This window comes from Microbacterium sp. CCNWLW134 (genome assembly GCF_037083565.1).
Lineage (GTDB): Bacteria > Actinomycetota > Actinomycetes > Actinomycetales > Microbacteriaceae > Microbacterium.
The window spans coordinates 1,617,212-1,731,205 of the sequence record NZ_JBAOJU010000001.1 but is presented as its reverse complement, the minus strand read 5'-3'; the positions used below and the strand labels follow the sequence as shown (position 1 = coordinate 1,731,205).

The 113,994-nt window shown below is 69.4% G+C and carries 105 protein-coding genes, 3 tRNA genes and 1 other RNA gene (2 of these 109 only partly in view); 63 read left to right on the top strand and 46 right to left on the bottom strand.

Going from position 1 to position 113,994, the window contains the following annotated elements; all coding sequences use genetic code 11:
- Positions 1-811 carry the 5' portion of a DEAD/DEAH box helicase gene (locus V6S02_RS08225; RefSeq protein WP_336400470.1) on the bottom strand. The gene continues 653 nt to the left of window position 1, outside the view, so 811 of the gene's 1,464 nt are visible here — the first part of the coding sequence; it begins with the start codon at positions 809-811; its stop codon lies beyond the left edge, outside the window.
- A 189-nt stretch (positions 812-1,000) separates the two neighbouring features.
- On the opposite strand from V6S02_RS08225, the gene V6S02_RS08220 reads away from it, so the two are divergent.
- The gene (locus V6S02_RS08220) at positions 1,001-1,717 is read left to right on the top strand and encodes a ferritin-like fold-containing protein (protein ID WP_124293537.1); all 717 of its coding nucleotides are present in this window, start codon (positions 1,001-1,003) and stop codon (positions 1,715-1,717) included.
- Between the two features lie 37 nt (positions 1,718-1,754).
- On the opposite strand, the gene V6S02_RS08215 is transcribed toward V6S02_RS08220, so the two are convergent.
- Both V6S02_RS08215 and V6S02_RS08210 read right to left on the bottom strand, forming a co-directional pair.
- A complete protein-coding gene (locus V6S02_RS08215) occupies positions 1,755-2,045 on the bottom strand; it encodes a hypothetical protein (protein WP_141938989.1) in 291 nt (96 codons plus the stop codon).
- A 10-nt stretch (positions 2,046-2,055) separates the two neighbouring features.
- Positions 2,056-2,280 carry a DUF3107 domain-containing protein gene (locus V6S02_RS08210; RefSeq protein WP_124293535.1) on the bottom strand — a complete coding sequence of 75 codons (225 nt, stop codon included), beginning with the start codon at positions 2,278-2,280 and terminating at the stop codon, positions 2,056-2,058.
- A 150-nt stretch (positions 2,281-2,430) separates the two neighbouring features.
- On the opposite strand from V6S02_RS08210, the gene V6S02_RS08205 reads away from it, so the two are divergent.
- Complete coding sequence (locus V6S02_RS08205; protein WP_336400469.1) at positions 2,431-5,646, top strand: ATP-dependent helicase; 3,216 nt, start codon at positions 2,431-2,433, stop codon at positions 5,644-5,646.
- A complete protein-coding gene (locus V6S02_RS08200) occupies positions 5,643-8,963 on the top strand; it encodes an ATP-dependent DNA helicase (protein WP_336400468.1) in 3,321 nt (1,106 codons plus the stop codon). The genes V6S02_RS08205 and V6S02_RS08200 overlap by 4 nt, the downstream gene beginning before the upstream one ends.
- Before the next feature lie 12 nt (positions 8,964-8,975).
- Here V6S02_RS08200 and V6S02_RS08195 read toward each other — a convergent pair whose 3' ends face one another.
- Positions 8,976-10,208: a phosphotransferase gene (locus tag V6S02_RS08195; RefSeq protein WP_336400467.1), complete on the bottom strand. Its 1,233-nt coding sequence runs from the start codon at positions 10,206-10,208 to the stop codon at positions 8,976-8,978.
- A 77-nt stretch (positions 10,209-10,285) separates the two neighbouring features.
- On the opposite strand from V6S02_RS08195, the gene nudC reads away from it, so the two are divergent.
- Complete coding sequence (nudC, locus tag V6S02_RS08190; RefSeq protein ID WP_336400466.1) at positions 10,286-11,206, top strand: NAD(+) diphosphatase; 921 nt, start codon at positions 10,286-10,288, stop codon at positions 11,204-11,206.
- A complete protein-coding gene (locus V6S02_RS08185; RefSeq protein WP_336400465.1) occupies positions 11,203-12,999 on the top strand; it encodes an ATP-dependent helicase in 1,797 nt (598 codons plus the stop codon). The genes nudC and V6S02_RS08185 overlap by 4 nt, the downstream gene beginning before the upstream one ends.
- A 766-nt stretch (positions 13,000-13,765) precedes the next feature.
- Here V6S02_RS08185 and V6S02_RS08180 read toward each other — a convergent pair.
- Positions 13,766-15,079 (bottom strand): zinc-dependent metalloprotease, encoded by a 1,314-nt coding sequence (locus V6S02_RS08180; RefSeq protein WP_336400802.1) that lies wholly within the window; start codon positions 15,077-15,079, stop codon positions 13,766-13,768.
- A gap of 197 nt (positions 15,080-15,276) precedes the next feature.
- Here V6S02_RS08180 and V6S02_RS08175 point away from each other — a divergent pair, with 197 nt between their 5' ends.
- Both V6S02_RS08175 and V6S02_RS08170 read left to right on the top strand, forming a co-directional pair.
- The gene (locus V6S02_RS08175) at positions 15,277-16,419 is read left to right on the top strand and encodes a YlbL family protein (RefSeq protein WP_336400464.1); all 1,143 of its coding nucleotides are present in this window, start codon (positions 15,277-15,279) and stop codon (positions 16,417-16,419) included.
- Positions 16,420-16,498: 79 nt separating this feature from the next.
- Positions 16,499-19,417: a UPF0182 family membrane protein gene (locus V6S02_RS08170; RefSeq protein ID WP_336400463.1), complete on the top strand. Its 2,919-nt coding sequence runs from the start codon at positions 16,499-16,501 to the stop codon at positions 19,415-19,417.
- A 100-nt stretch (positions 19,418-19,517) separates the two neighbouring features.
- Here V6S02_RS08170 and V6S02_RS08165 read toward each other — a convergent pair whose 3' ends face one another.
- From V6S02_RS08165 to V6S02_RS08130, 8 genes are all read right to left on the bottom strand, one after another.
- Positions 19,518-20,417 carry a prenyltransferase gene (locus tag V6S02_RS08165; RefSeq protein WP_336400462.1) on the bottom strand — a complete coding sequence of 300 codons (900 nt, stop codon included), beginning with the start codon at positions 20,415-20,417 and terminating at the stop codon, positions 19,518-19,520.
- Entirely contained in the window at positions 20,414-20,734 is a 321-nt protein-coding gene (locus V6S02_RS08160) for a lycopene cyclase domain-containing protein (protein WP_124293529.1), read from the bottom strand. The genes V6S02_RS08165 and V6S02_RS08160 overlap by 4 nt, the downstream gene beginning before the upstream one ends.
- Complete coding sequence (locus V6S02_RS08155) at positions 20,731-21,084, bottom strand: lycopene cyclase domain-containing protein (RefSeq protein ID WP_124293528.1); 354 nt, start codon at positions 21,082-21,084, stop codon at positions 20,731-20,733. Before V6S02_RS08155 ends, V6S02_RS08160 begins: the two co-directional genes overlap by 4 nt.
- 1 nt (position 21,085) lies before the next feature.
- Positions 21,086-22,660, bottom strand: coding sequence for a phytoene desaturase family protein (gene crtI / locus V6S02_RS08150; protein WP_336400461.1), 1,575 nt, complete (start codon positions 22,658-22,660; stop codon positions 21,086-21,088).
- Complete coding sequence (locus tag V6S02_RS08145; RefSeq protein WP_124293526.1) at positions 22,657-23,538, bottom strand: phytoene/squalene synthase family protein; 882 nt, start codon at positions 23,536-23,538, stop codon at positions 22,657-22,659. Before V6S02_RS08145 ends, crtI begins: the two co-directional genes overlap by 4 nt.
- Positions 23,535-24,590, bottom strand: a complete 1,056-nt coding sequence (locus tag V6S02_RS08140) for a polyprenyl synthetase family protein (protein ID WP_336400460.1) — start codon at positions 24,588-24,590, stop codon at positions 23,535-23,537. Before V6S02_RS08140 ends, V6S02_RS08145 begins: the two co-directional genes overlap by 4 nt.
- Complete coding sequence (gene idi / locus V6S02_RS08135; RefSeq protein WP_336400459.1) at positions 24,587-25,138, bottom strand: isopentenyl-diphosphate Delta-isomerase; 552 nt, start codon at positions 25,136-25,138, stop codon at positions 24,587-24,589. Before idi ends, V6S02_RS08140 begins: the two co-directional genes overlap by 4 nt.
- A 198-nt stretch (positions 25,139-25,336) precedes the next feature.
- Positions 25,337-25,410: transfer RNA gene (locus V6S02_RS08130), tRNA-Met, on the bottom strand.
- 94 nt (positions 25,411-25,504) lie between these two features.
- Here V6S02_RS08130 and V6S02_RS08125 point away from each other — a divergent pair.
- Together V6S02_RS08125 and V6S02_RS08120 are read left to right on the top strand one after the other, a co-directional pair.
- Complete coding sequence (locus V6S02_RS08125; protein ID WP_124293523.1) at positions 25,505-26,038, top strand: DUF6328 family protein; 534 nt, start codon at positions 25,505-25,507, stop codon at positions 26,036-26,038.
- Positions 26,035-26,844: a carbon-nitrogen hydrolase family protein gene (locus V6S02_RS08120; RefSeq protein ID WP_124293522.1), complete on the top strand. Its 810-nt coding sequence runs from the start codon at positions 26,035-26,037 to the stop codon at positions 26,842-26,844. The genes V6S02_RS08125 and V6S02_RS08120 overlap by 4 nt, the downstream gene beginning before the upstream one ends.
- On the opposite strand, the gene V6S02_RS08115 is transcribed toward V6S02_RS08120, so the two are convergent.
- Positions 26,841-28,070 carry an aminotransferase class I/II-fold pyridoxal phosphate-dependent enzyme gene (locus V6S02_RS08115; RefSeq protein WP_336400458.1) on the bottom strand — a complete coding sequence of 410 codons (1,230 nt, stop codon included), beginning with the start codon at positions 28,068-28,070 and terminating at the stop codon, positions 26,841-26,843. The genes V6S02_RS08120 and V6S02_RS08115 overlap by 4 nt on opposite strands.
- A 156-nt stretch (positions 28,071-28,226) precedes the next feature.
- On the opposite strand from V6S02_RS08115, the gene V6S02_RS08110 reads away from it, so the two are divergent.
- From V6S02_RS08110 to V6S02_RS08100, 3 genes are read left to right on the top strand one after another with little or no spacing between them, the layout of a single operon-like run.
- A complete protein-coding gene (locus tag V6S02_RS08110) occupies positions 28,227-29,711 on the top strand; it encodes a S1C family serine protease (RefSeq protein WP_336400457.1) in 1,485 nt (494 codons plus the stop codon).
- Positions 29,712-29,753: 42 nt separating this feature from the next.
- Positions 29,754-31,025: a CDP-glycerol glycerophosphotransferase family protein gene (locus V6S02_RS08105; protein ID WP_336400456.1), complete on the top strand. Its 1,272-nt coding sequence runs from the start codon at positions 29,754-29,756 to the stop codon at positions 31,023-31,025.
- Positions 31,022-32,470 (top strand): CDP-glycerol glycerophosphotransferase family protein, encoded by a 1,449-nt coding sequence (locus V6S02_RS08100; RefSeq protein ID WP_336400455.1) that lies wholly within the window; start codon positions 31,022-31,024, stop codon positions 32,468-32,470. The genes V6S02_RS08105 and V6S02_RS08100 overlap by 4 nt, the downstream gene beginning before the upstream one ends.
- Positions 32,471-32,491: 21 nt before the next feature.
- On the opposite strand, the gene V6S02_RS08095 is transcribed toward V6S02_RS08100, so the two are convergent.
- On the bottom strand, positions 32,492-33,517 hold the full coding sequence (locus tag V6S02_RS08095; RefSeq protein WP_124294490.1) for a glycosyltransferase family 2 protein: 1,026 nt from the start codon (positions 33,515-33,517) through the stop codon (positions 32,492-32,494).
- Between the two features lie 109 nt (positions 33,518-33,626).
- On the opposite strand from V6S02_RS08095, the gene V6S02_RS08090 reads away from it, so the two are divergent.
- Positions 33,627-34,919: a CDP-glycerol glycerophosphotransferase family protein gene (locus V6S02_RS08090; protein ID WP_336400454.1), complete on the top strand. Its 1,293-nt coding sequence runs from the start codon at positions 33,627-33,629 to the stop codon at positions 34,917-34,919.
- 34 nt (positions 34,920-34,953) lie between these two features.
- Here V6S02_RS08090 and V6S02_RS08085 read toward each other — a convergent pair whose 3' ends face one another.
- From V6S02_RS08085 to V6S02_RS08075, 3 genes are all read right to left on the bottom strand, one after another.
- A complete protein-coding gene (locus V6S02_RS08085) occupies positions 34,954-36,345 on the bottom strand; it encodes an HNH endonuclease signature motif containing protein (protein ID WP_336400453.1) in 1,392 nt (463 codons plus the stop codon).
- A 130-nt stretch (positions 36,346-36,475) separates the two neighbouring features.
- Entirely contained in the window at positions 36,476-37,408 is a 933-nt protein-coding gene (locus tag V6S02_RS08080; protein WP_336400452.1) for a hypothetical protein, read from the bottom strand.
- A gap of 81 nt (positions 37,409-37,489) precedes the next feature.
- Entirely contained in the window at positions 37,490-38,182 is a 693-nt protein-coding gene (locus V6S02_RS08075; RefSeq protein ID WP_124293515.1) for a phosphocholine cytidylyltransferase family protein, read from the bottom strand.
- 193 nt (positions 38,183-38,375) lie between these two features.
- On the opposite strand from V6S02_RS08075, the gene V6S02_RS08070 reads away from it, so the two are divergent.
- The 3 genes from V6S02_RS08070 to V6S02_RS08060 are packed head-to-tail and all read left to right on the top strand — an operon-like array spanning position 38,376 to position 41,740.
- Complete coding sequence (locus V6S02_RS08070; protein ID WP_336400451.1) at positions 38,376-39,884, top strand: ABC transporter ATP-binding protein; 1,509 nt, start codon at positions 38,376-38,378, stop codon at positions 39,882-39,884.
- Between the two features lie 53 nt (positions 39,885-39,937).
- Positions 39,938-41,428, top strand: a complete 1,491-nt coding sequence (locus tag V6S02_RS08065) for a hypothetical protein (protein ID WP_336400450.1) — start codon at positions 39,938-39,940, stop codon at positions 41,426-41,428.
- 48 nt (positions 41,429-41,476) lie between these two features.
- The gene (locus V6S02_RS08060) at positions 41,477-41,740 is read left to right on the top strand and encodes a DUF3039 domain-containing protein (RefSeq protein ID WP_124293512.1); all 264 of its coding nucleotides are present in this window, start codon (positions 41,477-41,479) and stop codon (positions 41,738-41,740) included.
- Between the two features lie 4 nt (positions 41,741-41,744).
- Here V6S02_RS08060 and V6S02_RS08055 read toward each other — a convergent pair whose 3' ends face one another.
- Positions 41,745-43,082, bottom strand: coding sequence for a nicotinate phosphoribosyltransferase (locus V6S02_RS08055; protein WP_124293511.1), 1,338 nt, complete (start codon positions 43,080-43,082; stop codon positions 41,745-41,747).
- A gap of 58 nt (positions 43,083-43,140) precedes the next feature.
- Here V6S02_RS08055 and murI point away from each other — a divergent pair, with 58 nt between their 5' ends.
- From murI to V6S02_RS08035, 4 genes are all read left to right on the top strand, one after another.
- Entirely contained in the window at positions 43,141-43,968 is an 828-nt protein-coding gene (murI, locus tag V6S02_RS08050) for a glutamate racemase (protein ID WP_124293510.1), read from the top strand.
- 9 nt (positions 43,969-43,977) lie between these two features.
- Entirely contained in the window at positions 43,978-44,721 is a 744-nt protein-coding gene (gene rph / locus V6S02_RS08045) for a ribonuclease PH (protein ID WP_336400449.1), read from the top strand.
- Between the two features lie 2 nt (positions 44,722-44,723).
- Entirely contained in the window at positions 44,724-45,323 is a 600-nt protein-coding gene (gene rdgB, locus V6S02_RS08040; RefSeq protein ID WP_336400448.1) for an RdgB/HAM1 family non-canonical purine NTP pyrophosphatase, read from the top strand.
- Between the two features lie 97 nt (positions 45,324-45,420).
- On the top strand, positions 45,421-46,338 hold the full coding sequence (locus V6S02_RS08035; protein ID WP_336400447.1) for a cation diffusion facilitator family transporter: 918 nt from the start codon (positions 45,421-45,423) through the stop codon (positions 46,336-46,338).
- Here V6S02_RS08035 and V6S02_RS08030 read toward each other — a convergent pair whose 3' ends face one another.
- Positions 46,339-48,867 carry an ATP-dependent DNA ligase gene (locus V6S02_RS08030; protein ID WP_336400446.1) on the bottom strand — a complete coding sequence of 843 codons (2,529 nt, stop codon included), beginning with the start codon at positions 48,865-48,867 and terminating at the stop codon, positions 46,339-46,341.
- A 46-nt stretch (positions 48,868-48,913) separates the two neighbouring features.
- Between V6S02_RS08030 and ku the strand changes: the two genes are divergently transcribed.
- A complete protein-coding gene (ku, locus tag V6S02_RS08025) occupies positions 48,914-49,822 on the top strand; it encodes a non-homologous end joining protein Ku (protein ID WP_124293505.1) in 909 nt (302 codons plus the stop codon).
- Positions 49,823-49,834: 12 nt separating this feature from the next.
- On the opposite strand, the gene V6S02_RS08020 is transcribed toward ku, so the two are convergent.
- The 6 genes from V6S02_RS08020 to V6S02_RS07995 form a co-directional block, all read right to left on the bottom strand.
- A complete protein-coding gene (locus V6S02_RS08020) occupies positions 49,835-50,419 on the bottom strand; it encodes a carboxymuconolactone decarboxylase family protein (RefSeq protein ID WP_336400445.1) in 585 nt (194 codons plus the stop codon).
- Positions 50,420-50,474: 55 nt separating this feature from the next.
- A complete protein-coding gene (locus V6S02_RS08015; protein ID WP_124293504.1) occupies positions 50,475-51,260 on the bottom strand; it encodes a DedA family protein in 786 nt (261 codons plus the stop codon).
- A gap of 63 nt (positions 51,261-51,323) precedes the next feature.
- Positions 51,324-51,405: transfer RNA gene (locus V6S02_RS08010), tRNA-Leu, on the bottom strand.
- A 70-nt stretch (positions 51,406-51,475) separates the two neighbouring features.
- Positions 51,476-51,745, bottom strand: a complete 270-nt coding sequence (locus V6S02_RS08005; RefSeq protein ID WP_336400444.1) for a PLDc N-terminal domain-containing protein — start codon at positions 51,743-51,745, stop codon at positions 51,476-51,478.
- A 12-nt stretch (positions 51,746-51,757) separates the two neighbouring features.
- Positions 51,758-52,360, bottom strand: coding sequence for a pyridoxamine 5'-phosphate oxidase family protein (locus V6S02_RS08000; protein WP_336400443.1), 603 nt, complete (start codon positions 52,358-52,360; stop codon positions 51,758-51,760).
- Positions 52,361-52,403: 43 nt separating this feature from the next.
- Positions 52,404-52,886 carry a universal stress protein gene (locus V6S02_RS07995; protein WP_336400442.1) on the bottom strand — a complete coding sequence of 161 codons (483 nt, stop codon included), beginning with the start codon at positions 52,884-52,886 and terminating at the stop codon, positions 52,404-52,406.
- A 118-nt stretch (positions 52,887-53,004) separates the two neighbouring features.
- On the opposite strand from V6S02_RS07995, the gene V6S02_RS07990 reads away from it, so the two are divergent.
- From V6S02_RS07990 to V6S02_RS07960, 7 genes are all read left to right on the top strand, one after another.
- The gene (locus tag V6S02_RS07990; RefSeq protein WP_336400441.1) at positions 53,005-54,162 is read left to right on the top strand and encodes a CpaF family protein; all 1,158 of its coding nucleotides are present in this window, start codon (positions 53,005-53,007) and stop codon (positions 54,160-54,162) included.
- Positions 54,159-55,025, top strand: coding sequence for a type II secretion system F family protein (locus V6S02_RS07985; protein ID WP_124293501.1), 867 nt, complete (start codon positions 54,159-54,161; stop codon positions 55,023-55,025). Before V6S02_RS07990 ends, V6S02_RS07985 begins: the two co-directional genes overlap by 4 nt.
- Positions 55,022-55,954, top strand: coding sequence for a type II secretion system F family protein (locus V6S02_RS07980; protein WP_336400440.1), 933 nt, complete (start codon positions 55,022-55,024; stop codon positions 55,952-55,954). The genes V6S02_RS07985 and V6S02_RS07980 overlap by 4 nt, the downstream gene beginning before the upstream one ends.
- A gap of 62 nt (positions 55,955-56,016) precedes the next feature.
- Complete coding sequence (locus V6S02_RS07975; RefSeq protein WP_336400439.1) at positions 56,017-56,217, top strand: hypothetical protein; 201 nt, start codon at positions 56,017-56,019, stop codon at positions 56,215-56,217.
- A 1-nt stretch (position 56,218) separates the two neighbouring features.
- Entirely contained in the window at positions 56,219-56,650 is a 432-nt protein-coding gene (locus tag V6S02_RS07970) for a TadE/TadG family type IV pilus assembly protein (protein WP_336400438.1), read from the top strand.
- Complete coding sequence (locus tag V6S02_RS07965) at positions 56,625-57,113, top strand: TadE family protein (RefSeq protein WP_336400437.1); 489 nt, start codon at positions 56,625-56,627, stop codon at positions 57,111-57,113. The genes V6S02_RS07970 and V6S02_RS07965 overlap by 26 nt, the downstream gene beginning before the upstream one ends.
- A complete protein-coding gene (locus tag V6S02_RS07960; RefSeq protein WP_336400436.1) occupies positions 57,110-57,544 on the top strand; it encodes a pilus assembly protein TadG-related protein in 435 nt (144 codons plus the stop codon). Before V6S02_RS07965 ends, V6S02_RS07960 begins: the two co-directional genes overlap by 4 nt.
- Before the next feature lie 19 nt (positions 57,545-57,563).
- On the opposite strand, the gene V6S02_RS07955 is transcribed toward V6S02_RS07960, so the two are convergent.
- A complete protein-coding gene (locus V6S02_RS07955) occupies positions 57,564-57,953 on the bottom strand; it encodes a DUF1304 domain-containing protein (RefSeq protein WP_336400435.1) in 390 nt (129 codons plus the stop codon).
- Positions 57,954-57,983: 30 nt separating this feature from the next.
- Positions 57,984-59,315: an MFS transporter gene (locus V6S02_RS07950; protein WP_336400434.1), complete on the bottom strand. Its 1,332-nt coding sequence runs from the start codon at positions 59,313-59,315 to the stop codon at positions 57,984-57,986.
- A gap of 20 nt (positions 59,316-59,335) precedes the next feature.
- Here V6S02_RS07950 and prfB point away from each other — a divergent pair, with 20 nt between their 5' ends.
- The 4 genes from prfB (at position 59,336) to smpB (ending at position 63,043) form a co-directional block, all read left to right on the top strand.
- Positions 59,336-60,448, top strand: coding sequence for a peptide chain release factor 2 (prfB, locus tag V6S02_RS07945; protein ID WP_124293495.1), 1,113 nt, complete (start codon positions 59,336-59,338; stop codon positions 60,446-60,448).
- A 65-nt stretch (positions 60,449-60,513) separates the two neighbouring features.
- Positions 60,514-61,575 carry a cell division ATP-binding protein FtsE gene (gene ftsE, locus V6S02_RS07940; protein ID WP_124293494.1) on the top strand — a complete coding sequence of 354 codons (1,062 nt, stop codon included), beginning with the start codon at positions 60,514-60,516 and terminating at the stop codon, positions 61,573-61,575.
- Positions 61,572-62,486, top strand: a complete 915-nt coding sequence (gene ftsX / locus V6S02_RS07935) for a permease-like cell division protein FtsX (RefSeq protein ID WP_336400433.1) — start codon at positions 61,572-61,574, stop codon at positions 62,484-62,486. Before ftsE ends, ftsX begins: the two co-directional genes overlap by 4 nt.
- Positions 62,487-62,566: 80 nt before the next feature.
- Positions 62,567-63,043: an SsrA-binding protein SmpB gene (gene smpB, locus V6S02_RS07930; RefSeq protein WP_124293492.1), complete on the top strand. Its 477-nt coding sequence runs from the start codon at positions 62,567-62,569 to the stop codon at positions 63,041-63,043.
- A gap of 25 nt (positions 63,044-63,068) precedes the next feature.
- On the opposite strand, the gene V6S02_RS07925 is transcribed toward smpB, so the two are convergent.
- Entirely contained in the window at positions 63,069-63,737 is a 669-nt protein-coding gene (locus V6S02_RS07925) for an SIMPL domain-containing protein (RefSeq protein WP_336400432.1), read from the bottom strand.
- A gap of 124 nt (positions 63,738-63,861) precedes the next feature.
- Between V6S02_RS07925 and V6S02_RS07920 the strand changes: the two genes are divergently transcribed.
- The 5 genes from V6S02_RS07920 (at position 63,862) to ssrA (ending at position 67,256) form a co-directional block, all read left to right on the top strand.
- Positions 63,862-64,686 (top strand): DUF4397 domain-containing protein, encoded by an 825-nt coding sequence (locus V6S02_RS07920; RefSeq protein ID WP_124293490.1) that lies wholly within the window; start codon positions 63,862-63,864, stop codon positions 64,684-64,686.
- Between the two features lie 17 nt (positions 64,687-64,703).
- A complete protein-coding gene (locus V6S02_RS07915) occupies positions 64,704-65,351 on the top strand; it encodes a class F sortase (protein ID WP_336400431.1) in 648 nt (215 codons plus the stop codon).
- 8 nt (positions 65,352-65,359) lie between these two features.
- On the top strand, positions 65,360-65,938 hold the full coding sequence (locus tag V6S02_RS07910; protein WP_141938905.1) for an RNA polymerase sigma factor: 579 nt from the start codon (positions 65,360-65,362) through the stop codon (positions 65,936-65,938).
- Positions 65,925-66,731: an anti-sigma factor gene (locus tag V6S02_RS07905; RefSeq protein WP_336400430.1), complete on the top strand. Its 807-nt coding sequence runs from the start codon at positions 65,925-65,927 to the stop codon at positions 66,729-66,731. Before V6S02_RS07910 ends, V6S02_RS07905 begins: the two co-directional genes overlap by 14 nt.
- A 156-nt stretch (positions 66,732-66,887) precedes the next feature.
- Positions 66,888-67,256: a transfer-messenger RNA gene (ssrA, locus tag V6S02_RS07900) on the top strand.
- 89 nt (positions 67,257-67,345) lie between these two features.
- On the opposite strand, the gene V6S02_RS07895 is transcribed toward ssrA, so the two are convergent.
- From V6S02_RS07895 to V6S02_RS07885, 3 genes are all read right to left on the bottom strand, one after another.
- Complete coding sequence (locus V6S02_RS07895; protein WP_336400429.1) at positions 67,346-68,698, bottom strand: hypothetical protein; 1,353 nt, start codon at positions 68,696-68,698, stop codon at positions 67,346-67,348.
- Positions 68,699-68,806: 108 nt separating this feature from the next.
- Positions 68,807-69,205, bottom strand: coding sequence for an SHOCT domain-containing protein (locus V6S02_RS07890; RefSeq protein ID WP_336400428.1), 399 nt, complete (start codon positions 69,203-69,205; stop codon positions 68,807-68,809).
- A gap of 66 nt (positions 69,206-69,271) precedes the next feature.
- Positions 69,272-69,511, bottom strand: a complete 240-nt coding sequence (locus V6S02_RS07885; RefSeq protein WP_336400427.1) for a hypothetical protein — start codon at positions 69,509-69,511, stop codon at positions 69,272-69,274.
- Positions 69,512-69,661: 150 nt separating this feature from the next.
- On the opposite strand from V6S02_RS07885, the gene V6S02_RS07880 reads away from it, so the two are divergent.
- The gene (locus V6S02_RS07880) at positions 69,662-72,256 is read left to right on the top strand and encodes a LuxR C-terminal-related transcriptional regulator (RefSeq protein ID WP_336400426.1); all 2,595 of its coding nucleotides are present in this window, start codon (positions 69,662-69,664) and stop codon (positions 72,254-72,256) included.
- 34 nt (positions 72,257-72,290) lie between these two features.
- Positions 72,291-73,418: an AI-2E family transporter gene (locus V6S02_RS07875; protein ID WP_336400425.1), complete on the top strand. Its 1,128-nt coding sequence runs from the start codon at positions 72,291-72,293 to the stop codon at positions 73,416-73,418.
- A gap of 22 nt (positions 73,419-73,440) precedes the next feature.
- Here V6S02_RS07875 and V6S02_RS07870 read toward each other — a convergent pair whose 3' ends face one another.
- Positions 73,441-73,656: a dodecin family protein gene (locus tag V6S02_RS07870; RefSeq protein ID WP_336400424.1), complete on the bottom strand. Its 216-nt coding sequence runs from the start codon at positions 73,654-73,656 to the stop codon at positions 73,441-73,443.
- 109 nt (positions 73,657-73,765) lie between these two features.
- On the opposite strand from V6S02_RS07870, the gene V6S02_RS07865 reads away from it, so the two are divergent.
- Positions 73,766-76,270: a glycoside hydrolase family 65 protein gene (locus tag V6S02_RS07865; protein WP_336400423.1), complete on the top strand. Its 2,505-nt coding sequence runs from the start codon at positions 73,766-73,768 to the stop codon at positions 76,268-76,270.
- Positions 76,271-76,292: 22 nt separating this feature from the next.
- Here the strand turns inward: V6S02_RS07865 and V6S02_RS07860 are convergent, their stop codons facing one another.
- The 4 genes from V6S02_RS07860 to V6S02_RS07845 are packed head-to-tail and all read right to left on the bottom strand — an operon-like array spanning position 76,293 to position 81,193.
- Positions 76,293-77,987: a glycoside hydrolase family 13 protein gene (locus V6S02_RS07860; protein ID WP_124293485.1), complete on the bottom strand. Its 1,695-nt coding sequence runs from the start codon at positions 77,985-77,987 to the stop codon at positions 76,293-76,295.
- A gap of 46 nt (positions 77,988-78,033) precedes the next feature.
- Entirely contained in the window at positions 78,034-78,978 is a 945-nt protein-coding gene (locus tag V6S02_RS07855; RefSeq protein ID WP_124293484.1) for a carbohydrate ABC transporter permease, read from the bottom strand.
- A complete protein-coding gene (locus V6S02_RS07850) occupies positions 78,975-79,886 on the bottom strand; it encodes a carbohydrate ABC transporter permease (RefSeq protein WP_124293483.1) in 912 nt (303 codons plus the stop codon). Before V6S02_RS07850 ends, V6S02_RS07855 begins: the two co-directional genes overlap by 4 nt.
- On the bottom strand, positions 79,883-81,193 hold the full coding sequence (locus tag V6S02_RS07845) for an ABC transporter substrate-binding protein (protein ID WP_442927920.1): 1,311 nt from the start codon (positions 81,191-81,193) through the stop codon (positions 79,883-79,885). The genes V6S02_RS07850 and V6S02_RS07845 overlap by 4 nt, the downstream gene beginning before the upstream one ends.
- Positions 81,194-81,358: 165 nt before the next feature.
- On the opposite strand from V6S02_RS07845, the gene V6S02_RS07840 reads away from it, so the two are divergent.
- Positions 81,359-82,519, top strand: coding sequence for an ROK family protein (locus V6S02_RS07840; RefSeq protein WP_336400422.1), 1,161 nt, complete (start codon positions 81,359-81,361; stop codon positions 82,517-82,519).
- An 18-nt stretch (positions 82,520-82,537) separates the two neighbouring features.
- Here V6S02_RS07840 and V6S02_RS07835 read toward each other — a convergent pair whose 3' ends face one another.
- Both V6S02_RS07835 and V6S02_RS07830 read right to left on the bottom strand, forming a co-directional pair.
- Positions 82,538-83,866 (bottom strand): flavin monoamine oxidase family protein, encoded by a 1,329-nt coding sequence (locus V6S02_RS07835; protein ID WP_124293480.1) that lies wholly within the window; start codon positions 83,864-83,866, stop codon positions 82,538-82,540.
- Between the two features lie 41 nt (positions 83,867-83,907).
- Positions 83,908-85,278, bottom strand: a complete 1,371-nt coding sequence (locus V6S02_RS07830; RefSeq protein WP_336400421.1) for an FAD-dependent oxidoreductase — start codon at positions 85,276-85,278, stop codon at positions 83,908-83,910.
- 107 nt (positions 85,279-85,385) lie between these two features.
- Here V6S02_RS07830 and V6S02_RS07825 point away from each other — a divergent pair, with 107 nt between their 5' ends.
- Together V6S02_RS07825 and V6S02_RS07820 are read left to right on the top strand one after the other, a co-directional pair.
- The gene (locus V6S02_RS07825) at positions 85,386-86,147 is read left to right on the top strand and encodes a DUF429 domain-containing protein (protein ID WP_336400420.1); all 762 of its coding nucleotides are present in this window, start codon (positions 85,386-85,388) and stop codon (positions 86,145-86,147) included.
- A gap of 48 nt (positions 86,148-86,195) precedes the next feature.
- Positions 86,196-86,477 (top strand): hypothetical protein, encoded by a 282-nt coding sequence (locus V6S02_RS07820; protein WP_336400419.1) that lies wholly within the window; start codon positions 86,196-86,198, stop codon positions 86,475-86,477.
- Here the strand turns inward: V6S02_RS07820 and V6S02_RS07815 are convergent.
- Genes V6S02_RS07815 through V6S02_RS07805 form a run of 3 tightly spaced genes read right to left on the bottom strand, consistent with a single transcriptional unit; the run spans position 86,468 to position 88,634 of the window.
- The gene (locus V6S02_RS07815; protein WP_336400418.1) at positions 86,468-87,220 is read right to left on the bottom strand and encodes an acetolactate decarboxylase; all 753 of its coding nucleotides are present in this window, start codon (positions 87,218-87,220) and stop codon (positions 86,468-86,470) included. The two genes, V6S02_RS07820 and V6S02_RS07815, sit on opposite strands and share 10 nt — an antisense overlap.
- Positions 87,217-87,792, bottom strand: coding sequence for a hypothetical protein (locus tag V6S02_RS07810; RefSeq protein WP_336400417.1), 576 nt, complete (start codon positions 87,790-87,792; stop codon positions 87,217-87,219). The genes V6S02_RS07815 and V6S02_RS07810 overlap by 4 nt, the downstream gene beginning before the upstream one ends.
- On the bottom strand, positions 87,789-88,634 hold the full coding sequence (locus tag V6S02_RS07805) for an inositol monophosphatase family protein (protein WP_336400416.1): 846 nt from the start codon (positions 88,632-88,634) through the stop codon (positions 87,789-87,791). The genes V6S02_RS07810 and V6S02_RS07805 overlap by 4 nt, the downstream gene beginning before the upstream one ends.
- A 104-nt stretch (positions 88,635-88,738) precedes the next feature.
- Between V6S02_RS07805 and V6S02_RS07800 the strand changes: the two genes are divergently transcribed.
- Positions 88,739-88,814 (top strand) — tRNA-Lys (locus tag V6S02_RS07800).
- 257 nt (positions 88,815-89,071) lie between these two features.
- Here V6S02_RS07800 and V6S02_RS07795 read toward each other — a convergent pair.
- Complete coding sequence (locus tag V6S02_RS07795; RefSeq protein WP_336400800.1) at positions 89,072-89,956, bottom strand: thermonuclease family protein; 885 nt, start codon at positions 89,954-89,956, stop codon at positions 89,072-89,074.
- Between the two features lie 379 nt (positions 89,957-90,335).
- Between V6S02_RS07795 and V6S02_RS07790 the strand changes: the two genes are divergently transcribed.
- From V6S02_RS07790 to V6S02_RS07780, 3 genes are all read left to right on the top strand, one after another.
- The gene (locus tag V6S02_RS07790; RefSeq protein ID WP_336400415.1) at positions 90,336-90,842 is read left to right on the top strand and encodes a hypothetical protein; all 507 of its coding nucleotides are present in this window, start codon (positions 90,336-90,338) and stop codon (positions 90,840-90,842) included.
- Positions 90,843-91,093: 251 nt separating this feature from the next.
- Positions 91,094-91,846 (top strand): 3-hydroxybutyrate dehydrogenase, encoded by a 753-nt coding sequence (locus tag V6S02_RS07785; RefSeq protein ID WP_124293473.1) that lies wholly within the window; start codon positions 91,094-91,096, stop codon positions 91,844-91,846.
- Positions 91,843-92,745, top strand: a complete 903-nt coding sequence (locus V6S02_RS07780) for an alpha/beta hydrolase (protein ID WP_336400414.1) — start codon at positions 91,843-91,845, stop codon at positions 92,743-92,745. The genes V6S02_RS07785 and V6S02_RS07780 overlap by 4 nt, the downstream gene beginning before the upstream one ends.
- A gap of 232 nt (positions 92,746-92,977) precedes the next feature.
- Here the strand turns inward: V6S02_RS07780 and V6S02_RS07775 are convergent, their stop codons facing one another.
- A complete protein-coding gene (locus V6S02_RS07775; protein WP_124293471.1) occupies positions 92,978-93,769 on the bottom strand; it encodes an IclR family transcriptional regulator in 792 nt (263 codons plus the stop codon).
- 109 nt (positions 93,770-93,878) lie between these two features.
- Here V6S02_RS07775 and V6S02_RS07770 point away from each other — a divergent pair, with 109 nt between their 5' ends.
- The 3 genes from V6S02_RS07770 to V6S02_RS07760 are packed head-to-tail and all read left to right on the top strand — an operon-like array spanning position 93,879 to position 96,500.
- Positions 93,879-94,664, top strand: a complete 786-nt coding sequence (locus tag V6S02_RS07770; protein WP_124293470.1) for a CoA transferase subunit A — start codon at positions 93,879-93,881, stop codon at positions 94,662-94,664.
- A 1-nt stretch (position 94,665) separates the two neighbouring features.
- Positions 94,666-95,319, top strand: a complete 654-nt coding sequence (locus V6S02_RS07765) for a CoA transferase subunit B (RefSeq protein WP_205782931.1) — start codon at positions 94,666-94,668, stop codon at positions 95,317-95,319.
- The gene (locus V6S02_RS07760; protein WP_336400413.1) at positions 95,316-96,500 is read left to right on the top strand and encodes an acetyl-CoA C-acetyltransferase; all 1,185 of its coding nucleotides are present in this window, start codon (positions 95,316-95,318) and stop codon (positions 96,498-96,500) included. The genes V6S02_RS07765 and V6S02_RS07760 overlap by 4 nt, the downstream gene beginning before the upstream one ends.
- Positions 96,501-96,522: 22 nt before the next feature.
- Here V6S02_RS07760 and V6S02_RS07755 read toward each other — a convergent pair whose 3' ends face one another.
- The gene (locus V6S02_RS07755; protein WP_124293468.1) at positions 96,523-96,783 is read right to left on the bottom strand and encodes a hypothetical protein; all 261 of its coding nucleotides are present in this window, start codon (positions 96,781-96,783) and stop codon (positions 96,523-96,525) included.
- 125 nt (positions 96,784-96,908) lie between these two features.
- On the opposite strand from V6S02_RS07755, the gene V6S02_RS07750 reads away from it, so the two are divergent.
- The 10 genes from V6S02_RS07750 (at position 96,909) to serA (ending at position 110,301) form a co-directional block, all read left to right on the top strand.
- Positions 96,909-98,318 (top strand): alpha,alpha-trehalose-phosphate synthase (UDP-forming), encoded by a 1,410-nt coding sequence (locus tag V6S02_RS07750; protein ID WP_336400412.1) that lies wholly within the window; start codon positions 96,909-96,911, stop codon positions 98,316-98,318.
- Entirely contained in the window at positions 98,315-99,115 is an 801-nt protein-coding gene (gene otsB / locus V6S02_RS07745; protein ID WP_336400411.1) for a trehalose-phosphatase, read from the top strand. Before V6S02_RS07750 ends, otsB begins: the two co-directional genes overlap by 4 nt.
- A gap of 9 nt (positions 99,116-99,124) precedes the next feature.
- Positions 99,125-100,843: a dihydroxy-acid dehydratase gene (gene ilvD / locus V6S02_RS07740; protein WP_205782930.1), complete on the top strand. Its 1,719-nt coding sequence runs from the start codon at positions 99,125-99,127 to the stop codon at positions 100,841-100,843.
- Positions 100,844-100,889: 46 nt separating this feature from the next.
- Positions 100,890-102,698: an acetolactate synthase large subunit gene (locus V6S02_RS07735; RefSeq protein WP_124293465.1), complete on the top strand. Its 1,809-nt coding sequence runs from the start codon at positions 100,890-100,892 to the stop codon at positions 102,696-102,698.
- 1 nt (position 102,699) lies between these two features.
- Positions 102,700-103,209, top strand: a complete 510-nt coding sequence (ilvN, locus tag V6S02_RS07730; protein ID WP_124293464.1) for an acetolactate synthase small subunit — start codon at positions 102,700-102,702, stop codon at positions 103,207-103,209.
- A gap of 91 nt (positions 103,210-103,300) precedes the next feature.
- Positions 103,301-104,329 carry a ketol-acid reductoisomerase gene (gene ilvC, locus V6S02_RS07725; RefSeq protein WP_124293463.1) on the top strand — a complete coding sequence of 343 codons (1,029 nt, stop codon included), beginning with the start codon at positions 103,301-103,303 and terminating at the stop codon, positions 104,327-104,329.
- A 74-nt stretch (positions 104,330-104,403) separates the two neighbouring features.
- Positions 104,404-107,646 (top strand): lamin tail domain-containing protein, encoded by a 3,243-nt coding sequence (locus V6S02_RS07720; protein ID WP_336400410.1) that lies wholly within the window; start codon positions 104,404-104,406, stop codon positions 107,644-107,646.
- 27 nt (positions 107,647-107,673) lie between these two features.
- Positions 107,674-108,222 (top strand): DNA polymerase III subunit gamma/tau, encoded by a 549-nt coding sequence (locus tag V6S02_RS07715; protein ID WP_336400799.1) that lies wholly within the window; start codon positions 107,674-107,676, stop codon positions 108,220-108,222.
- The gene (locus V6S02_RS07710) at positions 108,219-108,566 is read left to right on the top strand and encodes a bacitracin resistance protein (protein WP_124293461.1); all 348 of its coding nucleotides are present in this window, start codon (positions 108,219-108,221) and stop codon (positions 108,564-108,566) included. The genes V6S02_RS07715 and V6S02_RS07710 overlap by 4 nt, the downstream gene beginning before the upstream one ends.
- Positions 108,567-108,696: 130 nt before the next feature.
- Positions 108,697-110,301: a phosphoglycerate dehydrogenase gene (serA, locus tag V6S02_RS07705; RefSeq protein WP_336400409.1), complete on the top strand. Its 1,605-nt coding sequence runs from the start codon at positions 108,697-108,699 to the stop codon at positions 110,299-110,301.
- Positions 110,302-110,311: 10 nt separating this feature from the next.
- Here the strand turns inward: serA and V6S02_RS07700 are convergent, their stop codons facing one another.
- Complete coding sequence (locus V6S02_RS07700) at positions 110,312-110,857, bottom strand: TetR/AcrR family transcriptional regulator (RefSeq protein WP_336400408.1); 546 nt, start codon at positions 110,855-110,857, stop codon at positions 110,312-110,314.
- Positions 110,858-110,923: 66 nt separating this feature from the next.
- Between V6S02_RS07700 and V6S02_RS07695 the strand changes: the two genes are divergently transcribed.
- The 3 genes in view from V6S02_RS07695 to V6S02_RS07685 are tightly spaced (at most 43 nt apart) and all read left to right on the top strand, a layout consistent with a single transcriptional unit that may run on beyond the window.
- Positions 110,924-112,459 (top strand): MFS transporter, encoded by a 1,536-nt coding sequence (locus V6S02_RS07695; protein ID WP_442927919.1) that lies wholly within the window; start codon positions 110,924-110,926, stop codon positions 112,457-112,459.
- 43 nt (positions 112,460-112,502) lie between these two features.
- Entirely contained in the window at positions 112,503-113,555 is a 1,053-nt protein-coding gene (locus V6S02_RS07690; RefSeq protein ID WP_336400798.1) for a 3-isopropylmalate dehydrogenase, read from the top strand.
- Between the two features lie 38 nt (positions 113,556-113,593).
- Positions 113,594-113,994 carry the 5' portion of a branched-chain amino acid aminotransferase gene (locus V6S02_RS07685; RefSeq protein WP_336400406.1) on the top strand. It continues 706 nt past the right edge of the window, so the window shows 401 of its 1,107 coding nt (coding positions 1-401); it begins with the start codon at positions 113,594-113,596; its stop codon lies off the right edge, out of view.

Here is a 113,994-nt window from a genome sequence, read left to right as displayed (position 1 = left end):
CCACCGAGAAGCCCCGGTCGCCGAGCTCGTCGACGAGCCGCTGCGCGGCGCGCTTGGTGCGGGTGAAGATCACCGTCTTGCCGCGTCCTTCGGCCTGCAGGATGCGGGCGATGACCTCGTCCTTGTCGAGCGAGTGCGCGCGATACACGAGGTGGTTGATGTTCGCCTGCGTGAGCCCCTCGTCGGGATCGTTCGCCCGGATGTGGATCGGGTTCGACATGAATCGACGCGCGAGGGTCACGATCGGCCCGGGCATCGTGGCCGAGAAGAGCTGGGTGTGCCGCACGGCGGGAAGCTTCTGGAAGATCTTCTCGATGTCGGGGAGGAAGCCGAGATCGAGCATCTTGTCGGCCTCGTCGAGGACGACCTCGGTCGCGCCGGAGAGATCGAGGAGGCGCTGACCGGCGAGGTCGATCAGTCGGCCCGGGGTTCCCACGACGATCTGCGCGCCCGCCTGGAGCTGCTCGATCTGGCCCTCGTAGGCCTTGCCGCCGTAGATCGCCACGACCGAGGTCGAGCGGTTCCGGGTGAGCATGTCGATGTCCTCGTAGACCTGCACCGCCAGTTCACGGGTCGGGACCACGATCAGTGCCTTCACGCCCGGTGCGGGATCGAGCCCCAGACGCTGGACGACCGGGATGCCGAAGCCGAAGGTCTTCCCGGTGCCGGTCTTGGCCTGCCCGATGATGTCCTGGCCGGGGAGGCCGAGGGGGATGGTCTGCTCCTGGATGGGAAAGGAGTCGATGATGCCGCGCGCGGAGAGCGCATCGACGATGTCCTGATCCACGCCGAGTTCGGCGAAAGTCGTCACGATGTCATGCCTGTCTGTCGAAGGGGCCCGGATGGTGGCACGCGGGCCGCGTGATGGATCCACGCCCTTCGTCGACCGCAGGCGCGGGGGTTCCGATCCGATGCCGGAACGCGTCCCAGGATACCCGTCGGCGACCGGAAGGCCGCCGAGGGCCTTTCCGCGGCGAGCCGCGACGGTAAGGTGACCTGCGTGGTGAACTGGTTCTGGCGCAGGCAGGGTGGCACCGCTCGGACCCTGTCGTTGCGGTCGCGTGGAGATTTCGGCGACGCGCGCCGCGTGGATTTCGCCGAGCTGGCTCCGGACGTCACCACCTTCCTCGGTCAGGCGGCCTATCTGCAGCTCGGCTTCTTCGAGACCCTCTCCGAGCTGATCGCCATGACCCCCTCGCTGGCCGAGAAGGAATCGCTCTCGCGGGCGGCGGGCGCGGCGCTGACCAAGCACGAGGAGCTCGTGGCGCTGATCCGCGACCGCGGCGAGGACCCCACCTCGCTCATGCTCCCGTTCCGGGAGCCGTTGGATGCGTTCCGTCGAGCCACACACGGGGTCAGGCCCGAGGAGACGATGCTCTCGGTGCACATCACCGCCGGCATGCTCGACGACTTCTATCTCGCCCTCTCCGCCAGCTACGGCGAGACCGGTCGGCGGGTCGCACGCATCCTCCGCGCCGACGATGACCGGCAGGCGATCGTCGACCTGGTCGTGCAGACGATCCAGAGCGACCCCGAATGGCGCTCACTGCTGGCGATGTGGGGCCGGCGTCTGGTGGGTGACACCCTCTTGATCGCACGCGCCGCCCTGCGTCCGCCGACGCTCGCCGCCTCTGACGAGAAGCGGGTCGAACCGGTGTTCACGGCGCTCATGGCGGCGCACTCGCGCCGCATGGAGGACATGGGCCTCGCCGCCTGAGCGATCGCGGTACGGGCGTGGACCGCCCGGGCGCCGCTCAGGCGATGCCGAGCCGCTCGCGCTCCCGCCGGTCGGCGGCGACGCGTGCGCGGGCGAGCAGGGCCACGACCGGAGCGGTCACGACGGCCGGGGCGACGAGGGCGCTCAGCCAGATCCATGGATTGTCGATCCCCACGCCCGACCAGGTCAGCGCCGACCAGACGATGCCGGACGCTGCGGCGCCGATCACCGGCGCGAGCACCACCCCGCGGCTGTCGCGGCCCTGCAGCAGGAAGTGGATCGAGATCCCGATCGCGGCGCCGGCGATGAAGGCCAGGAGGATCTGCACGCGCGGGTCCTCAGGCGACGAAACCGACGCGGCGGGACTCCTCGGTCCCGACCTCGATGTAGGCCAGTGCGGCGGTGGGGACGATGTAGGTGTTGCCCTTGTTGTCGGCGAAGCTCACGTGGGTCGCGCCGGCATCGAGCGCGGCTGCCACCGACGCCTTCACGTCCGCCGCCGACTCGCTCGTTTCGAAGTTGAGCTCGCGGCCGGTGTTCGCGATACCGATACGGATCTCCACGTGTCTGCCTTCCTCTCGCGCTCGGACCTCGATGCGCATGGCAACTCTACGACACCGGCCGAGGGGGAGAGGGCGGTCAGGCACGCTCTGGGCGAACGCCCCGTCGGTGTGGTGACAGGGGTTGTCGGAGCCTCGGGTTAGCGTCGAAGCGTGACATCGACCGACCTTCTCGCGCTGGTACCCGCACCGGGAGACGCGGGGGCCGACGGCGGTGCCGCCCCGATCCTCGATCAGGACCAGTCGGCGGTGGTCCGACTGCCTGCAGACGCCTCGGGCGTGGTGGTGGGCGCCCCGGGATCGGGCAAGACCCTCACCGTCATCGAGAGATTCCGACGCCTCGTGGACGAGGGCACCGACCCGGATGAGATCCTCGTCCTCACGCCCACCCGGCAGACCGCGACGGTCCTGCGCGACCGGCTGTCGCTGGCCGCGGGAAGGGCGACCTCCGGTGCTCCCGCCCGTTCGGTGCCCTCGTTCGCGTTCCAGATCGTGCGCGCCGCCGAGGTCGCCTCCGGTGGGGAGGCGCCGCAGCTGCTGACGGGCGGCGACGAAGACCAGCTGCTGCGCGACCTGCTCGACGGTGACGCCGAGGACGAGGCAGCCGGTCGCCCCCGCGGGTGGCCGGAATGGCTCGGGCCCGAGATCCGGGCGACGGCGGGATTCCGCACCGAGGTTCGCACCTTCCTCGCCGAATGCACGACCCTGGGCGTCGAGCCGACGGCACTCGAGCGCCTGGCCCGACGGCACGGGGTGGAGGTGTGGCATCCGCTGGCGACGTTCTTCCGGGAGTACCTCGACGTGCGGGCGGCGATGCGAGGTGCGCATCGCGACGCCGCGGGGCTCGTCCGCGAAGCCGTCGGGCTCATCCGCGGAGCCCGCGACGCCGAAGCCGCGGGCGCGGCCGCCGGCGGGGTGCGTGTTCTGCTCGTCGACGACGCACAGGAGCTCACGCTCGGCGCGATCGAACTGTTGGAGGCCTGCGCAGCCCGGGGCGTCGCCGTGCTGGCCTTCGGCGACCCGGACGTCGGGGCGGGCGCCTTCCGGGGAGCGTCGCCGGAGAACTTCGCCCGGCTGGCCGCCTCACTGCAGACGGTGCATGTGCTCGGCCAGGGCCACCGTGGCACGCGCGCCCAGCGTGAGACGGTACGCCGAGTGGTCGAGCGGATCGGTGCCGCCGGGGTCGTGGCGCACCGCCGCGTGCCCGACCCCACCGCGGGGGATTCCTCCGTGCGGGCGCTCCTGCTGAGGTCTGCCGCGGAGGAGTTCGACACCGTCGCGCGGATCCTGCGTGAACGTCACCTGCTCGCCGGCGTGCCGTGGCGCGAGTTGGCGGTGATCGCCCATGACAGTCGCCAGGTCGCGGCGCTCGAGACCGAGCTCGCAGCGCGAGAGGTCCCGGCGCGCTCCCAGGGTACGGGTCGTGCGCTGGGGGAGGTGCGCGCCGTCCGCGACATCCTCCGGCTCGTGGAACTCGCTCATCGACCGGTCGAGGAGTGGTCGGCCGACGATGTCTCCGCGGCCCTCGAGGGAGTGTGCGGCCGCCTCGATGCCATCGAGCTGCGAAGACTGCGCACAGGGCTCCGGCATCGGGAGATCGCCGATGGCGGCGACCGATCGGGGCGCGACCTGCTGCTGTCGGCGATGATCCATCCGCTCGAGTGGGAGCTGGTCGACACGCGGGAGGCCCGACGCGCTGCTGCGGTGGCCGACACCCTCGCGCGCCTTCGGGAACAGGTGGCGCAGGACGCCACCGTTCACGAGCTGCTGTGGACGGCGTGGGAGCGCAGTCGTCTGGAGCGTGCGTGGGTGGAGCAGGCGAAGGGACACGGCCCCCTCGCCGATCAGGCGGGTCGTGACCTCGATGCGATGGTCGCGCTCTTCCAGGCGGCCAAGCGCTTCGTCGAACGTTCCGTCGACGCAGATGCGCGCGCCTTCATCCGAAGCATCCTCGACAGCGCGGTGGCCGACGACCGATTGGATGCCGCGCTCGCGCACGACGTCGTCGCGGTGCTGACGCCGGCAGCGGCACTCGGCCTCGACGTGGACACGGTGATCGTCGCCGGCGTTCAGGACGGGGTCTGGCCGAACACGCGCCACCGCGGCAGTCTGCTCGAGACCTGGCGGCTCGCCGACGCTGCGCATCATCCCGACGGAACCGGTGTCGGCGTCGCCGGACCGGACCGGCGGCGCGCGGCCCTCCACGATGAACTCCGCCTCTTCGCCCGGGCGCTGTCGCGCTCACGGTCGCAGACGGTGATCACCGCCGTCGACGACGACGATCGGGGACCGAGCGTCTTCTTCGATCTTCTTCCCGATCCCGAGGCACCCACCACATCCTCGGAGCATCCTCTGAGCCTGCGAGGCCTCGTCGCGGTCCACCGTCGCACGCTGACGGCGCCCGGCGCTCTGGCCGACCCGGCCGACGTACGCGCCGCGGCCGGGCAACTGGCCCTGCTGGCGGCCGCGGAGGTGCCCGGCGCGTCGCCGGAGGAGTGGTACGGGGTGCGTCCGCCGACATCGAGCGGACCGCTGCGCGACCTCGCGCGCGAGCGGGTGCGGGTGTCGCCGTCCCGGTTGCACACCCTCGAGGAGTGCGAACTGAACTGGCTCATCGGCGAGCTCGGGGGCGACCCCGGCGGCACGACCGCGGGCGTCGGGACGATCATCCACGCCGCCCTCGAGGTCGCCACCGCGGGGACGGACGAAGACACCCTCTGGCAGGTGGTCGAGCGGCGCTGGCACGAGTTGGCGTTCGACGCGGCATGGCAGGACCGTGCCGAGCGGGCCCGGGCACGCGAACTCGTCCGGCGACTGGCGCGCTACCTCCACCGGTTCGATGCCGATGGGGGACGGCTCCTGGACGCCGAACCCCACTTCGAGATCCCGCTGAACTTCGACCCCCAAGACCCGGCCGGGCTCACCGTCGGCGAGCGTGCGACGACGGCTCAGGCGGTGCTGTCGGGATACATCGACCGTGTCGAGCTCACCGGCGACGGCACCGTGGTCATCGTGGATCTGAAGACCGGCAAGAGCGAGCCGCAGACGGACGCGAAGGTCATCGATCACCCTCAGCTCGCGGCCTATCAGCTGGCCTTCGAAGCCGGCTCCATCGCCGGGACGGAGGGGCTGCCCTCCGGAGGCGCCCGCCTGCTCGTGCTCCGGCCGGCCTCCCAGCGGGACTTCGTGACTCCGACGCAGCCGCCCTTCGACGAGGAACGTCGCACCGCCTTCCTGTCCCGCATCCACGCCGCCATCACGGTGATGACCGGCCAGTCCTTCCGCGCCCCGTACGAGGAGCACTGCCGCGATGAGCACAGTCATGGACTGTGCCGGATCCACACCATCGGGGCGGTGAGCGCGTCGTGACCGTCGCAGGACCGGCGCGTCTGACGGCCGCGGTGATCGCCGCCGCGCTCGGACAGTTCCCGCCCACGGACGAGCAGGCGGCGGTGATCGAGTCGCCACTGCGTCCCGCGCTCGTCGTCGCGGGAGCCGGCAGCGGGAAGACCGAGACCATGGCCGGTCGGGTCGTGTGGCTCATCGCGAACGGCTTCGTGCGCCGCGACGCCGTCCTCGGACTGACCTTCACCCGAAAGGCAGCCGGCGAGCTGGCCGAGCGCGTGCAGCGTCGCCTGCGTCGGCTCGGTGAATTCGAGGCTGTCGGGTTGCTCCCCCTTCTGCCCGAACTGCACGCCGCCGGCGCGCTGCACTTCTTCTCCACCGAGAGTGCGCACCACGAGGCGACCCGGCGGGGCTACCTGCGCTCGCTCGCCGATCGTGCCGGCGTGAGCGGGGACGGCGGTGCCGGCGATGACCTCCTCGAGCGGCCGGTCGTCGCGACCTACAACAGCTTCGCCGACCAGATCGTCCGCGAGCACGCGGTTCGGATCGGTCGTGACACCGACACCGCCGTCCTGTCCGAGTCGGCCGCCTGGCTGTTGATGAGGCGAGTGGTCCTCGATTCCGACGACCCCCGCCTCGAGGATCGTCCCGAGGCGCTGCGCACCATCATCGACGCCGCACTGCGCATCGCCCGCGACGGTGCCGACAACCAGGTCGACTTCGAGGAGCTGCGACGCTTCCCCGAGAGGTTCGCCGGAGTTCTGGATCGTCCCTCCAACAAGGCGTCCGTCACCGTCTACAAAGACGTGGCCGACGCGGAAGGCCGGGTGTCGGCTCTCGCTCTGCTGTCGGATCTCGCTCGGGAGTACCTCGACGCGAAGCGTCGACGCGGCGTCATCGACTTCTCCGACCAGGTGGCCGGCGCGCTGGAGGTGGTCCGACAGCACTCCAGCGTGGCCGCGGAGCTGCGCGAGCGCTTCCAGGTCGTCCTCCTCGATGAGTACCAGGACACCTCGGTGATCCAGTCCGACCTCCTGGCCGAGTTGTTCGCCGGTACCGGGGTCATGGCGGTGGGCGACCCCCATCAGGCGATCTACGGCTGGCGCGGAGCGAGTGCGGGCAACCTGGGCGGATTCTCCGCCGCCTTCTCGGGTGAGGCCGGCTGTGGTGCGTACGCCCTCATGACCAGCTGGCGCAACAGCCGTGACGTCCTGCGCGCCGCGGGCGCGGTTCTCGCCCCGCTCGCCCCGCGCTCGCCGGTGGCCGTGGCCGAGCTCCGCCCGCGGCCGGACGCGCCGGAGGGAGCAGTCGAGATCGCCGTCGAAGCCGATATCGACGCCGAGACCGAGCGGGTGGCCGAGTGGTTCGATCGGGTGCGCGCCGAGCGGCGCCGTGCCGGTCTCCCCACCACCGGCGCCATCCTCTTCCGCAGCAAGAAGCACATGGTGCGTTTCGGCGATGCCCTCGGGCGACGAGGTATCGCGCATCGCATCCTGGGCCTGGGCGGACTGCTCTCCACGCCCGAAGTGGTCGACGTCGTCAGCGCCCTCCGCGTCATCAGCGACCCCACCGCCGGTTCGTCCCTCATCCGCCTGCTCGCAGGTCCGCGGTGGGGCATCGGGCTGGCCGATCTCCGCGCGCTCGCCGAGCTCGCCCGTCGTCTTGCAACCCACGATTCCGCGCTGAAACCCCTCGACGACGTCGTCGCCGAGCGGGTCCGCGCCGGCGCGGGGGAGGACCGAGCATCGCTCGTGGACGCCCTGGACTTCGTGGTGCGCTCCGCCCCCGATCACGGCTGGCTGGCGGGCTTCACGTCCGAGGCGCGTGGGCGGCTGAAGGAGGCGGGCGCGGTGTTCGCGGGGCTCCGCCATGCCGCCGGTGCGCCCCTGCCCGAGCTCATCCGCCTGATCGAGTCGGAACTGCTGCTGGACATCGAACTGGCCTCGAACGAGACGCGCGGCCCCATGCGGATCGCCTCCGCACAGTTGCGGGCCTTCCTCGATGAGGTGCACGCCTTCCTCGCCGCCGACGACACGGGGTCGTTGGCGAGCCTGCTGGCATGGCTCGATCACGCGGAGAAGGTCGATGAATTCGCTCCCCGGACGGAGCCTCCCGAGGACGATGTCGTCCAGCTGCTGACGATCCACGGATCGAAAGGGCTGGAGTGGGATGCCGTCGCCGTGGTCCGCATGGTCACCGACGAACTCCCCTCCGCCGCGAAGGATACGAGGGGCTGGCTGGGCTTCGGGGTTCTGCCCTACGAGTTCCGGGGTGATGCGGCATGGCTTCCGCCCCTGCCGTGGCAGGCGGAGGCCGCTCCCACCCAGCAGGATCTCAAGCGCGAGATCGACGCTTTCATCGCCGCCCATCGCTCCCGGCAGCTCGACGAGGACCGACGGCTGGCCTACGTCGCCGTCACCCGCGCGCGTGAGCATCTGTTGTTGACCGCCTCGCCCTGGTCGGGGACGAAACGGCCGAGGGCCACGGGGGTGTTCCTGCGCGAGATCTCCGACGCACTCGGCATCGACTTCGACGAGCCCGATCTCGAGTCCAATCCGTACGACGGCGACCGGAGGGTCCTCCCGTGGCCCATCGATCCGCTCGGGGCCCGTCGGGAGCGGGTCGAGGAGGCGGCGCGCCTGGTGCGGGAGGCGCTGGATGCGCCTGCGGTCACCCCGGACGACGAGGTGCGGATGCTGCTGGCGGAACGTCGTGCGCGTGCACGACACCGCGCCGGACCCCTCCCTACCCGCATTCCGGCCTCGAGGTACAAAGACGTCGTTCGGGTGGACGGCGCACCCGCCGATGCGGGCTCCCGCCCGCTCCCTGAGCGCCCCTACCGCCAGACGCGTATCGGCACGCTCTTCCATGAGTGGGTGGAACGGCGATCGGGGATCGCCGGGAGCGCGGCGTCACTGGACGACGCGCTCTGGGACGACCTCGATGAGGGAGACACCGGACCCATCGACGGCGACGCCGCTGTGCCCGGAACCCGAGGAGTCGATGAGCTGCTTCGGCTGCAGGAGCGCTTCCTGGCCTCCGAGTGGGCGGACCTCCAGCCGATCGAGGTGGAGGCCGAGATCGACTTCACCATGGAGGGTCCTGACGGCCGCCCCCACATCATCATCTGCAAGCTCGATGCCGTCTACCGCCGCGGCGAGCGCGTGGAGATCGTCGACTGGAAGACCGGCGCGCCCCCGAAGAACGCGCGGGAACGCCAGGAGCGCATGGTCCAGCTGGAGCTCTACCGTCGGGCGTATCACGCCAAGCACGGTATCCCGGTGTCGCAGATCGACGTGGCGCTCTATTACGTCGCGGACGACCTCGTCCTCCGAGGCTGAGCGGCGCCGGCGCTACTCCGACACGGCCCAGCGTCGCAGCGCCGCCTGCGACGCCCGCTCCGCTTCGCCCACGTCGTCCAGTCGTTCGCGGATCGGCCCGAGGTCCAAGGGTGCGGTGTCGGCCGGCGCCGCCGAGCGACCGGGTGCAGGAGCGTCCTCGGCGGCGTCCTGTTCGTCTGCATCGTCGCCGAACCACGCCGAGACCTCGGCGGGGTCGTAGGCGTCGGTCTGCATGGAGGTGTCCACGACCGTCGCAGCGGGCCCCGGCACCCGGTCGAGCAGCGCGATCGCATCGTCGACGTTTCCGCGATCCTGCGGCACGATGTCGTCGCCGGCCACGCCGGCTGCCAGCGACTCCAGAAGCTCCACCGCGTCGTCGACGATGTCGGAGCGTCCCCCCTCATGCCCGTGCACGAGCCATTTGGCGAACTCCAGCTCGGCGTACAGCCGAGCACGTTCGCGCAGTAGACCGTCGGGCGCGTGAACGCTGCGGGCGAGGTAGGAGGCGAAGACGTCGTCGGCGGCGTCCGGGGCCGAGGCCAGCCACATGAAGTCGCCCGCCGGATCGCCCACGCTCAGCCCGTGCCAGTCCAGGACGCCGGTGATACGGGGCTCGCCGGCGAAGTCCTCGAAGAGGAAAGACGAGGCTCCGGCGCCGCCGAGCACGACGGTGGTCTCGAAGCGCCACAGTTCTTCGGCGTTCAGAGCCTGGCTCCAGCGCACATCGAGGCTCGGGGGAAGACGGCGAGTCGCCACGGCGCGCTCGACGGTCCGTTCGATGTCGTCGCGCAGCTGGCGGGTCGTGCGGGCAGGGAGCCCCTCGTCGCGGACGACAGAGACGGGAAGGGCGTGGATGGCCGCGATCGCCTCTCCGAGAGACGTGGCGGCCCCGCGGCCGGCGGGCAGGTGCGGCGGATCGACCCGATACCCCGGTAGGAAGTCGACCACGACGGCACGACCGCCGACGAGAGGTGTCTGACCCAGCACGGTCGGCACACGGAAGGGAAGAAGCCCGCGCACACCGGACGTGAGCACCGTCAGTGCGCGCACCTCGGCCGCGGTCTCCGTCGCGGCGCCGTCATCGACCGGGGCGCGCACGACCACGCGGCGTCCGTCATCGAGATCGACCAGCGCGGAGTCGTATCGTCCAGCGCTGTTCTCTGTCAGCGCGGCGACACCGACGACGCCTGCGCCGGGCAGAGCCGAGGTCACCGACGCGGCTAGAGTGAGGGGTGAGCGTGCCATGAGCCCAGGGTAGGTCGGGCATGCCGCCGGGCCTTCGCGCCACGCCCTGGCTCATCGACCAACGCGGGAAGGTCTCGATGACATCCTCCGACAGCGCCCGAGCGCGGTGGGACCGTGCTGCGGACGAACGCATCATCGCGGAGCTGCTTCCGACGGTCCTCGGCGATCCCGCGACGCGCGTGCTCGCGATCTCGGGGGAGCGGGTGCGCCTGCGCGACGGGGGTCTCGCGTGGGACACGGTGGACGGGTGGGTCGGCCCGGCGGCTGCCGGTCAGGTCGCGGAGTGGGCGTTCCTGGGTCGGGACGAGCGCGGCGCGGCCATGCTGATGGCCGTGCTCGCCGCCGATGAGGGCGCGCCGGGGGACGATGACCCATCGGTGACGACCGAGTCGCTGCGGGTCGCCGCCCCCGATCTCGATCGCACCGAGGCGGCGCTTGCCGTCACGGCGGTGAGCCTCGGACGGTGGCTGCTCGAGGCGCCGTTCTGTCCCGCCTGCGGCGCTCGCACCGAGGTCCTCCACGCGGGGTGGTCGCGCCGTTGCCCGTCCTGCGGGCGTGAGCACTTCCCCCGCACCGATCCGGCCGTGATCGTCGCGATCACGAATCGCCATGACCCGGATCTTCTGCTGCTCGGGTCGAATGCCGCATGGCCCGATCAGCGGTACTCCTGTTTCGCGGGGTTCGTCGAGGCGGGCGAGTCCCTCGAGGGCGCGGTCCGTCGGGAGGTTCGGGAGGAGGCCGGTGTGGAGGTCGGAGAGGTGCGATACCGGGCCTCGCAGGCGTGGCCGTACCCGCGTTCGCTCATGGTGGGGTTCACCGCCGAGGCCGTCGACGCCGGCGCAGCCCGGCCGGACGGCGAAGAGATCGTGAGCCTGCGCTGGTTCCACCGCCAGGAGATCGGTGACGCCCTCGGCGGACGCGGGGATCTTCTGCTTCCTGGACCGGCGTCGATCGCGCATCGGCTCATCAGCGAGTGGCATGCGGCGGGATCGCCGTGAACGGTCCGCTCGAACACCTCGACGAGCAGCAGCTCGAGGCGGTGACGGCGCTGCGCGGACCCGTCGTGGTGCTCGCGGGAGCCGGAACCGGCAAGACCCGCGTCATCACCCACCGCATCGCACACGGAGTCGATACCGGCGCCTACTCGCCCGGTCGTGTGATGGCGGTCACTTTCACCACGAAAGCCGCCGGTGAGATGCGCGCACGTCTGCGGGCCCTCGGCGTCGAAGGGGTTTCCGCACGGACTTTCCATGCGACGGCGCTGGCGCAGTTGAACTACTTCTGGCCGACGCTCGCGGGGGACTCCATGCCGTCGATCGTCGACAACAAGGTGCGACTTCTGGCACACGCTGCCGACGGAATCGGGCTCGAGCCCGACACCGCGACTCTGCGGGATGTCGCCTCCGAGATCGAGTGGCGGAAGGTCACGATGCGCTCGATCGAGGAGTACGTCCGCGCTCGACCCCAGGGGGTGGGGGGCCTGGACGTCGAGCGGGTGGCGCGCCTCCAGCGTGCCTACGAGGAGCTGAAGGACCAGCGTCGGCAGATCGACTTCGAAGACGTCCTGCTGGCGTGCGCGGGGATGATCGAGGCCGAGCCGCGCGTGGCCGCGACCATCCACGAGCAGTACCGTCACTTCACCGTCGATGAGTATCAGGACGTCTCGCCGCTCCAGGCCCGCCTCCTCGAGCTGTGGCTCGGCGATCGACGCGACCTGTGCGTGGTCGGCGACGCCAGCCAGACCATCTACTCCTTCGCAGGAGCGGACCCGACGTTCCTGTTGGACTTCGAGCGGCGCCACGCCGACGCCCGCGTCATCCGCTTGGAACGCAACTACCGCTCGACGCAGGCCATCCTCGGGGTCGCCAACGCGCTGATGAAGGACCGTCCCGGTGCGCTGCGCCTGGTGGCTGCCGGACGCAACGAGGGAGAGCATCCCGCGGAGCACGCGGATGGCGCCGACGCCGCGCCGCTGCCGACGGTCACCGCTTTCGACGATGAGCGTGACGAGGCTCGGGCGGTGGCTGCTCGCATCCGCGCCCGCATCGCGGCGGGCGCCGATCCCGCCGGGATCGCGGTGCTCTACCGGGCCCACGCGCAGTCGGCCGAGCTCCTGCGGGCGCTGGCGGACGTCGGGATCGCGGCGAGTGTGCTCGGCGGTCGACGGTTCTTCGACGTCCCCGAGGTGCGTCAAGCGGTCATGGCGTTGCGCGCCGCCGCCGTGGCACCCCTGACAGGGACGTTCGTGCAGGCGGTTCGCGATGTGCTGCGCTCGCTCGGTCTGACGGACGACCCGCCGCCGGCCGGCGGCGCCGTGCGCGATGCGTGGGAGGCGCGGGCGGCTCTGCTCCGTCTGGCGGAGGAGGCGCCGGAGGGGACGACCCTGCGGGAGTTCGCCGACGATCTGCTCCGGCGGGCGAAGGTGCAGGAGGAGCCCACGCTCCGGACGGTGACGCTCGCCACCCTCCACGCCGCGAAAGGCTTGGAGTGGGATCACGTGTATCTCGTCGGCCTCGCAGAGGGCGTGCTGCCCATCTCCTATGCGCAGACGTTCGAGACGATCGACGAGGAGCGACGACTGGCCTACGTGGGTATCACGCGCGCCGTGCGGACCCTGGATCTCAGCTGGTCGCGCGGAGCGCGTGATCGCCGCCCGTCGCGCTTCCTGCAGGAGATCGGCACCCGCACCGTTCGTGCGGGTGGTGCCGGAGGGATCGGAGCACCGACGCGGTCGACAAGACAAGCTCGGTCGTCGTCGTCGTCGTCGACGGCGTCGTCCCCTCGCCGCTGAGGAGCCGCACCGCTCGCGCTGCGGCCTCGACGAGGAGGGTCGCCGCGACCTCGGAGATCGGCCGCCCGCAGAGCTGGGCAGCCAGCAGGGGCCAGCCGCCGTCCGCATCGGTCGACGCCAGAGCCAGGCAGCTGAGGCAGGCCGTGACACCCGGCACGACGAGGGGACCGACGCGCACACGGCTCCCGGCCAGGATGACGGGCAGATGTGTCACGTCTGAGGCCATCAGAGCGGCCGCACGAGCGGGGTGGACGAGGTGAGCCGCGAGGGCGATCACCGGCACGGCGGGATCCGATGGCGCGTCGCCGGGCCAGACGGCGCGTTCCCACGCGAGACCGCAGCACGACAGCGCATCCTGGAGCGTCTCGATCACCGCCGGGGCGACATCATCTCCCACCTGGATGACCACTCGCGTCGGAGACGGCGGGCGTGGTCTCTCCAGCGCCGGTGAGATCTCGGCGAGGAGATCTTCGGCGGCTCCTGCGGGGGCGCCCACCGACGCCGCCACGAGGGGCAGGGCCGCGGTGGGAACACCGTTCCCCAGCTCGTGGATCAGACGCTCCTGCCATACGGCCGGAGCGGTCAGTGTCGCCACCGGATCAAGCCCGAACTGCACCGCCCAGGGGGAGCGCCACAGCGGAGGGAAAGCCGGATCCAATCGGAGCATGCCCCGATCCTCGTCGCCGCGATCGTCGTGCGGCGACTGTCCACAGATCCGGGGTGCTCCTGCCCCTCACCGCACGCCTGTGCAGGAGAGGTCGGGGGGTCACACCGGCCGGGGATCCTCCGGCTCGCCCGAGTCCGCCTCACCCGACAGCAGACGTTCCAGCGCATCGTCCATCTCGTCACGCGCCGGTGCTTCGCCCCGCGCACGTGCCTGCAGTCGCGCGACGAGCGCCGACGGGTCGTCGATGTCATCGGCTCCGGGCATGAGGTCGGGGTAGTCCCACAGGCCGTCTCGACCGGCGATGCCGACCGCGTCCGTCACCGCACGCCACATCGCGGCGGCCTCCCGCATGCGCCGCGGCCGGAGCTCGAGGCCCACCAGCGAGCCCAGTGCGCGCTCGGCAGGTCCCCCGACCGCGCGGCGACGGCGGACCGCTTCCGCGATCCGCGCGGCGGAGGGGAGGCGGGAGGTGGCGTCCTCGGTGACCACATCCACCCATCCCTCGATGGTCGCGAGAAGGTTCTCCAGGCGGGCGAGGGCAGCGTTCTGCGCATCGGTGCGCGGGGGGAGAAGAGCGCCGCTCTCCAGGGCCCGGCGCAGCTCGTCGGGCTCGGACGGATCGAATCGCGTCGCCAGGTCCTCCAGCGCATCGGTGTCGACGTGGATCGCACGAGCGAACTCGGTGACCTGCGAGATGACGTGCAGCCGCAACCAGCGGGCGTGACGGAACAGGCGGGCGTGGGCGAGCTCGCGGGCGGCGACGTAGAGCGCGAGCTGATCGTCGGGGATCTCGAGGTCGCGCCCGAAGTCGGTGAAGTTCTGCGGCAGGATCGCCGCTTCGCCGTCGGGCATGAGCGGAATGCCGACGTCTCCGCCGCTGACGACCTCCTTGGACAGGTTTCCGACGACCTGACCCAGCTGCGAGGCGAACAGCGACCCGCCGACGGTGCGCATGAGCCGGCCGGCGCCCTCGACCAGTGCCCTCATCTCCTCCGGAGCCTGCTCGCTGAGGGCCCGGGTGAGAGCATCGGTGATGCTCGTGGCCACGGGCTCGGCCAGTTCCTGCCAGACAGGAAGCGTCGCCTCGACCCAGGCGCCACGCGTGATGACCTTCGGTGTCGTCGACAGGTCCGACACCGAGGTCGCTTCGCCGAGCCACAGGTTCGCCAGCGAGAACGCCTGATCGAGGTCGGTCCGCTGGCCGCCGGTGACGCTCAGGCCGTCCTGGTTGGCGATGTGGAGGGCGCCGCGCTTCGTCATGTCCCACGGGATGCCGTCGCTGCCGGCGGCGAACGCCCCCTGCAGCTGCGACATGATCGTCTGCATCATGGCGGGATCGATGTTCATCCCCGACAGTCGGGCGAGCGCCTCCGGATCGGGAGCACCGCCACCTCCGCCGAACAGTTGGCGCATGAGCTCCTGGAACTCATTCTCGGGGCTGCGGTCGTCGTCTGGCACGTGTATCGCCCTCTCAGCCGGGTCAAAGACGTGGTGTCTACGCTAGTCCCACGGATGATCGCACTCTCCGAACAGACCGGGCGAACCCTTACGCCGGTCGCGAACGATCAGCGACATCGGCACGAGGCTCACAGCAGGAAGCAGGGACACCGGTGGTGCTGTTCGACGAGAAGGTGACGGTCACGCCGCCGCCACGGCGGCCGATGAGCCGAGCCACGCTGGCGGGCATCTGGGCGCTGGTGGTCGCGCTGGTCGTGCTGCTGGTCCTCACCTTCCTCCCGACCGCCTACGTGATCCAGCAGCCCGGACCGGTGTACAACACCCTGGGCACCGCGCAGAACGCCGACGGTGAGGACGTTCCGCTCATCACCGTCGACGGTGCGCAGACCTATCCCACCGACGGGTCGCTGGACCTTCTCACCGTGCAGGTCGTGGGCAACCCGCAGCGGACGCCCTCGTGGCTGGAGCTCGCCGGCGCGTGGTTCGACCGCACCCGCGCGGTCCTTCCCCTCGAGTCGGTCTTCCCTGCGGGGCAGACCACGGAGGAGCGTCGGAATGAGAGCACCACGATGATGGTCAACTCCCAGCAGGACGCCACGGCGGCAGCGCTCACGGAGGCGGGATTCGATGTGCCGTCGGACATCGTCGTGTACGACTTCTCCGAAGGCTCCGTCTCGCAGGCCGTCCTCGAGGTCGATGACGTCATCTTGGCGGCGAACGGCACCCCTGTCGACGGGGTCGTCGATCTGCGTGAGGTCATCAACGACGGCGACGGCGACGACGTCGAACTGACGATTCTGCGAGACGGAGCGGAGCAGACCGTCTCGGTCACCCCGACCGAACAGACGGACGCGAACGGCACCACCTCGTGGGTCATCGGCGTCGTCCTCGCCACCGAGTTCGATTTCCCCATCGACGTGCAGATCCAGCTGAACAACGTCGGCGGCCCGAGTGCCGGAATGATGTTCGCCCTCGGCATCGTCGACCTTCTCACTCCCGGCGACCTGACCGGCGGAGAGGATGTCGCCGGCACCGGCACCATCACCGCCGATGGTGCCGTCGGCCCCATCGGCGGCATCCGCCAGAAGATGTGGGGCGCGGTGGGCGCCGGTGCGGAGTGGTTCCTCGCCCCGCAGGCGAACTGCGACGAGGTGGTCGGACACGTCCCCGACGGGCTGCGCGTCTTCGCCGTGGAAGACCTCGATGACGCCCTCACCGCCGTCGAGACCGTGGCAGATGGCGGCGACCTCGACGCGCTTCCCACCTGCACCGCCACGACGTCCGCAGCCGGCTGACCGACAGCGGGCTGAGCGTTCACCCTGACCACACCCGGCTCGCGCGTGGGCCGGGAAACGCCCTCTTAGGATTGACTCTGTGACCACGACCCCCGCGCCGCAGGCCGCACCCTCCCGATCCCGACGGGCGATCGCCATCACCCTTGCCGTGATCGCGGCGCTTGTGGCGGCCTTCTTCATCTTCGCCAACCTCTACGCCGACTGGCTCTGGTACGACCAACTGGAGTTCACATCGGTGCTGGTGACCCAGTGGGTCGCGCGTGTGGTGATGTTCGCCGTCGGCTTCCTCGCCATGGGGATCCCGGTCTGGCTGGCCATCCAGCTGGCCTATCGACTGCGGCCGGTCTATGCACGCCTGAGCTCGCAACTCGATCGGTACCAGGAGGTCGTCGAGCCGCTGCGCCGGCTGGCCATGTGGGGGATCCCGGTCTTCTTCGGCTTCTTCGCGGGCTTCGCCGCCTCGACCCAGTGGGAGGTGACCTGGCTGTGGTTCAACGGGGTCCAGACCACGGTCACCGACCCGGAGTTCGGTCTGGACACCGGCTTCTACATGTTCGCGATGCCGTTCTACGGCGCTGTCCTGGGTTTCGCGTCGGCCGTGCTGCTGGTGTGCCTCCTGGTGTCGGGGCTCGTGGCCTACCTCTACGGTTCGGTCCGCGTCGGCCAGCGCGAACTGCGCATCTCCAAGGCGGCGCGCATCCAGCTCGCGATCATCGCCGGCCTGTACCTCCTCGTTCAGGCGGGAAGCCTCTGGCTCGACCGGTACCGCACACTCGTCGAGCCCTACGACCGCATCACCGGCCCCGGCTACACCGGCGTCAATGCCGTCATCCCCGGTCAGACGATCCTCGCGATCGTCGCCGCGATCGTCGCGATCCTGTTCTTCATCACGGCCGTGATCGGTCGGTGGCGCTATCCCCTCATCGCCACGGCGCTCCTGGTCATCTCCGCCATCGTGGTCGGTGTCGGCTACCCGTGGGTGCTGAACACCTTCCAGGTGAGGCCGAATCAGCTCACGCTCGAGAGCGAGTACTACCAGCGCAACATCGACATGACCAAGATGGCCTACGGCATCGACGGGCTGGAGAAGACGGACTTCTCCGCCGTCACCGACGTCGAGCCCGGACAGCTGCGCGAGGACGCCGAGACGACGGCATCCATCCGCATCATGGACCCGGCCATCATCAGCCCGACCGTGCGTCAGCAGGAGCAGTACCGCGCGTTCTACCAGTTCCCTGAGACGCTGGATGTGGACCGCTACGAAATCGATGGCCAGTCGCAGGACGCCATCGTCTCGGTGCGCGAGCTGGACGTGGAGCGTCTGGGGCAGGCTTCGACCTGGCAGAACACCACCGTGGTCTACACGCACGGCTACGGCATGGTCGCCGCGCGTGGCAACGCGCGCACCGTCGAGGGCTTCCCCGAGTTCATCGAGCGCGGGATCCCGGTCTCGGGCGTCCTCACCGAGGAGGAGGAGTACCAGCCGCGTGTGTACTTCGGCGAGAATTCCCCGCCCTACTCGATCGTGGGCGCTCCGGCGGGAACGGAGCCGTTCGAGCTCGACTACCCGTCGGGCGCGGATGGCGAGAACGAGACCCGCTACACCTTCACCGGCGACGGGGGACCGAGCGTCGGCAACGTCTTCAACCGCCTGATCTACGCGCTGAAGTTCCAGTCGGAGCAGATCCTCTTCTCGGACTTCGTCAACGAGGAATCGCAGATCCTCTACGACCGCGATCCGCTGACGCGCGTGGAGAAGGTGGCCCCCTACCTGACCCTCGACAGCGACCCGTACCCGAGCGTGGTGGACGGCCGGATCGTGTGGATCGTCGACGGCTACACCCTGAGCGCCAACTACCCGTACTCGACGACGGTCAGTCTGCAGCAGGCGATCGCCGACGCCAACAACGTCCAGCCGCGGTTCGCGATCGACGACATCAACTACGTCCGCAACTCGGTCAAGGCCACGGTCGATGCCTACGACGGGTCGGTGACCCTGTACGCGTGGGACGAGGAGGACCCGATCCTCCAGGCCTGGCAGAAGGTCTACCCGTCGACGGTGCAGCCGATCAGCGAGATGTCGGCAGACCTGATGAGCCACGTGCGCTACCCGACGGATCTGTTCAAGATCCAGCGCGCCATGCTCGGGGTGTACCACGTCGATGACGCCCGGGCCTTCTACCAGCGCGACAACGCCTGGGCGACCCCCGAGGATCCGCAGGACCCGGGCAGCTTCCAGCCGCCGTACTACTCCACGATCCAGATGCCGGGCCAGGAGGCGCCGAGCTACTCGATGTTCACGACCTTCATCCCCTCGTCCGAGGGCGGCGCGAGCCGGAACGTCCTGATGGGGTATCTCGCGGTCGATTCCAATGCCGGCTCCGAGGCGGGGGTCAAGAGCGAGGGCTACGGCAAGCTCCGGATGCTGGAGATCGACGCCGAGACCCCGGTTCCCGGACCTGGACAGGTGCAGAACACGTTCGACGCCGATCCCACCGTTTCCGCGCAGATCAACATCCTGTCGCAGGGACAGTCGGACGTGCTCAACGGCAACCTGCTGACGCTCCCCGTCGGCGGCGGTCTGCTCTACGTCCAGCCGGTGTTCGTGCAGTCCTCGGGCGGCACGCAGCTGCCCACCCTTCAGCGGGTGCTCGTCGCCTTCGGTGATCGGATCGCCTTCGAGAACACTCTGAACGAGGCGCTCGACACCCTCTTCGGCGGGGATTCGGGGGCCACGGCCGGTGACACGGATGTGCCACCGGACGCCAACCCGACGCCGACGCCGACGCCGACGCCCTCCGAGACCGGTGACGCCGGCGAGACCCCGGCGCCGACGGTGCCCCCGGCCGACGAGTATCAGGCTGCGCTGCAGGAGGCCCAGGACGCGATGATGGACCGCCAGGCGGCCCTTCAGGCGGCCGACTGGGCGGCCTACGGCGAAGCCGACGCGCGACTGACCGCGGCGGTCGAGCGGCTCATCGAGCTCGGAGAGCAGTAGACCTCGACACGAGCGAGAGCAGAGCGGATGCCCCGGCACCGCGTCCCCACCGGGGCGCCGGACCGGGGCATCCGCTCTTTCCTGCTCTGCGGCTGGAAGATCAGGCGTCGGCGGTGAGAAGGCCGTAGGAGATCAGCAGCACCGTGACGATGAAGCCCGCGATCTGGTTTATCCAGAGGAAGCGGCGCCAGCCGGTCGTCGCCGTCTCGGCGGTCTCGTCGGTGACGGAACGGTAGGGCCACACGATCGCGATGTAGGGGAGGACCGCGATGACCGCCAGGGGACCGGGCCACGCCGTGGCGAGGATCACCAGGCCGGCGGCGAAGTAGCAGGCGAGGGCGAACCGAACGGTCCATCGCGCACCGCGCGCCGTCGCGATGGAGCTGATGCCCGCCGCTCGATCGGCGAGCACGTCCTGTACGGCCCCGAAGGCGTGGGAGGCGATCCCCCAGAGGGCGAAGGCGACCACGACGGCGACGAGTTGCCAGGTCCACGCGACCCCGGCGAGGACGAGGGCGTACACGGCGGGGGAGAAGAAGTGGATGCTGCTGGTGATCGAGTCCGCGAAGGGCCGCTCTTTCAGCCGAAGCGGCGGGGCGCTGTAGAACACCACGAAGAACAGGCTCGCCGCCAGGACCAGCCACGACGCGGGTGAGCCGACCCACACCAGGTAGGCCACGAAGGGCAGGCACAGCAGGCCCGAGACCCACAGGGTGAGCGCATGCAGCCGTCGATCGAGCACTGCGCCGTGCGCCCCGCCCTTCCGGGGGTTACGCAGGTCGGACTCGTAGTCGAAGACGTCGTTGATGCCGTACATCGCGACGTTGTAGGGGATGAGGAAGAACAGGGCGCCCAGGATGAGCGTCAGGTCGACCTGTCGGGTCGCCAGCAGGTAGGCCGCGGCGAACGGATAGGCGGTGTTGATCCAGCTGACGGGGCGCGACGAGACGAAGAGCTGACGGACGACGGGGCCCGGGCGCAGGGGAGTCGGGGTTGTCATGAGGTCTGCTCCCGGCGGGGCCGTCGGGCGGTCAGCAGGGTGTGAACGGCCGGGACGAGGAACGCCGCGGCGATCGCGTAGGCGAAATCCTCGATGGGCGCGAGCCCGATGAGGATGCCGCTGCGGTGTTCTTCGTCGTAGGCCACGAGTCCTGTTCCGATGATCACGTTGTCGAAGATGGCGGTGAGGATGACGAGCACCACCGCACCGGCGAGGGATGCTCCCATCCTCTCGCGGAATCGCGGCAATCGCACGGTGGCCAGGGTCGTGGCGGCCGCGAGGAGGAGGAACGGGATGTTGATCAGCACGTAGGTCATGGCCGTCGCTCCTCATCACGGGCCGCGCGGCGGCGGGCCCGGTGCTCTCCCAGACGCATCGCGGCGCTGTAGAACAGCACCGCGAGATAGCAGAGGAAGGTGAGGAAGAAGACCTCCTCGATGGGCAGCTCGGGCGCGATCGAGATCCCGATGTAGAGGGGACTGTCCCCCTGGAAGAACACCCCGGTGAGGATGCCGACGACATCCCACGCGAGGAAGAACAGCACGCCGACGGCGATCGAGACGACCGTGGCCAGCGGCGTCCGCCACAGCGCCAGGCGGAAGCGCGCGTCGATCACCGCCATCCCCGCGCCCGAAAAAACGATCGCAAGAAGGTAGAGTCCCGGCACCTCAGACCCTCGCAGGCTCGGGGAGCGGCCCCGGGCTCCGGTCGCCCCGCAGCCGCTTCAGCACGAGCTCGGCCGAGATGAGGCACATCGGCAGACCGATCCCCGGAAGGGTCGAGGACCCGGCATAGACCAGACCCCGCACCTTCTTCGACGCGTTGCGCGGTCGGAAGATCGCGCTCTGGTTCAACGTGTGGGCGAGCCCGAGCGAGTTGCCTCGCCACGCGTGCAGATCGTGCAGGAAATCGCCGGGCGTGATCGTGCGGCGTACGACGATGCGATCGGCGAGGTCGGGGATACCCGCCCACTGCGCGATCTGCGCGATCACGTGGTCGGCGGCCGCCTCGATGCGCGGATCTCCGTCTCCGTCGACCCCGCCTCGTCCGAGCGAGGGGTCGGCGGGAATGGGAACCAGGACGAACAGGTTCTCGTGCCCCGCGGGCGCAACGGTCTCGTCGGTGGCGCTCGGCCGGCAGATGTAGATCGACGCGGGGTCCGGGATGTGTGCATTGGCGCCGAAGATCGCCTCGAAGTTCGCCTTCCACTGGTCGACGAACATCAGCGTGTGGTGGGCGAGCTCGGGCAGTTCGCCTTCGACTCCGAGAAGGAGCAGCAGCGCCCCGGGGCTCGGCTGCTTGCGGGTCCACCACTCTTCGGGATAGGTCTGGAGCTCGCGGGGGAGGAGGGCGGTTTCGGTGTGGTGCAGGTCGGCGGCCGAGACCACGAGGTCGGCGTCGATCACCTCTCCACTGCGCAACCGAACGCCCGTCGCCCGGACCGGTCCGGTGTCGGTGGAGGTGAGGATCGCACCGACCTCGGCATCTGTGCGGATCGTGACGCCCTGTCGGCGTGCGACGCGTTCGACGGCGCGGATGACCTCGGTGAAGCCCCCGCGGGGGTAGAGCACGCGGTCATCGAGATCGAGGTGGCTCATCAGGTGGTAGAGGCTCGGCACACCGTAGGGTGAGCCGCCGAGGAAGACCGCGGGGTACTCGAGGATCTGACGGAGCATGGGCTCGCGGAATCGCTGATCGACGAAACGCGCCAGCGTCGTGGTCAACAGCGGCAGGAGCTGGGGGAGGCGCTTGAGGAGCGCCGGGTCGCGCAGGCCCGCCGTGGTCTCGTACGTGTCGTAGAGGAACCGCGAGACCGCGAGATCGTAGGCGCTCCCTGCTGAGTCGAGATAGGTCGCCAGGGTCTTCCCCGCGCCCGGCTCGATCGACTCGAACAGGGCGGTCGCCGCCTCCCGGCCGGACCGGACGTCGACGGATTCGCCCGCAGTGCCGGAGGTCTGGGGCTCGCGGTAGACCCGGTACGCCGGGTCGAGCTTGACCAGATCGAGCTCGGCGTCGGCCGTGGTGCCGACCAGCCGGAAGAAGTGGTCGAACACCTCGGGCATGAGGTACCAGCTCGGACCGGTGTCGAAGCGGAAGCCATCGCTCTCCCACGAGCCGGCGCGCCCGCCGACGTCGTCGCGTGCCTCCAGGACGGTCACGTCGTGACCCTCGGCGGCAAGCAGTGCCGCTGTGGCGAGCCCGGCGATCCCGCCGCCGATCACCACGGTTCGTTCGGCGGTCATGCGCGGGCTCCTCTCGGGTGCAGGCCCAGCATCGCGCGCGCGGCGAGAGCGGCCTTGACGGTGTCGGGTACGCGGACCCGGGTGCGGCTGTCGTCGCCCTCGCGGCGGAGCCGTCGCGAGAGCTCGGCGAAAAGGTCGTGGGCGACCGTCACGGCTCGTCGGCAGTCCGCGGGAAGCGAGGGGATCGTCGCGGCGGCGGCGGCGAGGTCGGAGTCGATGCGGTCGAGGACCTCGGTACGGCTGCGACGCCCGGTGGTGACACCGAGGTAGTCCCGGCCGAGAGCCCCCTCGTCGTGGAAGAGGTCTCGGAGGAAATTGACGTCCTGGAACGCGGCTCCGAGGCGCCGCGCGCCCTCGACCAGAGCCGGATCGGGGAGGGCGGGACGGGGGTTGTCGGCGTTGACGAACACGTGAAGACACATCAGCCCCACGACCTCGGCCGACCCGTACACGTAGGAGTCGTGCGACGCGTCGTCGTGGTTCGCAACGGTGAGGTCGGTGCGCATGGATTGGAAGAAGGGGGCGATGAGATCGGCGCCGATGAGGCACTCGCGCGCTGTACGGGCGAAGGCGTGCACGACCAGATTGGAGCTGAAACCGCGCTCGATCGCGGCCATCGTCTCGCTCTCGAGATCGTCCAGGACCGCCCGCTCGGCAGCGGGATCGAGGCCGGCCTCATGCGCGGGGCCATCGACGATCTCGTCGGCCACTCGGACCAGCGCGTAGACGTTGCGCACGTGCGGTCGCGGCCGCGTGCCCAGTAGCCGGGTCGCGAGACCGAACGAGGTCGAGTACGCGGCGATGACGGCAGCGGATGCGTCCTCAGCCGTGCGGTCGTACTGTGCGAGCCCGGTGGGACGATCGCCGGATGCGGTCACGGAATCCTCTCCTGAATGCGGACGCAGAGGTCCTGCAACAGCATTCTCGCAGCGACGGGAAGCTCCGGGGCGGCGGAGTGCTTTCCCGCTCCGGCGAGTGTGTCGTCGATGAGTTCGCGCAGGCGGGTGCGGGCGCCGCTGGCCTCGAGAGCCTCCTGCGCTTCGCGGATGGCGATCGGACCGGTGTGGGCGACCGCGAGTGCATCGTTGACGCGCGACCACGCCGCCGTCTGCCGGGCGAAGGCGATGAGCGGGGTGCGCTTGGCTTCGCGGAGGTCGCCGCCCTCCTCCTTCCCGGCCTGGTCGGCGGTCCCGAAGGCGCCGATGAGGTCGTCGACGAGCTGGAAGGCCAGCCCGATGCGTGCGCCGGCATCGCCCAGCGTCGCGATCGAGGCCTCGTCGGCGTCGGCGAGGACGGCACCGGCTTGCAGAGGTGCGCTGAAGGAGTACACGGCGGTCTTGTCCCGCGCCGCCGCGATGAGTGCGGCGTCTTCCGCGAGATCGGGGACGACGGCGTTCTCGACATCGGCGAGTTCTCCGGCCGCGGAGACGAAGACCGCGTCGTCGAGGAGCCCGAAGAGTGCTTCACGTGCGTGCGAGGTGGCGTCGGAGGTCGCGATGAGCCGGCCGGCCTCGTGCAGCAGGAGGTCGCCCGCCAGGATCCCGGCCGCGTCGCCGAGGGTCGCGGCACCGCCGGGGCTCGCCCCCGCCGTGAGCGCACGCAGGCGGAACTCGCCGCCCACGTTGGGGATGCCGCGACGGATGAGATCGTGGTCGATCACATCGTCGTGAACGACGAACGCGGTGTGGAGCAGCTCGAACGCCGCCGCGACTCGGTAGACGGTCGGCAACTGACCTTCATCGCCGCCGAAGGCGTGGAAGGACGCCACGACGAGGGCGGGTCGAAGACGCTTGCCCCCGGACGCCGCGCGGGCGATGGCCTCGCCGAGCACGCAGAAACCGTCACCCAGGCGCGCGGCGCGGTCGCTGATGCGCTGCACCGCCGAGTCGATGGCGAGGTCGATCTCGGCACTGGTGGCAGCGGGGATCATGAGGCCCGTCGTTGGGGTTCTGAGGCGTCGAAGAGGTGCAGCTGCTGCGCCTGGAGGACGAGCCACGGGCTGAAAGCCCACGGGGTGGTCACCAATGACGCCGCGAGATCGGCGGGGTGGACCCAGCGGGCATCCATCACTTCCGCGGGGTTGAGCACGGGTTCGTGCTCGGCGCGAGCGGTGTAGACCGGGCACACCTCGTACTCCACGACGCCACTGGCATCGGTGGCGCGATAGCGGAAGAGGGGGAGGGCGAGCTGGATGTCGCTGAGAACGAGTCCCAGCTCGGAATCGGCGTGGCGTCGCACGGCCGAGAGCACGGGCTCAGCCGGTCGGGGGTGGCCGCAGAACGAGTTGGTCCACACGCCCGGCCAGGTCTTCTTCGACAGGGCACGGCGGGTCACGAGAACCTCGCCGGCGTCATTGACGACGTGGCACGAGAAGGCCAGGTGAAGCGCAGTGTCACTGCCGTGCACGCTCGATTTGGGCGCGGTGCCGATGGCGCGGCCGGCCTCGTCGAGAAGGACGACGTGGTCGATCTCCGTCATGGCACCTCCTGATCATTTCGCTAGTTTTCCTAGCGATATCGGTTGGTCGATGATACAAGGAGGCTGTAGGGGTGTCTACACGGCGCCCCTGCTGCTCCGCACCCCCGCGCGCGGCGATGGCGGGCGCCCCAGGCGCCTGCAGTTCCATGATGCCCTGGAAAATGCGGAAGGCGCCCCTTCCGGGACGCCTTCCTTTTGTTGCGGGGGCAGGATTTGAACCTACGACCTCTGGGTTATGAGCCCAGCGAGCTACCGAACTGCTCCACCCCGCGGCACAAGAGAAAAGCCTAGCACGCGAGACCGCCGTCGTCGAACCGGGACGGGCCGCGGTTGCCGAACGCCCCCGCTGACGGGCAGGGTAGCTGCATGCCCGCTGTGCCCGAGAACGTCGTCGACGACAGGCTCGACGGGCGCGACGAATCGCCGGCGGAGCGTGCCGATCGGAACTGGAACGAGGTGCTGCAGGAACTGCGCGTGCTGCAGACCGGCACCCAGATCCTCACCGGTTTCCTGCTCGCCCTGGCGTTCCAGCCTGCTTTCGCCGACCTGAGTGGCGCGCAGCGGGGGTTCTACCTCGTGCTCGTCGTTCTCTCCGCTTTGAGCGCCATCATCGCCCTCGCTCCGGTGGCGCTGCATCGCGTGCTTTTCGGGCAGGGTCTGAAGGCCACGGTCGTACGGTTCGGTCACGGGGCGCTCCTGACCGCCCTCACCATCGTCGCGCTCCTCCTCTCCGGTGTCGTCGCGTTCGTGTTCGACGTCGTCCTCGACACGGCGTGGGCTGCGTTCGTCGCAGCGGGCCTCGTGCTGCTGGTCATCGTGCTGTGGATCGTCGTCCCGGCTGTCGTCCGGCTCCGCCATCGCGCGACCATCCACGCGACATCGGAAGGAAAGGGACGATGACGGCCGTGAGCACCGTCGCCACGGCGGTCGTGCAGTTCGCGCCCGCCGCCGATGTCGAGGCCAATCGCCGCACGGTCGCTGAGCTCGTGCGCACCGCCGCCGACCGGGGCGCCCGCGTCATCGTCCTCCCCGAATACTCGAACTACTTCATCGACCCCTTCGACCAGTCGCTGGCCGCGCACGCCGAGACCCTCGACGGGCCCTTCGTCGCCGCGCTGCAGCAGCTCGCCCGTCAGACGCGGACCCATATCGTCGCGGGGTTCCTGGAGCGCGGCGAGCAAGGTCGCGTCCGCAACACCGTCGTCGCCGTCGCCGATCGCGGCGTGGTCGCGGTCTACCGCAAGATCCACCTCTACGACGCCTTCGGACAGCGCGAGTCGGACTGGATCCAGCCGGGCGAGACCTCTGCGCCGGAGACCTTCAGCGTCGCCGGCATCCGATTCGGATTGATGACCTGCTACGACCTGCGATTCCCCGAGATGGGACGGATGCTCGTCGATGCCGGTGCCACCGCCTTCCTCGTGCCCGCGGAGTGGGTGCGGGGCCCGCTCAAAGAGCATCACTGGCAGACCCTCCTGCAGGCCCGCGCGATCGAGAACATCGTCTACGTGGTCGCCGCTGACCACCCGCCGCCCCTCGGAGTCGGGCTGTCGAGCGTGGTCGACCCCCAGGGGGTCGTCGTCGCGGGTGTCGGGTCGGGGACGGATGTCGCGATCGCGCACCTGGATCCCGCGCTGGTCGACCGCGTTCGTCGACAGAACCCCGCGCTCGGGCTCCGTCGATTCCGCGTGATCGTCGACTCCTAGCCCGGCCCGCCGCCGGCTCGCCCGTCCTGCAGTCTCGACAGACGACGTACGGCCTCATCCAGGACGGACGCCTGTTTGCAGGCGGCGAAACGGATGAGGCTCGACACAGCGGGACGCTCCTCGGGCCGGACGAAGGCGGTGAGAGGTACGCCGACGACCCCGATCCGCTCGGCCATCTCTCGGCAGAACGCGTCGGCGTCATCCACGTCGAGGGCCCGGGCATCCACGACGGTGAAGTAGGAGGCCGCGGGGACCGGCACGTCGAAGCCGGCTGCGCGCAACCCCTCGCCGAGCAGATCCCGCTTGTGCCGGAGCGAATCCGCGACCGCGGCGAACCAGTCGTCGGGGAGCCGCAGCCCCGCGGCGATGGCGGGTTGGAAGGGTGCGCCCCCGGAGTAGGTGAGGTACTGCTTCACGGCGACGAGTGCGTCGATCAGATCAGCAGGTCCGGTGGCCCAACCGATCTTCCAGCCGGTCGTGGAGAAGGTCTTCCCCCCGGACGAGATCGACACGGTCCGCTCCCACGCCCCCGGCATCGCAGCGATCGGCGCGTGCCGGCTGTCGAAGACCAGGTGCTCGTAGACCTCGTCCGTGACGATCCAGGCATCGTGCTCGTGCGCGAGCCGCACCACCTCGGCGCGGAGCTCTTCCGAGAACACCGTTCCGGTGGGGTTGTGCGGATCATTGACGAGGATGACGCGGGTCCGCTCGCCCACAGCGGCCCGCAGATCGTCCGGATCGGGTTGGAAGTGCGGGAAGCACAGCGGGACGGTGACCAGGCGCGCGCCCGACAGCGCGACCAGTGCCGCGTACGCGTCGTAGAAGGGCTCGAAGACGACGACCTCGTCGTCGGCACCGTCCACGAGGGCCAGGAGGGCGGCCGCGAGCGCCTCGGTCGCGCCTGCGGTGACGAGGACGTGACGTTCGGGGTCGAGGTGCATCCCGTAGAACCTCTGCTGGTGCAACGCAATCGCTTCCCGCAGCTCGGCGACGCCTCGTCCGGGTGGGTACTGGTTGACGCCGTGGGCGATGGCTGCGCGGGCCGTCTCCAGAACGATCGCCGGCCCGTCCTCGTCGGGGAATCCCTGACCGAGGTTGATGGCGCCGGTTCGGGCCGCGAGTGCCGACATGTCGGCGAAGATGGTGGGGCGGGGGCGTCCGTCCGAGGACAGCAGCCCGGCGCCCTCGGCCGTGCGCCGCCAGGCTCCGGGAACGGTTCGCGGCATCGTGGGCATCCCTCCTGCACGGGTTCCTCAGCATTGCATAGGCGCATCGCGGGCGGATCATAAGAAACCCACAGGATGGATGACCACGCTGGTCAGCAGATCGAACAACACGCGATCGAAGGTTTCGATGGGCTTTCGGCCCGAGGAGGAACGAAGATGAGCGAGAACACGAGCGACCGTCAGCCGGAAGACGTCCCCGCCACGCCCCCCGTCCCTGAGACGCCGGCGGCGGCGGCCGCCCAGCACACTCCGCCCGCCGGCTGGCACGTTCCGCCGCGCCCGGCGCCGCCGACCCCCACGTCGGGTGCGCCATATCCGGTGGGCGCCGGGGCCTCGTTCGGCTCGCCGAGCCAGCCGACTCAGCCGACCCAGCCGACCCTTCCGCTCGGTGATGGGGGGCGCGGGTACGGCGAGACGCCCGCCGCAGCACAGGAGACGGCGACGTCGACCAAGCGCAAGTCCGGCGCCGTCCGCGTCGCCGGGCTCCTGGTGGCCGCCGCCGTCGTCGGCGGAGCCGCTGGGCTCGGCGGCGCCTACGCCGGAGTCTCCCTGTTCCAACCGGCGTCGACCGCGACCACGGCGACCGGACCGACCAGCGTGACGGTCAACGACACCGACGACGTCAACCAGACCACGGCGATCGCCGCCAAGGTGGTGCCGAGCGTCGTGACGATCGAGGCTGCGGGTGGTGCGGGAAGCGGCACCGGGTCGGGCGTCATCCTCTCCAGTGATGGATACGTCGTGACCAACACGCACGTGGTGACCCTCGATGGGGCGACCGGAGACGCCGCGATCCGGGTGACCACTTCGGACGGGCGAGTGTTCGACGCCGAGATCGTCGGCACCGATCCGCTGTACGACCTCGCGGTGATCAAGCTCCAGGACGCCGACGGACTCACCCCGATCGAGTTCGCCGACTCATCGGACCTCAACGTCGGTGACGAGACGACGGCCGTCGGAGCACCCCTGGGGCTGTCGAACACCGTCACGACGGGAATCGTCAGCGCGCTCAACCGGTCGATCGAGATCGCGTCTTCCGCCGCTCCCGACGAGGGTGATGCCGATGAGAACCAGGGCGAGGCTCCGCCGTTCTCGTTCGACTTCGGCCAGGGTCAGCAGTCGGGTCAGCCGGCGGAGTCCATCAAGATCGCCGTCATCCAGACCGATGCCGCGATCAACCCGGGGAACTCCGGCGGCGCACTGGTCGACTCGCAGGGCCGCCTCATCGGCGTCAACGTGGCCATCGCCTCCGCGGGGGGAACCTCGTCCACGCAGGGCAACATCGGCGTCGGGTTCGCCATCCCGTCAGACATCGTTCAGCGCGTGACCGATGAGCTGATCGAGAACGGCTCGGCGACCCATGGCCTGCTCGGTGCCAACGTCCAGTCCGCCGCCTACGTCGACGACGCGGACATCACCGGCGCCTACATCGCCGAGGTCACCGCCGGTGGTGCGGCGGAGGCCGCGGGACTTCGCGCGGGCGACATCGTCACCGAGTTCAACGGCGTTCCGATCACCGACTCCGTCGACCTCACCGCGCAGGTCCGCGCACTCGCCGCCGGCAGCGAGGTCTCGCTGACCTACGTCCGCGACGGTCGTGACGCCACCGCGGATGTGACCCTGGGCGAGCTCGAGCAGTAGGGTCCTCCCGGTTCGGACGCCATCCCGCGATAGGCTCGCGGGATGGCGTCCTTCTCGTTCGGCGCGGGAAATGCACGCAAAGTGGCGAGCATTCCGCTGTACGCGCTCGGTCGTGTCGTGACGCTCGTCGTCCCGCGCCGGCCCGACCTGTGGGTGTTCGGCTGCGCGGTGGGCATCGCCGATGGGGCTCTCGCTCTCTGGGAGGAAGCGGAGGCGCACGGACGGCGCGCGGTGTGGCTGACCGCGTCCCAGGACGAGGAGCGGGGTGCCGCGGCCCGCGGCATCCCGACGGTCAGGAAATCCACACTCCGGGGTTTCTGGCTCACCGCCCGGGCACGCGTGCTCGTGGTCACCCATGGGTTCGGCGACGTCAACCGATACGCCACCGGTGGCGCCTTCGTGGTGCAGCTGTGGCACGGTATTCCGCTCAAGCGCATCGGCCTCGATTCCCCGGAGACGCTGCGCAGCAGCATCCTGCCCCGATCGCGCGCGATGCGCGCACTCATCCGCGCCATGTATCGCGGTGCGACCCGACGCATCGGGCTCATCCCTGCCGCCTCGCACCTGGTGCGCGGCCGTCTGGAGTCCGCCTTCTCGCTCACCGACGAACGGGTGCCCGTGACCGGCGAGCCGCGTGTCGACGTGCTGTCGCGTGGCTCGGCCGCGGAGCGTCGCCGTCTGGCTCGCGATCTGCTGTCGACGACGGTGGGGACGATCGAGGCCGCAACGCGGGTCATCCTCTACGCGCCGACGTGGCGAGACGGCGCACCGGATCCGGCCGTACCGTCGCCGGCGGATTGGTCGGCGCTCGGCGACGTCCTCGAGGCGCAGGACGCCATCCTGCTCGTTCGATCGCACCCGCTCGGCGCGGGGGAGTACACACCGCCCGTTCCGACGCCGCGTATCCGGATGCTCGGCAGCGACCTTCTGCGTGATGTCACGCCGGTCCTCCCCGGCGTCGATCTCCTCATCACCGATTACTCGTCGCTGGTGTTCGATGCGGGGCTCAACCGCACGCCCGTTCTCTTCCTCGCGCCCGACATCGAGGAGTACTCGGCCCGCCGCGGCTTCTACGGCTCCTTCGAGGAGATCGCCGCGGGCGACCTCGCGTCGGACTGGACGGAGATCGTGCGGCGACTCCGCTCTGCGATCACCGACGGCCCGGAGCGCGCGCGCATGGCCGATCGCTCCGCGGCGCGCAGCGCCGATGTCCATGCCTTCCGCGACGGAGGCAACACCGCACGGGTCCACCGTGCCATCCTGAACGCCACGGGCGCCGCCACCGCCGACGGCCGCACGAGAGGACGCAGATGACAGACGCCCGGTTCCACGCCGACCCCGCGCCCGCCCTTGTGCTGTCGGGCACCGGCCCCGCGCCCGAGCGTGCGAGCCTCGAGGGGCCGCGGGCCCGTGTGTCCGCGGAGGTCGTCGCCGATGATGACGGCTGGCGGGTGGATCTGCCCCTGCACGTCGCGCGATGGGGCGGACCGGATCTTCCGCTTCCCCGCGGTTCGTACGCTCTGCGCGTGAGCGGGGCGGGGATCGATGACGCCGAGCTGCCGGACGTCCCCCTGCGCGTGCTGGGCACCCTCCGCGCCGAGCTGCGTGACGGTGCGGTCGAGATCGGCCCGCCGATCGATCCGGTGTACGACTCCGGTGAGGGCCAGGCCGCGCTCGAACGTCGATACGCCACCAGGCCGGGGGAGCTCGAGAACGCGGTCTTCTTCGAGAGCTTCTACGGACGCAACGCCAGCTGCAACCCGCTCGCCATCGATCGCGAGATCGCTCGGCGGGCTCCCGGGGTGACCCGCTACTGGAGTGTCGCGGATCTTTCCGTCGTCGTCCCGGAGGGCGCGGTGGCCGTGGTCGAGGGGAGCCCCGAGTGGTGGCGGGCCCGAGGTGTCTCACGGCTCCTCGTCGTCAACGACTGGCTCCGCCGTCGCTTCTCGCGCCGCGGCGGGCAGGTCGTCCTGCAGACGTGGCACGGCACGCCGCTGAAGCGGCTGGCCCTCCACCGGCCGGGCTTCGACCCACGACGGGCGGCGGCGGTCCTCCGCGAGTCGTTCCGGTGGGACATCCTGCTGGCGCAGAACCCGTACGCCGCGTCGGTGCTGCGGAAGGCCTACGCCTTCCTGCGTCGGCCGCTGTGGGTCGAGGGGTACCCGCGCAACGACGTGCTGGTGACCGGTGACGGTGCGAGCACGCGCGCGGCGCTGGGGATCGGTGCCGAGGAGCGGGTCATCCTCTACGCCCCCACCTGGCGAGACGACCGCGACGAGATCGTCGACTTCGTCGATCCGACGAGCCTGGCCGCCGACACCGGGTCGGTCGTGCTCGTGCGCGGTCACTCCCGCACGCTTCAGCCCGGTCACGACCTCGCCGGTCCCCGGGTCATCGACGTCACGGGTTACCCCGACACGTCAGCGCTTCTCCTGGCGGCGGACGCTCTGGTCACGGACTATTCGTCGGTGATGTTCGACTTCAGCGTCACCGGCAAGCCGATGTACTTCCTGGTGCCGGACATGGATCATTACCGGGGTACGCTGCGGGGCTTCTACTTCGACCTCGCCGCTCGCGCCCCGGGGCCCGTGGTGCGCACGCAGCCTGAGCTCGTCGCCGCGCTGACGGCGGAGGAGACCGCGCCGTTCGCCGAGAAATACGACGCGTGGCGGCGGGCGTTCAATGCCCGCGATGACGGTCGGGCGGCCGAACGCGTCGTCCGTCGCATCCTCGACCAGGGGCTCATCGAACGCGAGTGAGACGGCGGCGCCGTCGCGCGGTCACGGCAGCGGTGTGTTGCGATCCCCGATGCGCGAGGTGTCGACGGTGTCGTCGGCTCCGCGGACGAGGCCGATGAGGAACCCCGTGCCCCACGAGAGGTGCATCGTCGGGAGCACCGCGAGCGTCCACGTCTTGTCGCGCCACCCTCTCCCGCCACCGGGGCCCGCGGCTACGGCCAGGAGGAGCACGAGGTATGCGAGCACCGGCAGGTGCACGGCGGAGGCGAGGATCGATGGGATGCCGCTGAGGACGCCGGTGACCTGAAGGACGGCCACGACGACGGATGCCGCGGCGACGATGACGAGGGCGGGCGGTGCGAAGAAGCGCAGCGAGTTGACGAGGCCGTAGCGGCGTACCAGTTCGCCGCGCCACCTTCCCGTGGCGAAGAACTGCCGCGCGAGGCGGGTCCAGCTCTCCCGTGGCCAGTACGTCACCGACAGGGTCGGGTCGAACCATACGCGGTAACCTGCTCGGCGGATGCGCAGGTTCAGTTCCCAGTCCTCGCCGCGGCGTATCGACTCGTCGAACAGGCCCACCTCGTCGAGGACCGTGCGTCGCATGACACCGAGATACGCCGATTCCGCGTCGCCCTCGTCGGCCCCTCCGTGATAGGCGCCCCCACCCAGGCCGATTCGGGAGTTGTAGGCCCGTGCCACCGCGCGCTGGAAGGGCGTGCGTCCGTCGGCTCGCATCACACCGCCGACGTTGGCGGCTCCGACGCGCGAGAGGGTGTCCAGGGCGCGGCGGGTGTACCCGGGCTCGAGTTCGGAGTGCGCATCGACCCGCACGATCGTGGGGTACCTGCTCGCGCGGATCGCGATGTTCAATCCGACCGGGATGTCGGCGGCGGGGTTGTCGACGAGAACGATGCGGGAGTCGGCGGAGGCGAGCGCGGAGGCGAGCTCGGTGGTGCCGTCGCTGGAAGGCGCGAGGGCCAGGATCAGCTCGATCGGGACGTCGAGGTCCTGCATCAGCACGGTTTCGACCGCGCGGGCCAGATAGTCGCGCTCGTTGAGCACGGGCATGACGAACGACACTCCGGCGTCGGCAGGGACGGCGGGCGCATCCCGTCGTTTCCGGTCGTCTGCCTCCACCCGTCGATCATGTCACGCGACCGCTGGCTAGTCTGGACGGGTGAGATGGGTGTCCGACGCGGGGAAGGCCCTCGCCCTGGTGCGGCGGGCTCTGGACAATCGGGCTGCCGTCGCCGATGTCCGTCGACGGCAGGCGGCGGCGCCGCCTCTCCCGAAGGATCACTACCGGATCGCGGTGTACTTCGCCGACGGCGCGGTCAACATGTACCAGATGCGGCAGTGGTACCGCCCCCTGCAGGAGCTGGCGCGCACCTGGCCGGTCGTCGTGCTCAGCCGCGCCGTCACGGGTGCCCGCGCGCTGATGGAAGACGGCGCTCTGCCCGTGGCGTTCGTGCCGACGGTGCGCGACCTCGAGCAGTTCCTCATCGCCGAGGACATCCGCATCGTCTTCTACGTCAACCAGAACACGCGGAACTTCCAGATGTTCCGCTACGGGCGGCGTTGGCATGTGTTCATCAACCACGGCGAGTCCGACAAGATGTACATGACTACCAATCAGTACAAGGCCTACGACGTGGCCTTCATCGCGGGCGAGGCCGCCCGCGAACGGTTGTCGAGAGTCCTGTGGGATTACGATCTCGACCGGCGGACGCGGCAGATCGGTCGACCTCAGGCGGATCACTACGCCGGGTCGGTCCCGTATCCCGCCGACGACCGGACGGTCGTTCTCTACGCACCCACCTGGGAGGGTGATCGTCCCTCAGCGCACTACGGCTCGATCCGCACCCACGGTGAGGCCCTGGTCTCGGCCCTGCTGGCGACCGGGCGGCACCGCGTCATCTACCGTCCTCATCCCCGGTCGGGGGTCGTCGATCACGAGTACGGCGCTGCCAACCGGCGCATCATCGCCGCGATCGCCGACGCCAACGCCGCAGATGCGTCTGCGCACCACGTCTTCGACGACAAACCCGAACTGGGCTGGCAGCTCGCTTCCGCCGACATCGCTATCGCCGACATCTCGGCCATGGTCTACGACCGACTGGCGGCCGGGAAACCCCTCCTCATCACGCGACCTGCTGACCCCGCCGCCGCTGTGGACGCGCACGGATATCTGTCCGCCTGCGAATGGCTCGACGCCGACCGTGCCCCCGAGATCGTCGCCGAGGCGGATCGCGTGCTGCGGGACCCGGGTGCCGTCTCGCGGCTGCAGCAGTGGGTGCGCCACTACTTCGGCGACACGTCGCCGGGGTCTGCCACCGCGCGGTTCCATGCCGCCGTCGCCGAGCTGATGGCCTCGTGGGAGGAGTGGCACCTGCGCTCCGGCGACGGCGCCGACGATGACGACGACGTGCAGGACTCCCCGGACCGCGAGGGCGACGAGGAGCTCGATTAGCTGCCGCGCCGGCACGCCTCCCCGCAGCGGGATGTCAGAACGGCGCCGGTTCTCGGGGGTCGTCGGCGGGTTCGTCGGTGATCCGGAACTCTCCGGTGAAGGTGGTCCATTTCACCCACAGGTCGTCGGGGACGTCCTCCTCTGGGGAGAAGTGCACCCCATGGCCGGGTGGATTGTCGGTGTAGACCCGCCCTGCGGGGGAGGTCCACTCGATGACCCCACCGTCGAGTTGTCGGACGTTCCAGGCGGTGAACTGTTTCATGCTGTGGTGTCGTTGGCACAGGCAGGACAGGTTGCAGATCTCGGTTCTCCCGCCCAGGGCGGCGTCGTGGTTGTGGTCGACCTCGCAGGTGCGGGCGGGCATCCGGCAGCCCGGCCACCGGCAGTGCTTATCCCGACCTTTGAGGAACCGGACCATCGCCCCGGTCGGGCGGTACTGATCCACCGCCAACGTCAACCCGGTGACCGGATGGGTCAGCAGCCGCTCCCACACCCCGTCGCTGTTCCCCGCGAGCAGCCGGGCGGTCTTCGCGTCGATGGGGCCGACCCCGGCAAGATCGCACGGGACATCGCTTTGCCCCATGAGGGCCATGACGGGGATGACCACCTGCACCTTCGCGGTGATCGCCCCGAACCCTCCCGGTAGGTCACCAGAGCCGGTCGGGTTGAGGCTCGGGGCGGAGGTGAGGAGCATGTCGGCGAACACGTCGGCGCGGACCTCGTCCAGGGACCGGGTGTCCGGCGCCACGTCAGGATCCGCCCCGGGTTCTCGAGCGGTGATGACCGCGGTGGCTTCGTCGGTGATGCGTTGGAAGATCCCCTCGATCAGCACCGTGGAATGCACCGCCCGCAGCTCCGACATCCCGTCACCGATCGTGTACCGGACGATCTTCCGCTCCCGGAACGCCCCCGCATGCCGCTCGGTCAGTGTCCGCGGGTGCATCCGCTCGGCGAGGATCTCCAAGTCTGCCCGCGCACGGCCCGGGGTCTCGTCGAGGCAGATCTCCGCCGCGAGCTGATCGAACTCCCCCTTCACCTCCGGCGGCAGGCGTCGCCCGACATCCTCCACCACCGCGACATGCGCGCGGGCGATCAGTCCCTTTTCCAGGCAGTGCACCGTCGCGGGGTAGTCGTTCACCAACGCGAAGGCACTATCGATCTGGCGTTGCACCGACCGATCCGACAACCGCACCGCCGCAGCGATCTCCGCCGCCACACCCCGCAACGCCATATCCCGGTCCCGCACCACCGAGGATGACCCCTCCGCCAGCCGCGCCGCGAACGCCCCAGCCTCCGCCAACGCACGCGTCTGCTCCGCCTCCGCGGCAGCCAGCGCTACCTGCGCCGCCTCCACCCGGGTCAGCACACCCGTCAGCTCAGTTCGGTCCTCCTCGCTGAGGAGGGTGAGCCGCGGGTTCGAACACATGTATGAATGGTGGCACCACCCTCCGACATCGAGACCCGAAACCCTCAACCCCAGGTTGAACCGGATATCTGCATCCTTCCGCCGGGGCGCTGAGCGCCGCCGGTGACCTCGTCGGTCACCGGATCCCGCGTCACCCCGTCGTCTCGCCACCATCCGAAGCGGTCGCGCCGACGATGCGCTGGGCTGTGCTCCTCCGTCGTCCAGGACCGATCGCGCGCACCACCGTGCCGGTCGCGCCAGCGACCATCGCCCCGGCGCGTCGCAGCCCTCCCGCGGCCGCCGACTCCATTCGCTGTGCTCCAGGCCGAGGCTCCACATCGGCCGGAAGGATCTCCGGCGGAAGCCCGAAGGCGCGCCGCGAACCGACGAGCACGCGTCGACCGAGGATGTGGTTGCCCGCGCCTCCGACGGCCGCCCCGATGCCGAAGGGGAGCGCCTTGCCCAGCCAGCTCGCGCCTCCGCGGGCGGCGAACTGTCGGATGAAGGTCGACTTCAAGCGGTCGACCAGAGGCCCGACCGCGGCGCGGGGGAGGGATGTGGTGATGATCTCCCCCCAGTACGAGTCTCGCCCCGGACCTTTGCCGCTTGCTTGCTGAGCGAGCTGACGCAGCAGATCCACGCCTTCGGTGCCGAGCATCAGGGTGAGGACCAGCGCGCGCGCCCGATCAGGGTCGGCGACCGCGATCCCGTGCACTTCGGCGATCGATTGAGCGAAGAGCGTCGTCGCTTCGAGGAATCCGACGGTCTCCACGCCGCTGAGGGCGAGGGTGACTCCGGTGCCGACGCCAGGCACGACGGCAGTCGCGCCGACCGCCGCCCCGCCTGTGGTGACGGCGGTGAGGTAGCGGCGTTCGAGGATGCGGATGATCTGAGCCGGTGTCGCGTCCGGGTGTCGAAGCCGGATGCTCCGCAGATGCGCGAGCACCACGGGCCGCTGGATGGCCAGTACCCGATCCAACAGACGGACGACGTGAGGGTGCTCGTCGGACCCGGCCGGCGGGAGGCCGCCGTGCCATGGCGCGTCGTCGGTCATCGAGTGGATGCGGTGCACCTTCTCTGCCATGCCCGCGATCCTACGAGCAGGCGGCGCCCGCACCCTGGGGTGTTGACTTCGGTCATCCGGCGGGTGAGGCGCCGGGGGGACTCAGACGAAGAGGTTCGCCCGCTCGAGGTCTTCGGCGAAGTCCACTTCGACCGCATACAGGTCGGAGATGTCCATCACGCGCAGCTGCAGGCCGTCCTCGAGGATCGCCAGCTCGAGCGCGCGCTCGAAGTAGTCCTGGTCGGCAACGCGGTTCAGCTGGCGGATGAAGGCGCGCTTGTCGCGGCTGGAGATGTAGTTGATGCCGACAGCCTCGCCGATTCCGCCCACGACGGTCTTGGAGAGCTCCTTGACGAAACCGTCCTCGTCGAGGGTGTACTTGACCTCCTCGTCCGAGACCTTGGCGGTGTTGACCGTGACGAAGGAGCGGTCGTTCTCGATGAGGTCGATCGCCCGGCCGAGCACGCGCGGGTCGAACACGACGTCGCCGTTCATCCAGAGCACGCCGCCCTTGCCGGTCGCGCCCAGGGCGCGCAGCAACGACTTCGACGTGTTCGTCTGGTCGTACCGGTCGTTGTAGACGTAGTCGACCTGGGGGAAAGCGTCGACGATGGCCTCGGCGCGGTAGCCGACGACCGTCGTGATGCGGGCATCGTCGCCGAATGCGGCACGGATGTTGTCGTGCTGCTGCTGCATGATGCTACGGCCGTCGTTCAGCTCCGTGAGCGGCTTGGGCAGGCTGCGGCCGAGTCGCGAGCCCATGCCCGCGGCGAGAATTACGGTCTGAACGGTCAAGATCTGCTCCTGGAGTGTGTGATTCACTGTCGGTTAACCGACCGGACACTCCGTTGTGCCCATCTGATGGTAGCCATGTCCCCTGTGAGGAGGCATAATACCTTCCCGTCGTTGCAGGTTTGTGATATATCGAACGATGACGGTTCCCTCACAACCCGTTCGCCGAATCGGATGCGCTTGATAGCGTGATGAAGTGACTCCCTCACTCCCGATGCCCGACGACGCTGACACGGCTCGCGCCGACAGCGACGACCACGGCGTTGTGGCGCGTGAGGTCGAGATCAAGCTCGTTCCTCCCCTGACGGCATCCGACTCCGAGGATGATGCGAAGCCGGCCGCCCCCGAGGTGACCGCACCTGCGGCATCGGCGGAGGCGAAGACCCAGAGCGCAGCGACGTCGCCCCGCGCGCCGCGGAAGAGCGCGGCGCGGAAGACCCCCGCACGGAAGACCCCCGCACGGAAGCCCCCGGCGCAGAAGGCCACCGCCGCGCCCCGCGCCGCGAGCGTCTCGAGCCCGAGCGATGTCGGCGAGCCGGTGACGACCCCGAAAGCGGGTTTCCCCGACATCGACGCCGTCATCGTGCCGCCGGTGCCGCCACTGCCCCTGGTGCGTGAGGACGCGATCGTCATCCCTCCTCGCCCGCCCCTGCCCGTGCTGTCCGCGGCGACCCCGGTGCCGGAGTCTCCGATCGAGGAACCCCCGGTCCAGGAGGCTGCCGTCGAGGCGCCTCCGGTGGAGGAGCCCCCGGTCGAGGAGCCCCCGGTCGAGGAGACACCGGCCACCGAGTCGCCGATCGAGGCGTCCTCGAGGCCGGAGACGACCCTCGATGAGTCTCCTTCCGGTTCCGCTGAGACATCCGGCGAAACCGAGGAGTCCCGTCTCCACGAGAGCCCCCCGCTTTCACTCGCCGACAGCCTCGACCTTCCCGAGCCCGACATCGACCACGCGGCCCTCACCGTGCGTGGGGTGTCGAAATCCTTCGGTGGAACGCGGGCCGTCGACGGGATCGACCTCACGATCCCCGCCGGCACCTTCTACGGTCTGGTGGGTCCGAACGGTGCGGGCAAGACGACCACCCTGTCGATGATCGCCGGGCTGCTGCGACCCGATCGGGGCACGATCCGGGTCGGCGACATCGATGCCGGCGCCAAGCCCCTGCAGGCCAAGAAGCTCATGGGGGTGCTGCCTGATCGGCTGCGCACCTTCGACCGTCTCACCGGACGTCAGCTCCTCTACTACTACGGCGTGCTCCGAGGGCTCCCCTCATCGGTGGTCGAGGCGCGGAGCGCCGACCTCGCCCGCGCGTTCGACCTCACCGATGCCCTCCATCGCGTGGTGTCGGACTACTCCGCCGGGATGGTGAAGAAGATCATGCTCGCCGGCGCGCTGATCCACTCGCCGCGGCTCCTGGTGCTGGACGAACCGTTCGAGTCGGTCGACCCGGTCTCGAGCGCGGTGATCCTCGACATCCTGTCGGCCTACGTCTCGCACGGCGGCACGGTCATCCTGTCCAGTCACGGGATGGAGTTCGTGGAGCGCGTCTGCTCCCGGGTCGCGGTCATCGTGGCGGGGCAAGTCCTGGCAGAGGGCACCATCGACGAGGTGCGCGGCGAATTGACGCTCGAGCAGCGCTTCATCGAGCTGGCCGGAGGCCTGAGCGATGTGGAAGGCCTGGAGTGGTTGCACACGTTCTCCGACTGAGGATCGCCCTTGTCTTCGGTGCCCTGCGCGGCGATCGACGTCACCTCACCCGGATGATCCTGGGTTCGATCGTGCTCATCGCTGCCGTCGCGGCCGGCTGTTGGGCAGTGCTGACACTGGCCGACACGCGCGCAGGCGTCGTGCTCGCCGTGACGGTACTGGGCGGTTCTGGGGTCACCCTCGGGTTCGCGCTCGCGCCGATCGTGGCCTCGGTCTCGGACCCTCTCGACCCCCGCCGGTTCGCCGTTCTGGGGCTCGCCCCGGCCCCGCTCGCCGCGACGATCGCGGCCGTCGGTCTGGTGAGCGTCCCGATCGCTGCCGTCACGGCGGTCGCCGTCGCGGCCGGCGTCACCTGGGGCGAGCTCGGCACGCCGTGGTGGGCGATCGCGGTCGGGATCATCCTCGCCGTCGTCACCTGCGGCCTGCTCGCGCGCGTCGGGATGGCGGTGACGTCCCTGTTCCTGCGCGAGCGCCGCTCTCGCGAACTCACAGGACTGTTCATCCTCGCCGTCCTCGTCGTCGTCGTGCCCGTCGGCGTGTTCCTCGCCTCGTTGGAGTGGCGCGGAACCGTTCCGTCTCAGCTGTCCGAGGCGGTCGAGATCCTCGCCCTCACACCCCTCGGTGCGGCGTGGGCCTTGCCCGGACTGGTGGTGACCGGGGCCGAGGCCGCCCCGCTCTCCTTCCTCGTGGCGTTCCTCACCGTCGCGGCGCTCACCGGATTGTGGTTCTGGCTGGTCCGGGTGCTCCTCACCACATCCGAGCGTCCGCTCACCGGTCGTGAGCGCGGTGGCCTCGGCTGGTTCGCCGTCGCCCCGGGCACTCCGGGCGGCGCGATCGCCGCGCGAAGCCTGCTCTACTGGCTGACCGACAGGCGGTATCTGGTCAATGTGCTGGCGATCCCGGTCGCCGCCGCGCTCACCGTCGTGCCGCTCCTGGTGGCGGGTGTGCCGCTGGAGATCGCGGTGCTCGTACCCGTTCCGGTCGCCGCGCTCTTCTTCGGATGGTTGCCCCACAACGACCTCGCGTACGACTCCACAGCGGTCTGGATGCACATCGGCAGCGGTGTTCGTGGCGCCTCGGATCGTATCGGGCGACTCGTTCCGATCATCCTCATCGGCGTCGTTCTGCTCGCGGTGGCGGTTCCCATCAGCATCTCGCTCCACGGCCGGTGGTCGGCACTGCCGGCGATGACCGGGCTCTGCGCCGCGCTGTTCCTGTGCGGGCTCGGGCTCTCGAGCATCACGTCGGCGACCTGGCCCTACCCGGTGACCCGTCCCGGGGACAGTCCCTTCCAGCAGCCGCAGCGCACCGGTTCGGGCGGAGCGCTGGCCCAGGCGTTCGTCATGCTCGGTGCGATGGTGCTGAGCGCCCCCGTGGCGTGGTGGGGATGGCTGTCTCTCGGCGGGGACGAGGAGGCGACGACCCTCGCGCTCTGGGGCGGCCTTGCGATCGGGGGGTTCACGGCGATCGCCGGCATCGCGGTCGGTTCCGCCGTCTTCGAGCGGCGGGGGAGCCGCATCATGGAGTTCGCCGAGTCATCCTGAGCCATCGGTCCTGCCGGGCGTCCGACAGCGCGGGTACACTTTTCCCTCATGAGCACGCCCCTCGACAGCCCTGACCAGGGCGGCCTCGCCACCCTCGACCGCGAACTCGAAGAGCTCATCCGGGAAGAGAGCCTCGAGCCGGGAGATCACGAGCGGTTCTCGCATTACGTCAAGAAGGACAAGATCCTCGAGTCGGCGATGACGGGCAAGCCTGTGCGGGCGCTGTGCGGCAAGAAGTGGACGCCGGGCCGCGACCCCGAGAAGTTCCCGGTCTGCCCGACCTGCAAAGAGATCTACGAATCGATGGTCTGAGCGCTCACGCGACGTCGACGAAGACCGTCGGCAGCGCCGGATCCGAGCGACTGAGCGCGAGCGCCTTGACGGGGAGTTCCTCGCGGACACGCGCGTGATGCTCGCGGGCTCGGGCGACCCCGCCCGATCCCAGTGCGGCCGCGTCGGTGTCACCGGCTTCCACCAGCGCCACCTGCAGCGGCCGTGCATCGGGATGGTCGACGGCGGTCGCCATCCGTTCGAATCCGTCGGAGACTGCGATGAGTTCGGATGTCGCGGTGCCCGCCTCCAGAGTGCGGAAGGCGGTCTTCCGGCCGCCACGGGAGGCCTTGTCGGTCGAGGCTTTCGCGACGGGCACCCATCCGCCCGCGGCATCCTGTCGTGCGACCAGCTTGTAGACCATGCCGGCGGTCGGGGATCCCGACCCGGTCACCACCGAGGTTCCGACCCCATAGGAGTCCACCGGTGAGGCGGCGAGGGCGGCGATCGCGAACTCGTCGAGGTCGCTGGTCACGGTGATCTTCGTTCGCGTGGCACCGAGACGGTCGAGCTGCGCGCGCACCGCCGCCGCGACGGTGGGGAGGTCGCCCGAGTCGATCCGCACCCCGCCGAGCTCGGGCCCGGCGACCCGCACCGCGGTCTCCACCCCCGCGCCGATGTCGTAGGTGTCGACCAGCAATGTGGTCTCCACCCCGAGGGCGTCGATCTGCGAGCGGAAGGCGTCCTCCTCGGTGTCGTGCAGGAGCGTCCAGGCGTGCGCGGCCGTCCCCATCGTCGGAACGCCCCACGTCCTGCCGGCCTCCAGGTTGCTCGTCGCGGAGAAACCGGCGATGTACGCCGCGCGCGCCGCAGCGACGGCCGAGCGCTCCTGCGCTCGCCGCGACCCCATCTCGGCGAGCGGCCGGTCACCGGCGGCGACGCTCATCCGGGCGGCCGCGGTCGCCACCGCCGAGTCGTGGTTCATGACGCTCAGCGCCAGGGTCTCCAGGACGACGGCCTCAGCGAAGGTGCCCTCGACAACGAGGATCGGCGAGCCGGGGAAATAGGCCTCACCCTCGCGGTAGCCGTGGATCGTGCCGGTGAAGCGGTAGTGCTCGAGAAAGCGAAGGGTCGCGGCATCCACCACCCGATGGTCACGGAGGAACCGCAACTCGTCCTCACCGAAACGGTAGTCGGCCAACAGCTGCAGGAACCGGCCGGTGCCGGCGACGACGCCGAAGCGACGCGCGCCGGGAAGGCGTCGGCCGAAAAGCTCGAAGACGCAGCGTCGCTCGGCCGTCCCGTCCCGGAGGGCCGCGTCGAGCATGGTCAGCTCGTAGCGATCGGTCAGGAGCGCGCTGGACGGCGCGGCGGATGGGTTCATGGCGGTCACTCTATCGACGGGCGAGAGGCGGGGGCGCCGCGGCGTAGGCTGGATGACCGTGAACGATGCGCCGATCGGAATCTTCGACTCGGGGGTCGGCGGTCTGACCGTCGCCCGCGCCGTCTCGGCGCAGCTGCCGCGCGAGTCGATCCTCTACATCGGCGACACCGCGCGCTCGCCTTACGGGCCCAAGCCCATCGCCGACGTGCGTCGCTACGCTCTGGAGATCCTCGACACCCTCGTCGCGGAGGGCGTGAAAATGCTGGTCATCGCATGCAACACGGCGTCGGCTGCGATGCTGCGCGACGCCCGCGAGCGCTACGACGTTCCGGTTGTGGAAGTCATCGGACCCGCCGTCCGCACCGCGATGTCGACGACACGCAACGGTCGGATCGGTGTCATCGGCACGGACGGGACGATCGGTTCGGGCGCCTACCAGGACATGCTCGAGGTCAACGCGCGGCTGGAGGTGTTCGCCCAGGCCTGCCCCGCCTTCGTCGACTTCGTCGAAGCGGGGGAGACCGACACTCCGCGGGTCCTCGCGACCGCCGAGGAGTATCTCGCCCCACTCCGCCATGCCGGCGTCGACACCCTCGTCCTCGGATGTACGCACTACCCCTTCCTCGAGGGAGCGATCAGCTACGTCATGGGACAGGGTGTGAGCCTCGTCTCCAGCGACACCGAGACCGCCAAGGATGTCTACCGCCAGCTCGTCAGCCGCGACCTGCTCGCCGGACCCGACGCCGTCGCGCGTCACGTGTACGAGGCCACCGGCGCCTCGGCCGACGATTTCGTGCGCCTTGCCCACCGCCTGATGGGACGCGAGGTGCGCGACGTGCGTCTCGTCCAGACCGGCGCCATCGACCTGCCCGCGCCCCGGGCCTGAAGGAGACACATGTCCGAGATCACCCGTGCCGACGGTCGCAGCCCCGACGATCTTCGACCCATCACGATCGAGCGGGGGTGGAGCACCCAGGCTGAGGGTTCGGCGCTGATCTCGTTCGGCGGAACCCGGGTTCTGTGCACCGCCTCCTTCACCAACGGCGTACCCCGCTGGCTCAACGGCAAGGGAAAGGGCTGGGTCACCGCCGAGTACGCGATGCTCCCGCGCGCCACCAACGATCGCAACGACCGTGAGAGCGTGAAGGGCCGGATCGGAGGCCGCACCCACGAGATCTCCCGCCTCATCGGTCGCGCGCTGCGTGCGGTCGTGGACACCAAGGCACTCGGTGAGAACACCATCGTGATCGACTGCGACGTGCTCCAGGCCGACGGCGGCACGCGCACGGCCGCGATCACCGGCGCCTACGTCGCTCTCGCCGACGCCATCGCCTGGGGCCGGGAGCGCACGTTCATCGGTCAGCGCGCACAGGTGCTTCTCGACTCGGTCTCGGCGGTCTCGGTCGGCATCGTCGACGGCGAGCCGTTGCTCGACCTCGCCTACGTCGAAGACGTGCGCGCCGAGACCGACATGAACGTCGTGGTCACCGGCCGCGGGCTCTTCGTCGAGGTGCAGGGCACGGCCGAGGGTGCGCCCTTCGACAAGCGCGAGCTCGACGCCCTGCTCGAACTCGCCCTGGCCGGCTGTGCGGATCTCCGCGAGATCCAGGCGGCGTCACTGGGCGCAGGCGAGGAGTGAGGATGCCGCAGCGGATCGTCCTCGCCACCCACAACGCCCACAAGGTCGCCGAGTTCCAGGCGATCGTCGCGCGGGTGCGTCCCGACCTCGTGGTCTCAGGGTACGACGGCCCGGAGCCGGTCGAAGACGGAGTGACCTTCGCCGTGAATGCGCTGATCAAAGCGCGGGCTGCCGCCCACCACACCGGCCTTCCCGCTCTCGCCGACGACTCCGGCATCCGGGTCGACGTTCTCGGCGGAGCGCCGGGGGTGTTCTCGGCCTACTGGGCAGGGCATCGCAAAGACGATGCCGCCAACAGGAGCCTGCTGCTGGATCAGCTGTCGGATGTCCGTGACCCCCATCGGGCGGCGCAGTTCGTCTCGGTGATCGCCCTGGTCCTGCCCGGCGGTCAGGAGCACACCGTGGAGGGCGTCTGGCCGGGCCGACTGGCCACCGCTGAGCGGGGGACGGGCGGCTTCGGCTACGACCCGATCTTCATCCCCGACGCCCAGCCGAGCGCGTCGGAGCGGACGGTCGGGGAGTGGGAAGCCCAGGAGAAGAACGCCCAATCCCATCGGGCCCGCGCTTTCGAGCGGCTCGCGCCGCTGCTGTCAGCCCTCTGAGTCTGTGCTCCGGGGTCGGCAGCGGCTGAAAAGGACTCTCATTCCCGACAGGCGCGCCCGGCTCACCCGGAACCTCCCTCAGATCTAGCCTGGAGGGGTGCACAACCATCCCGAGCCCGCCGGCGGCTGGCGAAGCGCCTCCAGCCGCCGGCTCCTGGCGATCTCGCTCGGGATCACCGCCACCGTCATGGTGGTGCAGGTGGTCGGGGCGATCCTCTCCGGATCGCTCGCCCTCATCGCCGACGCGGCGCACATGTTCACCGACGCGGCGGGCCTGGTCATCGCTCTTTTCGCCGCCGTCGTTGCGGCCCGCCCTGCCACCGACCGACGCACCTACGGCTATCAGCGTGCCGAGGTGTTCGGGGCCCTCGCCAACGGCGTGATCCTCATCGTCCTCGCGGCGTGGGTCGGCATCGAGGCCGTCTCACGCCTGATCGCGCCCGCCGAGGTCGAGGTCGCAGGTGGCGTGATGCTCGTCGTCGCGGTGATCGGTCTCGTCGCCAACGGCGCCGCCATGTGGCTGCTGAGCGTCGCGCAGAAGACGAACCTCAACATCCGCGGTGCCTACCTCGAGGTGCTCGGCGACCTCCTGGGCTCGATCGCGGTGATCATCGCCGCGGTCGTGATCCTCGTGACCGGCTGGGCACCGGCCGATGCCCTCGCGTCCCTCGCGATCGCGGCGATGATCGTGCCGCGGGCGGTCACGCTCCTCCGCGAGGTCGCCTCGGTTCTCAGTGAAGCCGCCCCGCGGGGTATGGAGGTCCGCGACATCCGCGCTCACATCCTCGGCACACCAGGCGTCGTCGACGTGCACGACGTCCATGTGTGGCAGCTCACCCGCGGTGCGCCGGTCTTCAGCGCGCACGTGGTCGTGTCGTCGGAGGTCATCACGGCGGGCCGGTCCGACGCCGTGCTCCGCGATCTGCAGGGCTGCCTCTCCGAGCACTTCGACGTCGCCCACTCGACTTTCCAGGTCGAAGGCGCCGGGCATATCGAGCACGACGCCCACGCCTGATCAGTCCTCGCGGACGACCTCGTCGGCATGCTTGTCGGGACGAAGTCCTCGCCAGCGCGAGTGACGCAGGATGCCCGTCGGGGTGAACTCGCCGAACTCGACCTCGCCCACCAGCTCGGGACGAACCCACTGCACCCCTCGGGTGTCGACGGCGGGGACGCCCACGAGAGGGTTCCGATCCGTGGCGAGGGGGGTCAGCCGTTCCTGGAGAGCTCGGAGCTCCCGATCGGTGAACCCCGTTCCCACACGCCCGGCGTAGCGCAGACCTTCGTCGCCCGGGATGCCGAGGAGGAGTGAACCGAAGGTGTGGGCCCGGCCGCCCTGACCTGGCCGGATCCCCGCGATGACGACCTCCTGGGTGCGGGTCAGCTTGACCTTCAGCCATGACTCCGACCGCGCCCCGCGCCGGTAAGGCGACGTCGGGTCCTTGACCACGACGCCCTCCAGCCGGAGCTGTCGGCTGGTCTGGAGGGCGATGTCGACATCCTCGAACACCGGCGGCGTCACGATGGCCGGAATGGATGACGCGGCCAGTCGCTCCAGCATCGCTCGCCGCTGCCGCAGAGGCAGCGCGGAGACATCCTTCCCCTCGACGACGAGCACGTCGAACAGGTAGTAGTGCACGGGGGTGCGGGCCGCCTCGCGCGCGATGTCCCCCTCGCGGACGAGGTTCATCCGGGTCTGGAGGAGGGGGAAGCTCGGACGGCCGTGATCGAGAGCGACGAGCTCGCCGTCGACGATCGCCGGACTCTCGCCGAGGGCGGCGTCTACGCCGCTGATCTCGGGGTAGCGCGCTGTCAGCTTGTTGCCGCTGCGGGCCCAGAGTCGTAGGCGGCGACCGTCCCAGACGCCGATCGCGCGAATGCCGTCCCACTTCGCCTCCGCCCACGCCGGAGAGCCCCAGCGCAGGGCGTCGGAGCGTGCGCGGACCGGGGTGGCCGACGTCGAGAGCATGGGGGCGAGGTCGCGCGCGCGGGGCGGCCACGCTGCGTCGGGCGCGGCGGCGAGGAGGGCGTCGAGGTCGGGCTCGCTCGCATCGCGCTCATGCTCCGGCTCGGCGGGGGGCGAGGAGGCCGTGGGGGGCGATGCCGTGACCGGCTCCGCATCGGCTTGGGGCCTCCCCGCGGCATCCGTTTTCATGCGATGGAGGAGCCAGGAGGACTTCTCGCCCTGACCCTCCGTGCGGATCAGGGCGAGCCGCACCCGACCGAGCGGACCGCCGGGGCGGCCCTCGGCGGTGAAGATGATCTCGTCATCGCGCCACTTCTCGAGTTCGTAGTGGCCGGTGTCCCAGATCGTCATGGTGCCGGCGCCGTACTGGCCGGCGGGGATGGTGCCCTCGAAGGTCGCGTACTCCATGGGGTGATCCTCGGTCATGACCGCGAGGGTGTTGCGGGCGGTCGAGTGCGGGATGCCGCGGGGCACCGCCCAGCTCACCAGCACGCCGTCGCGTTCGAGGCGCAGATCCCAGTGCAGGCGCGAGGCGTGATGCTCCTGGACCACGAATCTCGGGAGCCCGTCGGGAGTCGTCCGATGCGCGGCCGGCGCCGAGGGCACGGGCTCAGGAGTGGCGCCGGCGGTGCGCTTGGCGATATAGGCGGTGAGCGGCGCGACCCCGCCGTCGCGGGTGCCCGGCGCGGCGTCGCGATCGAGCGCGGCGAGGGGGTCGCCGATCTCTTCGACCCGGTCGAGGACCTCGTCGAATCGGAGATGACGCAGCTGCGGATCGTCCAGCTCGGCCCACGTGCGCGGCGTCGCCACCGTCGGCCGGGGTCGACCACGCAGGGAATAGGGCGCGATGGTCGTCTTCGAACCGTTGTTCTGACTCCAGTCGATCAGCACCCGCCCGTCGCGGACGGCCTTCTTCATGCTGCTGACCACGAGGTCGGGGTGATCGGCTTCGATCGATCGGGCGAGTTCGCGGGCGAGGCGCGACGCGCCGTCGCTCGTCTGGCCGGGGGGGAGGGCGCAGTAGAGCTGCAGTCCCTTGCTGCCGCTTGTCACCGGATAGGGTTCGAGCCCCATCGGGGAGAGGATGTCGCGGGCCCATCGCGCCACCTCCGCGCACTCGGCGAGGCCGGCACCGGGACCGGGGTCGAGGTCGAGAACCAGACGGTCTGCGTCGCCGCGCTCGCCGTCGACCGTGAAGCGCCACTGCGGCACGTGCAGCTCGAGGCTGGCGACCTGCGCGAGGTAGACCAGGGTGGGGAGGTCCTCGACGAGCGGGTACTCCTTGGTGCCGCTGGAGTGGGGAATGGGCATTCGGGGCACCCACTCGGGGGCCCCGGGCTCGAGGTCTTTCGCGAAGAACGACATCTCGGGGTGCGCGTCGGTTCCCACGCCCTCCGGCCAGCGCTTCCGGGTCACCGGCCTCCCGGCCACGTGGGGGAGCAGGACGGGTGCGATGCGGGTGTAGTACGCGATGACCTCGCCCTTGGTGGTGCCCGTCTCGGGATAGAGCACCTTGTCGAGGTTCGTCAGGCGCAGCCGGCGGCCGCCGATGCGGACCAGTTGCTCATCGCCGGGCATGGGGCAAGGGTAGCCGTGAGCGGTGTGACAGGTGTTCACTGGTGTGATGAGGTCGATCTGGAAGGGCGCGCTGACGTTCGGGCTGGTCAACGTGCCGGTCAAGGTGTATTCGGCCACGGAGGATCACGACGTGTCCCTCCATCAGGTGCACAACAAAGACGGCGGACGCATCCGCTACCAGCGCGTGTGCGAGATCGACGGCGAGGTCGTGCCCTACAGCGACATCGACCGGGCCTACGACGACGGACAGCAGACCGTCATCCTCACCAAGGACGACTTCGACGCGCTGCCCGCCGAGAAGAGCCGAGAGATCGACGTCGTCGAGTTCGTGCCGAGCGACCAGGTCGACCCGCTGCTGTTCGACAAGGCGTACTATCTCGAGCCCGACTCCGCCTCGCCGAAGGCGTACGTGCTGCTGCGTCGAACGCTGGAGCAGACCGATCGCACCGCGATCGTGCGGTTCTCGCTGCGGCAGAAGACCCGGCTCGCCGCGCTGCGCGTCCGCGGAGACGTGCTCGTGCTGCAGACGCTGCTGTGGTCGGACGAGGTGCGCGAGGCGACGTTCCCGTCGCTGGAGGAGGACGTGAAGATCTCGGGCAAAGAGCTCGAGCTGTCGGCCGCCCTTGTGGACAGCTTCGCAAGCGACTTCGACCCGACCGAGTTCACCGACGACTATCAGGAGGAGCTGCGCACCCTCATCAAGGCCAAGATCGAACAGGGCGACGCGATCGACACGGCCGAGACGTTCGGCACCGAGGATGAGGGTGAGGGCGGCGGTGAGGTCATCGACCTGATGGAGGCGCTGCGCGCGAGCGTGGAGCGCTCGCGTGCGGCACGGTCGGGGAAGAAGGATGACGCCGAGTCCGGCACGGCGAGCGGCTCGGCCGCATCGGGCGCGTCGAAGGGGCCCGCGAAGAAGAAGGCCCCTCGGAAGAAGACCGCCAAAGCGTCGTAGCGCCGCGCGCCGTCACGCTTCGCGCGTGCGCATCCCCTCCAGCAGCGCATCTCGCAGCGACGCGGGAAGGGTGGGCGGGATGTCGGGCTCGACGCCGAGGGCGTGCAGCGACCGGCTGTAGAAGTTTCGCGCCGCCGCGGCGAAGGCGATGTCGACGATCTCGCGATCGCTGAACCCGAGCCGTTGCAGCTCAGCGGCATCCTCCGGCGTCATGGACGCAGAATCCCCGCTCAGCCTCTCGGCGAAGGCCATCATCGCGACCTCGTCGGGGGCGAGCCCCGCCGTGCGGTAGTCGCGGGCGATGCGTTCGAGCTCGTCGGCCTCGATGTAGCCGAGCGCCTTCACGCCGTGGTGGGCGCGGCACGAGGTCGAGCCCAGCGCACCGGCCGCCGCGAGCGTGACCAGCTCGTAGCGTCGCAGCCCGAGGCTGGGAACGACGGCGCGGATGAGCTGTTCGAATGCGGCGACGGCCTCGGGGTTGAGGGCGGTGACCCTGGTATGGGGCGTCACGTAGCCGAGACTCTCGCGATCGTCCGCGTACAGCGTGGCGGCGGCGCCTTCGACCTCGGCCTCGGTGGGCGTGCGGATGACGGACATGCGCCGAGGGTACGCCCGGCGCCCCGCTCCCGGAAGAGCGGTCGCCGGGCGGCTCTCAGACCTCGGGAGTCGTGCCTGGGCGGTGCTCGGGCCCGCGCTGGAAGACGTCGGGGTCGAGCACGAGCTGGCGTGCCTCGACGGCGTCGGTGTCGGTGTCCTCGCCCGCCGCCGCGGCCTTCTTCGCCTTGCGGCGCTCGGCGAGGTAGTGCCAGACGATGAAGATCACCGTGCCGCCGACCGCTACGAGCAGGATGACGTCGATGTAGTCGGTCACGAACTGTCCGACACCGGGGATGAATCCGATGCCGTAGCCGATCATCGTCAGACCGAAGCCCCAGATGACCGCTCCGATGAAGTTGTACAGGGTGTAGCGGTGCCACGGCATGTGGCCGACGCCGGCCGCCACGGGTGCGAAGGTGCGGACGATCGGCACGAAGCGGGCCAGGATGATCGTCAGTCCGCCCCACCGCTCGAAGAACGCGTTGGTGCGCTCGACGTTGCGTCGGCTGAAGACGCCGGATTCCTTTCGTTCGAACACCGCGGGACCGCCCTTGTGCCCGATGAGATAACCGACTTCACCGCCGACGAACGCGGCGAGTCCGATCAGGAGCGCCACCCACCAGGCGCTGATGCCGAAGACGCCGTTGGGGGCCACCTCGGAGGGATGCGAGAGCAGGCCCGCCATGATCAGCAGCGTGTCACCCGGGAGAAGGAACCCCACCAGAAGGCCGGTCTCGGCGAACACGATGAAGCAGACCACGGCGAGCGCCCAGGGGCCGGCCGCGGCGATGATCGCGGCGGGATCGAGCCAGGGGATGAGAGCGGTGGGAACGGTGTACACGTGAGTCCCGTCGGGTCGCGGCGGCAGGGGACGCACCTCGCCGGAGAACGAACGGGATGCGCGTGCGGAAGGTGGGACTTGAACCCACACGCCCGGAGGCACAGGAACCTAAATCCTGCGTGTCTGCCAGTTTCACCACTCCCGCGGGTGGGATCAGTCTAGGCGAGCGGTTCCCACGGGAGCATGGGGATAACCCGAGAGCTCCGACCGTCGGATCAGCGTTTGATGCCGAAGAGGAAGTAGGCCGCCGGCCCGATCCAGTTGACGAGGATGACGGGTATCCATACGGGCTTGGGTCCGGTGACCTGCCGGCTGTCTCGATGGGCGAGGTCCCAGAATGCCAGGAACGCGAATGCGGCCTGCACGATGCCGAGGAGCCCGAGAGTCACGCGGACGACGGGGGCCACGGTGGTGGCCGCCGCAGCGCCTTGGGCTGCACCCTTCAGCACGGTCGAACGGTCGGAAGGTTCACTCGGTGTGATCACAGGAGCACTCTCTCATCTCGGCGTGGCAGGGTCCATACCCGTCCCGCGCTGCCGAGCGGGAGGAAGATGCGGGATGGGGGAGGGCTTGAGCCGGCCGTTGTCGATGGGTGACTTCCACAGCACTCGATGTCCGTCCGACGCAGGATTAGGAGTCGGGTTCGGGAATCTCCTCCCCGTGATGAGCGTGGGAGAGATGCGGAGGAAATCGAATTTCGGCACCGGATTCCACGACACCAGGTCGACAGCCCCGGTCTGTTCGATTTCATCGTCGGCGTCCATCCGTCGCACGCACCCCTCCATGACGACGCTCCACCACTGAGCCCGGTCCGAACCGTCCAGCTCGAAGGTGACGAGTGAGGTGTGCAGCAGGTTCTCCAGTTTCGTCCCCGGTGCCGAGCGGACGATGAGGGTGTCTTCGAAGACGAGGTAGTTCATCGGGAACACCAGCGGAGCCCGCTCCCGCTGAGGAAAAGCGAACCGCCCGAGTGACTGACGACGGATGAGCAGCCAGCATTCGTCCGCGGACAGTTCCCGCACGCCGAGCGAAGCCGGCGTCGGCGGGGCAGGCGCCGCGCGACGCAGGTAGGGATTGGGCGCCCCTTCCGCCGCGGTCATGCTCCCGCCCTTCACCCGTCGCCTCAGGCTCGCCGCGACACGGTCATCGCTGCGCACTCTGCTGCACGTTCGCCGCGTCGACGGAGGCGGGCGTGACGCGGGGGTGGACGACGAGGACCGGGCAGTGCGCGTGCTCGGCGCAGGCGGCGCTGACCGAGCCGAGGAGGAGACCGGCGAACCCGCCGAGGCCTCGACTGCCCAGGACGAGCATCGCGGCCGATCGGCTGAGGTCGATGAGTGTGGGGGCGGCTGCGCCGGCGAGGACCCGCCTCCCGAGCTGCGTCGGAGGGTTCTCACCGAAGGCCCGCCGGATGGCGTCGTCGAGGATCGTCGTGGCGTCGTCCTTCGGCGACCACGCGGAGATGAACGCCGGGTCGCTGTAGGGCGGGTAACTCCAGGTGATGACGGCGTCGAGGGGGGCGTGGAGGGCCTCTGCCAGGCGAGACGCGTAGCGCAGGGCTTCGATCGACGACGGTGAGCCGTCGACCGCCGCAATGATCAGGTCGTGTTCGCGGTCTGTCGCCATCTCGCCAGCCTCATCGTCGAGGACGGAAGCGGGCGGGACCAAGGTCACACCGCCTGGTCGAAGCGGGGCTGTGGATAACATCCGCCGACGATCGCTGCGCTTTTGCAAGGATGCTCCGGTGACTTCCCCCGCACGTCTCGACGACGCGTCGACCACGGTCGTCGTGGCTCGCGTTCGTGATCGGCTGCGCGCGCAGAGCGCGGATCCGACGAAGGACCCGGATGCGGCGGCGCGGATCGCCGCCGACGAGGTTCGGCGTCACAACGACTACGCCCTCGCCCGGGGTCTGGCCACCATCGATGACGAATACGGCGCCGTCCGCGAGGTCGTCGCGCAGGTCACCGGCTACGGCCCCCTGCAGGCCTACCTCGACGACCCCGGGGTCGAGGAGCTGTGGATCAACGCTCCTGACCGCGTGTATGTCGCACGAGGAGGGGTGCCCGAGCGGGTTCCGCTCCACCTCACGGACACGGCGGTGCGAGACCTGGTGGAGCGGATGCTGCACGCGACCGGCCGCAGGGTCGACCTCAGCCAGCCATTCGTCGACGCGTCGCTCCCCGACGGCAGTCGCCTGCACGTGGTCATCCCCGACATCACGCGGCGGCACTGGGCCGTCAACATCCGGAAGTTCCTCCCGGCCTACCGCGATCTGAACGCGCTGGTCGAGGTCGGTTCCCTCGCGCCTCACGCGGCGGATCTGCTCCGGCGAGCGATGGGTGAGGGGCGGAGCGTCCTGGTGTCGGGCGCCACCCACGCCGGCAAGACGACGCTGCTCGGCGCGCTGGTCGCCGCGAGCCCCCGGGCGCACCGCATCGTGACGGTGGAGGAGACGTTCGAGCTGGCGGTGTCGGCTCCCGATCTCGTGGCCATGCAGGGTCGACAGCCGAGCCTGGAGGGAACGGGCGAGGTGACGCTGCGCAGACTCGTCAAGGAGGCTCTGCGGATGCGCCCCGACCGCATCGTCGTCGGTGAGGTGCGCGACGCCGAGGCGCTGGACCTGCTCCTCGCACTCAACACCGGCGTGCCGGGCGCGGCGACCATTCACGCGAACTCCGCGCCCGAGGCGTTGGTGAAGCTCTCGACGCTGCCGCTTCTCGCCGGCCGCAACATCGATGCGGCGTTCGTGGTCCCCGCGGTCGCCCAGGGCGTGGACCTCGTCGTCCACTGCGAGCGTGCGGTGGACGGGCGCCGCCGCGTCGGAGAGATCGTGGAACCCACCGGTGTCCGCGACGGTGTCATCGAGTCACGCGTCCTTTACCGCGCGGGGGAGCGATGACGCTCCTCTGGGGCGGCGTGCTGGCCGCCGGCATCCTGCTCGCACTGTCGCCCTGGCTCTGGCCCGCCACCGGTGAGAAGCGACCGGCCGTCTCCACGGCAGTGGGCGGCCGGATGACGCAGCTCCTGCGGGAGGCCGGGCTGGCGCGCGTCACTCCACTCGCCCTCGTCGTCGTCGCGGTCCTGCTCGCCGTCGTCGTCGCCGCGTCGGTCTTCCTCCTCACCGCCGTGCTGCCCCTCGCGCTGGTGGCCTTGGCCGGGGCCGCGGTCGCCCCCTACTGGTGGGTGCGGGCCCGGCGCGACCGGATGAGGAAGAACCGGCGATCGCTCTGGCCGGATGTCTGCGACCTCCTCGTCGCGTCGGTGCGGGCGGGCATGTCGCTTCCCGACGCGGTGGCGAGTCTGGCCGAGTCTGCTCCGCTCGCCCTCCGTCCGAACTTCCGCGGATTCGCCCGCGATCTGGCGGCATCCGGGCACTTCGACTCGGCGATCCTCGCCCTCAAGAACAACCTCGCCGACCCCGTGGCGGATCGGGTCGTCGAAACCCTGCGGATGGCCCGTCAGGTCGGTGGCACCGAGCTGAGCACGGTCCTTCGCGCGCTTTCGGCGTCGGTGCGCTCCGACGCGGCGATTCGCGCGGAGGTGGACGCGCGCCAGTCCTGGATCCGCGGGGCTGCGGTCCTCGGTGCCGCCGCTCCCTGGGTGATCCTGGCCCTCCTGGCGCTGCGTCCTGAGGGGGCTGCCGCCTATGCGACCGCGGAGGGCATGGTGCTGATCGTCGGCGGTGCGGTGGTGTCGGTGGTCGCGTTCCGCATCATGCTGCGCATCGGTCGCCTCCCCGAGGCCCGGAGGTGGGCGCGATGACCACTCTCACCCTGACCGACGCGTCCCTGGCGGTGGTGCTCGGCGTCGCCCTGGGAGCCGGCATCCTGCTCCTTCTCTCTCGCGCTCCGCGCTGGCGATCGGCCCCCCTCAGCCAGCGGATCGCCCCGTACATCCGCGACATCACCGATCCGATCGGCGCCACGCCCCTCACCACGGGCTTCGGTGACGATCTGGCGGCGATCTGGCAACGGACGCAGAACACGATCGCCGCGCGTCTGGCCGGTTCGGCCTCGGTCGAGCGGCGCCTCCGCCAGGCGGCGTGGACGATCGACATCGCCGCCTTTCGCGGACGCCAGCTCGGATTCGCCCTCGCCGGCCTCACCGTCGGCGCCGTGCTCGTCGTCGTGCTCATGCTCACCGGCCGCGGATCGCCCGCGGCGGTCCTTCTTCCTCCGCTCTTCGCGACGGCCGGGGCGCTCGCCTGCGACCTGCAGCTCTCACGCGCCGCTCGGCAGCGACGCGCCCGCATCGAGGAGGAACTCCCCACGGTGCTCGAGTTCTTCGCGCTGTGTCTGTCTGCCGGTGAAGGCATCCTCGACGCGCTGCGTCGCGTGGGCGACCTGTCGGGCGGTGAGATGACCGTCGAGCTGCGCGGTGCGGTCGTCGCGGTGGGAACCGGGTCATCGCTCTCGGACGCCCTCACCGATCTGGCGGCGCGGGTGGATTCCCCGGCGGTGTCACGCGCGGTCGATCACCTCGCGGCCGCGATCGACCGCGGTGCGCCGCTGGCCCAGGTGCTCCACGCCCAGGCACTGGATGCCCGCGAGGACGCCAAACGTGCCCTCATCGAACGCGCGGGGCGCAACGAGATCGCCATGCTCGTGCCGCTGGTCTTCCTGATCCTGCCGCTGAGCGTGCTCTTCGCCGTGTTCCCCGGCATCTTCCTGCTGCGGCTGGGGATCGGATGACCCGTACCCGCCTCCGCACCCGGCACGACAGGGCCCGGAGGCCCCGACGAAAGGAGAACGGCATGCGCCAGTTCGTGAGCCGAAACTGGACCCGCGCGCGGACCGCGTTCGGCGACGTGGTCGCCGATGACCGCGGCGACGTGCCCGGCTGGGTGCTCATCACCCTGATGACCGCCGGATTGGTCGTGGTGATCTGGGCCCTCGCCGGTCCGGCCCTGGCGGGACTGTTCGAGCAGGCCATCCAACGCGTCTCGGGCTTCTGAGGTGCTCGCGGCGGCGCGTGCCCTGGGTCGTCTGATCCGGTCGCCGAAAGCGGATGCCGCTGACGAGCGCGGCTCCGCACCGGTGGAGTTCGTCCTGGTCGGCGTGATGCTGACCGCGCTCACGCTGAGCGTCCTGCAACTCGGACTCGGCATCTACGTCCGCAACGTCATCCATGACGCGGCCGTCGAGGGCGCCTATCACGCCGCTCTCGCCGACACGTCGCTCCTCGACGGTGCAGACCGTACGTCGCAAATCGTCCGGCGCACCGTCGGCTCCGCGTACGCCGACGGTGTCGTCGTCACCGAGACCGCCTCCTTCGGCTACCCGGCCGTGGAGGTCACCGTGCGGGCACCTCTTCCCGTGATCGGTCTGGTCGGTCTTCCCGGCCTGATGGAGGTGAGAGCCCATGCGCCCGTCGAGTCGTTCGACTGAGGCGAGGGACTTCGCCGGCCTCGCCGACGACCCCGACGACCGCGGCTCGGCCGCCCTGGAGTTCATCGTCGTCGGACTGCTCCTCCTCGTTCCGCTCGTCTACGTCGTGGTATCCCTCGGGCTCATCCAAGGGCAGGCGCTCGGGGTGGAAGCCGGCGCCCGCCACGTGGCGCGCGCTGTGGCGGGTGCGAGCGACGCCGCCGATGCCGACCGGCGCGCCGAGCGCGTCCTCGCCTCGGTCGCGGGGGAGTACGGCATCGACCCCGACCGCCTGGACCTCTCGCTCGAGTGCGCTCCGGCGGGCGGTGCCTGCCCGCGAGCGGGTGCGACCCTGCTCGTGGGCGTGCGCACCACCGTCGCCCTCCCGCTGGTGCCGCCGGTGTTCGGTCTGGACCGCATCGCCGTCATTCCGGTGGAGGCGACAGCCGCGCAGCGCGTCTCCCGATTCTGGGAGGCCGGATGACGCGTCGACGCCGCGGAGGCACCGCCGCGTCGGACGACACCGGCAGCGTGCTGCTCCTCACCCTCGGGTATGCGGTCCTCGCGCTCGTGGTCGTCCTGGTGTGTGTCGACGCCACGAGTCTCTATCTCGCTCAGAAGCGGGTCGATGCGGCGGCCGACGCTGCGGCACTCGCAGGCGCGGACGGTTTCGAATTGGTGGTCGATGCCGGTGAACCGCGTGCCCTCCTGACCGACGACGACGTCGGGGAACTCGCCGTCGCCCTCGTCGAACAGTGGGGCGACGATCTGCGGGTCACCGCCGCGGGCACGCCCGACGGAACATCCGCCCGGGTGACGGTCGCGGGCACGTGGCGCCCGCCGATCGCAACGCTCTTCGTCCCCGACGGCGTGGCGCTGGAGGCCACGGCGACCAGCCGGACCGCGCTGCGATGATCGCCGCAGACCGACGCGGTCAAACGGCGAGCCCGATCGCGAGCGCGACGACCGCGATCAGCGGCGGCACAGCCTGGATGGCGGCGGGTCGAAGCATCCGCCGGTTCGACAGGACGAGCACGAGGCCCGCGGCAATCATCGACCCCGTCGCCACGAACACCAGCGTCGCGCCGACCGCGGTGACGCCGGCGGCGACGAGCACGATGCCGAGGAGAGCCGAAACGGCGAGGAAGAGGTTGTAGAACCCCTGGTTGAAGGCCATCGCCCTCGTCGTCTGCGCCTCCTCGAGGCTGCGGACGCCGAAGGTCTTGCGGGTGCGGCTGCTCGTCCAGGTCAGCGACTCCAACACGAAGATGTAGACGTGGATGAGCGCAGCGATCGCTGCGAAGACGAGCCCGACGACGATCATGCTCCGAGCGTACGCCCGGCCCTTTCTCCGTCAGGGGCGCGGCACGAACCGCGGCACCCACCGGGCGAAGGCTCCCGCGCCGACGAATCCGACGACACCGACCACGGCCGCCGCGACCGACAGCGATGCCGCCGCCGCGATCGCCGACACGGCGAGGGGCGCGAGTGCACCCCCGGCATCGGTCAGCGTGCGCCAGGAGCCGAGGAAAGGCGCGGGATCGTCGGGGGGCGCGGCGTCGGCGCCGAGGGTCAGGAGGATGCCGCTGGAGAGTCCGTTGCCGACCCCCAGCACGGCGCCGAACATCGCGAACCACATATCGGCCGAGGCGAGGTCGTGGGTGAACGCCAACGCCAGGAAACCCGCCCCCATGAGGATCATCGCCGGCAGCGCCGCCCACAGCCGGCCGAACCGGTCCATCACCTGGCCGCTGGCGTAGAAGAGCGCGAAATCGATGGCGCCCGACACTCCCACCACGAGGGCGATCGTCTGCGCATCCAGCCCGATGGAGACGCCCCAGAGCGGCAGCACGACCTGCCGGGCCGATCGGACGGCGGAGAGGGATGCGGCGGCCACGCCCAGCCGCGAGAGCACCGCGCGGTAGCGCCACATCGTGCGGAAGACGCCCTCGCGTGGCCGATGTCGACCGAGGACGGGAACCGATCCCGTGGCGACCGGCTCGCCCGTGTCGCTTTCACCATTCCCGGTTCCCCGCTCACCGGACGCCGTACGCGCGGCTTCGCTTCGATCCGGCTCGGCGATCAGGACCTGCTCGGGATCGGGGCCGAAGAGGACGAGCGTGATGACCGCGGCGAGGCAGGCGCCGAAGAACCAGATGCTCGCCGTCTCGTCCCCGAAGAGGGCGAGAAGACCCGCCGACAGGAAAGGGCCCAGGAACATCCCGAGCCGGAAGGTGCCCCCCAGGAGCGACAGCGCCCGCGCACGGAAGGACAGCGGCACGCGTGTGGTCATGAAGGAGTGGCGGGCGAGTCCGAACGCTGCGGCGCAGAAGCCGATGAGGAAGACCGATGCGGCGAACACCCCGAGCCCCGGTGCGAACACCATGCCCACCACGCCGAGTAGAGAGAGCACACCGGCGATCGCCATGGTGAACCGTTCGCCGATGCGCGCGACGGCGTATCCCGCGGGGATGTTGCCGCACAGCTGGCCGACGACGAGGGCCGAGGCCACCAGTGCTGCCGAGGCGATGTCGGCGCCCAGCCGCGCAGCGATCACGGGGATGAGCGGCAGGATCGCCCCCTCCCCGACGGCGAAGAGGAGAGTCGGGCCGTAGATCATCGGCGCGAAGCGGCCGAGCACTGCCGCCGCGCCGGGGGAGCGGGGCGGGAGATCTGACACGGTCATCCACGTTAGTCTGGAGTGTCATGCTCGAATTCGATCCGTCCGACGACATCAAGGCCCTCCGGTCCACGTTCTCCGACATCAAGGCCGTCGTCGACGTCGACGCCCTGGAGTCCGAGATCGCGCGCCTCAGTGAGGAAGCCGGCGCCCCCGACCTCTGGGACGACGTGGACAAGGCGCAGAAGGTCACCAGCGCCCTCAGCCACCGCCAGAGCGAGCTCAAGCGCATCTCCGACATCGAGCAGCGCCTCGACGATCTCGAGGTGCTCGTCGAACTCGCCAACGAGATGGAGGACGAAGACTCCGCTGAGGAGGCCCGTCACGAGATCGCCGAGCTCGAGGACGTCATCGGTCAGCTCGAGGTGCAGACGCTCCTCGACGGCGAGTACGACGACCGTTCCGCGGTGGTGACGATCCGATCCGGCGCGGGCGGCGACGACGCCACCGACTTCGCCGAAATGCTGATGCGCATGTACCTGCGGTGGGCCGAGCGCCACAAGTACCCCGTCAAGGTCATGGACACCTCCTACGCGGAGGGCGCCGGGATCAAATCGGCCACCTTCGAGATCGATGCGCCCTACGCCTACGGCACGTTGTCGGTCGAGGCGGGCACCCACCGCCTCGCGAGGATCAGTCCGTTCGGCGCCGCCGACAAGCGACAGACCTCCTTCGCCGCCGTCGAGGTGATCCCGGTGATGGAGGAGGCCGTCGAGGTCGACATCCCCGAGGGTGACATCCGGGTCGACGTCTTCCGCTCTTCCGGACCGGGCGGTCAGTCGGTGAACACCACCGACTCGGCGGTGCGCATCACCCACCTTCCGACCGGCATCGTCGTGTCGATGCAGAACGAGAAGTCGCAGATCCAGAACCGCGCGGCCGCGATGCGTGTGCTCCAGACGCGCCTGCTGCTGCTCAAGCGCGAGGAGGAGGCGGCGAAGAAGAAGGAGCTCGCGGGAACCATCACCGCCAGCTGGGGCGACCAGATGCGCTCGTACTTCCTGTACGGCCAGCAGCTGGTGAAAGACCTGCGCACCGGCCACGAGGTCGGCAACCCCGCGCCGGTGTTCGACGGTGACATCGACGGCTTCATCGCCGCCGGCATCCGCTGGCGCAAGCGCAAAGATGACGACGACTGACGGATGACGCCGCGCCGGGTGTCGCTCGGCGCCTCCGGCGCACCGCCGCTTAGGCTCGTCACGCCATGATCAGGTTCGAGAACGTCACGAAGCACTATCGCGGCACCTCCCGCCCCGCCCTGAACAAGGTCGACTTCGAGGTGCTCCGCGGCGAGTTCGTCTTCCTCGTCGGCGCGTCGGGCTCGGGCAAGTCCTCGTGCCTCCGGCTGATCCTGCGCGAAGACGTGCCGAGCGACGGGCGGGTGGTCGTGCTGGGCCGCGACGTGCGCACGCTCTCCAACCGCAAGGTCCCCTATTTCCGTCGCCACATCGGAGCGGTGTTCCAGGACTTCCGGCTGCTGCCGTCCAAGACGGTGTTCCAGAACGTGGCGTTCACCCTCCAGGTGATCGGGTCGTCGCGTGCGTTCATCCAGCAGGCGGTTCCCGAGGTGCTGGCGCTCGTGGGCCTCGCCGGCAAGGAGAAGCGGTTCCCGCACGAACTCTCCGGCGGTGAGCAGCAGCGCGTGGCGATCGCACGGGCGCTGGCGAATCGGCCGCAGGTGCTCCTCGCTGACGAGCCCACCGGAAATCTCGACCCCGCCACCTCCGTGGACATCATGCAATTGCTCGCCCGGATCAACGCCAACGGCACCACCGTGGTCATGGCCACCCACGAGGCGGGGTTCGTCGACCAGATGAAGCGACGCGTGATCGAGTTGAAGAACGGCGAGATGGTGCGCGACGAACGCCACGGCGGGTACGGCGACACCTCGGCGATTCCGAGCCTCGCTCCCGAGCCCGAGCGGGGGGCCGCCGCCGTCGCCGCCCTCACGGCCGTGCTCGAACTCCAGCGCGAGGCCGCAGCGATGGCCGGGACGAGTCTCCCGACCGAGTCGGGGGCACCACCGTGGGCAGGCGAGACCCGCGAGTCGGCTCCTGAGCCCGCGACGATTCCGGCCGGCGCGCAGGCTCAGCAGCCGGAACGGGCCCCCGCGCCGGGTTCTGCGACGCACGGCATCACGCGACCGCAGACGCAGCCGGTGCCCGTGCAGGACATCCCCGAAGTCGAAGTCGCCGAGCTCGGCGTCGCCGATCGTCTCGGGCTCGGTCGTCGCGACCGGGACGACGAAGTCGGACCGACCTCATGAGGGTCGGTCTGGTGTTGGCCGAGGCGTTCACGGGTCTTCGCCGGAACGCGTCGATGGTCATCTCGGTGGTGCTCGTCACGTTCGTCTCACTCACCTTCGTCGGCGCGGCGATCCTCATGCAGATGCAGATCGGCAAGATGGAGAACTTCTGGGCCGACCGGGCTCAGGTCGCGATCAGCATGTGCACGTCGGTGTCGACGCAGGAGGGCACCTGTGCGGGCGGCGTCGCGACGGCCGAGCAGATCGCTGCGGTGCAGACGCAGCTGGACAGCCCGGCGATCGCCCCGCTCATCGATGAGGTGCGCTTCGAGAACCGCGACGAGGCCTACGCGAACGTCATCGACCTGCTCGGCGAGGACTACGCGAGCGTCATCACCCCCGATCAGCTGAACGAGACCTTCCGGATCAACCTCGTCGACCACCGCCGCTCAGACGTCATCATCGAGGCGTTCCAGGGCATGGAGGGAGTCGAAGTCGTCGAGGATCAGCTGCAGTACCTCGATCCGCTCTTCTCGGCGCTGACCGTCGCGACCTACATCGCGGTGGGGATCGCCGGGCTGATGCTCATCGCCGCGGTGCTCCTCATCGCCACCACGATCCGACTGTCGGCCTTCGCCCGGCGTCGCGAGCTCGGCATCATGCGCATGGTCGGAGCATCCAACCGCTTCATCCAGACCCCGTTCGTCCTGGAGGGTGTCTTCGCCGCCCTCATCGGCTCGATCCTGGCGAGCGTCACGGTCGTGCTGGGATTGCATTTCGGCGTCGAGGAGCTCCGCGGACGCGTGCAGTTCGTCACCACGTGGGTCGACGGCGGCGACGTCGCCGTCGTGATCCCCGTGATCGTCGCCATCGGCGTGGTCCTCGCCGCGCTCTCGGCGAGCTTCGCCATCCGCCGGTGGCTGCGGACCTGACCGCTTGCTAGACTGGCGGGCTGCCGTGCGCGATCCGAATGACCGGATGCGGCTGCGCGGCCCTGAAGGAGGATGCAGCCATGGCACGCGAACGCGGTGAGAAGGTCATCGCGACGAACCGTCGCGCGCGCCACGACTACCTCATCGACAAGACCTACGAGGCGGGACTGGTCCTCACCGGCACCGAGGTGAAGTCGCTGCGTCAGGGACGAGCGAATCTCACCGACGGCTATGCCTACATCGACGGCGGTCAGGCCTTCCTCGACGCCGTCCACATCCCCGAGTACTCGCAGGGACACTGGACCAATCACGCCGCCAAGCGCACGCGGAAGCTCCTCCTGCACAAGGACGAGATCGTCAAGCTCTCGCACGCCGTCTCGGCAGGCGGGTACACGCTCGTCCCTCTGCGCCTGTACTTCTCCGACGGTCGCGCCAAGGTCGAGATCGCCGTGGCGAAGGGCAAGCGCGAATTCGACAAGCGACAGACCCTGCGCGAGCGTCAGGACCGTCGCGAGGCGGAGCGGGCGATGCGCACGCGCAATCGTCTCGGCGACTGAGAAGTCACCAGGCTGACGCCCGCAGTCAACGGGCGACGAAGCGGGCGTCGACGGTGGCGCTGACGACGACATCGGCGGGCTGAAGCCGGATCTCGGCAGCGCCCGCATCACCGGCGAACGCCGCGCGCGCCATCAGGGGACGCATCGACTCGCCGCGCGCGCCACGATCATCGGTCAGCATCCCGGCATCCGCGATCTCGACGGCGGTGACATCCGACAGTCCGAGCGCGCGGGCATAGGCTGTCGCGCGCTCCACGGCGACGGTCACCGCCTCAGCGGCGACCGAGCGCTCCAGAGCCGCCCGCGTCAGAGGGGACAGCCGCCAGTCGACCCCCGTGAACTGCACGCCGTCGCGTTCGACGACCTCGCTCGCCCACGCGGACAGGGCGTCGAAATCGGTGAAGGTCGCCGACAGGTTCACCGTGGCGTGGAAGACGGGTGCCAGCCGCTTCCCCTCGGCGTTCCATGGCCGCTCCGACCACGCCGACACACTGTCGCTCGACCACTGCGCGACACGTCCTTCGGCGTGCGCGTACTCGAGCTCGTCGCGCAGCGGCGCGGTCCAGGCGGAGACCTCAGCGACCACACGTTCCCGGGTTGCGCCCTCGGCGCGCACCACCAGTGTGGCCACGGCCTCCTCAGGGGCCACCCGAGCCTCGTGCTCCCCGTGCACCGTCACCACGACCTCACTCATGAGGCCGACTCTACGACGCGGTGTCGGGAAAATCTCATGCCGGTGCATCCAAACGCCTCGGGTCTCGAGAAGTACTTCATGAAAGGCGGTGACCCTCACTGCCACTCACCCCAGGAGGATCTTCATGCGCAAGACCATGGTTGCCGGCCTTACGGTCGGCGTCGTCGCGGCACTGGGCCTCGCCCTTCCCGCGAACGCGAGCACGAGCGGCGAGGCTCAGCTTTCGGTGCTGCACGGCATCCCCGACACCCCCGTCGACGTCTACGTCAACGGCGAATTGACCCTCGACGACTTCCAGCCCGGTGACCTCGCCGGTCCGCTGGCACTTCCGGCGGACAGCTACGACATCGCGCTCACGGCGACCGACGCCGCAGACGCGAGCGAGCCGATCCTGTCGACGTCCGTGACGCTGGACGCCGGCGTGAACTACACCGCGACCGCCAACCTCAACGAGGCCGGCGAGCCCGCCCTCAACGCGTTCGTCAACGACACCGCGCAGACCGCTGCGGGAGAGGGTCGCCTGACGGTCCGTCACGTCGCCGCGGCACCCGCCGTCGACATCCTCGCCGGTGGCTCGCCGGTCGTCGAGGACCTGACGAACCCGAACGAGGCCACCCTCAACCTCCCGGCCGGCACCGTCTCGGCCGCGGTGGCTCTCGCGGGCACCACCGACCCGGTCATCGGCCCGGCAGACGTCAACGTCGCCGAGGGCACGCTGACCATTGTCTACGCGTGGGGCTCGGCTGAGGCCGGCAACCTCGCTCTCGCGGTGCAGACCATCGACGGTCTGCACGGTGGCCCCTCGGGTGGTGTCCCGTCGGGTGCCGGTGGTCAGCTGGCCGCGCAGGACACGCTCGTGCAGGGTGCGTGGCTTGCCGCCGGCCTTCTGGTCGCCTTCGGTGTCGCCGGCGGCACCGTCGTCGCCGTCCGCGCCCGCAGCGGCCGCTGATCGGCGAGGATAGAAGGATGATGAGGGCGAGGCGGGCAGCACCCCTGGCGGCACTGCTCGTCCTCGCCCTCACCGGCTGCGGCACTCCGGCCCAATCGGCCGGAGTGCCGCAGCCGGCCACCTCGCTTCCCGCACCGGAGATCTCCGCTCAGGCGCCGACTCCCTCGGTGGAGATCCCCGTGGCGCCGGCCACACCGGCGCCGGCCGCCGTCGTACCGGCACCGGTTCGAGTGTCGGTGGCCGACGCGGGGATCGACGTCCCGGTGATCCCGGTCGGCGTCGATGCCAACCAGGCGATGGAACTGCCGGAAGACCCCGCAGTGGCAGGGTGGTATCGCTTCGGCCCTGGTCCTCAGTCCCCGGAGGGTCGCGCTGTCATCTCCGCCCACGTGGACATGCCGGGATACGGGATCGGCCCCTTCAGCCGCATCCGGGATCTGGCGCAGGGAACGCTCATCGAGGTGACCGATGACACAGGGAACCTCACCCGTTACCGACTCGACTCCGTCACCTATTACAAGAAGGCCGACCTTCCTGTCGATGACTTGTTCGCCCGGTCCGGTTCCCCCATGCTGGTGCTCATCACCTGCGGTGGCGCGTTCGATGCGTCGATCGGCCGCTACGAGGACAACGTGGTGGCCCTCGCCACCCCCGTACAGGAGTGAGCGCCACCATGAGCATCGACAATTCGGCGGTATCACCGCCGGGAGCAGCTGACGAAGGGGTCGGTGAGCGGTTCCGAGACGGAGACGAACGGGCACTGGAGGAGATCTACCGGCGCTGGTCGCCGGTCGTGTTCACCCTGGCGCTGCGCTCGCTCGGAGACCGCAGCGACGCCGAAGACGTCACGCAGAAGACTTTCGTCTCCGCGTGGGGGTCCCGGGCGAGCTTCGACCCCGCGAAAGCGCGTGTGTCGACCTGGTTGATCGCCATCGCCCGCCGCCGGATCGCCGACACCCACGAGGCGCGCGCACGAATCGGCGCTCTGCAACGAGAGCTGGAGAGGTACGCCGAGCCCATGGGTCGTGACGCCCCCGAGGTCGACATCGGCGATACCATCCTTCTCGCCGATGAGATCAGCCGCTTGGAACCGGACGCCCAAGAGGTGGTCAAGTTGGCCTTCTACGACGATCTGACGCACCAGCAGATCGCCTCCCGCCTCGACATGCCGCTGGGCACCGTCAAAAGCCATATCCGTCGAAGTCTTACCCGTCTGCGATCCCGATTGGAGGTGAGCCATGCAGCATCTTGAGTCGCATCTCGATCCCGAAGTCCTGACGCTCCTTGCGATCGGGGAACCGGTGGCGACCCCCGCAGAACAGGATCACCTCAGCACCTGCCCTCGCTGCGCGGTGGAGCTGTCCGCTCTGACCCGTACCGTGGTGGCGGGTCGGTCCACCGTCCTGCTCGAAGACCTCGAAGCCCCGCCTGAGCGCGTCTGGTCACGGATCTCGGAGGAACTCGGATTCTCTGCTCCGGCGGCGATCTCCGACGCGGCGGCCACCTCGGAGATAGACCCTCGGGTCGAGACCGATCTCACGGACCCCACGGAGTCGGAAGCGGAGCGCGCATCGAGCGGTGCCCGCGGGGCATCGACGCCGCGTCGGCGGCGCAGCGGGCTCATCCGCGGGCTTTTCGTGCTGGCCGCCAGCGTGGCCGTCCTGGGCGTCGCTGTGGGGGGATGGGCTCTGACACGGCAGGCGACGGTGGTCGAGTTGGCCTCTGCCGAGCTGGCCGCCTTCCCCGACCACCCGGGTGCCGAGGGGTCTGCGGTGGTCGTCGAACGCGGAGACGAGACGGTCATCGAAGTGACCCTGGATGCCGATGTCGATCCCGACAGCAACCGCGAAGTGTGGCTGATCACCGAGGATGCCACCGAGATCGTCAGTCTCGGCATGCTCGAAGGGCAGACCGGCGAGTTCGTGGTGCCGGACACCATCGACCTTCGCGAGTTCGTGCTCGTGGATGTCTCCGACGAGCCGGTCGACGGGGATCCGACGCATTCCGGCGACTCGATCGTTCGCGGAGCGCTGGACTTCGCCTGACGTGGTGGCGGCGCCCCGGGAAGAGGCACCCGGTGCGTCGCCATCCCTTGCGGAATGGCGCGGCGTCGTCATCCGTTGTATCCTGATGTGCTCGGTCGAACATCGTCCGAGATGGCAATTCCACAGTGTGACGGCGGCTCCCTCTCGAGGGGTCATGGGGATGATCGGTTTCGACATCGCCTGTGAATCTGCGGGAAGCGGGCCGAGGATGCAGAGTTATCTCGTTAACGATCTCTGCGAACCAATAAGTGCCGAACCTAAGCGCACTGAGTTCACCCTCGCTGCCTAAGCGAGCCTGAACTCCGTCAGACCGTAGGTGTTCCCGCTACGGATCCTGGCGTCATCTAGGGGACTTGCTGTGTGATGGCGCCTGGACGTCACACGGGACTCTTCCCAGGCTGGGCCTGTCGACTTAGGTGTCTGTGACAAAGGTCGGGGCCGAGCAGAACGTCTGCACAGACTGCGCCCGGAGAAGACGCAGTATCCCAGCGATGGACGGGGGTTCGATTCCCCCCATCTCCACCAGTGCCGCTGTCACACGAAAGGCCCGAGTCCCGCGATCCCTGCGGGGCTCGGGCCTTTCGCAGTGGATCACGAGACCTGGCGTTCCGCTCCTACGCCCGGGTCTGCGGCTGATCGGCTCTGGTCCGCAGCACTTCGGCGATCCACCAGGCGAGCAGCGAGACGATGACGACGAGAAGGATCTCGCCGGTGTCGAGCGGACGCAGCGTCCAGAGCCAGACGATCGCCAACGCGGCGATGGCTGCCCGGACGACGACCCGTTGCCGGTCCATCCATCCCGTCAGCGCCTCCCACCGCAGACCCTGTTCCGCGCCACGGGTGCGGATCCAGGTGTTGCCCCGGGCGATGATGTCGCGCGTCGCCACCGCGCCGCGCCAGCGCCCCTGGAACCATGCGAAAAGCGCGATCACGACACCGAGGGTCACTCCCACGATGGCCGTCTGGCGGATGTCTTCGCCGACCTGGTCGTAGATGGCCACGATGGCGTCGGGCGGGAGGTCGCCCGAGGGTTGGAGGCTCAGAACGGTGCGACCGACCGTCATCCCGATCAGCATCGCGGCGCTGCCGGCCGCGATGCCGACACCCGCGCCCAACAACGCCGTCGTCCGTCGACGCGCAATGAGGACTCCGATGATCAGGAGCGCGAGCGTCACCACGGGGAGGATCCACCCCAGCGCCGTCGCCGTTGCGAACGCGACCCGGACGGAGGCGAGGGCCTCGTTCTCGGCGACGACGATCGTTCGATTCACTTCCGGGATCGCCGAGGCCAGACCGATGCCGCGTTCGAGCAGACGTTCCTTGACGGCCGCGATGATCGGCTGGAGCTGGATGCCGACGGTTCCCGCCTGATCGATCGTGATGGCTCCCCCCGCTCCCTCTCCGGTGCCCGCGGTGACGAGAGCACGATGGCCTGCGCGAAGGACGCCGCTCCAGATGTCGGCGAAGGCCTCGGAGGCGACCACGCGAGTGATGGTCTGGTCGATGATGTTCTGCAGTCCCTCCGCTGCGGGACCTCGCAGCAGATCGATCGCTCCAGCGGCGCGAGGGGGGAGATCGAGTGTGGCCAGGCCGTCGAAGACGTCGTCGGTGAGGGCGGTGACATCGACCCTGTCGGACACCGCCACCGAGACCTCGTCGACGATGAGCGATTGAACGGCCGGATCATCGATGAGCGGCGCCATGGTCGCCACGAACTGCTCTTCGTCGACGAGCGTCGCCCGCACCCATGCGCCGGCGATGGACAACGGCAGAATCACCGAGGCGAGCACGATGCAGATCGCCGAGAGGATCGAGCGCCACAGATGTGCGCGTGGTCGCGCCGGGCGATCGTCGCCGACGGCACCGCCCGCACGCGTACGCAGCTGATCGTTGGCCTTCTCGAGTTCGAGGATCCGCTGCTGGAGCGAGAGGAGGTCGGGCTGCGGCGACGGCTGCGGTGTTGTCATGAAGAGTCCATCCCTCGGTGGGTCGGAACGGCTGGTCGTCGAGCCCGCGCGGGCGTTGCGTCGTCCGGAGAAGTCCGGAGCTCGCAGCCGGTGACTCGACGGAGGTGATCAGCGTCGCTGGACCGCAGGCTCGGCCAGAGCGCGAGCCTTGATCGCCTCGAACTCCGACGCTGTCAGCGCCCCGGCGTCCAGCAGCGACTTCGCCCTCGTGATCTCATCGGTGGCGGAGGATGTGCCGGCTGCGGCCCGGATGTACGCGTCCTGCGCTTCTCGCTGCTGCATCGCAGCCGCGTAGGTGCGCTTCTGCATTCCCGCCCCGCGCGCGATCAGGTACACCAGCGCCGTCAGGAAGGGCACGAACACCAGGAAGATGATCCAGACCGCCTTCAGCCATCCGCTGACCGAATCATCCCGGAAGAGGTCCGCGATGATCGAGAACAGGACCATGAGGTACGCGGCGAAAACGAAGATCCAAAAGAACCAGGCGATGAGTCCCCAGAAATCCATGTGTCTGCCAATCTGTGAAGTCCGGCCGGACGGCCGACATGCCGAGAATCGCAGGGCGAAGCGGGCTCACGCGTCACCCCGGAGGGATGAGATCTCCTCCGGAGGGAGGCGGTTGACGGAGATCACTTCGATGTGAAGTTCGTCCAAGAGCTCGAGCAGGCCGAACAGCTTGGCCTGATCGGGGACCCGGCCCACGATGCGCGTGCGACCTCCCCCGACCGGTTCGACGTCGAATTCGGACAGGGCTGCCGTGAGATCGGGTCCGAAGCGTCCGTCGACGACCACCTCGAGGACCTGTCCGTTCACGTGAGGTCCTCCCGGGTTGCTCGTCGTCGGGCCGTCGACGGCTTTCCCTCGCCGCCGGTCTCTGGGAGAGAGTGTTCGCCGAGGGTCTCGCGCGGGCGTCACCCGGGTGGGATGATTTGATCCACCCCCGCGAAGCGCGAGGAGGTCCGCATGCCGATCGGCCATCGACACACCCTTCCCCCTCACGCCGTCGACCGCCCTCGGCTGCGGGCGCAGCTGGATGCGGGATTGGACTCACCGCTTTCGCTGGTGGTCGCACCGGCCGGCGCAGGAAAGACCGTGCTGCTCTCGCAGTGGGTGCGGTCGCGCGCCGATCACGCCGTCGCGTGGGTCGACGTCACGGAGGCCGACGCCGACCCCATCGCTTTCTCCCGCCATCTCGTCGACGCTCTGACCTCGGTCGCGCCGCACCTGCAGGGCCCCCTCGCACCCGTGGACACCTCGGATCGACGCCTGGGGGAGGCGCTGTTGGAGGACCTCTCGACGGTGTTGGCATCTGCCGGGAGGATCATCATCGTCTTCGACGACCTTGACCGGATGAGCGGCAGCGAGGTTCTGACCGATCTGTGGCGTCTGGTCGATCAGCTGCCGCCGAACGTGCACGTGGTCTTCGCGTCGCGCGTCGATCTGAAGCTGGGGTGGAGCCGGCACCGTCTGCAGCACAACCTTGTGGAGATCCGTCAGCGCGATCTGGCGTTCGACGGTGCGACGACCGCGGAGGTGCTGCAGAAGATCACCGGACGACCCGTCACCGAGAAGACCGCCGAACGGGTGCGAACGCGGACGGAGGGGTGGGCCGTGGGCGTGCAGCTCACCGCCCTCAGCCTGCGTTTCTCCGCCGATCCGGAGCGATCGGTCTCTGCGCTGACCGAGACCGATCGCCTCGTCGCGGACTACTTGAGCGAAGAAGTCCTCGATGCCCAGGATCCGCCCCGACGCTCGGCGATCATGAGAATCGCCGCCGTGGACGAGTTCTGCGCGCCACTCGTCGACGCGATTCTCGGCGCCGACGGGGCGCAGCTCATCGCGGACCTCGAGCAGGACTCGATGTTCCTCTTCCCCCTGAGCGGGCGTCCGGGGTGGTACCGATTCCATCGACTGTTCCGCGATCTCCTCCTGTTGCGACTGCGGGCACGGGGGCCGGATGTGGAACGGCAGGTCCTTCGCGCCGCAGCGCGGTGGAGCGAGGAGCAGGACTTCGTCGACGACGCCATCCGCTACCACCTGCGGGCTCGGTCGTGGGTCGCCGCACTGGACCTCGTCCTCACCCTGCGCCGAGAGGTCTACGAGGACTTCCACGTGGCCAAGGTGGTCGGGTGGCTCGAAGCGGTACCGGAGGAAGAGCGAGCCCGACGGCCGCAGGCCGAACTCCTGCTCGCCATGGCTCGAGGGATGAGCGGGCACGGCGTCGCAGCGATGGATGCGTTCCACGGGCTGCTGGAGGAGGGGAACCTGAGTGCGGGGGAGCGGCTGGTCGCCCAGACCTACCTGGGCGCCTGCGTCCAGCTCGCGCCGCCGCCCGAGTTCTTCGCGCAGGCGGCCGAGAACGCCCTGAGCGCGTTGGCGCAGGAGCCCCCGGATATCGAGCCGCCCTCGCTCCTGGGCGTCACCAGCCGACCGCTTCTCAACCTGGTGGCGCGCGCGTCCTACGGCCGCGCGCTTCTCCTCCTCGGCGACCTCGACGCTGCGAGACAGCAGCTCCGGCTCGCGCTCGAGGGCGAGGGGGCGGCCTATCGCCCTTTTCGGCTGCACGCGCTGGGTTCACTCGCTCTGACCGAGGCGTTCTCGGAGCGGATGGCGGTGGCCGAAGAACTCGCAGACAGCGCCCTCTCGTTGGCGAAGGAGTTCCGACTGCTGGACCATCCCGCTCCCGGCGACGCATTCCTCGCCCGTGCGGTGGCCAGTCTCGGTCGCGGTGACGGGGAGACCGGAGCCGCCGCGCTCGCCGAGGGCCGCGTGCGAGCGGCATCCGATCAACGCACCCAGCTGCTGTGGCTGGCTCATCTGGCATCGGTGATGCTCGGGGCGGAAGAGTCGTCACTCCCGACGTCCCCTCTGGCCGCACCGCCTCCGCCCTTCGTCCGCCACGCCCTCACGGCGCTCGCGCACCGAAGGGCGCGCCTGCGAGGAATACCCTCGCGGCCGACCTGGACGGCGTCGACGTGGTCTGTGATCGCCTTCGAGGAGATCGCGGGCCTTCTGGCGACCGGTGACGCCGCCGCGGCGACACGCAGACTGGGGCAGTTCGAGCCGCGGGGCGAATCGTCGCCTGAGGTCGCCGTCGAGCGCGATCTTCTGCTCGGCTGGGCCCATGCCCGCGCCGGGCGGCCCGTGCAGGCCCGGAGCAAGCTCCAGGCGGCCTTGGCGCTCGCGGCGTCCGGGCGGCTGCTCTTCCCGTTCGCTGCCGCGGGCCCGGAGATCGCTCGTCTGCTGGAGACGTTGCCTGGCCCGGCCGATGAGTTCCGCCGTCTCGCCGTCCACGCGGCACGCGCAGCCGGTGACTCACCGGCTCAGGGGCAGCCGGTCGAGCACCTGACCCATCGCGAGCGAGAGCTTCTGACCTACCTGCCCACACGCATGACGTTCGCCGACATCGCCGCCCACAGCTACGTGTCGGTCAACACCGTCAAGACGCACGTCGGCCATATCTATCGGAAACTCGGGGTGACGGGCCGCGACGAGGCGATCGAACGCGCGGCAGACCTGGGGCTCCTCGACGTCGGGGAGATCGCCCGCATCGGATGATCCCCCCGCGCGCGCCTCGCGCGATCCTGGCGGCATGGGCAGCGATCGCGCAGGAAGCGATGTGGCGCAGGGCGGTGACTCCGGGGAGGGCCGGTCCGGTGGCATACGTCGAACCCTTGCCCTGCTCGACAGGCCGCTCCTGACCGGCTTCCTCGTCACCGTCGGTGTACTCGGCGCCCTGGTTCTCGGTGCGGCGATCGGCTCCATCTCCACGATCGTCGTTTCGATCGTCCTCGCCATGTTCTTGGCGCTGGGGCTGGATCCGATCGTGCGCTTCTTCCAACGCCGTCGGGTCCACCGCGGCGCCGCGATCGCCATCGTCTTCGGCGGCTTCCTCCTGCTGGCGGCCGGCTTCGTGGTGTTCGTACTCCCCCCGATCGTCGGCCAAGTGGGCCAACTCGTGCGAAGTGCGTCGCTGGCCGTCGCAGAGATCTCGACGTCGGCGTGGTTCGCGCAACTCGGCGCAGACGCGCAGGCCACGGTCACGGCAGTGCTGGACGCCGGGGCCGACTGGCTTTCCGACCCCGCGACCATCGGTGCCATCGGCGGCGGGGCGTGGGCCGTCGGCGTCGGGATCGTGACGGCGATCACGTCGACCTTCATCGTCGTCGCACTGACGCTCTACTTCCTCGCGGCTCTCGATGACATCAAGGAGGCCTTCTATGCCCTCGCCCCGGCCCGCAGCAGACCTCGGCTCAGGGACATGACCGAGCGGATCACGTCCTCCGTCGGCCACGCTCTGATCGGCTCGGTGATCCTGTCGTCGTTCAATGCCGTCGCGGTCTTCATCCTGCATGTCGTCATCGGACTCCCGTTCGCCGCCCTGATGACCGCGGTGGCCTTCGTCCTGACGCTGATCCCGCTCTTCGGCTCCGTCATCTTCTGGATCCTCGGGTCGGCGGTCGCCCTCTTCAGCAGCCCGACCCAGGCGCTCATCTTCGCCATCGCCTATCTCATCTACATCCAGCTCGAGTCGTACGTCATCAGCCCGCGGGTGATGAATCGGGCCATTTCCGTTCCCGCGGCGCTCGTTCTGATCGGTGCGCTCGTCGGGGGGACGCTCATGGGCGTGATCGGCGTGCTCGTCGCCCTTCCGATCATGGCGTCGATCCTGCTCATCATCCGCGAGATCGTGGTGCCTCGCCAGAACACCAAGGTGTGAGGCGAACCAGCAGACCCCGGGATCAGAGGTCCGAATCCTCGAGGACGAACGTCACCTCCAGGACCACCTGGAAAGCCACGATGGCTCCTTCGCGTACCTCGACGGTCTGCTCCTTGACCCATGCGCCGCTGACGTGACGCAACGTCGCAGCAGCCCGCCCGACACCTCCCCGCACAGCATCTTCGAAGCTCAGCTCCGACCGGGAGCTCAGCGTGGTGATCTTCGCGACCTGGGACATGTCCGCCTCCTGGGTTCTGATCGGTTGCGAGCCCAACCTCAGCGCCTGCGTCGTCGCCGGGGGGACGTTCGTCCCATCAGCAGATGGCACGGCGACGGAGGGTGTGGACATGTGCCCTGCTTCCCCGGAGGACGACGCCGCCGGGGCGGGGGGGAGCGACGGAGGCCTTCTCGCTCCGTGTCCGCTGTGTCGCCGGCGCCCGAGCGCGTGGGAGCTCGACCTGCGCGAGGTGGATCCGGCGCTCGAGGGGACGCGCGAGGTGCTGTCGACGCTCGCGAACGGCTACCTCGCCACCCGCGGCGCGGCTGCCGACCGCCGGTTCGAGCCGTGGTGGTATCCGGGCACCTACGTCGCCGGCGTGTTCGACCGGGCCACCACGGTCACCGCCGGGCGCATCCGCGTCGATGAGAGCATCGTCCGGCTTCCGGATTGGCTGTCGCTGACCGTTTCTCCGGATGCCGCGACGGGTGCGCCGACGGTGGAGCACGACCATCGCCTTCTCGACATGCGCCGTGGGGTGCTCATCCGGGAGGCCAGAGTGCGCGGACCCGACGGTTTCGCTGCGTCGATCCGTCAGGAACGTTGGGTTTCGCTGCGCCACCCCCACCGCGCGCGGCTTCTCACCCGTGTCACACCGCATGGATGGAGTGGTGTGCTGCGGATCGATTCGGGGATCCATGCCGCGGTGACCAACGACGGAGTCGCGTCCTTCACCGGTCTGGAGAACCGGCACCTCGATGTGCCTCTCACCGGAACCGAGGGGGGCGATGCCTGGGTCATGGTCCGGACGAGACAGTCCCGCATCGACGTCGCACTGGCCACGAGGACCTCCGTCGATCTCGACGCCGTGAGGTGGGGCAGGAGCGACCGCAACCGGGCAGCCCTGGCGATCGACGTGGTCGGAGACGACGGTCAGGCGATCCGGATCGACAAGTCCGTCGCGGTGTTCACATCACGCGATCACGCGATCTCCGAGCCGCTGACCGCCGCTCGTCGGGAGTTGGACGAGATGTCATCCGCGCAGCGGGACGCCCGTGAGCATCGAGGCGAATGGCGCCACGTCTGGCGTCAGCTGCGCCTGCGTGTGACCCTGAACGCCCCGCACGCGGGGGAGCAGGAGGCCGCACGTCGAGAGATCCGTCTGCACCTGTTCCACGTCGCCCAGAGTCTGTCGAGGCACACGGCCGACGCCGACGTGGGGGTGCCCGCTCGAGGGCTGCATGGCGAGGCCTACCGGGGACATGTCTTCTGGGACGAACTGTTCGTCTTCCCGGTGTTGAACCTGCGCATGCCGGAGCTCACGCGCGCTCTGCTCATGTACCGATACCGACGACTTCCCGAGGCGCGTCGCCGGGCCCGAGAACTGGGTTTCGAGGGAGCGCTCTTCCCCTGGCAGAGCGGGAGCGACGGACGGGAGGAGACGGCGCCGGCCAACTTCAACCCGCACTCGGGCCGGTGGGTGACCGATCACTCCTGGCGGCAGCACCACGTCAACCTCGCCGTCGGCTACAACGTGTGGCAGTTCTACCAGGTGTCGGGGGACCGGAACTTCCTCGCCTCCTACGGGGCGGAGATGCTGGTGGACATCGCCCGGTTCTGGGTATCACGGGTCGAGGAGGATCCCCGGTCGGGACGGTTTCATCTTCGTCGGATGATGGGACCCGACGAATTCCACGACGGGTATCCCGACCGTCCCGGGGAGGGGATCGACGACAACGCCTACGTGGCGGTCATGACCTCGTGGCTGCTGCGCGCCGTCCTGCGCGCGCACGCCGTGCTCGGCGCGCGCGATGACGACCAGTGGGAGCATCTGGGCGTCACCGAACAGGAACTCCAGCGTTGGGACACGGTCAGTCGCCGCCTGTTCGTGCCGTTCCTCGACGATGGGATGCTCGCGCAATTCGACGGCTACGGTGCGCTTCCCGACCTCGATCTCGACGCCTACCGGCGCAGGTACGGCGATATCAGCCGGCTGGATCTCCTTCTGGAGGCCGAGGGGGACTCGGCCAATCGCTACCGCGTGTCCAAGCAGGCTGATGTCCTCATGCTCTTCTACGTCCTGAGCGCCGAGGAATTGACCGAGATCCTGGATCGCCTCGGCTACACCTTCGACCCCCGCTCGATCCCCGCCACGATCGCGCACTACCTCGCCCGCACCACCCACGGGTCTTCGCTCAGCCGTGTCGTGCACGCGTGGGTGCAGGTGCGAGGAGATCGACACGCATCCTGGCATCTCCTGCGCGACGCGCTGGGGGCCGACATCGGTGACATCCACCCCGGCACCACCCGCGAGGGCATCCATCTGGGAGCGATGGCGGCGACGGTGGACATCCTGCAGCGATGCTATTTCGGCGTCCAGGTGCGTGACGACGTCCTCATCCTTCATCCGCAGCTGCCCGATGCGATCTCACGGCTGTCCACTCGCCTGCGCTACCGAGGCCACCGGCTCGAGCTGGCCGCGACCCACGCAGCGCTGGAACTGCGAGCGCACGGCGGCTCGCCGGAGCCGGTGACGATCCTCATCGACGACGCACGTCACACTCTCGTCCCCGGGGAGAGCATCACGGTGCGGCGCGCGCGGCCTGGCGCGGGCCCCGCCGAGCCTCCCGCCTAGCTCGTCACGCCGGCTCGCGTCGTCAGACCGCGTCGAACCAGACCGTGGTCTCTCCGGGGAGCAGACCGTGCGCGACCGGCTCGGAAGAGAGGACGGGCCCGATGGCCGTGGGCAGAGGAAAGGGTTCGGTGCCGAAGTTCGTGATCACGGTCCACCCGTTGGGTCGTCGGTAGTGAAGCACATCATCACGCCCCGTTTCGATCCACTCCAGGCTCTCGGTCGTCTGCAGGCGTCGCCGCGCGGCGAGGGCGTCGCGGTAGAGGCTGAGCGTCGATGCCGGGTCGTCCGTCTGCTCCGACGCGGCCGATCGCGCGAACCAGGCGGGCTGCGGGAGATGCGGAGAGCTGCCGCCGAACCCGAACGCCGGTTCGGCCGCAGACCAGGGCAGGGGGACGCGGCATCCGTCCCGGCCGATGTCCTCGCCGGGGCTGCGGAAGAAGGTGGGGTCCTGTCTCTGGGCAACGGGGATGTCGGCCACCTCGTGCAGTCCCAGTTCCTCGCCCTGATAGATGTAGGCCGAGCCGGGGAGCCCGAGGACGAAGAGGATCGCCGCCCGTGCCCGGCGCAGTCCCCGGTCCCGGTCGAGCTCGGGCGTGCGGCCGCCGGAGAGCAGCCACTCGTTGCCGTGCTTCCGCACCGGTCGACCGTCCTGTCCGCGTTCGGCGTCGGGGAGGCCATAGCGCGTCGCGTGTCGGACGACATCGTGATTGGAGAGCACCCAGGTGGTCGACGAGCCCGACTCCGCCGCCAGCAGCAGGTTGGAGCCGACGATCCGACGGAATTGCCCCGCGTTGAAATCGGCCTCGAGCAGATCGAAGTTGAACGCCTGACCGAGGCTCTCGGCGCGGGCGTAGAGCGGGATGCGTGCCGGGTCGACCCAGGCCTCGGCGACGGCCGTGCGGGGCGGATCGTACGAGTCGAACACCGCGCGCCACTCGGCGTACACATCGTGCACGTCATCGCGGTCGATCAGGGGGTGCTGGCCGTCCCGGGGGAGTGCCTCCAGTTCCGTCCGGGAGGGCAGCGGCTCGGTGAGGTCCTTCGTGAGCATGTGCGCGACGTCGATGCGGAACCCGTCGACGCCCCGGTCGGCCCAGAAGCGCAGCGTGCGTACGAAGTCGGCACGGACGTCGGGGTTGTCCCAGTTGAGGTCGGGCTGTTCCACGGCGAAGTTGTGGAAGTACCACTGGCCGTCGGCGACACGTTCCCAGGCCGGGCCGCCGAAGACCGAGACCCAGTCGGTCGGCGGCTCGGACCCGTCAGGCCCGGTGCCGTCGCGGAAGATGTAGCGATCCCGTGCCGCCGAACCGCGCCCGGCGGCGAGGGCCTCTTGGAACCAGGCATGCTGGTCGGAGGTGTGGTTCGGCACGATGTCGACCACGATGCGGATGCCCGCCGCGTGAAGCGCCTCGACGAGCCGATCGAAATCGTCGAGGGTTCCCAGTCGCGGATCGACATCCCGGTAGTCGGCGACGTCGTATCCGCCGTCGGCGAGCTCGGAGGGGTAGAACGGGCTCAGCCAGATCGCGTCGACGCCGAGCTCGCGCAGGTGGTCGACACGCGAGAGGATGCCGCGCAGATCGCCGATGCCGTCGCCGTCGGCGTCGGCGAAGCTGCGGGGATAGACCTGGTACACCACGGCCTGGCGCCACCACTCGGGCAGCTCGATCTCGTGCGGGTCGGCGGTCTGGAGGGCGGAGGTGCCGGCGGATGTCACGGGGACGGGTTTCCTTTCAGGTGATCGGTTCGGGAGGGTGTGCGGGTCAGCCCTTGACGGCGCCCTGCGTGACGCCCGCCATCACCCAGCGCTGCGTGAACAGGTAGGCGATGATCGCCGGCGCCATGGCCATGAGGTACGACGCGAAGGCGACGTTGTAGTTGTTGCTGAACTGGCTCTGGAAGAGGTTCTGGCGCACCGGCAGGGTCTGCAGGTTCGGGTCGGAGATGATCAGCGACGGCATCATGAAGTCGTTCCACGCGTAGAGGAACGCGAAGATGCCGACCGTGGCGCTCATCGGCGCCAGAAGCGGGAAGATGAGCTTCCAGAACGTCTGCCAGGTGCTCGCACCGTCGATGCGGGCGCTCTCCTCGAGCTCGTAGGGGATCGAGCGCAGGAAGGCGGTGAACAGCAGCACGCTGAAGCTCAGCTGGAACATCGTGGCAAGCAGGATCACCCCGACCGGGTTGTCCAGGCCGACGCGTCCGGTCAGCTGGATCTGGGGAAGTGCCACCACCGGGAACGGGATGAACATCGCCGCGAGCAGATAGAAGAACGAGTAGCGGAACAGCCGTCGATCCCAGTTTCGGACGATCGCGTACGAGGCGAAGGCGGCCAGGATGATCGTCAGGATCACTGTGCCGGCGGTGACGAAGAGCGAGACCGCCGCGCCGACGGGAAAGCGGGTGAGGGTCCACGCCTCGACGAAGCCGTCGAAGCTGAAGGGCGCCGGCAGCGAGAACGCGTTGCCGTCGACGGCCTGCGCGGACGTCTTCAGCGACATCGAGATGGTGACGTACAGCGGCAGCAGGACGGTCACGGCGCAGAGGATCAGGATCACCGTCGTCGACCAGTTGACGCGTTCCTGGCCGACGCGGCCTCGTGCTTTCGGCCTCGGCCGTTCGTCGGCGGAACGGGACTTCCGGTTCTCGCGGTCGGCGATGAGCTCGCCCTCGGCGGTCTCGGCGGACAGAGCGGGTTGCGTGGTCATCGGAAGACCTTCCTTCCGCGCGTGAGGGAGAGTTGGAGGATGGAGATGAGCACGGCGACGATGAAGAAGATGGTCGCGTTGGCCATCTGGTAGGCGTAGTCGCCGCTGTTGAAACCGAAGATGATGCTCATCGCGATGCTTCGGGTCGCTGTTCCCGGCCCGCCGTTGGTGAGGCCGACGATGACGTCGTAGGCGTTGAGGAAGTTCTTGAATCCGAGGATCACGTTGATGACGACGTATCCCGCGACGAGGGGGATGGTGATGCGCCACAGCTGCTGGCGCTTGTTGGCCCCGTCGATGTCCGCGGCCTCGTAGACGTCTCCGGGAACCGACAGCAGACCGGCGATGTAGATGAGGAGCGTGCCGGGGATCGCCTGCCAGGCGGTCACGATCACGATCGCCACCCAGGCGAGGTCGGGATTGGCGAGCAGGCTCTCCTGCAGCCATCCGATCCCGGTGGCCTGACCGAGAGAGGGTACGGAGTTGGAGAACAGGAAGTTGAAGACGTACGCGATGATGATCCCCGAGATCACCATCGGGATGACGAAGATCGTCCGGAGCCCGGTGCGGAATCGGATGCGGGATGTGAGCCCCACGGCCAAGAGGAACGCCACGATGTTGACGACGATGACCGTCGCCGTGGCGAACCCGAAGGTGAAGAGGTAGCTCTGCAGAATGGCGGGGTCGCTGAAGAGGGCGATGTAGTTGGTCAGGCCGATGAAGTTCCATGAGCCGATGCCGATGGAGTCGGTGAAGCTGAAGAAGATCCCGACGATCCCCGGCACCGTGATCGCGAGGGTGAACAGCACCAGGCTCGGGAGGAGGAACAGGTAGTAGATGGGTTCCACTCGCCGCCGGGAGCGGCGTGTTGCCGCCGATCCTGCGACGATCGTCTCGGTGGCGGTCATTGCGTGGCCTCCTCGCCCTGCGTGTCGGTCTCGCTCGAGGGAAGAGGCGAGCGGAATGCCAGTCGAGCCCAATCGGTGTCCATCGTCCGCAGGGTCGACTCGGTGTCGGCGCCCAGGGCCAAGGCCTGCGCGTAGCTGAAGACGGGGATGGTCTTGGGCACGAGGACGGAGGGGCCCTGGTAGAACCTTCCTTCGTCGTAGTAGTCCGTCATCCCTTCGACGCGCGGATCGCTCGGCGGGGGTGCCCCCTCGGTCGGAGCGAATCCGAGCTGGGATTCGTTGTAGGCCTCGATGTTCTCGGGCTGGTAGAGGAACTCCAGGAAGTCGCGAGCGGCATCCTGGTGGCGCGACTCCTCGGGGATCATCGCGGCGAGGTCGGTGTTCACGCGCACCTTCAGATCAGCAGGGTCATCGGTCATCGGCAGCGGGAAGGTTCCCAGATCCAGGTCGGGATCGGTCTTGGCGATCTCGGCGAGCGCCCAGGGCCCCTGCAGATACATCGCCGCCTCACCGCGCGCGAACGCGAGGTTTCCGTCGTTGTAGGCACGCGAGTCGGCGTCGGCATTGGTGTAGGCCGTGAGTTCGGCCATTCTGTCCAGAGGCTCGGCGAACTGGTCTTGGAAGGACACCGCCGACTCCTCGCCGACATCGGCACCCTCCGCCGCGAGCTGGTCGAAGAAGTCGACCACGTCGATGGAACCGCCGATGGCGTAGTCGTACCAGCCCTGGGCGACCGTCCAGTCGTCCTTGAAGGTGGCGTAGAACGGTGTCACGCCCGCCGCGTCGAGCGCGTCGCAGACGGCGATGAGCTCGTCCCATGTCTGCGGGACCTCCAGGCCGTTCTCTTCGAAGATCGCCCGGTTGTAGATGACCGACGACGCCATCACCGAGTAGGGGAGGGCGCTGGTCCGGCCTTCGCACGAGCCGTACTGCGCCATCAGCACGTCGAGGTCGTCGCGCACCGTCGATGCCGCCTGCGTGTCGGAGAGGTCCGAGAGAGCGCACCGGTCGACGAAGCGGGCCACCTCGTAGTTGTAGTTGGCCAGCATGATGTCGGGGGGATTGCCGCGGACGAAGCTGGCGGACACCACGTCGACGCCCGACGTGTCCATCTCCACCCGGACACGGTCCTGGGAGGAGTTGTAGTCCGACACGAGCTGGTTCATGAAGTCCAGGGCTTCCCTCTTGCTGAAGGTGAAGCGGATTGTCTCGCGGCCGTCGGCGGAGCACCCCGCGAGGAGGGCGCCGGCGAGGGCGAGGAGGGAGATCGTCGCGGCAGCGCGACGGGCAGGGGTTCCAGGAGGCACGTCATCGTCCTTCGTCAGAGTTGTCACTCACTTGCTCGCCGCATTAAATTTATGCCGCGAATCAAGTTCCTGGCATCCATAATGCAAAGGAACACGAGAAAGGTCAACCCCTTGTCATACCCGGGTATCGTCCCCCTCTCGCCGCGGCGAGCGAGCCTTCTGGGCGTGATCGGGTACGCCTGGGACGCGGAGGTCTTCACCGCGACAGACGTGATGGAGAGCGTCGCGGTGACGCGGTCGACGGCGATCGATGTCGTCGACGAGCTCGTCGCCCGCGGACTGATCGTCGAACTCCCCAACGCCCGCGCCGTCGGCGATTACCGCAAGGGTCGTCCCGCACGTCGGTTCGCATTCCGTCAGGATGCCGCCTTCGTCGTGGGCCTCGACGCGGGCCGGGGCCATCTCACCGCGACGGTGTCGGATCTCCGGGGGAACACCCGAGCGGTCGAACACCTCGTCGTGGATGCCGATGACGATGCGCCCGAGATCAGGCGACGCGCAGCAGTGCGCGCTGTGGACCGCGCGCTCGAGATCGCCGGAGTCGGCCGATCGGAGGTCGCGGCGATGGGCGTGGGTCTCCCGGCGCCCGTCGACGCGCACGGCGAATCTCCGACCGACCGGGCGGAATTCTGGACGCGGATGAACCCGGGGTTCGCGCGGATGTTCGGAGAATGGGTGCCCATCGTGAAGGTCGCGAACGACGCGTCTCTGGCCTCGGTCGCCGAGCGCACGCTGGGCGCTGCGCGCGGGTGCGACGATTTCGTGGTCCTCCTCGCCGGAGAGCGTCTGGGTGCCGGTGTCTGGGTGGACGGGCGTCTGCTCACGGGCGCGCACGGCGGCGCCGGCGAGATGGTCGCCTTCGATCATGTCCGGGGCGTCGACAGCGCGTGGGGGTTCGGTCACCGGGCAGTCGAGCTCGCCCGCACGGCGATGGCCACGGGCGCGCTCCCGACCTCGAGCATCCTGCGCCGGATGGCGCCTGCCGACATCGAGGGCAAGGACGTCTTCGCCGCGGCGGCCCAGGGCGACGCCGGCGCCCGCCGGATCACCGACGAGATCGGCGGATCGCTCGCCGTGATCGCCGGTGTCTTCGGGAGTCTGTTCGACACCCGGCTGCTGATCGTCTCGGGCGCCGTCGCCGACGGGGCGGCGCCGCTCATTGAGGCGGCCCGAAGGTCAGTGGCCGACACACTCCACCTCCCCGCCCCGCGGATCGTCGCCTCTGAGCTCGGAGCCGACATCGTCTCGCTCGGGGCCGTGTGTGCGGCGGTGCAGGAGGCGCGACGCGGAATTCTGGATCTTCCCCGGTTCGCCCAGCCGGCGTGATCACGCCGCCGGCCGTCGTCAGAACGCGGTGTTCCAGACGCTCTCCATCGCGACGTGCCTTCCGAGGACACGCTCGGCCGCACGATGGCCGGAGCACATCGCCGCGGTGACAGTGGCGGGATCATCCGTCCACGTCGCCTCGCCTGCGAGGTGGAGCACGCCGCCGACGGGCGCGGCGAGGTCGTCGTGGTCGCTCGTGACAGACCCCACCGTCATGTACGCGTAGGACCCGTGGCTGAAGGGGTCGCCCTGCCAGTCGGTGATCTCCACGTCCACCGGGTCGGGCGCTCCGGGGAAGAGTCTCCGAAGCTGCTCCATGACCGATGCGACGATCTCATCGTGACTCCAGGCGCGGATCTCCCTCGCCGCGGGCCCGGCGGCGAACGTCAGGAGCGTCGGTTCATCGTGCAGCGGCGTGAGGTCGTACCACGAGTGCCAGCGCCGTCCCTCGGGTCCCTGCTGTCTCACGGCGTAGACACCGTCGCCCCAGAACCGTGTCGGAAAACGCAGGAACACCTTCTCGAAGGCGTTCATCCGCAGCCGCGCCAGTGGCTCCGCGACGGCGGGCGGAAGGGGCGGGTCGAAGGTGAACGACGCGGACTGCAGCACCCCCACGGGGACGGTGACCACCGCCGCCGCGGCCGTCACCGTGCCCCGGTCGCTCGTCACGTCGACGCCCGACGCGTGCCAGGCGACTCGGGTCACGACGTGACCGAGGCGCACGTCGAGACCTTCGGCGAGGTGAGCGGGGAGGCGGTCGTATCCGTCGGGGAACACCACCTCATCGCCCTCGACCTGATCGTCGTCCAGGCCGTGGGCGGCGAGGTCTTCGATCCACGCTCCGTACTGCTCCTCCGTGCGATGCTCGACGAATTCCCTCACTCGGAGGGCGCGCTCGGAATCCCACCCCTGATCGGCGATGGCGCGTTCGGTCACGTCGCGGTACGAGTCCCCGGGCCCCGATCGGGCGATGACCTCCAGAAGGCGCTGGTCCACGGTGCGGACGTCGGCGGCGAAGGCGGCCGCCGCTTCTTCCGGCATCCGTGTGCCATCCGGAGAGTGATACGCGATCGGGCGGCCATCGGGTTGGAAGCTGCCGACGGTGAACTCCGTCATCCGCATGCCGAACGCGCGGGCGGCGTCGGCGACCGGGGAGTCGGTGATCCCATGGATCCAGGATGCTCCGAGATCGGTCACCCGCCCACCGGCGCGGGCAGTGTGAACCCTGCCGCCGACGCGCTCACGGGCCTCGAGCACGATGACCCGCTGGCCGGCTGCCCGCAGCAGTCTCGCGGCGGTCAGCCCGGCGACCCCAGCCCCCACCACGATCGTGTCCACGTGCTCCATCGCCGCCTCCTGTCCGCGATCGACGCCGCGTGCCTTCGACGCTATCGCGGCAGCGGTGCCCCGTCGAAGGCCCGCGGGATGTCTCGCGGATCGTGTCTGCGGGGCTTTCGGCCGCTGGCGGCCCAGGCGCGAGCGCGGCTGCGGATCTCGGGGGCCTGCAGCGGCTCGGCACTGAAGTAGTGACCGGCGTATCGCAGCGCCACCGCCGTCTTCCAGTCCTCCGTCGCCAGGGCGCCGAGCACGCGGGACTTCGGTGCGGCGGGCCGCTCCAGCCCGTGCAGCATCGCGCCCGGAAAGACACCGTCGCTTCGGACGACGGAATCGAAGACGAAGTCGAGAGTCGGGCGGAAAGCCTCCTGGATGCGTCCCGCGGCCCCCGTGGCATCCGCCGTCTCAAGCAGGATGTCGCGCATCGTCCGCGCCTCGACCGCAGCAACCGACATCCCCTGACCGTAGATGGGGTTCAGGGCGAGCACCGCATCGCCGATGGCCACGAATCCATCGGGGCGCACGGGCATGTCTTCGAACCGGCGCCGACGCGACCCACGGATGCGGAACGGTTTGGGATCGCCCAGAAAGTCCGCTCGGCGCGCAGCCTCGGCGACTACGGGTGATCTCACCGCCTCGAGGTGGGCGATGAGGCGCTCGCGCGTCGCCGGCGGCGGACTGTCGGACTGCGACAGCGCGACGATCTGGTGGAGACCGTTGTCGCATGGCAGCAGGACCGCCCCGTGAGGGCTCTCGGGCAATGGCGGGATGAGGTAGCCCTGGATGTCGTCGCGGAGGGTCCCCGGGGCGAGTCGGACGACGGCGGTGGCGTAGCTCACCGTGTTCACGATCTCCTGCTCGGGCGGCGGGACGAATCCGAGCTCCGCCAGCCAGTCCGACGCGTGCGAGGTACGGCCTGACGCGTCCACGACGAGGTCGGCGTGGAGATGTGGTCTGCCGATTCCCTTGAGGACGATGCCTCTCACGGCGTCCTCGCCTCCTGGGTGCAGTCCCACGACCTGGCCCTCCACGATGCGCACCTGCGGGATCTCGGTGACCTTGCGGCGGAGGGCGTCTTCGAGGACCACGCGGCGGATGCCGTAGATCCACGCTTCACTGGGACCGCGGGCGGCCCACCCCTGCGAGCTCAGGCTCGCGATTCCCCGAGGAGAGTCGTACCAGGCCGCTCCGGCTCGGAGGAATTCGCCAGCCACACCGGGAACGAGGTCTTCGAACGACTCCTGCCCGATCGCGAGGATGGCATGCATCTGCTCATCCTGGGGAACGCCCCGGCGATGGAGGGGCACGTCGGGCAGCCTGTCGCGCTCGATGACGGTGACGTTGCCGTACCGGCGCGACAGCGCCGCAGCGGAGAGAAGACCGCCGATGCCTGCGCCGATGACGATGGCGTGGTCGAAACCCATCCGCTTCATGCCTCCCGAATCGCCGAGCCGGGCGTGTGAGGAAACCGTAGCGCGGCTTCGCACCCCCTCGGCGCGAAGGGGACGAACTCGGTCGGTAGCGTGGGCGTGTGCAGACCGTCGGAGTCGACCTCGCAGCCTCCCCCCAGGGCACCGCGATGGCCGTGATCGACTGGCGTGGCCCGACCGCCGACGTGACCGCGCTCATCGTCGGGATCGGCGACCGCGACATCGTCTCCGTTGCGCGCGGCGCGGCCTCGATCGGCATCGATTGCGCCCTGGGATGGCCGGTCGACTTCATCGAGTTCGTCTCGCAGCACGCGCGGGGGGAGCCGCCGTCCGGCACAGACTCGGGTCTGGAATGGCGACGCCGTCTCGCCTATCGGCACACCGACCGCGTCGTGCGCGAGCGAACGGGGCGGTGGCCGCTCAGCGTCGCCACCGATCGGCTCGGGCTGACCGCGATGCGCTGCGCGGAACTCACCGCGCTGTTCAGCGCGGCGGGCGTGTCCGTCGATCGGTCGGGAGCGGGCGTCCTGGTCGAGGTCTATCCCGCCGCCGCGCTGCGCCTGTGGGGGATCGCCGTCCCGGCGTACAAGGTCGACCCCGCCGCGCGGCGTGAGGCGGTCTCGACGCTGACCGCCGCCGCGCCGTGGCTGCGCATCCCGACCGCGATCGAAGCCGACATGCTGCGGTCGGCCGACGCCTTCGACGCCGTCGTGGCAGCACTCAACGCCCGTGCGCACGCGATCGGCGCCACGATTCCCGTTCCCCCCGACGCGGCGCACCTCGCGCGCGTCGAAGGGTGGATCGCCCTTCCTGAAAGAGCGCTGGCGGAGCTGGTCGACGCGCCCCGGGCACACGGCGATTGACCCGGGCGGTGCGGCATGCTCGAAGGGTTCCCACCCGAGGAGGATGCCGTGCCCGATCCCCGCCGAGAACCCACTCGTGTCGGCCCGCTGCAGTTCGCTCCGGCGGAAGCGCCGGAGCGCTGGCGGCTGACGATGACGCCCGCCGAGGGTGCGCTGTGCGAGGCGACGTGGGGGGAGTGGGTGCGTTTCGCGCAGCGTGTGCTCAGGCTGGACGCCCTTTCGCGCGATCTCGAGGAGCGAGGTGACGCCTGGGATCGCGGCTTCGCCGCTGGCCGGGCCGCCACAGCGGACGGGAAGGCCGAGTCCGGCTCCGCCAATCCCTACCGCTGACGACTCGAAGAGCGAGCGGCGCCTCCCTCGACCGCGACGATCCGATGGTCCTCGTCGTGAGTGAGCTCCGATGCGAGGAAGCCCGGATCCGTGGGCAGAACGAGGTTGAATCGCGCGAAGGCGCCGACCGTGAGGGCGCCCTCGTTGAGCGTGAGGTCCAGAACGTGGCCTCCGGCGTGGCGATCGGCTGCGAGGAAGTGAACGTGCAGCCCTGCGACGGCGATCCCCTGATAGATCGACGGGGCCCAGAAGCCGACCAGCGTCCCCTCGACGTCCGTCAGCACGGTTTCGACCTGCTCGTCGGCGACCTCCGCGAGAGGGCGGAGCGGGAAGTGCTCGCGCCGTGTCGCCCGAACGCGGATCGTCCCGAACTCGCCGTCGACGCGGACGGAGTGGAAGAGATTGCGGCTCACCGTCGAGGCCTCCACGAGCGAGGTGAGGATCGCGAGGTCCGCAGGACCGGTGGGCACGGGGGTCACGGAGGGCTCGGCGCACACGTCGGCGAAGGGAAGGACATCCTCGCCGGTCATGCGATGGGGTGGTCCGTCGACCGTGCATGCGTACGCCATCCCGTCGACGATGACCACCTCGCCCCCCAGGCGATCGCAGCATCCGATACCGAAGTCGCCGTGTCGGAGCGCATCCGCGACCGGCATCCCGGACTCGTACGCGCCGGCCAGAAGCGCGTCGAGCACCGCGAACTGCGTCACGGCGCCGGCAGAGATCCGCCCGGGCGTCTTCATCCCCATTCGATCAGGAGGATGCTCTGCTTGGTGTCGGCGATCTTCACCGTTCCCGCCTGGAAGTAGTAGGTGATGCCGTATCCGTTCTCATCGGTGGCCACCGCCGTTTCGGCCGGCTCGGTGACGTACACCCCCTCCGGATCGTCCTCGACCGTCCATCCCTCCGCCTGAAGGCGCGCCCGCGCCTCGTCGGCCGTCGCCTCATCGATCGGAGCCCAGCCGTAGATGTGGAGCTGGTCGCTGGCCGGACCGTCGAAATTCGCCCAGACGCATTCGATGCCGCCCGGGATCTCCTCACCGGTGATGGTGAACGGCGAGGCCTGGGCGCTCCAGCCCACGCTGTCGTAATCGGCGACCGTGGTCTCGGGGATGATCGTCTCGCACGTCGGGTCGGTGACCGGCGCGGGTTCTTCGGTGGGCGGCGTCGAGGGTTCAGCCGTGGGCGAGGAAGCCACCGGCGACGGCGGCGGCGAGGGCTGGGCGTCCCCGGTCTCCGCCGCACACGCAGTGACAGCGAACAGCGCGACGGTGAGCGCGCCGCCGGCGAAGAGGCGGCGAAGGGCAGAGGTCATCGATCGATCTCCGGGATGGGGGAGTGCAGCAGGTCGAGGAAGGTCTGGTGAAGCGAGCCGTTCGTGGCCAGCGACGACCCCGCGGTCAGCGTTTCCGCGCCGGTGAAATCAGTGAACCGCCCGCCGGCTTCGTGGACGATGGGCACGAGCGCGGCGATGTCGTACTCCTGCACGCCGAACTCGGCGACGAATTCCAAGCGGCCCTCCGCCAGCAGCATGTACGGCCAGGCATCGCCGTAGCCGCGATCGCGCCACACTGCCGCGGTCAGCCTCTCGAGGGCCGCCAGCTGACCGGCCTCCCGCCACTGGCCGATGCTCTGGAAGCTCACGCTCGCTTCGGTCAGGGAGTCGACGGATGACGCGGCGAGGCGCCGCGGACTGCCGTCGGCGGCGTTCGTCCAGGCGCCGAGACCGCTGGCCGCCCACCAGCGCCGGGCGATCGCGGGCTGACTGACGACACCGACGCGCGGCACGCCGTCGACCGTCAGCGCGATGAGCGTCGACCACATCGGCACGCCCCGGAGGTAGTTCGCGGTGCCGTCGATCGGGTCGATGACCCAGCGTCGGACACCGGTGCCCGAGGAGCCGAATTCTTCGCCGAACACGTCGTCGTCCGGCCGTTCCTCCGCGAGGACCCCGCGGATGGCCTGTTCGGTGGCGAGGTCGGCTTCGGTGACGTGACTGGCGTCGGCTTTCGTGCGCACGTCGAGATCGGCGGCGTCGAAGCGAGACATCGACACCGCATCGGCGACGTCGGCCAGGCGCAGGGCGAGGGCGAGATCCTCGGTGAGGTCCCCGTCGTGAGGGGTATCGAAAACGCTATCCGCAGGCGGCAGGGTCACACTCTCAAGGATAGGTGGCGCGCGCGGTCGGATTTCACCGTGGCGACATCGTGATGGTAATGTTGACCCTCGGTTCGCGGGCCTGTATCGCTGCGACCGGATTCGCGCCTCTAGCTCAATCGGCAGAGCAACTGACTCTTAATCAGTGGGTTCAGGGTTCAAGTCCCTGGGGGCGCACCACCTGAAACGCCCGGACAGACGATTAATCGTCTGACCGGGCGTTTGTCGTCGAGATGACCCGACGTGCCTGATGCTGGGGATCGCTTGGAACCGGGCACAGAATGACCCACCGTCTTCTCCCCATGGCAAGCGATCGCGAGCATGGCGTTCTTCGTGGGTAGGAGAACCGCTGTGGATAAGCTGGACGGCCGGTAACGCTGAAGCCCGAACCGATGCAGGGGAACCTGAAGAGCTTTCAGAAGGCAGGTGGATACCTTCTAGAACTCACACACCCAACCGTCTTTGTCCCGATCCTGATACCAGCCGTACTCTACGTCGACGCCCTGCTGATAGTTGCCGTACCCGTTGTCGTTAGCCTCACCGCAGGTGCCGAACTGCGGATCGGTCGCCGGAGCTGCGGGCTCAGGAGCGGGAGCAGGGGCGGCAGGTGCGGGAGCAGAGGCCGCCGGCGCCGGAGGCGGCTCGGGGGCGGGCTGGGGCGGCATCTCGTGCACGGCGTCGGAGGCGACGTAGTCGCCCTCGAGCGGATGCCCGCCGTAGTTGTCGCGACTGTCGTACTTCGCGATTGCCCAACCCGTCTGAACCATGTGCGCACCCGCGTCCTGGCCGTTCACGCGGACGTACCTCAGCAGTCGCCCGTACTGGTCCTTGTCGTCCCGGCCCTCGACCGGGACCATCGTCAGCGGTCCAGCTCCCAGGAAGGCCGCAAGCTCTGCTTTGGCCTCATCATGACCCCACACGCCTTGCTCGGGCGCGTCGATTCCGATGAGGCGAACGTCACCGGCACTTGTCGTGATCGTGTCGCCATCTACAACACCCACCAGGTCTGCACTCTGCTCGGTCGGCGTCGGCGTCGGTGACTCGCTCTGGATGGGAGCGGCGAGGGCCTTCGGGGTTGATGTCGGCGCTTCTTCGGCGACTGCGACAGAGTCCTCATTTCCGGCACCGTTCATGACCGCGTTCGCGATGCTTCCGGTGACGAAGAAGCCGATCGCAGAAGCCACTGTGATCCATGTCGCCGCCTTGCGGCTGGGGAAACGAAGCCAAGTTGGAGTGTTGCGCGCCATTGCGACAATGCCGGTGATGAGTATCACGAGGAAGATCACCGCGAATATGGGCGACAGCAGAATCCCGACGACCATGCCCACCAGGCCGATGAGAATCCATGCCCAGAGCGGGAGGCGGCGCTTTGTCCTGGTCGGCGGCAGCTGCGGAGCCGGCGGGCTTAGGCCATCGCCAGGCGCGGTCGAGTGACTAGTCACCAAGGGTCCCCCATGCGTTTCTCAGGGACCTCCCCAGATCCCAACTGCGATGACACTACAACCCGAACTGGCAAACGCTTGGCTGGAGGTGGCGTGAATCCTTCTCAGGCCTACCCTTGAACGGTGGATGAGCTGAATGGCTGGAGCAGCCGCACTGTCCTGAGTGCGGGACGATGACGGTCGACACGGGGCGCGGCTACGTGTGCCGCAGATGCAACCTCGTGTTCATCCGCACGGTCGGCTCGAACCCGTCAGCTCGATGACGGACGCTGACGTGCGAAGCGAGCGCATCCGTCGATACCTCGACGATGCGGACGCCGCGATCGAGCGTCACGTCGCTCGTCAGGGGGACTTCGATGAGGGCCGGCGCGCGATCGACTCAGCGCTGCAAGCGATGTATCGCGCCTTCAACGGGCTGAATGGACAGCCGGCTTTCTGGGATCGTGCGGACGCTGACGACGGACTTACGCTGCAGGCGTTGATCTACGTTCGCGGGCGAATGGAGCACGACGTGCTCGTCGAGTCTCACGAGGAGCAGCCGACGCTCCCCGGTGACGATGTCCCGCCGTCCGATGACCTACTGCCCGGGTCGACCTTCCGTTGGCTGCCCTGGGAGGCCATGAAGCCCTTCATGGTCGCTAATTACGGCCGCGATAAGAAACCCCTCGTGGAGGCGTACGTCGCGGGCGAGTACGTCCTCCCGACGCTCTACCGCGGCCTCAGCCACCTCCGTACCGAACTCTCCCTGTCGGAGGGTCACGAGTAAGCTCCATCCTGCTCGACCGGAGGAAGGATAACCCGGCCGACGTGACGAAGAATAGACCCCGCTATCCCTCCCGATTTGTTCACGCGAGAGGTGGGAGGACGCTCAGTGGGTTCAGGGTTCAAGTCCCTGGGGGCGCACCACCTCACCAAACGCCCTGGTTCGCCGGGGCGTTTCGTGTGTCCCTCCCCGTCGACGCCCTACGCTGAGGTCGGGCGCCGCTCGAGCCGGCGCCGGCGAGCGAAGGAGCCGGGATGACCGACAGCGACCTGCACGGAAAGCGCGCCGTCGTCACAGGCGGCGCAAGCGGCATCGGGCTGGCCTGCGTGAAGGAGTTCCGCCGCCGCGGTGCACATGTCATCGTCGCCGATCACCACGTCTACCAGACCGAGGCGGTGGCTGAGGAGCTGGGAGCCGAGCCATGGGTGGTCGATCTGGCCGACACCGCTGCCCTGGAGGACGTCCGGCTGGATGTCGACATCCTGGTCAACAACGTCGGGATGCAGCGGGTCAACCCGATCGTCGATTTCCTGCCGGAGGACTTCCGGCACATCCAGCGGCTCATGGTCGAGTGTCCCTTCCTGCTCATCCGGGCGGCACTGCCCGGGATGTCCCGGCGGGGATGGGGGCGCATCATCAACATCTCCAGCGTCCACGGCCTGCGTGCGAGCGCATTCAAGTCGGCCTACGTCACGGCCAAGCACGGACTCGAGGGCCTGTCGAAGGTCACGGCGCTCGAGGGCGCCCGCTCCGGCGTGACGAGCAACTGCGTCAGTCCCGCCTACGTTCGAACGCCCCTGGTCGAGCGACAGATCGCCGACCAGGCTCGGCTCCACGGCATCGGCGAAGACGAGGTGATCGAGAAGATCATGCTCACCGAGACGGCGGTCAAGCGCCTCATCGAGCCCGAGGAGGTCGCCTCCCTCGTGGGTTGGCTGGTCGGCGACAGCGCAGGCATGGTCACGGGGGCCTCCTACACGATGGACGGCGGCTGGACCGCGCGATGAACGCGCATCGTTTCCACCGCTATCGCACTCGCGATGTCCCCGTTCCCGGGGGTGCCCTCCGTGTCGGGGTGTGGGAACCGATCGGACCTGTGCGCGGAGAGATTCTGGCGGTCCACGGTGTGACGTCGTCCCACCGCGTGTGGGCGCACACCGTCGAGAGGCTGCCGGGGGTCCGGATCATCGCGCCCGACCTGCGCGGCCGCGGCCGCAGCACCGCAGACCGCCCCGCCGGTATGGCCCGCCACGCCGACGATCTCGCCCTCGTCCTCGCCGAGACCTCGGGACGGGTGCCCGTCGTCGTCGGTCACTCGATGGGCGGCTTCGTCTCGGTGGTGCTGGCCCACCGGCATCCGGATCTCCTCGATCGGCTGCTGCTCGTCGACGGCGGCCTGCCCCTGCAGGCGCCCGTGGGGCTCTCGCCAGAGGAGACCGTCGCCGCGATCCTCGGACCCACGGCCGCGCGACTCCGCATGAGGTTCGACGACGAGGCCGACTACCTGCGCTTCTGGCGCGTGCACCCGGCCTTTCCGCCGCCGTGGACGCCGGAGCTCGAGGACTACTTCCGCTACGACCTCCTCGACGCCGGTGACGGCGCGCTGCGACCCGCGACGAGCGAGGCCGTTACGATCGAGGACACCGTCGATCTCACGACGGGATCGGCTCTGCGCGCCGCCGTGGACGCGCTCGGGCACCCGACCAGGCTGCTCACTGTTCCGCGAGGCCTGCGAGACGAGGAGCCGGGGCTCTACGCGCCCGACCATCTTTCGGCGGTCGTCCGAGAACGACCTGCCATCTCCCACCGGCGCGTCGCGGGCTTCAACCACTACTCGATCCTGCTGACCCCCGAGGGTGGTGCCGTCGTGGCCGACGAGGTCGTCGGCGCGCTGCAAGCCGCGTGACGGGCAGGCGCCGACCAGCGCGGGCGTGATCCGATCGAGGATCGCGGCGAGGTCCGTGACGAGCCGGCCGCTGACGTCCTTCGCGGCGGCCACCGCCGGTGCGGTGCCGAGTCGCTCCGCGATGAGGGAGAGCACCTCTCGCAGTTCGCCGTCGATGACCCCGTCTGTGACAGGCGACGTCGTCCTGCTGGTCGAGGCCTCGGGTGTCTGCGATGCGCAGCCGGCGCAGCGCTCATCGCCCTGTTGCGGCGATGCGCGCGGTGAGTTGGTGGGCGTGGGCGAGGAGAGTCTTGCCGAGGTCGGCGAGCCGGTCGGCCGAGAATCGGAACTGCACGCCGGTCAGGCTCAGCGCCCACTGCGGATGGCCGTCGCGGGCGAAGACGGCGGCGCCGAGTCCCCAGCTCCCTTCCACGATGAGTCCCGGGTTGACCGCGTACCCGCGCGCCTGCGTCTCGCGGATGCGCGCGCGAAGCCGCGCCGGTGCGTGGGACGCCCCCCAGTGATCGGCGAGATCCGGATGGCGCTCGAGATAGGCGTCCACATCGTGGTTGGGAAGGAACGACAGGATGGCCAGGCCCGCCGATGCGACTCCCAACGGGAAGCGCACCCCCTCGGACAGCACGAAGGAACGAATGGGGAAGCTCCCCTCCTCGCGGAGCAGACACACCGTCTCGTCCCCGCGTCGCACGGACAGGAAGGCACTCTCCTCGGTGCGGACAGCCAGGGAACGCACGATGTCCCGTGCGAGATCGGTGATGTCGTAACGAGCAGCGGCAACCGTTCCCATGAGGTAGAGCTCCGGACCGGGAAGCCATCTGCCGAGGCGTTCGTCGAAGTCCACCAGTCCCTCGTGCCGCAGCGCCTGGAGGATGCGATGCGCGGTCGGCCGGGTCAGGCCGGCGCGCGCGGCGAGGTCCCTCATCGAGGCCCCTTCGCCCCCAGCGGCGGTGACGATCCGCAGCAGGCGGGCTGCGCGCCCGATCGCCTGGGTGCCGGGAACGCTTTGACGATCGGCGCTGTCCATGATGTGGACGGTACGCGCCGGATCATCCACATCGCAAGCACCGGGTGGTCCTGCGATCTTCTCGCGGCGAGGATGGAGGGACCCGACCGACGAACCCCGGGGAGTGCGCGTGATCGACAAGACCTTCGCTTCCGCAGCTGCTGCGGTGGCCGACATCCCCGATGGCGCGAGCCTCGCCGTGGGCGGATTCGGCCTCTCGGGCAACCCCATCGCCCTGATCGAAGCGATCCTCGCGCAGGGAACGACGGATCTCAGCGTCGTGAGCAACAACTGCGGTGTCGACGACTGGGGGCTCGGGGTGCTCCTCCAGGCCCGCCGCATCCGCAAGATGACCTCGTCGTACGTGGGGGAGAACAAGGAGTTCGAGCGTCAATTCCTCTCCGGCGAGCTCGAGCTCGAGCTCACCCCGCAGGGAACGCTCGCAGAGAAGCTGCGAGCGGGCGGCTCGGGAATCGCGGCCTTCTTCACCCAGACCGGGGTGGGGACGCAGGTGGCCGAGGGCGGTCTGCCCCGCCGCTATCACCCGGACGGATCGATCGCCGTGGCCTCGGCGCCGAAGGATGTCCGGGTCTTCGACGTGCACGGCTCTCCTCGCGAGTTCGTGCTGGAAGAGGCCATCGTCACCGACTTCGCCCTGGTGCACGCGCGTCGGGGAGACCGCGCGGGCAACCTGGTGTTCAACAAGTCCGCGCGCAACTTCAATCCTCTCGCCGCGATGGCCGGCAGGGTCTGCATCGCGCAGGTCGAAGAGCTCGTCGAGCCGGGGGAGCTCGACCCCGATCAGATCCATCTCCCCGGGATCTTCGTTCATCGCATCATCGAGGTCGGCACCGGGGTCGAGAAACGCATCGAGAAGCGCACGGTCGCGGCATCGGATGCGAAGGAGGGGCGCTGACATGGCACTGACGAGGGTCCAGATGGCGACGCGCGCGGCTCGGGAGCTGCGCGACGGCGCGTACGTCAATCTCGGAATAGGTCTGCCGACCCTTGTTCCCAACCACCTGCCGGCGGGGGTGAAGGTCGTCCTGCAGTCCGAGAACGGGATTCTGGGCGTGGGACCCTATCCGGCCGATGCGGACGTCGATCCCGACCTGATCAACGCCGGCAAAGAGACGGTCACCGTTCTTCCCGGATCGGCGTTCTTCGATTCCGCGACCAGTTTCGGGATGATCCGCGGCGGCAAGATCGACGCCGCGATCCTGGGGGCGATGCAGGTCTCTCGGCACGGGGATCTGGCGAACTGGATGATCCCCGGCAAGATGGTGAAGGGCCCGGGAGGCGCCATGGACCTCGTCCATGGCGCAGCCAAGGTGATCGTCCTCATGGAGCACGTGGCCAAGGACGGATCACCCAAGATCGTGCTCGAATGCACGCTGCCGTTGACCGGGCGCGGAGTTGTGGATCGCATCATCACCGATCTCGCGGTGATCGACGTCACGTCCCAGGGGCTTGTGCTCGCCGAGCTCGCCCCGGGTGTCAGCGTGGACGAGGTGCGGTCCAAGACCGAGCCGCCGCTCATCGTTACGAAGAACCTCGAGGAGCACGCATGAACCACGAAGACGTCGTCATCGTCGCCGCAGCCCGCACCGCGCAGGGACGGCTGAAGGGCCAACTCGCACCGCTCACCGCGGTGCAGCTCGGCAGCGCGGCGATGGCCGGTGCGCTCGCGCGGGGAGGGATCGCCGCCGATGCCGTCGACGCGGTGCTGGTGGGCCAGGTGCTCGCCGCAGGAGCGGGCCAGAATCCCGCGCGACAGGCGGCCATCGGGGCGGGGATCGCCTGGCAGGTTCACGCGAGCAGCGTCAACAAGGTGTGCCTGTCGGGCCTCACAGCCGTGATCGATGCCGCGCGCATGATCCGCCTGGGTGACGCGCGCGTCGTGGTCGCCGCGGGAATGGAGTCGATGACACGCGCCCCGCATCTGCTGATGAACTCCCGCGACGGCTACAGCTACGGGTCGATCGAGGTGCTCGACCACATGGCGTACGACGGGCTGACCGATGCGTATGACGCGGAGAGCATGGGCGCCTCCACCGAGCGACACAACGGTGTGCTGGGGATCACCCGCGAGGCACAGGACGCCGTCGCGGCCCGGTCTCATCAGCGCGCGTCGGCGGCCCAGCGTGAGGGGATCTTCGACGCGGAGATCGTGCCCGTCGAGGTGCCGCAGCGCCGGGGCGCGCCCATCGTGGTGGCGGCGGACGAAGGGATCAGGCCCGACACCACCGTCGAGACCCTCGCCGGCCTGCGTCCCGCTTTCGCGAAGGACGGCACGATCACCGCGGGCAATTCCTCGCAGATCTCCGACGGCGCCTCCGCGGTCGTCCTCACCTCGCGATCGCACGCCGACGAGAACGGATGGCCCGTGCTGGCGGTGGTCGGCGCGGCAGGACAGGTCGCCGGCCCCGACAACTCGCTGCACTCGCAGCCGTCGCGTGCGATCGCGCAGGCGTGCCGCCGGCAGGGGATCGAGCCCGCCGAGCTCGACCTGGTCGAGATCAACGAGGCGTTTGCTGCCGTCGTGGTGCGGTCGCAGCAGGAGCTGGGCCTGGACGATGAGGTGATCAACCCCCATGGCGGCGGCATCGCCATCGGTCACCCGATCGGCGCCTCGGGCAACCGGCTCGTCGTCCACGCGGTGCACGAGCTGGTCCGCCGGGGGAGCGGCACCGCCGCTGTCGGGCTGTGCGGTGGCGGTGGCCAGGGGGATGCCCTGATCCTCACGCGCTGAGATCCCGGCGACTTTCCGGTGATCAGCGTCCGCGACGCGCGCGCTTCTTCATGAGCTTGTCCTCGCGCCCGCTCACCGGGGAGTCCAGATCGATGTTCTTCCCGCGCGCCGCGCGCCGCGTGTCGACGATCGTTCCGATCGCCAGCGCGAGACTGATGCCCCAGCTGAGCCATGCGAGGGCCATGCGCCACGTGAAGGATTCACCGTTGCGGAGCCCGCGGAGGAGTGCCAGGCCGCCGGTGATGGCGCTGATGATGCCGGAACCGAAGAGGTAGGAGCGCATGGCGCCACGCTATCGCGACCGCTAGCCACAGTCCCGACCTTGACACAACCCCCACCGCCCCCACGGCGCCCGAAGACGCCGACCGATAGCCTGGGGACAAGCCGTCCGCCTCGTGAGGAGTCCGTGTGTCTGAAGCCCCGCTCGTCGTCGTCGCGAACAGACTTCCGGTCGATCGAGACCCCGACGGGGGGTGGCGCCGGTCGCCGGGCGGCCTCGTCACCGCGCTCGAGCCGGTCATGCGCCGCACGCACGGTGCCTGGGTCGGATGGGCCGGCAAACCCGGACTCGACGTCGAGCCGTTCGACTTCGACGGCACGCACCTCCACCCGGTCCGCCTGGACGCCGACGAGGTCGAGAACTACTACGAGGGGTTCTCGAACGACACGATCTGGCCGCTCTACCACGACGTCATCAGTGCTCCGCGCTATCGGCGGGTCTGGTGGGACGCGTACGTCTCGGTCAACGAGCGGTTCGCCGACGCCGCGGCGGAGGTGGCTGCCCAGAACGCGACCGTGTGGGTGCAGGACTACCAGCTTCAGCTCGTCCCGCAGCTTCTCCGTGAGAAGCGCCCCGACCTCACGATCGGCTACTTCCACCACATCCCCTTCCCCGCCTACGGTCTGTTCGCGCAGCTTCCGTGGCGTCGCCAGGTGCTCGAGGGACTGCTCGGCGCCGATGTCATCGGGTTCCAGCGGGTGCAGGACGCCGGCAACTTCGCCCGCGCGGTGCGCCGCCAGCTGCGTTTGGACACCAAGGCGAGCGGCATCACCGTCCCGCTGCCTGACGGGGGAGAGCGCATCGCGCTGGCCCGCGCGTTCCCCATCTCGATCGACGCGGACTCCTACATCGAGATGGCCCGTCGCCCTGACATCCAGGCGAGAGCGGCGGAGATCCGCGAGAGCCTGGGAAACCCCAGGAAGATCCTCCTCGGCGTCGACCGGCTCGACTACACCAAGGGCATCCGTCACCGGCTGAAGGCGTTCGGCGAACTGCTCCAGGACGGACGGGTGAGCGTCGAGGACGTGACCCTCGTCCAGGTCGCCAGCCCCAGCCGCGAGAGGGTGGAAGCCTACGTTCAGCTGCGCGACGAGATCGAGCTCACCGTGGGGCGGATCAACGGGGATCACGACACCATGGACCACACCGCGATCCGGTACCTGCACCAGTCCTATCCCCGGGAAGAGATGGTCGCGCTCTATCTCGCATCCGACGTGATGCTCGTGACCGCCCTTCGTGACGGGATGAACCTCGTGGCCAAGGAGTACGTCGCCAGTCGCGTCGACAACCGCGGCGTGCTCGTGCTCAGCGAGTTCGCCGGCGCGGCCGACGAACTCGGCAGCGCCATCCGGATCAATCCTCACGACATCGACGGTCTCAAGGACGCCATCGTCCGCGCGATCGAGATGCCCGGCGCCGACCAGGGTCGGCGGATGCGGGCACTGCGCAAGCGCGTGCTGGAGCACGACGTCGAGGATTGGTCTCGCGAGTTCCTCGACGCCCTCGCGGACGTCGCGCACCGGCGGGCCGACCGATGACGGCACCGCACGCCGACCACTCCCGGATCGGCGACGAGCTCGACCGCCTCGCAGCCACGCCGCGGCTCCTCGTCGCACTCGACTTCGACGGCACGCTGGCGCCCCTGCTGGACGAGCCGATGGATGCGCGGATGACGGATGACGCGCGCGCGGCCGTCGACGCGCTCGTCGCCGCCCCTGAGACGGTCGTCGCCTTCGTATCCGGGCGGAGCCTGCACGATCTGCGGGTCATCGGCGAACACGAGGACGACTCGCCGATCCTGCTCGCGGGGTCCCACGGCGCCGAGTTCTGGAGCCCGGACGGCGGCGCCGCGTCGACCCCCGACGACGCCGACGACAAGGCGCTCCGTGACCGGCTCCGTGCCGAGGCCGAGGCGATCACCGCCGTCTTCGACGGCGTGTGGGTCGAGCCCAAGACGTTCGGCTTCGCCGTCCACAGCAGACTCGCCGCCCCCGACGACGCCGACCGCGCGCGCGAGGCCATCGACGACATGGTCGTGCACGAGGCTCCGCACTGGCGTCGCCGCACCGGGCACAACATCGTCGAGTACGCCTTCCGGCATGAGGGGAAGGACACCGCCGTCGCCGCTCTCCGCGAGCGGATCGGAGCGACCGCCGTGCTCTTCGCGGGTGACGACGTCACCGACGAAGACGCGCTGCGGAGCCTCGGAGACGACGATCTGGGCGTCCACGTCGGTACCGGCGAGACGGCTGCGACGATCAGCGTGCCAGACATCGCCGCACTGGCCCAGGCCCTGCGCGGTCTCGCGGAACGGCGGGTCTCACGACGGGAATAGACTGCGATCATGGTGCGCTCCGACATCCCCGACCCGTCCGCCATCGACATCAAGCCCCGCAGTCGCGTCGTCACCGATGGGATCGAGGCCACCACGTCGCGCGGCATGCTCCGCGGTGTCGGGATGGGCGATGAGGACTGGGACAAGCCCCAGATCGGCATCGCCTCGAGCTGGAACGAGATCACTCCCTGCAACCTCAGCCTCGACCGCCTCGCGCAGGGGGCGAAGGAAGGCGTTCACGCCGGCGGCGGATACCCCTTGCAGTTCGGGACCATCTCCGTCTCCGATGGGATCTCGATGGGTCACGAGGGCATGCACTTCTCGCTGGTCTCGCGTGAGGTGATCGCCGACTCGGTGGAGACCGTCATGATGGCCGAGCGGCTCGACGGCTCGGTGCTGCTCGCCGGGTGCGACAAGTCCATCCCCGGCATGCTGATGGCCTCCGCCCGCCTCGACCTGTCCAGCGTCTTCCTCTACGCCGGTTCGATCGCACCCGGATGGGTCAAACTCTCGGACGGCACCGAGAAGGAGATCACCATCATCGACTCCTTCGAGGGCGTGGGCGCGTGCCTGGCGGGGCGGATGTCGGAGGCCGACCTCAAGCGCATCGAGTGCGCCTTCGCCCCGGGTGAGGGAGCGTGTGGCGGGATGTACACCGCCAACACCATGGCCTCGGTGGCCGAGGCGCTGGGGCTCAGCCTGCCGGGGTCGGCCGCGCCGCCCTCGGCGGATCGTCGCCGCGACTACTTCGCCCGTCGCTCGGGCGAGGCCGTGGTGAACCTCCTGAAGCAGGGAATCACCACGCGCGACATCCTCACCAAGGAGGCCTTCGAGAACGCCATCGCCCTGGCCATGGCGCTCGGCGGATCCACGAACGTCGTGCTGCACCTCCTCGCCATCGCCAACGAGGCCGAGATCGAGTTGAACCTGCACGACTTCAATCGCATCGGCGACAAGGTCCCTCACGTGGCGGACATGAAGCCTTTCGGGAAGTACGTGATGAACGACGTCGACCGCCACGGCGGCATCCCGGTCGTCATGAAGGCGATGCTCGATGAGGGCCTCCTTCACGGCGACGCCCTGACCGTCACCGGGAAGACCCTCGCCGAGAACCTCCGCGACCTCGATCCCGACCCCGTCGACGGCGATGTCATCCACCGCTTCGATGACCCGATCCACGCCACCGGCGGCATCACGATCCTCCACGGTTCGTTCGCCCCGCAGGGTGCCGTGGTCAAGACCGCCGGTTTCGACGCCGCCGTGTTCGAGGGGCCTGCGCGGGTCTTCGAACGCGAGCGCGCCGCGATGGACGCCCTGGAGGCGGGGCAGATCTCCGCCGGCGACGTTGTCGTCATCCGCTACGAGGGGCCGAAGGGTGGCCCCGGGATGCGGGAGATGCTCGCCATCACCGCGGCCATCAAGGGCGCAGGCCTCGGAAAAGATGTACTACTCTTGACGGACGGTCGATTCTCCGGCGGCACAACCGGCCTGTGCATCGGCCACATAGCACCCGAAGCGGTGGACGCAGGTCCCATCGCCTTCGTGCGCGATGGTGATCTGATACGGGTCGATATCGCGGCTCGCACTCTCGACCTACTCGTCGATGACGCAGAGCTGAGCTCCCGCCGCGAGGGCTGGGAGCCCCTTCCCCCGCGCTATACCCGTGGCGTTCTGGCCAAGTACTCGCGACTCGTGCGCTCCGCAGCGGAGGGCGCGGTCACCGGTTAGGCCCGCTTTCCCGCATCCGTTCCACCCATCTGTGAGGACCCTCACCATGCCCGCCGAATCCGCCACGGCCATTCCCCGGCCTCCCGCTCGCACCGCGGCCCCGTCCGCGCCCGTGCTCACGGGCGCGCAGGCGGTCGTCCGCTCCCTCGAACTGCTCGGCGTCACCGACGTCTTCGGTCTGCCCGGGGGCGCGATCCTCCCCGTCTACGACCCGCTGATGGACACCTCCGAGATCCGTCACATCCTCGTGCGTCACGAACAGGGGGCCGGCCATGCGGCCGAAGGCTACGCCTCGGCGTCCGGACGGGTCGGCGTCGCCATCGCGACGTCGGGTCCCGGCGCGACGAACCTCGTCACCGCCATCGCCGACGCCTACATGGACTCGGTGCCCGTGGTCGCCATCACCGGGCAGGTCTTCTCCAATCTGATGGGGACCGACGCGTTCCAGGAGGCCGACATCGTCGGCATCACGATGCCGATCACCAAGCATTCCTTCCTGGTCAAGCGCGCCGAGGACATCCCCGGTGCCATCGCGGCGGCGTTCGAGATCGCCGCGACGGGTCGACCGGGCCCGGTGCTGGTCGACATCACCAAGGACGCCCAGCAGGCCGAAGCTCCCTTCCAGTGGCCGCCGAAGATCGACCTCCCGGGCTACCGACCGGTCACCAGGGCGCACGGAAAGCAGATCCAGGCCGCGGCGCAGCTGATCGCGCAGGCCAAGAAGCCCGTGCTCTACGTCGGCGGTGGCGTGATCCGCGCCCGCGCCGCAGACGAGTTGCGGTCGCTGGCCGAGGCCACTGGCGCGCCGGTCGTGACGACGCTCATGGCCCGCGGCGCCTTCCCCGACTCCCACCCCCAGCACCTCGGTATGCCCGGCATGCACGGGACGGTCCCGGCGGTTCTGGCCCTGCAGGACTCCGACCTCCTCATCGCTCTCGGCTCGCGCTTCGATGACCGCGTCACGGGCAAGGCCGCGCTCTTCGCGCCCGATGCCCAGGTGGTGCACGTCGACATCGACCCCGCCGAGATCGGCAAGATCCGGGCCGCCGACGTGCCGATCGTGGGCGACCTGAAGGAGGTGCTGCCCGATCTCGAGGCGGCCTTCCGCGCGGCGAGCGCCGATGCGGCCCCCGACATCGCCCAGTGGTGGTCGTTCCTCGACGGACTGCGCGACGAGTTCCCGCTGGGGTACGCCCCGACGACCGACGGGCTCCTGGCCCCGCAGTACGTCATCCAGCGCATCGGGGAACTGACCGGACCGGAGGGCATCTACGCCGCGGGCGTGGGTCAGCACCAGATGTGGGCCGCGCAGTTCATCAAGTACGAGCGTCCGAACGCCTGGCTGAACTCCGGCGGGGCGGGCACGATGGGCTACTCGGTGCCGGCGGCGATGGGCGCGAAGGTCGCCGAGCCCGACCGCGTGGTCTGGGCGATCGACGGTGACGGATGCTTCCAGATGACCAATCAAGAGCTCGCCACCTGCGCCATCAACAAGATCCCGATCAAGGTCGCGATCATCAACAACTCCTCCCTCGGCATGGTCCGCCAGTGGCAGACGCTGTTCTACGACGGCCGCTACTCGCACACCGACCTGAACACCGGGCACGACACCATCCGCATCCCCGATTTCGTCAAGCTCGCCGAGGCCTACGGGTGCCTCGCGATCCGCGTGGAGCGGGCTGAGGACGTCGACGCCGCCATCCAGACGGCGCTGGAGACCAACGACCGTCCGGTCGTCATCGACTTCGTCGTGAGCGCGGACGCGATGGTGTGGCCGATGGTGCCGCAGGGCGTCAGCAACAGCTACATCCAGTACGCCCGCGACCACTCGCCGGCCTTCGAGCGGGAGATGTGACATGTCGAGCCACGTGTTGAGCCTCCTGGTGGAGGACAAGCCCGGTCTCCTCACCCGCGTCGCGGGGCTGTTCGCCCGTCGCGGGTTCAACATCGAATCCCTCGCCGTGGGTGTGACCGAGGTCCCCGGCCTCTCTCGCATCACCGTCGTGGTCGACGTCGACGAACTTCCGCTCGAGCAGGTGACGAAGCAGCTGAACAAGCTGGTGAACGTCATCAAGATCGTCGAGTTGGATGCCACGGCATCCGTCCAGCGGGAGCACATGCTCGTCAAGGTTCGTGCCGACAACGCCAACCGGTCCAACGTGCTCGAGGTGGTGAACCTCTTCCGCGCCTCGGTGGTCGACTACGCCCCCGATGCGGTCGTGGTCGAGATCACCGGCGACAAGGGCAAGATCGAGGCGTTCCTGCGCGCGGTCGAGCCGTTCGGCATCAAAGAGCTCGCGCAGTCGGGACTGCTCGCCATCGGGCGCGGCGGCAAGAGCATCACCGAGCGCGTCCTCCGCGGCTGAACCCCTTTTTTCGCAAGCCGCTCCCGGTCGTTGAGCGAGCGAAGCGAGACGAAACGCAACGACCGGAATCACATCAAGGAGAAAGACCGTCATGACAGCTGAGATCTTCTACGACGACGACGCCGACCTCTCGCTCATCCAGGGCAAGAAGGTCGCGATTGTCGGCTACGGCTCGCAGGGGCACGCCCACGCGCTGAACCTCCGCGACTCGGGCGTCGAGGTCGTCATCGCGCTGAAGGACGGGTCGAAGTCGACCGAGAAGGCACAGGAGGAGGGCTTCGAGGTCAAGAACGTCGCGGATGCGGCGGAGTGGGCCGACCTCATCATGATCCTCGCGCCCGACCAGCACCAGCGCGGGATCTTCACCGACCACATCAAGGACAAGCTGACCCCCGGCAAGACCCTTGCCTTCGCCCACGGGTTCAACATCCGCTTCGGCTACATCCAGGCGCCCGAGGGCGTCGACGTGATCCTCGTGGCGCCCAAGGCGCCCGGACACACGGTGCGCCGTGAGTTCGTCGCCGGTCGTGGCATCCCCGACATCATCGCCGTGGAGAACGATGCGTCCGGTCAGGCGTGGGACGTGGCGAAGTCGTACGCCAAGGCGATCGGCGGCACCCGCGCCGGCGTGATCAAGACCACCTTCACCGAAGAGACCGAGACCGACCTCTTCGGCGAGCAGGCGGTGCTGTGCGGTGGGGTGTCGCAGCTGATCCAGTACGGGTTCGAGACCCTCAGCGAGGCCGGATACCAGCCCGAGATCGCGTACTTCGAGGTGCTTCACGAGCTGAAGCTGATCGTCGACCTGATGTGGGAGGGCGGCATCGCCAAGCAGCGCTGGTCGGTGTCGGACACCGCCGAGTATGGCGACTACGTCTCCGGCCCCCGCGTGATCGACCCGCACGTGAAGGAGAACATGCAGGGCGTCCTCGCCGACATCCAGTCCGGAGCCTTCGCGAAGCGCTTCATCGACGACCAGGACAACGGCGGCCAGGAATTCCTCGCTCTCCGCGAGAAGGCGGCTCAGCATCCGATCGAGGAGGTCGGCCGGGGGCTGCGCTCGCTGTTCGCGTGGAAGCAGACCGACGCGGACTACACGGAAGGGTCCGCGGCGCGCTGAGCATCCGTCTTCCGTTCACCTGAGTATCCCGACCCTGGTGGGCCGCGTTCACCGCGGTCCACCAGGGTCGTCTCGTGCGGACGCTCGTGCCCCTCGGGGCCACCTCGCTCCTGATCTCGATCCTCCTCGCCGCCTTCCCGGCTCCGAGCGTGGCTGCCGACGGCGAAGCCCGGACCGCCGCACCGGGCGACGTCGTCATCAGCGAGATCACCCACGGCGGTCCCGGCGGTCCTGGCGGCGCGTTCTTCGAGCTGCACAACACCTCCGCGGCGTCCGTCTCACTGCGGGGCTGGTCGGTGTTCCGATGCGACGAGGACGGCCTCCGGGCCAAGGCGTCCAACCCCGAGACCCCTCTCGACCAGATCATCCTCGAATCCGGCGAGCGATTCGTCGTCGCTCAGATGACGGCCCACCTGGCCGAGCCTCCCGACGCGGTGTTCTCGCAGGCGATGTCGACGCGCGGACTCGGGCTCGTCCTCGTCGGTCCGGACGGCGAGGTCGCCGACGACGTCGCCGCATACCCGTCCGGAGGACGGGAGTCCGGACTCAGCGAGTGCGGTGACGTCGACGTGCCGGTCGCGCTCGCCTGGTCCCTCGGGGAGAGCTGGCAGCGCACCGCGGATGGCACGTGGATCCGAGGGCCCGCGACGCCCGGCGCGCCACCGAGCGGGGAGGGAACGCGGCGGGCGCCCGCCGTCGAGATCAGCGAGATCGCTGCCGCGGGGCCGGGCGGACACGGCGACGACGTCGTCGAGCTTCACAATGCCGGCGAGGCGCCGGTCGATGTCGGCGGATGGCGCCTTTACCGCTGCACGGCTCTCGGCGAGGCCTCGGGCGACACGCTCCAACATCTCTTCGCCCCCGGTCGGTCGATCGGCGCCGGGGAGCGGGTGCTGATCGCGGGCCCGGAGTACCCCGGCACCCCCGACATTCGCACGGATATCTCGCTCGCCGATCTCGTCTCTGGAGCCCTCCTGGTCGACGACGACGGCCGGCGGGTGGACGGTGTGACCGTGTCGGCGCAGCACGACACGGCCTGCCAGACCGGACCCGCGCGGCTCGACGGGATCCTAGATCATCGGTCCGGCCAGAGCTGGCAGAAGACCCCGACCGGCGACTGGCTCGTCGCCGGTCGCACGCCCGGCCTGCCGAACGCGACCGTCGATCTGCGGCAGGCAGAATCGCCCGCGCCGCCCGCTTCACCCGGAGTCGCCCTGAGCGAGGTCGCCACCGATCCCGCCCTCGCTGTGCCAGGCATTCGACGGCATGCCTTCGTCGAGCTCGGCAACTACGCCGACACCGCGCAGGACATCTCCGGGTGGAGGCTCATCGCGTGCACAGCGGACGGGTTCCGGGCCTTCGACGATCTGGCGACCGTTCCGGCCGGGACGATCCTCGCCCCCGGCGAGACGTGGGTCGCCGTCCTGGCGGGCACCGACGTCGCCGGGGACGCGACCTTCGACACCCCGTTCGCGCTCCACGGCGCGGGCGTGTGGGTGGAGGACGACCTGGGTCGCCGGGTGGACAGCGTGGGGATCTACCATCGCAACGAGATGGACGAGAGCGTCGAACGGGTGAGCCCGTGCACGAACGGGCTCGCCCTGGCCACGTTCGCGCCGGATCGACTTCGCGGGGAGACCTACCAGCGCACGGGGTTCACCGGCAGCGACATACAGGACTTCGTCGTCGGGGTCGCGACCCCCGGCGTCATCGACCGGCACCCGAGTGTGGAGCCGGCGTCGCTGGTCGAGGATGCCGTTCGTACCGGCCTTCACTCCGTGGCCGTTCCAGTTGCACTCGCGGAGTCCCGCTCAACCTGGCGCGAGGGCGGGTCGCGCCAGGGCGCGCCCGCCGAGGTCCGGTGGGCGTTCTCGGGGTCTTCGCCGGCGCCCCTCGCGACGGTCTCGGCCGACGGCGAGGTGCCCAGCGACGACCCGGACGCCCTCCACGGCCGCGACGACGGCTACGACCTGCCCTACGTGCGCTTCGGGCTCGCGCTCGACCCGGGCGGGGGAGAGGTGAGGTGGTCCGGACGTGTGGTCGGACGCAGCGCGGTCGCCCTGTCGGTGTGGCAGCCAGGTGATCGAGCCTGGCGGCTCCTGGACAAGGGGGTCGGCGACCGCACGGCCGCAGGCGCCGAGCCCGACGCGCCCGTGGTTCTCAGCGGCGTGGTGGACGCGGCGGAGGTGTCCGACGGAGCGGCGCAGATCCTCGTCCAGGTGGTCCCCCGGACCTCGACGATCCCCGCTGCGACCGGACTCGCCGATCCCCAGGACTACGACCTGGCGCTCTCGCACATCACCGACACCCAGTACCTGTCGGAGAGCTATCCGGAGGTGTACGCCGCCGAGATCGAATGGATCCTCGCCAACGCCGAGTCCCGCAAGATCGACTTCGCGATCCACACCGGCGATCTGATCCAGAGCTGGGTCGATCCCGATCAGCGCGAAGCACGCGCACGACACGAGTTCGAGATCGCCTCGCAGCTGCAGGCGGAGCTCGACGCGCAGGTCGCAAACAGCGTTCTGCCGGGCAATCACGACAATAAGCGCGGGCTGACCAACGATCTGTTCAACGAGTACTTCGGTCCCGACCGGTACGCCGACGCCGGCTGGTACGGCGGGTCGATCGCGCCCGGTGACAACCGGGCGAGCTGGTCGGCCTTCACCGCCGACGGCGCGAGATTCGTCGTGGTGAGCCTGCCCTACGCCTATGGCGAGCCCGAGGTCGCCTGGGCGGAGGACGTCGTCGCCGCGCATCCCGACGCGAACGTCGTGATCGCCACCCACGAGCACGTCACGCCCAAGGGCCACGGCGGACCGGCCGCCCGGTCGAATTCCTCGCGGTGGCTGTCTCACGCCGACATGCTGTGGGAGCGGGTGATCGCTCCGAACCGCAACGTCGTGCTCGTCCTGTCGGGTCACTTCCACGGGATCGGTGCGATCGTGACCGAGGATGCCGGGGGGATCCCCGGTCACACCGTGGTCGAGGCGGTCGCCGACTACCAGGAGTTCCGCACACCCACCGGGGAGCGCGCCACGGGTTTCCAGCGACTGCTCCAGATCGATCTCGCGGGAGGGATGCTGGCGGTGGACACGTTCTCCGTCACCCTCGACGCCTCGGCGAGTCATCCCTTCGATTACACCCAGTTCGTCCCGGACAACGGCACCGACGGCATCCACTCCAACGAGCGTCCGTGGAACGTGCTCGATCGCGGCCTGCAGAATCGCTATACCGCGGTCGACGACGAATTCGCCGTCCCACTGAGCCTCCAGTACCCCAAAGGCGTGCACACCGCGGCGGTCACGGTCGGCTGACCCCCGGGCCGATACCCTGGACCGGTGATGTCACGCGACGAGGATGCGTTCCGGTGGGAGGGCGACGACGACCCCGCCCCGGTCGACCCGCCCGCCGCGACCGCGGGCGCCGCGACCGCCCTGCCGCCGGGGTACCGCGCGGTCGGGAAGGGAAGCGACGGACTTCCCCCGGAGACTCCGCTGGAGACAGCACCGGATACGCCGGCGCGCGTGCCCGTGGACGACGAGCCCGCAGAGGACACCGCGCCCGGCGGAATGGGCAACGCGTCGCTCATCGCCCTCGGAATCCTCGGCGGGGTGTACCTGCTCTTCTCGATCGGGTGGCTGATCGGCGGACTCCGCGTCCACGGGATCGCCTCCTTCCTCGTCTCGGGCGACGGTGTCGCGCCGCCGGTGTGGACCACGGGCAACGCCGCCGCGGTCGGGCTCGCGGTCGCCGCTCCCGCGCTGTGGTTCACCGCGGTCTACACGCTCACGCGCCGCTCCGCGTCGTGGCTGCGCTGGGTGCTCCTGGCAGCCGGTGTCGTCCTGCTCATCCCCTGGCCGTTCATCGTCGTGGGAGCCTTCGGATCATGACCACCGCCTCCACCGCCACCCCCGCCCGACGGCGGCCCGTCTGGGTCACCGTCGCCGTCAGCGGTGCCTTCGGGCTGTTCTACGCCTACGTGGTCTGGAACGCCGTGACCCTCCTCGTCGCGCAGGCATCGGGTCCGCTCGGTCTGAACGCGCTCGGCTGGGCCGTGCTTGGGTTCACCATCGTCTTCCCGATCGTGGCCTTCGGGGTGGCATTCGCGGTGGGCTACCGACGACCGCTCGGCGAGTTCGCCCTCGTTCTGCTGGTCGGCCTGGCCGTCGTCGCCGTGCTGTGGGTCAACGTCCTGGCCTACGCCTACACGTACGGGGCCCAGCTTCTGGGGTGACGTCCTCCGACGTCATACGGTCGGAGGCCCCCGAGCCCGCGCGATAGGCTGACAGCTGCCCGCCCCCTGTGCGGCGGGACATCCCTCAGCCGCTCGTCGCCGCTCGCGCCCGCACCGAAGGTCTGCCCCTGTGTCGAAGCCCGTCGTCCTGATCGCCGAACAGCTCTCGCCCGCCACGATCGACGCCCTCGGGCCCGATTTCGACGTCCGCCACGTCGACGGCACCGATCGTCCCGCGCTCCTGGCCGCACTCGCCGACGCGCGCGCCGTGCTCGTCCGATCCGCCACGCGCATCGACGCCGAGGCGCTGGCCGCCGCTCCCGACCTCAAGGTGGTCGCCCGCGCGGGTGTCGGACTCGACAACGTCGACATCAAGGCCGCGACCGCGCGGGGAGTCATGGTCGTGAACGCGCCGACCTCCAATGTGATCTCCGCCGCCGAGTTGACCGTGGGTCACATCCTGAGTCTGGCCCGTCACATCCCCGCCGCACACGCGTCGCTCGCCGACGGACAGTGGAAGCGCAGCGCCTTCACCGGCGTGGAGCTGTTCGAGAAGACCGTCGGCATCTTCGGTCTGGGCCGCATCGGTGCGCTCGTCGCCGAACGCCTCCGCGCTTTCGGTGTGCGCGTCGTCGGTTACGACCCCTACGTCACGCCCGCGCGTGCGCAGCAGCTCGGGGTCGAACTGCTGCCGTTCGACGACGTGCTGCGCCAGAGCGACGCGATCACCGTCCACATGCCCAAGACCCCGGAGACCACGGGGATGATCGGTGCCGACCAGCTGGCGCTGATGAAGCCCTCTGCGTACGTGGTGAACGTCGCACGCGGCGGCCTCATCGACGAAGACGCCCTGTACACCGCCCTCACGAACGGCGTGATCGCCGGCGCAGGCCTGGATGTCTTCACCACCGAGCCGCCCGCGGCCGACTCGGTTGCCGCGCGCCTGGTGTCCTTGCCCGGCGTCGTCGGCACCCCGCATCTCGGGGCGAGCACCGAGGAGGCGCAGGAGAAGGCGGGCGTGTCGGTGGCGCGCTCGGTCAAGCTCGCTCTCGAGGGCGACCTCGTTCCCGACGCGGTCAACGTGGCCGGGGGAGTCATCGACCCGTTCGTTCGGCCCGGCATCGCGCTCGTCGAGCAGCTCGGCCAGTTCTTCACCGCCCTCGCGCACGGCGCTCTGACGAGCCTCGACATCGAGGTGCGCGGGGAGCTCGCCGCCTACGACGTCAGCGTGTATCGCCTTGCTGCCTTGAAGGGCATCTTCACGAACATCGTCAGCGAGAACGTCTCGTACGTCAACGCGCCGCTCTTCGCCGAACAGCGCGGCATCGAGGCCCGCCTCATCGTCGAGGCCGAGAGCCCTCTTTACCGGAACATCACGGTCCTGCGTGGCACCCTCTCCGACGGCACGGTGCTCACGGTGGCCGGGACACTGGCGGGCACGCGGATGGTTCCGAAGGTCGTGGGAATCAACGGGTACGACATCGAGGTCGCCATCGCACGGCACCACGTCGTCATGCGCTACGCCGACCGCCCCGGCATCGTGGCGATCTACGGCAAGTACCTCGGCGACGCCGACATCAACATCGAGGCCCTGCAGGTCGCACAGCCCGACAGCACGGGGCGCGCGCTGAGCGTGCTCACCGTCGACTCGCCGGTGCCCGACGAGATCCTCGACGAGATGAGACGCGCGACCGGAGCCGACCTCTTCCGGCAGATCGACATCACCGAGTCCTGACCGGAGCGGGTCAGGTGCCCGCGGCGCGCTCCACGAGCCCCACGAGGGCATCCAATGCGCTACCGCGCGGCGTCGGCCCGGGGACGTTCCCGCCGCCCAGGGCGTTGTTGAAGTAGAGACCGTCGCTGACGAGCATGACCAGGTCCAGCGCCGCGGCGTCACGGGTGTGCGGGCGCAGCACGTCGGCCCACTTCGCGCGAACGTCGCGCAGCGCCTCGCTGGCCGCGGCGTTCCCGCCCTGAGCGAGGCGCGCCACCGCGAGCAGAGCGCGATCCAGCGCGTCGTCGTTCATCACAGACGTGCGCAGGAAGTAGGCGATCGGCCCCTCCGGCGCTGCGGCGGTCGCCGCCACGTCGGCATCGACGAGTGCGTGGAGCCGCTCGAGCAGCGCCTGCTCGAGGCTCTCCTTCGAGGCGTAGTGATAGAGCAGTCCACCCTTGGAGACCCCTGCGGCCCGGGCGGTCGCGTCGAGGGTCGACCCCCGTTCGCCCTCATCGATGAGCAGCGCCTCGAACGCATCGAGGACCTTCTCGCGGGCGAGGGGCGGTCTGCTCATGGCCTCGATCGTATCGACGTGACGGAGTGGGTTCTGATACTATACCGACCGGACGGTATAGAAATGATGACACTCACACAGGAGATCGAACTCGCCGACGCCGCAGGCCGGCGGGTGGGATGGCGTGGCTGGGCGGCCCTGGTCGTCCTCATGCTCCCCGTGCTGTTGGTCTCGGTCGACAACACGGTGCTGAGCTTCGCGTTGCCCGCGATCTCCGCCGACCTCGCCCCCTCGAGCACGCAGCAGCTGTGGATCATCGACGCGTACCCCCTGGTCCTCGCGGGCCTGTTGGTCACGATGGGGACCCTCGGCGACCGATTCGGTCGGAGACGGATGCTGCTGCTCGGCGCGACCGGCTTCGCGACGGTGTCGGCCCTCGCCGCCTTCGCCCCGAGCGCGGAATGGCTGATCGCCGCCCGTGCCGGGATGGGCGTCTTCGGCGCGATGCTGATGCCGTCGACCCTCTCGCTGCTGCGCAGCATCTTCACCGATCGCGATCAGCGTCGCTTCGCGATCGCGGTGTGGGCCTCGATGTTCTCGGCGGGTTCTGCGCTGGGACCGATCGTCGGCGGCATCCTCCTCGAGCACTTCTCCTGGGGATCGGTGTTCCTCATGGCCGTGCCCGTCCTCATCCCGCTCCTGATCCTCGCTCCGCTCCTGGTCCCCGAGAGTCGGGATCCGAACCCGGGACGCATCGATCCCGTCAGCATCGCGCTCTCGTTGGCGACGATGGTCCCCGTCGTCTACGGCATCAAGGAACTCGCGGTGTACGGGGTGGCAGGGCCCGCCCCGTTGCTGATCCTGGCGGGGCTGGGATTCGGCGTCCTGTTCGTGCGCCGCCAGTTGCGGGTGCGCAACCCGATGCTGGATATGCGTCTGTTCCGCGTGGGAACCTTCAGCGGCGCGCTCGTGGTGAATCTCCTCAGTGTGGTGGGGCTCGTCGGCTTCCTCTTCTTCGTCGCGCAGCACCTTCAGCTCGTCCTCGGGCTCACACCACTGGAATCGGGCCTGGCGCTCGTTCCGGGGCTTGCCGCGATGATCGCGGCGGGATTGACGGTGGTGCCGATCGCCAAGCGGATCGCCCCCCGCATCGTCGTACCGGTGGCCCTGGCGTTCTCGGTGCTCGGATACCTCCTCATCGCCGCGGCGGGGGACGACACCGGTCCCGGGCTCCTCATCGGCGCGTTCGTCGCGCTCGGGATGGGCATCGGTGCGGCCGAGACCGTCTCCAACGAGCTGATCCTCGCCAGCGCGCCGCCCGCCAAGGCCGGCGCGGCCAGCGCGGTGTCCGAGACGGCGTACGAGCTCGGTGCCGTGTTGGGGACCACGGTGCTCGGGGGTCTTCTGACCGCGCTCTATCGATCCAACCTGGTACTTCCCGAGGACGTCCCGGCCGCAGTGGCCGCGGAGGCTCAGGAGACCCTCGCCGGGGCCGTGGAGGCGGCGGCAGATCTCGGAGGGGTCGCCGGGCAAGCCGTGCAGGCGGCAGCGGCGCAGGCGTTCTCCGCCGGGGTGAGCGTCACCGCGCTGATCGGGGCGGGACTGGTCGTCCTCGCCGCGGCCGTTGCGGCCACTACTCTGAAGGGATCCCGCGCCTCGTGACCGTCGTGTTCGTCGGACGAGGCGTCCGATGAACAGGAGTGCGATGTCGCGTGTGGTGAAGCTGGCCGTCATCCCCGGAGACGGAATCGGCCCGGAGGTCGTCGCCGAGGCCGAGAACGTGCTCGACGCCGTGACGGTGGGAGGTGGCGTCACCTTCGACAAGACCCGGTTCTCGCTCGGTGCCGGGCGCTACCTCGACACCGGTGACACCCTCACCGATGACGATCTCGCCGCGATCGCGGGGCACGACGCCATCCTGCTCGGCGCCGTCGGCGGAGTGCCGGGCGACCCGCGACTGAAGGACGCCAACATCGAGCGGGGCCTGCTGCTGAAGCTCCGCTTCGAGCTCGACCACTATGTGAACCTCCGGCCGTCCAAGACGTATCCCGGCTCGGTGACACCGCTGGCAGAACCCGGCGACATCGACTTCGTCGTGGTGCGCGAGGGCACCGAAGGCCCCTACGTCGGCAACGGCGGTGCGATTCGTCGGGGTACGCCTCAGGAGGTCGCCAATGAGACATCCGTCAACACCGCCTTCGGCGTGGAGCGCGTCGTCCGATATGCCTTCGACCTCGCCGAGCGCCGCTCGCGCCGGCTGACCTGGGTGCACAAGACCAACGTGCTCGTCCACGCCGGGGCGATCTGGCAGCGCATCGTGCGCGAGGTTGCGGCGGAGCATCCGGATGTCGCCGTAGACTACCTCCACGTCGACGCGGCCACCATCTTCCTGGTCACGAACCCCGGTCGTTTCGACGTCATCGTCACCGACAACCTCTTCGGCGACATCCTGACCGACCTGGCCGGCGCCGTCACCGGTGGCATCGGCCTCGCCGCCTCCGGGAACATCAACCCCGCGGGGGCGTTCCCGTCGATGTTCGAACCCGTCCATGGGTCGGCTCCCGACATCGCCGGGCAGCAGAAGGCCGATCCGACGGCGGCGATCCTCTCGGTCGCACTGATGCTGGACCACCTGGGTCTCGGCACTCAGGCCGATCGCGTCACCCTCGCGGTCGAGGAGGACATCGCCGCTCGCAGCGGCGCCCCGCGAACGACCTCGCAGATCGGCGACGACATCGTCGCACGCCTCCAGGCGTAACCTGGACACTTCCGCGCCACACACCTCAGGATGCTCGCATGACGCTCATCGACTCAGATCCCGATACCGGCCTCGCTCCTCTGCAGTTCGCCGTCACCAAGAATCTCGCGGCGAAGACACCGGCCGAGCGCGACGCGATCCTGGCCAACCCCGGCTTCGGCACCCACTTCACCGATCACATGGTCGACATCTGCTGGTCGGTGGGCGGCGGGTGGCACCGGCCCCGGGTGCAGCCGTACGGTCCGATCGCGATGGACCCCGCCGCCGCCGTCCTCCACTACGGCCAGGAGATCTTCGAGGGGATCAAGGCCTATCGGCACGCCGACGGTTCGATCCACACCTTCCGTCCCGACCAGAACGGCCGGCGCCTGCAGCGCTCGGCGCGGCGGCTCGCCCTCCCCGAGCTCCCGGTGAGCTACTTCATCCAGTCGCTGCGCGA

Bases quoted from the DNA above. Each gene is read 5' to 3' on its own strand.
- V6S02_RS08060 (WP_124293512.1), top strand. From the start codon at position 41,477: ATGAGCACGCCCCTCGACAGCCCTGACCAGGGCGGCCTCGCCACCCTC.
- V6S02_RS07995 (WP_336400442.1), bottom strand. From the start codon at position 52,886: ATGGCGACAGACCGCGAACACGACCTGATCATTGCGGCGGTCGACGGC.
- V6S02_RS07710 (WP_124293461.1), top strand. From the start codon at position 108,219: ATGACCACCGCCTCCACCGCCACCCCCGCCCGACGGCGGCCCGTCTGG.
- V6S02_RS08160 (WP_124293529.1), bottom strand. From the start codon at position 20,734: ATGACCTACGTGCTGATCAACATCCCGTTCCTCCTCCTCGCGGCCGCC.
- V6S02_RS07855 (WP_124293484.1), bottom strand. From the start codon at position 78,978: ATGACCACGCAACCCGCTCTGTCCGCCGAGACCGCCGAGGGCGAGCTC.
- ilvC (WP_124293463.1), top strand. From the start codon at position 103,301: ATGACAGCTGAGATCTTCTACGACGACGACGCCGACCTCTCGCTCATC.
- V6S02_RS08020 (WP_336400445.1), bottom strand. From the start codon at position 50,419: ATGTCCGTCATCCGCACGCCCACCGAGGCCGAGGTCGAAGGCGCCGCC.
- ftsX (WP_336400433.1), top strand. From the start codon at position 61,572: ATGAGGGTCGGTCTGGTGTTGGCCGAGGCGTTCACGGGTCTTCGCCGG.
- V6S02_RS07880 (WP_336400426.1), top strand. From the start codon at position 69,662: ATGCCGATCGGCCATCGACACACCCTTCCCCCTCACGCCGTCGACCGC.
- V6S02_RS07950 (WP_336400434.1), bottom strand. From the start codon at position 59,315: ATGACCGTGTCAGATCTCCCGCCCCGCTCCCCCGGCGCGGCGGCAGTG.
- V6S02_RS07925 (WP_336400432.1), bottom strand. From the start codon at position 63,737: ATGAGTGAGGTCGTGGTGACGGTGCACGGGGAGCACGAGGCTCGGGTG.
- V6S02_RS07890 (WP_336400428.1), bottom strand. From the start codon at position 69,205: ATGGATTTCTGGGGACTCATCGCCTGGTTCTTTTGGATCTTCGTTTTC.
- V6S02_RS08100 (WP_336400455.1), top strand. From the start codon at position 31,022: ATGACAGACGCCCGGTTCCACGCCGACCCCGCGCCCGCCCTTGTGCTG.
- V6S02_RS07985 (WP_124293501.1), top strand. From the start codon at position 54,159: ATGACGCTCCTCTGGGGCGGCGTGCTGGCCGCCGGCATCCTGCTCGCA.
- V6S02_RS07955 (WP_336400435.1), bottom strand. From the start codon at position 57,953: ATGATCGTCGTCGGGCTCGTCTTCGCAGCGATCGCTGCGCTCATCCAC.
- V6S02_RS07810 (WP_336400417.1), bottom strand. From the start codon at position 87,792: ATGACCTCTGCCCTTCGCCGCCTCTTCGCCGGCGGCGCGCTCACCGTC.
- V6S02_RS07960 (WP_336400436.1), top strand. From the start codon at position 57,110: ATGACGCGTCGACGCCGCGGAGGCACCGCCGCGTCGGACGACACCGGC.
- V6S02_RS07790 (WP_336400415.1), top strand. From the start codon at position 90,336: ATGACGGACGCTGACGTGCGAAGCGAGCGCATCCGTCGATACCTCGAC.
- nudC (WP_336400466.1), top strand. From the start codon at position 10,286: ATGACATCCTCCGACAGCGCCCGAGCGCGGTGGGACCGTGCTGCGGAC.
- ilvD (WP_205782930.1), top strand. From the start codon at position 99,125: ATGGTGCGCTCCGACATCCCCGACCCGTCCGCCATCGACATCAAGCCC.
- V6S02_RS08180 (WP_336400802.1), bottom strand. From the start codon at position 15,079: ATGCGCCAACTGTTCGGCGGAGGTGGCGGTGCTCCCGATCCGGAGGCG.
- V6S02_RS08095 (WP_124294490.1), bottom strand. From the start codon at position 33,517: ATGCCCGTGCTCAACGAGCGCGACTATCTGGCCCGCGCGGTCGAAACC.
- crtI (WP_336400461.1), bottom strand. From the start codon at position 22,660: ATGACCGCCGAACGAACCGTGGTGATCGGCGGCGGGATCGCCGGGCTC.
- ilvN (WP_124293464.1), top strand. From the start codon at position 102,700: ATGTCGAGCCACGTGTTGAGCCTCCTGGTGGAGGACAAGCCCGGTCTC.
- V6S02_RS07965 (WP_336400437.1), top strand. From the start codon at position 56,625: ATGCGCCCGTCGAGTCGTTCGACTGAGGCGAGGGACTTCGCCGGCCTC.
- V6S02_RS08120 (WP_124293522.1), top strand. From the start codon at position 26,035: ATGACGGCCGTGAGCACCGTCGCCACGGCGGTCGTGCAGTTCGCGCCC.
- V6S02_RS08065 (WP_336400450.1), top strand. From the start codon at position 39,938: ATGATCCTGGGTTCGATCGTGCTCATCGCTGCCGTCGCGGCCGGCTGT.
- V6S02_RS07915 (WP_336400431.1), top strand. From the start codon at position 64,704: ATGATGAGGGCGAGGCGGGCAGCACCCCTGGCGGCACTGCTCGTCCTC.
- V6S02_RS07920 (WP_124293490.1), top strand. From the start codon at position 63,862: ATGCGCAAGACCATGGTTGCCGGCCTTACGGTCGGCGTCGTCGCGGCA.
- V6S02_RS07910 (WP_141938905.1), top strand. From the start codon at position 65,360: ATGAGCATCGACAATTCGGCGGTATCACCGCCGGGAGCAGCTGACGAA.
- idi (WP_336400459.1), bottom strand. From the start codon at position 25,138: ATGACGGAGATCGACCACGTCGTCCTTCTCGACGAGGCCGGCCGCGCC.
- V6S02_RS07875 (WP_336400425.1), top strand. From the start codon at position 72,291: ATGGGCAGCGATCGCGCAGGAAGCGATGTGGCGCAGGGCGGTGACTCC.
- V6S02_RS07775 (WP_124293471.1), bottom strand. From the start codon at position 93,769: ATGGACAGCGCCGATCGTCAAAGCGTTCCCGGCACCCAGGCGATCGGG.
- rph (WP_336400449.1), top strand. From the start codon at position 43,978: ATGTCCGAGATCACCCGTGCCGACGGTCGCAGCCCCGACGATCTTCGA.
- ku (WP_124293505.1), top strand. From the start codon at position 48,914: ATGAGGTCGATCTGGAAGGGCGCGCTGACGTTCGGGCTGGTCAACGTG.
- V6S02_RS07865 (WP_336400423.1), top strand. From the start codon at position 73,766: ATGTGCCCTGCTTCCCCGGAGGACGACGCCGCCGGGGCGGGGGGGAGC.
- V6S02_RS08000 (WP_336400443.1), bottom strand. From the start codon at position 52,360: ATGACCGCGGCGGAAGGGGCGCCCAATCCCTACCTGCGTCGCGCGGCG.
- V6S02_RS07870 (WP_336400424.1), bottom strand. From the start codon at position 73,656: ATGTCCCAGGTCGCGAAGATCACCACGCTGAGCTCCCGGTCGGAGCTG.
- V6S02_RS07735 (WP_124293465.1), top strand. From the start codon at position 100,890: ATGCCCGCCGAATCCGCCACGGCCATTCCCCGGCCTCCCGCTCGCACC.
- V6S02_RS08105 (WP_336400456.1), top strand. From the start codon at position 29,754: ATGGCGTCCTTCTCGTTCGGCGCGGGAAATGCACGCAAAGTGGCGAGC.
- V6S02_RS08125 (WP_124293523.1), top strand. From the start codon at position 25,505: ATGCCCGCTGTGCCCGAGAACGTCGTCGACGACAGGCTCGACGGGCGC.
- V6S02_RS07785 (WP_124293473.1), top strand. From the start codon at position 91,094: ATGACCGACAGCGACCTGCACGGAAAGCGCGCCGTCGTCACAGGCGGC.
- V6S02_RS08080 (WP_336400452.1), bottom strand. From the start codon at position 37,408: ATGGCAGAGAAGGTGCACCGCATCCACTCGATGACCGACGACGCGCCA.
- V6S02_RS07765 (WP_205782931.1), top strand. From the start codon at position 94,666: ATGGCACTGACGAGGGTCCAGATGGCGACGCGCGCGGCTCGGGAGCTG.
- smpB (WP_124293492.1), top strand. From the start codon at position 62,567: ATGGCACGCGAACGCGGTGAGAAGGTCATCGCGACGAACCGTCGCGCG.
- V6S02_RS07780 (WP_336400414.1), top strand. From the start codon at position 91,843: ATGAACGCGCATCGTTTCCACCGCTATCGCACTCGCGATGTCCCCGTT.
- V6S02_RS07690 (WP_336400798.1), top strand. From the start codon at position 112,503: ATGTCGCGTGTGGTGAAGCTGGCCGTCATCCCCGGAGACGGAATCGGC.
- otsB (WP_336400411.1), top strand. From the start codon at position 98,315: ATGACGGCACCGCACGCCGACCACTCCCGGATCGGCGACGAGCTCGAC.
- V6S02_RS07850 (WP_124293483.1), bottom strand. From the start codon at position 79,886: ATGACCGCCACCGAGACGATCGTCGCAGGATCGGCGGCAACACGCCGC.
- V6S02_RS07835 (WP_124293480.1), bottom strand. From the start codon at position 83,866: ATGGAGCACGTGGACACGATCGTGGTGGGGGCTGGGGTCGCCGGGCTG.
- V6S02_RS07905 (WP_336400430.1), top strand. From the start codon at position 65,925: ATGCAGCATCTTGAGTCGCATCTCGATCCCGAAGTCCTGACGCTCCTT.
- V6S02_RS08115 (WP_336400458.1), bottom strand. From the start codon at position 28,070: ATGCCGCGAACCGTTCCCGGAGCCTGGCGGCGCACGGCCGAGGGCGCC.
- V6S02_RS07830 (WP_336400421.1), bottom strand. From the start codon at position 85,278: ATGGGTTTCGACCACGCCATCGTCATCGGCGCAGGCATCGGCGGTCTT.
- V6S02_RS07815 (WP_336400418.1), bottom strand. From the start codon at position 87,220: ATGAAGACGCCCGGGCGGATCTCTGCCGGCGCCGTGACGCAGTTCGCG.
- V6S02_RS07980 (WP_336400440.1), top strand. From the start codon at position 55,022: ATGACCACTCTCACCCTGACCGACGCGTCCCTGGCGGTGGTGCTCGGC.
- V6S02_RS07895 (WP_336400429.1), bottom strand. From the start codon at position 68,698: ATGACAACACCGCAGCCGTCGCCGCAGCCCGACCTCCTCTCGCTCCAG.
- V6S02_RS07695 (WP_442927919.1), top strand. From the start codon at position 110,924: ATGACACTCACACAGGAGATCGAACTCGCCGACGCCGCAGGCCGGCGG.
- V6S02_RS08085 (WP_336400453.1), bottom strand. From the start codon at position 36,345: ATGTGTTCGAACCCGCGGCTCACCCTCCTCAGCGAGGAGGACCGAACT.
- V6S02_RS07795 (WP_336400800.1), bottom strand. From the start codon at position 89,956: ATGGTCGTCGGGATTCTGCTGTCGCCCATATTCGCGGTGATCTTCCTC.
- prfB (WP_124293495.1), top strand. From the start codon at position 59,336: ATGCTCGAATTCGATCCGTCCGACGACATCAAGGCCCTCCGGTCCACG.
- V6S02_RS07715 (WP_336400799.1), top strand. From the start codon at position 107,674: ATGTCACGCGACGAGGATGCGTTCCGGTGGGAGGGCGACGACGACCCC.
- ftsE (WP_124293494.1), top strand. From the start codon at position 60,514: ATGATCAGGTTCGAGAACGTCACGAAGCACTATCGCGGCACCTCCCGC.
- V6S02_RS08110 (WP_336400457.1), top strand. From the start codon at position 28,227: ATGAGCGAGAACACGAGCGACCGTCAGCCGGAAGACGTCCCCGCCACG.
- V6S02_RS08165 (WP_336400462.1), bottom strand. From the start codon at position 20,417: ATGACAACCCCGACTCCCCTGCGCCCGGGCCCCGTCGTCCGTCAGCTC.
- V6S02_RS07760 (WP_336400413.1), top strand. From the start codon at position 95,316: ATGAACCACGAAGACGTCGTCATCGTCGCCGCAGCCCGCACCGCGCAG.
- V6S02_RS08140 (WP_336400460.1), bottom strand. From the start codon at position 24,590: ATGATCCCCGCTGCCACCAGTGCCGAGATCGACCTCGCCATCGACTCG.
- V6S02_RS08195 (WP_336400467.1), bottom strand. From the start codon at position 10,208: ATGGCACGCTCACCCCTCACTCTAGCCGCGTCGGTGACCTCGGCTCTG.
- V6S02_RS08030 (WP_336400446.1), bottom strand. From the start codon at position 48,867: ATGCCCGGCGATGAGCAACTGGTCCGCATCGGCGGCCGCCGGCTGCGC.
- V6S02_RS07755 (WP_124293468.1), bottom strand. From the start codon at position 96,783: ATGCGCTCCTACCTCTTCGGTTCCGGCATCATCAGCGCCATCACCGGC.
- V6S02_RS07975 (WP_336400439.1), top strand. From the start codon at position 56,017: ATGCGCCAGTTCGTGAGCCGAAACTGGACCCGCGCGCGGACCGCGTTC.
- rdgB (WP_336400448.1), top strand. From the start codon at position 44,724: ATGCCGCAGCGGATCGTCCTCGCCACCCACAACGCCCACAAGGTCGCC.
- V6S02_RS07700 (WP_336400408.1), bottom strand. From the start codon at position 110,857: ATGAGCAGACCGCCCCTCGCCCGCGAGAAGGTCCTCGATGCGTTCGAG.
- V6S02_RS08055 (WP_124293511.1), bottom strand. From the start codon at position 43,082: ATGAACCCATCCGCCGCGCCGTCCAGCGCGCTCCTGACCGATCGCTAC.